The organism is Pannonibacter sp. I15F10I1 (genome assembly GCF_900185665.1).
In the GTDB taxonomy this organism is placed as follows: domain Bacteria; phylum Pseudomonadota; class Alphaproteobacteria; order Rhizobiales; family Stappiaceae; genus Pannonibacter; species Pannonibacter indicus.
The window spans coordinates 57,672-172,162 of the sequence record NZ_FYAN01000002.1 but is presented as its reverse complement, the minus strand read 5'-3'; the positions used below and the strand labels follow the sequence as shown (position 1 = coordinate 172,162).

General features: G+C 63.4%; 96 protein-coding genes, 1 tRNA gene, 1 other RNA gene and 1 riboswitch (2 of these 99 cut by a window edge). Of the genes, 63 read left to right on the top strand and 35 right to left on the bottom strand.

The features are described 5' to 3' along the window. A protein-coding gene (locus IF10I1_RS00730; RefSeq protein WP_026355828.1) for a YdcH family protein crosses the window boundary here: on the top strand, positions 1-157 show its 3' portion. 23 nt of this gene lie to the left of the window's left edge; only the last 157 of its 180 coding nucleotides appear in the window; its start codon lies beyond the left edge, outside the window; it ends in the stop codon at positions 155-157. 200 nt (positions 158-357) lie between these two features. Here the strand turns inward: IF10I1_RS00730 and rpmE are convergent, their stop codons facing one another. After that, positions 358-582, bottom strand: a complete 225-nt coding sequence (rpmE, locus tag IF10I1_RS00725) for a 50S ribosomal protein L31 (protein ID WP_019965135.1) — start codon at positions 580-582, stop codon at positions 358-360. 290 nt (positions 583-872) lie between these two features. On the opposite strand from rpmE, the gene IF10I1_RS00720 reads away from it, so the two are divergent. Continuing rightward, positions 873-2,672, top strand: a complete 1,800-nt coding sequence (locus tag IF10I1_RS00720; RefSeq protein ID WP_186391850.1) for an ABC transporter transmembrane domain-containing protein — start codon at positions 873-875, stop codon at positions 2,670-2,672. 61 nt (positions 2,673-2,733) lie between these two features. Here IF10I1_RS00720 and IF10I1_RS00715 read toward each other — a convergent pair whose 3' ends face one another. Further along, complete coding sequence (locus tag IF10I1_RS00715; RefSeq protein WP_050472555.1) at positions 2,734-3,525, bottom strand: SDR family NAD(P)-dependent oxidoreductase; 792 nt, start codon at positions 3,523-3,525, stop codon at positions 2,734-2,736. 112 nt (positions 3,526-3,637) lie between these two features. Continuing rightward, entirely contained in the window at positions 3,638-5,554 is a 1,917-nt protein-coding gene (locus IF10I1_RS00710; RefSeq protein WP_186391763.1) for a propionyl-CoA synthetase, read from the bottom strand. A 219-nt stretch (positions 5,555-5,773) separates the two neighbouring features. Between IF10I1_RS00710 and IF10I1_RS00705 the strand changes: the two genes are divergently transcribed. After that, positions 5,774-6,550 carry a sulfite exporter TauE/SafE family protein gene (locus tag IF10I1_RS00705; protein ID WP_186391764.1) on the top strand — a complete coding sequence of 259 codons (777 nt, stop codon included), beginning with the start codon at positions 5,774-5,776 and terminating at the stop codon, positions 6,548-6,550. An 85-nt stretch (positions 6,551-6,635) separates the two neighbouring features. On the opposite strand, the gene IF10I1_RS00700 is transcribed toward IF10I1_RS00705, so the two are convergent. Both IF10I1_RS00700 and IF10I1_RS00695 read right to left on the bottom strand, forming a co-directional pair. Beyond that, entirely contained in the window at positions 6,636-7,175 is a 540-nt protein-coding gene (locus tag IF10I1_RS00700) for a DUF1465 family protein (protein ID WP_186391765.1), read from the bottom strand. Between the two features lie 377 nt (positions 7,176-7,552). Next, positions 7,553-7,759, bottom strand: a complete 207-nt coding sequence (locus IF10I1_RS00695; protein WP_050472454.1) for a DUF1192 domain-containing protein — start codon at positions 7,757-7,759, stop codon at positions 7,553-7,555. 298 nt (positions 7,760-8,057) lie between these two features. Here IF10I1_RS00695 and IF10I1_RS00690 point away from each other — a divergent pair, with 298 nt between their 5' ends. After that, positions 8,058-9,080 carry an NAD(P)H-quinone oxidoreductase gene (locus tag IF10I1_RS00690; protein ID WP_186391766.1) on the top strand — a complete coding sequence of 341 codons (1,023 nt, stop codon included), beginning with the start codon at positions 8,058-8,060 and terminating at the stop codon, positions 9,078-9,080. A 187-nt stretch (positions 9,081-9,267) separates the two neighbouring features. Continuing rightward, positions 9,268-10,002, top strand: coding sequence for a DUF1013 domain-containing protein (locus IF10I1_RS00685; protein ID WP_050472456.1), 735 nt, complete (start codon positions 9,268-9,270; stop codon positions 10,000-10,002). A 348-nt stretch (positions 10,003-10,350) separates the two neighbouring features. On the opposite strand, the gene IF10I1_RS00680 is transcribed toward IF10I1_RS00685, so the two are convergent. The 12 genes from IF10I1_RS00680 to tkt all read right to left on the bottom strand — a co-directional run bounded on the left by IF10I1_RS00680 (position 10,351) and on the right by tkt (position 23,177). After that, complete coding sequence (locus IF10I1_RS00680) at positions 10,351-11,382, bottom strand: peptidoglycan -binding protein (RefSeq protein WP_058898774.1); 1,032 nt, start codon at positions 11,380-11,382, stop codon at positions 10,351-10,353. A 3-nt stretch (positions 11,383-11,385) separates the two neighbouring features. After that, positions 11,386-12,378 (bottom strand): hypothetical protein, encoded by a 993-nt coding sequence (locus tag IF10I1_RS00675; RefSeq protein ID WP_058898775.1) that lies wholly within the window; start codon positions 12,376-12,378, stop codon positions 11,386-11,388. Positions 12,379-12,827: 449 nt separating this feature from the next. Then, a complete protein-coding gene (locus tag IF10I1_RS00670) occupies positions 12,828-13,622 on the bottom strand; it encodes an inositol monophosphatase family protein (protein WP_050472459.1) in 795 nt (264 codons plus the stop codon). A gap of 81 nt (positions 13,623-13,703) precedes the next feature. Continuing rightward, positions 13,704-14,267, bottom strand: coding sequence for an elongation factor P (gene efp, locus IF10I1_RS00665; protein WP_019965123.1), 564 nt, complete (start codon positions 14,265-14,267; stop codon positions 13,704-13,706). 143 nt (positions 14,268-14,410) lie between these two features. Next, a complete protein-coding gene (locus IF10I1_RS00660) occupies positions 14,411-15,706 on the bottom strand; it encodes a tetratricopeptide repeat protein (RefSeq protein ID WP_186391767.1) in 1,296 nt (431 codons plus the stop codon). Continuing rightward, the gene (locus tag IF10I1_RS00655) at positions 15,703-16,392 is read right to left on the bottom strand and encodes a thiamine phosphate synthase (RefSeq protein ID WP_186391768.1); all 690 of its coding nucleotides are present in this window, start codon (positions 16,390-16,392) and stop codon (positions 15,703-15,705) included. The genes IF10I1_RS00660 and IF10I1_RS00655 overlap by 4 nt, the downstream gene beginning before the upstream one ends. Positions 16,393-16,663: 271 nt before the next feature. Further along, positions 16,664-17,731: a class II fructose-bisphosphate aldolase gene (gene fba, locus IF10I1_RS00650; protein ID WP_058898778.1), complete on the bottom strand. Its 1,068-nt coding sequence runs from the start codon at positions 17,729-17,731 to the stop codon at positions 16,664-16,666. Between the two features lie 379 nt (positions 17,732-18,110). After that, positions 18,111-19,304, bottom strand: coding sequence for a phosphoglycerate kinase (gene pgk / locus IF10I1_RS00645; protein ID WP_186391769.1), 1,194 nt, complete (start codon positions 19,302-19,304; stop codon positions 18,111-18,113). Next, on the bottom strand, positions 19,301-19,606 hold the full coding sequence (locus IF10I1_RS00640) for a ribonuclease (RefSeq protein ID WP_186391770.1): 306 nt from the start codon (positions 19,604-19,606) through the stop codon (positions 19,301-19,303). Before IF10I1_RS00640 ends, pgk begins: the two co-directional genes overlap by 4 nt. 68 nt (positions 19,607-19,674) lie before the next feature. Next, complete coding sequence (locus tag IF10I1_RS00635) at positions 19,675-19,962, bottom strand: hypothetical protein (protein ID WP_157757112.1); 288 nt, start codon at positions 19,960-19,962, stop codon at positions 19,675-19,677. 26 nt (positions 19,963-19,988) lie between these two features. Beyond that, on the bottom strand, positions 19,989-20,999 hold the full coding sequence (gene gap, locus IF10I1_RS00630; RefSeq protein WP_058898781.1) for a type I glyceraldehyde-3-phosphate dehydrogenase: 1,011 nt from the start codon (positions 20,997-20,999) through the stop codon (positions 19,989-19,991). Positions 21,000-21,188: 189 nt separating this feature from the next. Further along, positions 21,189-23,177: a transketolase gene (gene tkt / locus IF10I1_RS00625; protein ID WP_186391771.1), complete on the bottom strand. Its 1,989-nt coding sequence runs from the start codon at positions 23,175-23,177 to the stop codon at positions 21,189-21,191. Between the two features lie 440 nt (positions 23,178-23,617). Between tkt and IF10I1_RS00620 the strand changes: the two genes are divergently transcribed. The 6 genes from IF10I1_RS00620 (at position 23,618) to IF10I1_RS00595 (ending at position 26,966) form a co-directional block, all read left to right on the top strand. Further along, positions 23,618-23,914, top strand: a complete 297-nt coding sequence (locus IF10I1_RS00620) for a DUF4164 domain-containing protein (RefSeq protein ID WP_019965114.1) — start codon at positions 23,618-23,620, stop codon at positions 23,912-23,914. Between the two features lie 6 nt (positions 23,915-23,920). Beyond that, entirely contained in the window at positions 23,921-24,292 is a 372-nt protein-coding gene (locus IF10I1_RS00615) for a cell division protein ZapA (protein WP_019965113.1), read from the top strand. A gap of 80 nt (positions 24,293-24,372) precedes the next feature. Further along, a non-coding RNA gene (gene ssrS, locus IF10I1_RS00610) (6S RNA) lies at positions 24,373-24,529 on the top strand. A gap of 102 nt (positions 24,530-24,631) precedes the next feature. Further along, a complete protein-coding gene (locus IF10I1_RS00605) occupies positions 24,632-25,243 on the top strand; it encodes a 5-formyltetrahydrofolate cyclo-ligase (protein ID WP_186391772.1) in 612 nt (203 codons plus the stop codon). Then, positions 25,240-26,061, top strand: a complete 822-nt coding sequence (locus IF10I1_RS00600) for a TIGR00282 family metallophosphoesterase (protein ID WP_050472467.1) — start codon at positions 25,240-25,242, stop codon at positions 26,059-26,061. The genes IF10I1_RS00605 and IF10I1_RS00600 overlap by 4 nt, the downstream gene beginning before the upstream one ends. A 158-nt stretch (positions 26,062-26,219) precedes the next feature. Further along, entirely contained in the window at positions 26,220-26,966 is a 747-nt protein-coding gene (locus IF10I1_RS00595; RefSeq protein WP_058898784.1) for a YebC/PmpR family DNA-binding transcriptional regulator, read from the top strand. 58 nt (positions 26,967-27,024) lie between these two features. On the opposite strand, the gene IF10I1_RS00590 is transcribed toward IF10I1_RS00595, so the two are convergent. Beyond that, positions 27,025-27,789 (bottom strand): sulfite exporter TauE/SafE family protein, encoded by a 765-nt coding sequence (locus IF10I1_RS00590; protein WP_186391773.1) that lies wholly within the window; start codon positions 27,787-27,789, stop codon positions 27,025-27,027. A 100-nt stretch (positions 27,790-27,889) separates the two neighbouring features. Between IF10I1_RS00590 and ruvC the strand changes: the two genes are divergently transcribed. From ruvC to ybgF, 12 genes are all read left to right on the top strand, one after another. Continuing rightward, the gene (gene ruvC, locus IF10I1_RS00585; RefSeq protein WP_050472471.1) at positions 27,890-28,417 is read left to right on the top strand and encodes a crossover junction endodeoxyribonuclease RuvC; all 528 of its coding nucleotides are present in this window, start codon (positions 27,890-27,892) and stop codon (positions 28,415-28,417) included. Continuing rightward, positions 28,414-29,031, top strand: a complete 618-nt coding sequence (gene ruvA, locus IF10I1_RS00580; RefSeq protein WP_186424302.1) for a Holliday junction branch migration protein RuvA — start codon at positions 28,414-28,416, stop codon at positions 29,029-29,031. Before ruvC ends, ruvA begins: the two co-directional genes overlap by 4 nt. Positions 29,032-29,153: 122 nt before the next feature. Next, positions 29,154-30,200 (top strand): Holliday junction branch migration DNA helicase RuvB, encoded by a 1,047-nt coding sequence (gene ruvB, locus IF10I1_RS00575; RefSeq protein WP_058898785.1) that lies wholly within the window; start codon positions 29,154-29,156, stop codon positions 30,198-30,200. A gap of 161 nt (positions 30,201-30,361) precedes the next feature. Further along, entirely contained in the window at positions 30,362-32,473 is a 2,112-nt protein-coding gene (locus IF10I1_RS00570) for a methyl-accepting chemotaxis protein (protein ID WP_186424301.1), read from the top strand. A 115-nt stretch (positions 32,474-32,588) separates the two neighbouring features. Then, a complete protein-coding gene (gene ybgC, locus IF10I1_RS00565) occupies positions 32,589-33,041 on the top strand; it encodes a tol-pal system-associated acyl-CoA thioesterase (protein WP_186424300.1) in 453 nt (150 codons plus the stop codon). A gap of 273 nt (positions 33,042-33,314) precedes the next feature. Continuing rightward, positions 33,315-34,022, top strand: a complete 708-nt coding sequence (tolQ, locus tag IF10I1_RS00560; RefSeq protein WP_050472476.1) for a protein TolQ — start codon at positions 33,315-33,317, stop codon at positions 34,020-34,022. 3 nt (positions 34,023-34,025) lie between these two features. Further along, positions 34,026-34,469 carry a protein TolR gene (gene tolR / locus IF10I1_RS00555; protein WP_058898788.1) on the top strand — a complete coding sequence of 148 codons (444 nt, stop codon included), beginning with the start codon at positions 34,026-34,028 and terminating at the stop codon, positions 34,467-34,469. Between the two features lie 15 nt (positions 34,470-34,484). Next, complete coding sequence (locus IF10I1_RS00550) at positions 34,485-35,474, top strand: cell envelope biogenesis protein TolA (protein ID WP_186391776.1); 990 nt, start codon at positions 34,485-34,487, stop codon at positions 35,472-35,474. Positions 35,475-35,525: 51 nt separating this feature from the next. Continuing rightward, positions 35,526-35,879: a cell envelope integrity protein TolA gene (locus IF10I1_RS00545; RefSeq protein ID WP_186391777.1), complete on the top strand. Its 354-nt coding sequence runs from the start codon at positions 35,526-35,528 to the stop codon at positions 35,877-35,879. A 35-nt stretch (positions 35,880-35,914) separates the two neighbouring features. Then, complete coding sequence (gene tolB / locus IF10I1_RS00540) at positions 35,915-37,270, top strand: Tol-Pal system beta propeller repeat protein TolB (RefSeq protein WP_050472480.1); 1,356 nt, start codon at positions 35,915-35,917, stop codon at positions 37,268-37,270. A 181-nt stretch (positions 37,271-37,451) separates the two neighbouring features. Continuing rightward, positions 37,452-37,943 carry a peptidoglycan-associated lipoprotein Pal gene (gene pal / locus IF10I1_RS00535; RefSeq protein WP_050472481.1) on the top strand — a complete coding sequence of 164 codons (492 nt, stop codon included), beginning with the start codon at positions 37,452-37,454 and terminating at the stop codon, positions 37,941-37,943. A 159-nt stretch (positions 37,944-38,102) separates the two neighbouring features. Beyond that, complete coding sequence (ybgF, locus tag IF10I1_RS00530; RefSeq protein ID WP_186391778.1) at positions 38,103-39,119, top strand: tol-pal system protein YbgF; 1,017 nt, start codon at positions 38,103-38,105, stop codon at positions 39,117-39,119. A gap of 22 nt (positions 39,120-39,141) precedes the next feature. On the opposite strand, the gene IF10I1_RS22915 is transcribed toward ybgF, so the two are convergent. Then, complete coding sequence (locus IF10I1_RS22915) at positions 39,142-39,318, bottom strand: hypothetical protein (protein WP_244284631.1); 177 nt, start codon at positions 39,316-39,318, stop codon at positions 39,142-39,144. Between IF10I1_RS22915 and tilS the strand changes: the two genes are divergently transcribed. The 6 genes from tilS (at position 39,241) to serA (ending at position 48,339) form a co-directional block, all read left to right on the top strand. After that, complete coding sequence (gene tilS, locus IF10I1_RS00525) at positions 39,241-40,464, top strand: tRNA lysidine(34) synthetase TilS (protein WP_244293670.1); 1,224 nt, start codon at positions 39,241-39,243, stop codon at positions 40,462-40,464. The genes IF10I1_RS22915 and tilS overlap by 78 nt on opposite strands. 228 nt (positions 40,465-40,692) lie before the next feature. After that, positions 40,693-42,618: an ATP-dependent zinc metalloprotease FtsH gene (gene ftsH, locus IF10I1_RS00520; protein WP_050472484.1), complete on the top strand. Its 1,926-nt coding sequence runs from the start codon at positions 40,693-40,695 to the stop codon at positions 42,616-42,618. Between the two features lie 151 nt (positions 42,619-42,769). Beyond that, the gene (gene glmM / locus IF10I1_RS00515) at positions 42,770-44,113 is read left to right on the top strand and encodes a phosphoglucosamine mutase (RefSeq protein WP_123195135.1); all 1,344 of its coding nucleotides are present in this window, start codon (positions 42,770-42,772) and stop codon (positions 44,111-44,113) included. A 328-nt stretch (positions 44,114-44,441) separates the two neighbouring features. Beyond that, positions 44,442-45,272, top strand: coding sequence for an outer membrane protein (locus IF10I1_RS00510; RefSeq protein WP_122522008.1), 831 nt, complete (start codon positions 44,442-44,444; stop codon positions 45,270-45,272). Between the two features lie 165 nt (positions 45,273-45,437). After that, entirely contained in the window at positions 45,438-46,610 is a 1,173-nt protein-coding gene (locus IF10I1_RS00505; RefSeq protein WP_186391780.1) for a phosphoserine transaminase, read from the top strand. A gap of 142 nt (positions 46,611-46,752) precedes the next feature. Then, positions 46,753-48,339, top strand: a complete 1,587-nt coding sequence (gene serA, locus IF10I1_RS00500) for a phosphoglycerate dehydrogenase (RefSeq protein WP_186391781.1) — start codon at positions 46,753-46,755, stop codon at positions 48,337-48,339. Positions 48,340-48,572: 233 nt separating this feature from the next. Here serA and IF10I1_RS00495 read toward each other — a convergent pair whose 3' ends face one another. Then, entirely contained in the window at positions 48,573-49,460 is an 888-nt protein-coding gene (locus IF10I1_RS00495; protein ID WP_186391782.1) for a DMT family transporter, read from the bottom strand. 504 nt (positions 49,461-49,964) lie between these two features. Between IF10I1_RS00495 and IF10I1_RS00490 the strand changes: the two genes are divergently transcribed. The 4 genes from IF10I1_RS00490 to IF10I1_RS00475 all read left to right on the top strand — a co-directional run bounded on the left by IF10I1_RS00490 (position 49,965) and on the right by IF10I1_RS00475 (position 55,227). After that, on the top strand, positions 49,965-51,257 hold the full coding sequence (locus IF10I1_RS00490) for an adenylosuccinate synthase (protein ID WP_186415591.1): 1,293 nt from the start codon (positions 49,965-49,967) through the stop codon (positions 51,255-51,257). Between the two features lie 183 nt (positions 51,258-51,440). Beyond that, the gene (locus IF10I1_RS00485; RefSeq protein ID WP_186415592.1) at positions 51,441-53,084 is read left to right on the top strand and encodes a hypothetical protein; all 1,644 of its coding nucleotides are present in this window, start codon (positions 51,441-51,443) and stop codon (positions 53,082-53,084) included. A gap of 135 nt (positions 53,085-53,219) precedes the next feature. Beyond that, positions 53,220-53,323, top strand: a riboswitch (TPP riboswitch). 160 nt (positions 53,324-53,483) lie between these two features. Further along, complete coding sequence (locus tag IF10I1_RS00480) at positions 53,484-54,206, top strand: ABC transporter permease (protein WP_244293652.1); 723 nt, start codon at positions 53,484-53,486, stop codon at positions 54,204-54,206. Positions 54,207-54,288: 82 nt separating this feature from the next. After that, positions 54,289-55,227 (top strand): ABC transporter substrate-binding protein, encoded by a 939-nt coding sequence (locus IF10I1_RS00475; protein WP_186415593.1) that lies wholly within the window; start codon positions 54,289-54,291, stop codon positions 55,225-55,227. 203 nt (positions 55,228-55,430) lie between these two features. On the opposite strand, the gene IF10I1_RS00470 is transcribed toward IF10I1_RS00475, so the two are convergent. From IF10I1_RS00470 to IF10I1_RS00460, 3 genes are all read right to left on the bottom strand, one after another. Further along, positions 55,431-57,605: a CHASE2 domain-containing protein gene (locus IF10I1_RS00470; protein WP_208977529.1), complete on the bottom strand. Its 2,175-nt coding sequence runs from the start codon at positions 57,603-57,605 to the stop codon at positions 55,431-55,433. 139 nt (positions 57,606-57,744) lie between these two features. Continuing rightward, positions 57,745-58,635: an RNA polymerase sigma factor RpoH gene (rpoH, locus tag IF10I1_RS00465; RefSeq protein WP_050472491.1), complete on the bottom strand. Its 891-nt coding sequence runs from the start codon at positions 58,633-58,635 to the stop codon at positions 57,745-57,747. 175 nt (positions 58,636-58,810) lie between these two features. Further along, the gene (locus tag IF10I1_RS00460; protein WP_050472492.1) at positions 58,811-59,836 is read right to left on the bottom strand and encodes an RluA family pseudouridine synthase; all 1,026 of its coding nucleotides are present in this window, start codon (positions 59,834-59,836) and stop codon (positions 58,811-58,813) included. Here IF10I1_RS00460 and IF10I1_RS00455 point away from each other — a divergent pair. Together IF10I1_RS00455 and IF10I1_RS00450 are read left to right on the top strand one after the other, a co-directional pair. After that, the gene (locus IF10I1_RS00455) at positions 59,835-60,212 is read left to right on the top strand and encodes a DUF6476 family protein (RefSeq protein ID WP_094463758.1); all 378 of its coding nucleotides are present in this window, start codon (positions 59,835-59,837) and stop codon (positions 60,210-60,212) included. The two genes, IF10I1_RS00460 and IF10I1_RS00455, sit on opposite strands and share 2 nt — an antisense overlap. Positions 60,213-60,328: 116 nt before the next feature. Next, positions 60,329-60,403, top strand: a tRNA-Glu gene (locus tag IF10I1_RS00450). A gap of 139 nt (positions 60,404-60,542) precedes the next feature. Here IF10I1_RS00450 and IF10I1_RS00445 read toward each other — a convergent pair. Together IF10I1_RS00445 and IF10I1_RS00440 are read right to left on the bottom strand one after the other, a co-directional pair. Next, positions 60,543-61,721, bottom strand: coding sequence for a hypothetical protein (locus tag IF10I1_RS00445; RefSeq protein ID WP_152967505.1), 1,179 nt, complete (start codon positions 61,719-61,721; stop codon positions 60,543-60,545). Between the two features lie 120 nt (positions 61,722-61,841). Further along, on the bottom strand, positions 61,842-62,474 hold the full coding sequence (locus tag IF10I1_RS00440) for a DUF1134 domain-containing protein (RefSeq protein ID WP_186391785.1): 633 nt from the start codon (positions 62,472-62,474) through the stop codon (positions 61,842-61,844). Positions 62,475-62,815: 341 nt separating this feature from the next. Here IF10I1_RS00440 and IF10I1_RS00435 point away from each other — a divergent pair, with 341 nt between their 5' ends. The 8 genes from IF10I1_RS00435 to IF10I1_RS00400 all read left to right on the top strand — a co-directional run bounded on the left by IF10I1_RS00435 (position 62,816) and on the right by IF10I1_RS00400 (position 71,146). Further along, positions 62,816-63,253 (top strand): YHS domain-containing (seleno)protein, encoded by a 438-nt coding sequence (locus tag IF10I1_RS00435; protein WP_186391786.1) that lies wholly within the window; start codon positions 62,816-62,818, stop codon positions 63,251-63,253. 103 nt (positions 63,254-63,356) lie between these two features. Beyond that, positions 63,357-63,998, top strand: a complete 642-nt coding sequence (chpT, locus tag IF10I1_RS00430) for a histidine phosphotransferase ChpT (RefSeq protein ID WP_050472496.1) — start codon at positions 63,357-63,359, stop codon at positions 63,996-63,998. A 133-nt stretch (positions 63,999-64,131) separates the two neighbouring features. Next, on the top strand, positions 64,132-66,894 hold the full coding sequence (locus tag IF10I1_RS00425; RefSeq protein WP_050472497.1) for a chemotaxis protein CheW: 2,763 nt from the start codon (positions 64,132-64,134) through the stop codon (positions 66,892-66,894). Further along, positions 66,891-67,370: a chemotaxis protein CheW gene (locus IF10I1_RS00420; RefSeq protein WP_050472498.1), complete on the top strand. Its 480-nt coding sequence runs from the start codon at positions 66,891-66,893 to the stop codon at positions 67,368-67,370. Before IF10I1_RS00425 ends, IF10I1_RS00420 begins: the two co-directional genes overlap by 4 nt. Before the next feature lie 43 nt (positions 67,371-67,413). Next, the gene (locus IF10I1_RS00415) at positions 67,414-67,779 is read left to right on the top strand and encodes a PleD family two-component system response regulator (RefSeq protein ID WP_026355815.1); all 366 of its coding nucleotides are present in this window, start codon (positions 67,414-67,416) and stop codon (positions 67,777-67,779) included. Between the two features lie 21 nt (positions 67,780-67,800). Then, complete coding sequence (locus tag IF10I1_RS00410) at positions 67,801-68,997, top strand: chemotaxis response regulator protein-glutamate methylesterase (RefSeq protein WP_050472499.1); 1,197 nt, start codon at positions 67,801-67,803, stop codon at positions 68,995-68,997. After that, a complete protein-coding gene (locus IF10I1_RS00405) occupies positions 68,994-69,869 on the top strand; it encodes a protein-glutamate O-methyltransferase CheR (protein ID WP_186391787.1) in 876 nt (291 codons plus the stop codon). The genes IF10I1_RS00410 and IF10I1_RS00405 overlap by 4 nt, the downstream gene beginning before the upstream one ends. Before the next feature lie 290 nt (positions 69,870-70,159). Continuing rightward, the gene (locus tag IF10I1_RS00400; RefSeq protein WP_208977553.1) at positions 70,160-71,146 is read left to right on the top strand and encodes an MBL fold metallo-hydrolase; all 987 of its coding nucleotides are present in this window, start codon (positions 70,160-70,162) and stop codon (positions 71,144-71,146) included. A 246-nt stretch (positions 71,147-71,392) separates the two neighbouring features. On the opposite strand, the gene ctrA is transcribed toward IF10I1_RS00400, so the two are convergent. After that, positions 71,393-72,085 carry a response regulator transcription factor CtrA gene (gene ctrA, locus IF10I1_RS00395; protein WP_019965068.1) on the bottom strand — a complete coding sequence of 231 codons (693 nt, stop codon included), beginning with the start codon at positions 72,083-72,085 and terminating at the stop codon, positions 71,393-71,395. A gap of 373 nt (positions 72,086-72,458) precedes the next feature. Between ctrA and fliI the strand changes: the two genes are divergently transcribed. After that, the gene (fliI, locus tag IF10I1_RS00390) at positions 72,459-73,784 is read left to right on the top strand and encodes a flagellar protein export ATPase FliI (protein WP_050472502.1); all 1,326 of its coding nucleotides are present in this window, start codon (positions 72,459-72,461) and stop codon (positions 73,782-73,784) included. Positions 73,785-73,813: 29 nt separating this feature from the next. Beyond that, a complete protein-coding gene (fliJ, locus tag IF10I1_RS00385) occupies positions 73,814-74,221 on the top strand; it encodes a flagellar export protein FliJ (protein ID WP_019965066.1) in 408 nt (135 codons plus the stop codon). Between the two features lie 85 nt (positions 74,222-74,306). Here fliJ and IF10I1_RS00380 read toward each other — a convergent pair whose 3' ends face one another. Next, the gene (locus IF10I1_RS00380; protein WP_186391789.1) at positions 74,307-75,398 is read right to left on the bottom strand and encodes a DUF2336 domain-containing protein; all 1,092 of its coding nucleotides are present in this window, start codon (positions 75,396-75,398) and stop codon (positions 74,307-74,309) included. A 545-nt stretch (positions 75,399-75,943) separates the two neighbouring features. Between IF10I1_RS00380 and IF10I1_RS00375 the strand changes: the two genes are divergently transcribed. The 8 genes from IF10I1_RS00375 to IF10I1_RS00340 all read left to right on the top strand — a co-directional run bounded on the left by IF10I1_RS00375 (position 75,944) and on the right by IF10I1_RS00340 (position 87,738). Beyond that, positions 75,944-78,088, top strand: a complete 2,145-nt coding sequence (locus IF10I1_RS00375) for a mechanosensitive ion channel domain-containing protein (RefSeq protein ID WP_208977530.1) — start codon at positions 75,944-75,946, stop codon at positions 78,086-78,088. Between the two features lie 433 nt (positions 78,089-78,521). After that, positions 78,522-80,126, top strand: coding sequence for an ABC transporter substrate-binding protein (locus IF10I1_RS00370; RefSeq protein ID WP_122521987.1), 1,605 nt, complete (start codon positions 78,522-78,524; stop codon positions 80,124-80,126). Between the two features lie 115 nt (positions 80,127-80,241). Then, complete coding sequence (locus IF10I1_RS00365; RefSeq protein WP_050472563.1) at positions 80,242-81,249, top strand: ABC transporter permease subunit; 1,008 nt, start codon at positions 80,242-80,244, stop codon at positions 81,247-81,249. Between the two features lie 91 nt (positions 81,250-81,340). Further along, entirely contained in the window at positions 81,341-82,195 is an 855-nt protein-coding gene (locus IF10I1_RS00360; RefSeq protein ID WP_244274473.1) for an ABC transporter permease subunit, read from the top strand. Positions 82,196-82,199: 4 nt separating this feature from the next. After that, positions 82,200-83,051 (top strand): ABC transporter ATP-binding protein, encoded by an 852-nt coding sequence (locus IF10I1_RS00355; RefSeq protein ID WP_082205889.1) that lies wholly within the window; start codon positions 82,200-82,202, stop codon positions 83,049-83,051. Further along, complete coding sequence (locus tag IF10I1_RS00350; protein WP_050472506.1) at positions 83,048-83,881, top strand: dipeptide ABC transporter ATP-binding protein; 834 nt, start codon at positions 83,048-83,050, stop codon at positions 83,879-83,881. The genes IF10I1_RS00355 and IF10I1_RS00350 overlap by 4 nt, the downstream gene beginning before the upstream one ends. A 127-nt stretch (positions 83,882-84,008) precedes the next feature. Next, positions 84,009-85,127, top strand: coding sequence for an ATP-dependent RecD-like DNA helicase (locus IF10I1_RS00345; RefSeq protein WP_186391790.1), 1,119 nt, complete (start codon positions 84,009-84,011; stop codon positions 85,125-85,127). Between the two features lie 166 nt (positions 85,128-85,293). After that, positions 85,294-87,738: a Tex family protein gene (locus tag IF10I1_RS00340; RefSeq protein WP_186391791.1), complete on the top strand. Its 2,445-nt coding sequence runs from the start codon at positions 85,294-85,296 to the stop codon at positions 87,736-87,738. Positions 87,739-87,897: 159 nt separating this feature from the next. Here IF10I1_RS00340 and IF10I1_RS00335 read toward each other — a convergent pair whose 3' ends face one another. Further along, the gene (locus tag IF10I1_RS00335; RefSeq protein ID WP_208977531.1) at positions 87,898-89,112 is read right to left on the bottom strand and encodes a metallochaperone AztD; all 1,215 of its coding nucleotides are present in this window, start codon (positions 89,110-89,112) and stop codon (positions 87,898-87,900) included. Between the two features lie 434 nt (positions 89,113-89,546). Between IF10I1_RS00335 and IF10I1_RS00330 the strand changes: the two genes are divergently transcribed. Beyond that, on the top strand, positions 89,547-95,228 hold the full coding sequence (locus IF10I1_RS00330; RefSeq protein ID WP_186391792.1) for an autotransporter outer membrane beta-barrel domain-containing protein: 5,682 nt from the start codon (positions 89,547-89,549) through the stop codon (positions 95,226-95,228). Positions 95,229-95,284: 56 nt separating this feature from the next. On the opposite strand, the gene fumC is transcribed toward IF10I1_RS00330, so the two are convergent. Beyond that, positions 95,285-96,667 carry a class II fumarate hydratase gene (gene fumC / locus IF10I1_RS00325; RefSeq protein ID WP_186391793.1) on the bottom strand — a complete coding sequence of 461 codons (1,383 nt, stop codon included), beginning with the start codon at positions 96,665-96,667 and terminating at the stop codon, positions 95,285-95,287. A gap of 192 nt (positions 96,668-96,859) precedes the next feature. On the opposite strand from fumC, the gene IF10I1_RS00320 reads away from it, so the two are divergent. From IF10I1_RS00320 to IF10I1_RS00305, 4 genes are all read left to right on the top strand, one after another. Beyond that, positions 96,860-97,852, top strand: coding sequence for a metal ABC transporter solute-binding protein, Zn/Mn family (locus tag IF10I1_RS00320; protein WP_208977533.1), 993 nt, complete (start codon positions 96,860-96,862; stop codon positions 97,850-97,852). Between the two features lie 82 nt (positions 97,853-97,934). Then, positions 97,935-98,708 (top strand): metal ABC transporter ATP-binding protein, encoded by a 774-nt coding sequence (locus IF10I1_RS00315; protein ID WP_282097791.1) that lies wholly within the window; start codon positions 97,935-97,937, stop codon positions 98,706-98,708. Between the two features lie 438 nt (positions 98,709-99,146). Beyond that, the gene (locus IF10I1_RS00310) at positions 99,147-100,379 is read left to right on the top strand and encodes a metal ABC transporter permease (protein WP_186391794.1); all 1,233 of its coding nucleotides are present in this window, start codon (positions 99,147-99,149) and stop codon (positions 100,377-100,379) included. Continuing rightward, positions 100,369-101,301 (top strand): metal ABC transporter permease, encoded by a 933-nt coding sequence (locus IF10I1_RS00305; protein ID WP_244284621.1) that lies wholly within the window; start codon positions 100,369-100,371, stop codon positions 101,299-101,301. The genes IF10I1_RS00310 and IF10I1_RS00305 overlap by 11 nt, the downstream gene beginning before the upstream one ends. Before the next feature lie 9 nt (positions 101,302-101,310). On the opposite strand, the gene IF10I1_RS00300 is transcribed toward IF10I1_RS00305, so the two are convergent. From IF10I1_RS00300 to IF10I1_RS00290, 3 genes are all read right to left on the bottom strand, one after another. After that, positions 101,311-102,387 carry a glycine betaine/L-proline ABC transporter ATP-binding protein gene (locus IF10I1_RS00300; protein ID WP_094463765.1) on the bottom strand — a complete coding sequence of 359 codons (1,077 nt, stop codon included), beginning with the start codon at positions 102,385-102,387 and terminating at the stop codon, positions 101,311-101,313. Next, positions 102,380-103,264, bottom strand: a complete 885-nt coding sequence (locus IF10I1_RS00295) for a proline/glycine betaine ABC transporter permease (RefSeq protein WP_050472515.1) — start codon at positions 103,262-103,264, stop codon at positions 102,380-102,382. The genes IF10I1_RS00300 and IF10I1_RS00295 overlap by 8 nt, the downstream gene beginning before the upstream one ends. Positions 103,265-103,407: 143 nt before the next feature. Further along, on the bottom strand, positions 103,408-104,403 hold the full coding sequence (locus IF10I1_RS00290) for a glycine betaine ABC transporter substrate-binding protein (RefSeq protein ID WP_186391795.1): 996 nt from the start codon (positions 104,401-104,403) through the stop codon (positions 103,408-103,410). Between the two features lie 605 nt (positions 104,404-105,008). On the opposite strand from IF10I1_RS00290, the gene IF10I1_RS00285 reads away from it, so the two are divergent. Both IF10I1_RS00285 and IF10I1_RS00280 read left to right on the top strand, forming a co-directional pair. Beyond that, a complete protein-coding gene (locus tag IF10I1_RS00285) occupies positions 105,009-107,117 on the top strand; it encodes a bifunctional diguanylate cyclase/phosphodiesterase (RefSeq protein WP_186391796.1) in 2,109 nt (702 codons plus the stop codon). A 91-nt stretch (positions 107,118-107,208) separates the two neighbouring features. Further along, on the top strand, positions 107,209-108,153 hold the full coding sequence (locus tag IF10I1_RS00280; RefSeq protein WP_186391797.1) for a glyoxylate/hydroxypyruvate reductase A: 945 nt from the start codon (positions 107,209-107,211) through the stop codon (positions 108,151-108,153). Here IF10I1_RS00280 and gph read toward each other — a convergent pair whose 3' ends face one another. The 3 genes from gph to IF10I1_RS00265 all read right to left on the bottom strand — a co-directional run bounded on the left by gph (position 108,154) and on the right by IF10I1_RS00265 (position 110,416). Next, positions 108,154-108,813 carry a phosphoglycolate phosphatase gene (gene gph / locus IF10I1_RS00275; RefSeq protein WP_186424298.1) on the bottom strand — a complete coding sequence of 220 codons (660 nt, stop codon included), beginning with the start codon at positions 108,811-108,813 and terminating at the stop codon, positions 108,154-108,156. Beyond that, positions 108,810-109,496, bottom strand: a complete 687-nt coding sequence (rpe, locus tag IF10I1_RS00270; RefSeq protein WP_186424297.1) for a ribulose-phosphate 3-epimerase — start codon at positions 109,494-109,496, stop codon at positions 108,810-108,812. Before rpe ends, gph begins: the two co-directional genes overlap by 4 nt. Before the next feature lie 155 nt (positions 109,497-109,651). Beyond that, positions 109,652-110,416, bottom strand: coding sequence for a DeoR/GlpR family DNA-binding transcription regulator (locus tag IF10I1_RS00265; RefSeq protein ID WP_186424296.1), 765 nt, complete (start codon positions 110,414-110,416; stop codon positions 109,652-109,654). A gap of 315 nt (positions 110,417-110,731) precedes the next feature. Here IF10I1_RS00265 and glpD point away from each other — a divergent pair, with 315 nt between their 5' ends. The 3 genes in view from glpD to IF10I1_RS00250 are tightly spaced (at most 23 nt apart) and all read left to right on the top strand, a layout consistent with a single transcriptional unit that may run on beyond the window. Next, complete coding sequence (gene glpD / locus IF10I1_RS00260; protein WP_244284622.1) at positions 110,732-112,333, top strand: glycerol-3-phosphate dehydrogenase; 1,602 nt, start codon at positions 110,732-110,734, stop codon at positions 112,331-112,333. Between the two features lie 23 nt (positions 112,334-112,356). Beyond that, positions 112,357-113,445 (top strand): ABC transporter ATP-binding protein, encoded by a 1,089-nt coding sequence (locus IF10I1_RS00255; protein WP_050472522.1) that lies wholly within the window; start codon positions 112,357-112,359, stop codon positions 113,443-113,445. 10 nt (positions 113,446-113,455) lie between these two features. After that, on the top strand, positions 113,456-114,491 hold the 5' portion of the coding sequence (locus tag IF10I1_RS00250) for an ABC transporter ATP-binding protein (protein WP_186391801.1). It continues 41 nt past the right edge of the window; 1,036 of the gene's 1,077 nt are visible here — the first part of the coding sequence; its start codon is at positions 113,456-113,458; its stop codon lies beyond the right edge, outside the window.

Below are 114,491 nucleotides of genomic sequence, written 5' to 3'. Positions count from 1 at the left end.
AGAACTGGAGCGCCGCCACGCAGCCCTCGACGAAGAGATCGAAACGGCCCTGCGGCACCCGAGCGTCGACACGCTCGAACTGGCCGAGATGAAGCGCAAGAAGCTCAAGCTCAAGGAAGAGATCTTTAAAATCCAGTCGAAAGCCACGATGCACTGAGGTCTGGTCTGACCTGAAGCAACTGTGACATGACAGGAAGCATGAGCTGGCGGGGCTTCCGCCAGCTGCCAACCGGGACCGAAGCGCCAACCGGCTGAAGCGGAGCCCGCAGACAACACGAAAATCAGAAAACACGAAAAACCCCCGGCCAGTCAGGTCCGGGGGTTTTTTGATGCTTGCAAGATCTGCAGTGCTGGGGCTCAGGAGCCCAGGAAGCCTGCGAACTTGTTCTTGAAGCGCGAGACGCGGCCGCCACGGTCCATGATCTGACGGTCGCCACCGGTCCAGGCCGGGTGGGAGGTCGGATCGATGTCGAGGGTGAGCGTGTCACCTTCCTTGCCGTAGGTCGAACGGGTCATGTATTCCGTGCCATCGGTCATCACGACCTTGATGCCGTGGTAATCGGGATGGATGTTCGCTTTCATCGCCGGTCCTTTCCAGCACCTGCCCACACACCCGTGAGGGCGTTCCGGCGAGATGCAAGTCCTGAAATTTGAGCCAGCGAACGTCTTCCGCACGCGTGACCCTTGAAACATGAGGCGCTGCTATATCTCAAGACGGCAGGCAAGACAAGGGCAGGCAAACGCTTGCGGGCGCCTTTTTCCGCTTGGAATTGCCGCTGCCATGGGCCAAGTGATGGCAGGACAGGTTGACAGAGCTGACGGGCAGGCAAATGAGCGGGCAGTTTGACGGCGCAAGAGACGCAAATACGGCAATGCAGGGCGCTGAAGACGAGGCTGACGCACGCCGCCGCTCCCTGCGGCCGCTGGCGCAGCTTCTCCCCTATGTGCTGCGTTACCGCTGGATGGTTGCCGGGGCGATGGCGGCGCTGTTTGCGGCGGCCTCCGTCACGCTGGTTCTGCCTGTGGCCGTGCGGCGGATGATCGACAACGGCTTCACTGCAGGCGATCCGGCGCTGGTCAACTCCTACTTCCTGATGCTGATCGGCGTTGCGGCTGCCCTCGCGCTTGCCAGTTCCTGCCGGTATTTCCTCGTCATGTGGATCGGCGAGCGCATCGTTGCCGATGTGCGGGCGGATGTCTTCGCCCATCTGACGGGGCTTAGCCCGGCCTTCTATGACAGCGCCCGCTCTGGCGAGATCCTGTCGCGGCTGACGGCGGACACCACCCAGATCAAGTCCGCCTTCGGTGCCAGCGCCTCCATCGCCATGCGCAATCTGGTGATGTTCATCGGCGCGGTGTCGCTGATGGTCTTCACCAGCCCGCGCCTGTCCGTCATCGTGCTGGCCGCCATTCCGGTGATCGTGCTGCCCCTGATCGGTTTCGGCCGCTCGGTGCGCAAGCGCTCGCGCCGGGCGCAGGACACGCTGGCCGGTGCTTCCGCCTTTGCCTCGGAAATGCTGGGCGCCATCCGGGCGCTGCAGGCCTTCACCAGCGAAAGCGTTGCGGCAGGCAAGTTCCGCAAGGCGGTGGAAGAGGCGTTTGGCGCAGCGCGCAGCGCCATGGGTGCCAGGGCGGTTCTCACGGGCTTTGCCATCTTCATCATCGCCTCCAGCGTGGTGGCGGTCTTGTGGATTGGCGCGGGGGACGTGTTCGAGGGCCGGATGACCGGCGGAGAACTCGGCCAGTTCCTGCTCTATTCAATCCTTGCCGCCGGGGCTCTGGGCGAGCTGTCGCAGGTCTGGGGCGAGATTTCGCAGGCTGCGGGCGCTGCCGAGCGGCTGGGCGAGATCCTGCGCATCGAGCCGGTGATCAAGGCGCCTGCCCATCCCAAGCCCCTGCCAAGCCCGGCGCGCGGCGAAGTGAGCTTCGAGGGCGTCAGCTTCGCCTATGGCCACACCGGCGGTGGTCCCGTGGTGCGGGAGGTGACCCTTGACGTGAAGGCGGGCGAAACGGTCGCCATCGTCGGGCCGTCGGGGGCAGGCAAGTCGACGCTCTTCCACCTGCTGATGCGTTTCTATGACCCGGTGGCCGGCCGCGTGTGTCTGGATGGCGTTGACCTGCGCGATGTCAGCCCGCAGGCCCTGCGCTCCCGCATCGCGCTGGTGCCGCAGGACACAGTGGTGTTTGGCACTACGGCGGCGGAAAACATCGCCTATGGCCGCCCGGGTGCCTCGCTGGAGGAAATCCATGCGGCCGCCCGCGCTGCCCGTGCCCATGATTTCATCTCCGCCATGCCGCAGGGCTATGACACGGTAATCGGCGAGCGCGGTGTGACGCTCTCCGGCGGCCAGCGCCAGCGCATTGCCATCGCCCGTGCCATCCTCAAGGATGCCCCGGTGCTGCTGCTGGACGAGGCGACAAGCGCGCTGGATGCGGAAAGCGAGGTGCAGGTGCAGAAGGCGCTGGAGCAACTGATGCAGGGCCGCACCACGCTGGTCATCGCCCACCGCCTTGCCACGGTGCTGAAGGCGGACCGGATCATCGTCATGGAAGAGGGCCGCATCGTGGAGATGGGCCGGCACGCGGATCTTGTCGCCGAGGGCGGCCTTTATGCCCGCCTCGCCCGCCTCCAGTTCGACGCTAGCCGCGAGGATGCGCTGGCCGGGGCCTGAAAAAGCTGCGGCGGCGCGTTCAGGGAACGGCCGCCGCTTGTTGTGTCCGAATGCGGAAACCTCAGTCGCCGTCCGGAACGGCGACCGTGTAGTTGAGCGGCATGCGGCCGCCGTCCACGTAGAGCGTCTGGCCGGTCATGTAGGATGCGTCGTCCGAGGCAAGGAAGGCGGCGACGGAGGCAATTTCCGAAGCTTCGCCGATCCGGCCGAGCGGGGTGCGTGACAGGATGCGGTTCTTTGCGGCCTTGTCGGAATTCACCGCCGCCAGCATGTCGGTCATGATCGAGCCGGGGCCGATGGCGTTGACGCGGATGCCGTAGGGCGCCAGCGAAAGTGCCGTGGCGCGCGTCAGCTGGGCAAGGCCGCCCTTCGACACGCAGTAGGGGATCTGCGAGGGGATCGCCAGAACTGCGTTGATCGAGGACATGTTGATGATGCAGCCCGGCGTGCCGCCGGCCTCGACGCGCTCCACCATGTGGCGGGCAACGGCCTGCGACACGAGGAAAGAGCCCTTCAGATTGACCTGAATGACCCGGTCAAAATCGGCTTCCTCCAGATTGAGGAAATCGGTGCCGGCAACGATGCCCGCGTTATTGACCAGAATGTCGATGTCGCCGAAGGCATTCAGCGTTTCGGCGACCAGATTGCGCACGTCCAGCGCTTCGGCGACGTTGCAGTTGACATAGAGCACATCGCCCAGCGGCTTCAGCTCTTCGGCTGCGGCTTCGCCGGCTTCGTCGTCGATATCCGCGATGACGACCCTGGCGCCGTCGCTCAGAAAGCGCCGTGCAATGGCAAGACCGATACCGCGCGAGGCGCCGGTGACGATGGCAACCTTGTTGGTGAGGGACAAGGGAAAATCCTCGTTGTTGTGCAAGGGGTGAACCGCCCGGGAGAGGGCCGTTCCGCGCGCAACAATAGGGCCTTGCGGTCAGCCTGTCGATGGCTGACCGCGGCCCTGTGTCTCAGGTCCTTGTCAGAACACCATATTCCCTGAGGGCCGTCTCGATCTCGTCAAGGATGGCCGGATCGTCGATCGTCGCGGGAATGCGGAACTCCTGCCCGTCAGCGATCTGCCGCATGGTGCCGCGCAGGATCTTGCCGGAGCGGGTCTTGGGCAGGCGGTCGACGGTGACGGCGATCTTGAAGGCCGCGACCGGGCCGATGACATCGCGCACGCGGCGGACAAGCTCTGTCTCCACCTCGTCATGCGGCCGGTTGACGCCTGCCTTCAGCACGACGAAGCCGCAGGGCAGCTGACCCTTGAGCTGATCATTGATGCCGATGACCGCGCATTCGGCGACATCCGGGTGTCCGGACAGCACTTCTTCCATGGCGCCGGTGGACAGGCGGTGCCCGGCCACGTTGATGATGTCGTCGGTGCGCGACATGATCGACAGATAACCGTCCTCGTCGATGATGCCTGCGTCCGCCGTCTTGTAGTAGCCGGGGAACTCGTCCAGATAGGCGCTGCGGAAGCGGGCATCCGCGTTCCACAGGGTCGGCAGGCAGCCGGGCGGCAGGGGCAGCTTGATGACGATGTTCCCCAGCGTGCCGCGCGGCACCGGGTGGCCTGCGTCATCCAGCACCTGCACGTCATAGCCGGGCATGGCCACCGTGGGCGAGCCGCGCTTGACGGGGAGGATGCCGAGGCCAACCGGATTGCCCGCAATGGCCCAGCCGGTCTCCGTCTGCCACCAGTGGTCGATCACCGGCACGCCGAGCTTTTCCTCCGCCCATTGCACCGTGTCCGGATCGGCGCGTTCGCCGGCGAGGAACAGCGTGCGGAAGCCGCTGAGGTCATAATCCTCCATCAGCTTGCCGTAGGGGTCTTCCTTCTTGATGGCGCGGAAGGCGGTGGGTGCGGTGAAGAGCGCTGCCACCGAATGCTCCGAAATGACCCGCCAGAAGGCACCGGCATCGGGCGTGCCCACCGGCTTGCCCTCATAGACCAGCGTGGTGCAGCCCTGCAGCAGAGGGCCGTAGACGATGTAGGAATGGCCGACGACCCAGCCCACATCGGAGGCGGCCCAGAACACTTCGCCGGGCGCGATGCCATAGAGGTTGGACATGGACCATTTCAGCGCCACCATGTGGCCGCCGGTGTCGCGCACCACGCCCTTGGGCTGGCCGGTGGTGCCGGAGGTGTAAAGCACATAAAGCGGATCGGTGGCCTTCACCGGCACGCAAGGCACCTGACGGGCTGCCAGAAACGCGGCTTCCGTCAGGGCGCCGAAGTCGCGGTCGCGCTCCTGCGAAATCTCTGCGGCAAGCTGCGGGCGCTGGATGACGAGGCAGAACTCCGGCTTATGCGCCGACTGGGCGATGGCCGCATCCACCAGCGGCTTGTAGGCAATCACGCGGCCGGGCTCGATGCCGCAGGAGGCGCAGATGATGGCCTTGGGCGCGGCATCATCAATGCGGGTGGCCAGTTCATGGGCGGCAAAGCCGCCGAAGACCACGGAATGAATGACCCCCAGGCGCGCGCAGGCCAGCATGGCCATGGCTGCCTGGGGAATCATCGGCATGTAGAGAATGACGCGGTCGCCCTTGCCGATCCCATGGTCCTGCAGCACGGCTGCCATGGCCTGAACCTGGTCGAGCATTTCCTGATATGTATAGGCGGCCTGCGTCCGGGTGATGGGGCTGTCGTAAATCAGGGCTGTCTGTCCGGCACGGCCGCGGGCCACGTGCCGGTCGAGGCAGTTGTAGCAGGTGTTCGTCTCGGCCCCGGCGAACCAGCGGCCATAGGCGCCTTCCTGTGCATCGAAGACCTTGTCCCAGGGCCGGAACCAGTCGATCTCAGCCGCCGCCTGCGCCCAGAAGGCCTCCGGATCGCGTTTCCAGGCATCATAGGTTTCATGATAGCGGCTGGCGGCCATGGCTTGTCCTCCCAGACAGTTCGGCGGTTCCATCCCTTGCGGCCGGGGCAGGCTTGTGCCTTGCCGGGCCGCGTGGCGGAGAATGTCGCAGCTTGCGCTGCACAAGCAAGAGGGCGGCTGCTTAGACATTCGCAGGGGCGTGGGTTTACTTAACCTCTTTGGCTATGCTCCAAAGAGTGGCCCCAGTTTCGGGGGCACAGTCCCGCCGGAAGCCTCATCATGTTCCTGTCTCCGATATCCGATCCGCTGTTCTATGCCGTGGCCATTCCGGCCGTCATCCTTGCCGGGCTGGGCAAGGGCGGCTTTGGCGGGCCCATCGGCATGCTCGCCGTGCCGCTTATGGCGCTGGTCATTCCGCCCATTCAGGCGGCTGGCATCATGCTGCCGGTGCTGATCGTGATGGATGGCGTGAGCCTTGCCGCCTACCGGGGCACGTTTGACCGCAGGGCCATCGCCATTCTGCTGCCTGCGGGTATTCTGGGCGTGGGGCTGGGCTGGCTGACGGCGGCCTTCGTCGAGAACGCGCATGTGACGCTGCTGGTCGGCGTCATCTCGCTGGCTTTTGTGGCCGACAGGTTCCGCCCGGGACGCAGGGGAGGCGGGGCGCTGCCGCATAATCTGCCCTCTGGGGTCTTCTGGGGCACGGTCTCCGGCTTCACCAGTTTCGTCAGCCATACGGGCGGGCCACCCTATCAGATCTACATGGTGCCGCGCGGCCTTGCTCCGGCGCTCTTTGCGGGCACGGCCGTCATCTTCTTCACCACCGTCAATGTGGTGAAGCTTGTTCCCTATTTCCTGCTGGGCCAGTTCGATGCGGCCAATCTGGCGACCGCAGCGGTGCTGCTGCCGCTGGCGCCTCTGGCAACGCTGGCCGGCTGGCGGCTGACGCGGATTGTCCGCCCGCAGCTCTTCTACGGCGTGGTCTATGCCGTGATGGCCGTTGTCGGCACCAAGCTGGTCTGGGATGGCCTGTCTGCGCTTACCGGTGCAGGCTGATCCGGGCCTGATGCAGCCGCTGTTCCGGAACGGCACGGTGCCTGTCCCGGAACGGGCCTGAGAAGGGAAGGGGAAAGTCCGGCTCTCAGCCGGCCTTGCCGAAGGCCGCGAAGATGCGGTCGATCTGCTGGGCCACCGGGTTTTCGGCCGGAACCGGCTCTTCCGGCTTTTCTTCCACCGGATAGAGCATGGCGTCCAGATGCTGCACCCGCTCCTGCAGACGCACGGAGCGCAGGATCAGGTCCTGCAGGCGCAGCGGCAGGGCATCAAAGGAATTACCCGAATTGGCGCTGCTCAGGCGGTCGAGGCGCACGCGATTCTTGTCGGTGCTGGCCTGATCAGGCGACATCTCGCCTTCGTTGACCGCGCGCTGCAGCAGCAGCCAGGAAGCGAGCTGCATGAGGCGCGTCGTCAGGCGCATGGATTCGGTGGCATAGGCAAGCGAGGCAGGGCGCTCCAGCCGCTTCGATTCACTGCGGCCGTTGCCGTCCAGATAGGCGGCAGTCTCTTCCACGAGAGCCATGCCCTCATGAAACAGTGCCTGGAACTGCTGGGACGCGGCAAGGCGGTCTGCGAAGCTGACCGTTTCCGGCACGATGCTGAGCTTCCTGGTTTCGTCCGTCATGGGTTAACGCCTTCTCATTTGACCCCGGTCCTTTTCCGGACCAGCCATCCGCTTCTGTTCCGATTTGAAACGCGCGGATTTCTTGACAGGATGAAGAGCAACTGCCGTGCCAGCCGCTGTGCCCATGGCGCTGCGGTGAACCGAATCCCTGCTTACAATGTCACGATGGCGAAAAAAAGAGCCGCGCGCGCGCGGCTCGAAGTCATTAACAGGGAGGCGTCAAACAGAGTGGACAGGAGCCACTCAGGAATCCAGATAACTGGACACTCACAGTTATCTCCCGGAAGGCTTAATATGGCGTAAATGAATAAAATTTTAATGATGCCGTTCCGTTAGCCACCTTTAACGGTCTGGTGATGCTGGGATTTTTTCTCACCTCATGAGGATGATGGCTTGAACAGCGCATCGGCTGCTGCACGAACACCGCTTCTGGCGTCAATTTCCCGCTGAAGACGGACGATCTCTGCTTGCAGGTTGGAGATCTCTGTCTGCAGCTCGGCCACGGACAGACGCGAGAGATCACTGCCCGGAACAAAGACCGCCGAAGCTGCCTTTGGTGCTGCCCAGATGTTGTCGTCACTCATCTGCCTTCTCCTCCTCTTTCTGCCGTGCCTTGCAGGCGCAGTGGCACAGGCTGGCACGGCGGGTGTGGCCCATTCCGGAACAGGTCCCGATCTGAAACCCTCTCCGCCGCGCTTGTGCCAGCGGACAAGAATAGGACAGGGCGCGGCGTCTGTCAGTCTTTCAGGAGAGACCTTGCATGTGAGGGGAGGGCAGCCTTGCGTGCGATTTCCGGGAAAACCGGTTTCCACTTTCGCCGGACAGACTCTACAGTGCCGGGCGAGAGTGTGAACCGCTTCAGACAGATACAGGGAGATTGCCATGTCCGCCATTCCGTCCAGCATTCCGCCCGGCCTGCCGCAGGAGATGACCGTGATGGCGATTCCGGTTCCCGGCGGGCCGGATGTGCTGGCGCCGGAGAAGCGGCATCTGCCGGTGGCACAAAAGGGCGAAATCCTCATCAAGGTCGAGGCGGCGGGCGTCAACCGGCCGGATGTGATGCAGCGCATGGGGCTCTATCCGGCCCCCAAGGGCGCGTCCGACCTGCCGGGCCTTGAAGTGGCCGGCACGGTGGTGGACCGTGGCCCGGGCGCCGAGCGGTTCAACATCGGTGATCAGGTGACGGCGCTTGTGGCGGGGGGGGGCTATGCCGAATACTGCAAGGTGGACGAGCGCCACGCGCTGCCGGTGCCTTCCGGTCTTTCCATCGTGGAAGCTGCGGCTCTGCCGGAGACCTTCTTCACCGTCTGGAGCAATGTGTTCGACCGGGTGGGGCTGAAGGCCGGGGAACGCTTTCTGGTGCATGGCGGCACCTCCGGCATTGGCACCACGGCAATCCAGCTGGCCAAGGCCTTTGGCGCCGAAGTCTTCACCACCGTGGGCTCGGAGGACAAGCGCCAGGCGGTGCTGAAGCTCGGCGCGGATCACGCCATCAACTACAACACCCAGGATTTCGTCGAGGAAATCGGCCGCATCACCGGCGGGGCGGGCATTCATGTCATCCTCGACATGGTGGGTGGCGATTATGTCGAGAAGAACTGGCAGGTGGCGGCCATCGAGGGGCGTATCTGCCAGATCGCCAATCTCAACGGGGTGGCCATGGAGGTGAACTTCAACCGCCTGATGATGAAGCGCCTCATTCACACCGGATCGACCCTTCGCCCGCGCGACAATGACTTCAAGGCGGCGATTGCGGCGGCGCTTGAGACTCATGTCTGGCCGCTGATCGCAAATGGCACCATCCGGCCGGTGATGGATTCGACTTTCCCGCTGGAGCGGGCCGCCGATGCGCACCGGCGGATGGAAAGCTCCGGCCATATCGGCAAGATTGTCCTCACCGTCTAGGCGGCGATGGTGGTGCCGTCTGACGTTGCGGCAGAAAAGGTCGAGATTCTTTGAGGCAGGCGCGCTTGCGCGTTTGCCTTTTAAGCCGTCTCAGCCTATATTGTGGTCAATCTCCCATTCATTCGAACATGGAATACCGCTTTTTCGCCTTGCCGGGCGGAGAAGCCGACAGGAGGATTTTACACCGATGTCGAACACGCCTCTTATGCCGAAGGCCACTGCCGTCTGGCTGGTGGACAACACGGCGCTGAGCTTCACTCAGATCGCCGCCTTCTGCAAACTGCATCCGCTGGAAGTGAAGGCGATCGCCGACGGTGAAGCCGCACAGGGCATCAAGGGTCTGGATCCGGTGATGACCGGTCAGCTCAGCCGCGAGGAAATCGAGCGTGCGCAGCGTGATCCGAACTATCAGCTGAAGCTGCAGGGTTCCAAGGTCGTCGTGCCGGAAAGCAAGCGCCGTGGCCCGCGCTACACCCCGGTGTCGCGCCGTCAGGACCGCCCGAACGCCATTCTCTGGCTGGTGCGCAACCATCCGGAGCTGAAGGATGCGCAGATCATGCGCCTTGTCGGCACCACCAAGCCGACCATCGCCGCCATCCGCGAGCGCACCCACTGGAACTCGTCCAACCTGACGGCATCCGACCCGGTGACGCTGGGCCTGTGCAGCCAGCTTGAGCTGGACATGGAAGTGGAAAAGGCCGCCAAGAACGCCCCGCCGCGTCCGGAGACCGATTACACCGAACTGCTGGCTCCGGTGGAAGACACCACGAGCGAGGAAGCCATCGCCGCCGCCTTCACCCGCGACCGCCCGCAGCGCGAAGTGGAAGAAGAGATCGACGCCGATGCGGTCTTCGCCAAGCTCAACGCGCTCAAGGGCTCGAAGAAGAACGACGACGAGGAAGAAGACGACTACCGCTTCTGAGCCGTCAGCGTTTCGCGATCATTCAAGGCCGTCCCATTGGGACGGCCTTTGTTGTTTGGGGGGGAGCGGGGAAGACCACGCAACGGGTCTGCACCAACGCGGTGCCGGATGGCTCCACATCTCCGGCGTCGCCCCGGACGCAGCGGAGCGGAGATCCGGGGCCTACTCGTTCGCAGAGCGGTGAGGGTGAGGCGAGGGGCTGAGATACGCACCAGAAAGCCTCGGTTGCCGCACGTCTTCAGACAACGGCCTCTCTGCAAGCGAGTAGTCCCCGGCTCGCGCTGCGCTTGGCCGGGGTGACTGAGTGCCTGATTGCATGCGCGGTGCCGGAGCGGCAGGGGCGCCCTCTCACCGTTCCGTCAGCTTCAGCTCGATGCGGCGGTTGCGGGCGTTGATTTCGGGGGTGTTGCCCGGCTCCAGAGGCTGGAATTCGCCGAAGCCGGCGGCCACGAGATGCTTGGGGTCGACGCCCTTGCTGATCAGGTAGCGCACCACCGAGGTGGCGCGGGCGGAGGACAGCTCCCAGTTATCGCGCAGGCGCCCCGTGCCGGACAGCGGCACTGCATCAGTGTGGCCGTCCACGCGCAGCACCCACTGGATCTCGCTCGGGATCTGCCCCTCAAGCTCCAGCAGAGCCTCGGCCAGCTTGTCCAGTTCCACCCGGCCATTGGGATTGATTTCGTCGGAGCCGGAGGGGAACAGCACTTCCGACTGGAAGACGAAGCGGTCGCCCACCACGCGGATATCGGAGCGCTGGGACAGAAGCTCGCGCAGGCGGCCGAAGAAGTCGGAGCGGTAGCGGTTCAGCTCCTGCACGCGCTGCACCAGCGCTGCATTGAGCCGCTGGCCAAGGCTGGCGATGCGGGCCTGGCTTTCGCTTTCCTTGGCCTCGGAAGCCTCCAGCGCCGCATTGGCGGCGGCCAGCTGGCGGCGCAGGGCGGCGATCTGCTGGTTCAGCAATTCCACCTGCGCCAGCGCCCGCTGGCTGACCTGCCGCTCTTCGTTGAGCGTGCCCTCGAGTGCTGCAAGCTCGCCGCCTGCACTGGCCGCTGCACCCTCGCGATCAGACAGCAGGCCGGAGAGCCTGTCGCGCTCGCTGGTGGCGGCGCCGAGGCTGGCCTGCAGGGTAGCGACGGTTGTTTCCAGATCGCGCTTGGAGGCCCGCTCCAGCGACAGAAGCTCGGTCAGCTCGCTGATCTGGGCATTGAGACGGTTCAGCACCGAATCGCGGCCCGACAGCTGCTGGCTGAGCACGAACTGGGCGATGACGAAGATCGACAGCAGGAAGATGAGCACCAGCAGCAGCGTGGTCAGCGCATCCACGAAGCTCGGCCAGTAGTCGATGTCCTGATTGCGCCTGCGGCCGCGAAACCCTGCCATGGATCACTCCTTGGCGCGGTCGAAGGCCGCTGCGATGGAGGAGAGGAGGTTCTCCACCCGCTTCTGCTGGGCGCTCTGGGTGTCGGCCCATTCGCGCATCATCTGCTGCTCGGAGCGCACGTGCTTGACGAGGCCCTGGATGCCTTCGGCAAGGTTTGCCATGGCCTGATTGGCGGCCTTGCTGCCGCCTTCCTCCACCGCGCGCTGCAGCCGCTCGATGGCCAGTTGCAGCTTGTCTGTATCGGGTGCGGCGGCAACGGGTGCACGCGCCTCTTCCTGCTCGATCTCGGTGACGGTGGACAGCCAGTCTTCCAGCTCCGTGTAGAAGCGGTTCTGCGCCTGTCCGGCCTGAAGATCGAGAAAGCCGAGAACCAGCGAGCCGGTGAGGCCGAAGAGCGAGGACGAGAAGGCCGTGCCCATGCCGGAAAGCGGCGCCTGCAGCCCTGCCTTCAGATCCTCGAAGATGACGCCCGTGTCGCCGGACACCACATCCAGCGACTGGATGGTGGAGCCGACGGCACTCACCGTCTGCAGCAGGCCCCAGAAGGTGCCGAGCAGGCCGAGGAACACGAGCAGGCCGGTCATGTAGCGGGCAATCTCGCGCGACTCATCAAGACGCATGCCGATGGAATCGAGAATCGAGCGGGCGGTCGCGGGCGTCAGAGCCATCTCGCCCACCTTGTTGCCGAGCAGCGTCGCCATCGGCGCCAGCAGCACCGGCGGGCGGCGCACTTCGATGCCCGGATCCCCGATGCGGAAGCTGTTGACCCAGGCGATCTCGGGGAACAGCCGCACGACGCGGGCAAACGTCAGCATGATGCCGAACAGGCCGGTGAGCACGATCATCCCGTTGAGGCCGGGATTGCTCATGAAGGCCGTGGCGATCTGCTGGTTTAGGATGAAGGCGACGAAGGCAACGATCACCAGGAAGATGATCATGAACGAGAGATACGCCTTGGGACTGGACAGGCTGTAGGGATCGAAATCGCGTGCCATGAACCGTCGAGCTTCCGCCTGTTGCTGTTGGCACCAGTGATAGCGCGATTTACCGTTTGTTGAAAACCGTTAATCGCGCGTTAGCAAAAGCTTAATTGAAAAGCAGAAGGCCGGGGAGCGGTTTTGCTCTCCGGCCTGTAACGGATGAATCCCGGGTTCTCGGGCGTTCCAGGGGGCTTCCCTTTGCAAGGCCAAGCCTCTCCGTCTTCGTCCTGCCATGGCTTGACCATGGCATCCACCCCGTGAGCTTCCCGCTCTATAAGCCTGACAGTATGCCTGCCCATTGCCGCCGAAGGCCGGGAGAGACAAGGGCATGGATGCCATGGTCAAGCCATGGCAAGACGGAGGAAGATTGCAGGGACAGGAAGAAAAACAGCGCAGAAGCACAAGGCTTCTGCGCTGCGTGTTCATGCCGGGCGGGCGCGCGGGTTGCCGCAACGCCCGTTGCTTCACTCGGCTGCGCTCTTCAGCAGCTTCTGCAACTGGGCCTTGATGAACTCGTTGCCCGCGACCACCGAGCCGGTCTCCAGCATCGTGTCCTTGCCGTCGATGTCGCTGACATAGCCGCCGGCTTCACGGATCAGAAGGATGCCGGCTGCAATGTCCCACGGGTTCAGGCTGTGCTCCCAGAAGCCGTCGAGGCGGCCCGAGGCGACATAGGCAAGGTCGAGCGCGGCAGCGCCGATGCGGCGGACACCGGCGACTTCCGGCATCACGTAGCGCAGTTCCTTGAGGGCACGGCCATGGTCGCCGCGGCCGAGGAACGGCAGGCCGGTGCCGATCAGGCTGTCCGGCAGGGCGGTGCGGGCGGCAACGCGCAGGCGGCGGTCATTGACGAAGGCGCCACGGCCGCGCTCGGCCGTGTAAAGCTCGTCCATCACCGGATTGAAGATGACACCGGCAACGATCTGGCCCTGGCGCTCCAGCGCGATGGAAATGGCGAAGACCGGAATGCCGTGCAGGAAATTGGTGGTGCCGTCGAGCGGGTCGACGATCCAGCGGTGCTGGCCGTCTTCGCCGGCCGTCTCGCCGGATTCTTCCATCAGCAGGCCATAGGTGGGCCGTGCCTTGGTCAGTTCGGCGCGGATGATCTCTTCGGCGCGGCGGTCGGCGGCGGAGACGAAGTCGCCGGGGCCCTTGCGCGAGACCTGAAGGTTTTCGACTTCGCCGAAGTCACGCACGAGCGAACGTCCGGCCTTCATTGCTGCCTGGACCATTACGTTGAGGATTGCTGTACGTGCCATGATCTGTCTTGCCGGGTCTTTGGAATGGGGAGCCCGGCACCCCAGGGGGAGCGCCGGGCGGAAGGATTTTCAGAATGAGGATCAGTCCGCGCGGCGGACGTATTCGACCGTGCCGGTGTCGACGATGATCTTCTCGCCAGCGGTGATGAACGGGGGCACGAGCACGCGCACGCCGTTTTCCAGAATGGCCGGCTTGTAGGACGAGGACTGGGTCTGGCCCTTCACCACGGCATCGGCCTCGGTGATCTGCAGGGTGACGAACTGCGGCAGGGTGATGCCGATCGGCTTCTCTTCGTGCAGTTCCACGGTCACCATCATGCCGTCCTGCAGGAAGGCGGCGCGGTCACCGACGAAGTCTTTCTGCAGCTCAAGCTGCTCGTAGGTTTCGGTGTCCATGAAGATCAGGACGTCTTCCTGGATGTAGAGGAACTGGAAGTCCTTCTGCTCCAGACGGACGCGCTCGACCTTGTCTTCCGAACGGAAGCGCTCGTTCAGCTTGCGGCCGTCGATGAGGTTCTTCATTTCCACCTGGGCGAACGCGCCACCCTTGCCGGGCTTGACGTGGTCCACCTTGACGACCGCCCAGAGCGTCTCCTGATGCTGGAGAACATTGCCGGGCTTGATCTCGTTACCGTTGATCTTCATGAAACGACCGATTGATTAGGGCGTGAAACCTGACGGTGCATCCACGCTCTGCCGGATAAGGACGGCGAGCGGGCACCAATGACGCGCCTGTCCAACACAAAACGGGCGCAAATTCAAGGAAAAACCTGCAAAGCGGTTACTTGTCAGGGGGTGGCCCTGGCCGGATCCAGCGGTTTGGGGATCAGCGTGGCGGTCAAGGTGCCTGCGCGTTCCATGGCCTTGGTCACGGTTTCCTGGTCCAGCGATCCCACGTAACCATCCAGCTCCAGATCGGAAAGGCCAAGCGCGCGCGCCACATAGTGCCAGGCGGCGGCCTCGGTCTGGTCGACGGGCCGGCCACGGCCGAAGGCATAGACGCGGGCGAGCCGGTTCATGCCCACCGGATTTCCGGCCCGCGCGGCCCGCTCGAACCAGTCTGCAGCATCCGCCTCGTCCGGTTCCACGCCGCGTCCCTGAAAGCGCAGGATGCCGTAGTAAACCTGTGCCGAGGTATGGCCGCGCCGGGCCGCCCGGCCCAGCCAGTTGGCGCCCTTGATCGGGTCGCGCACTTTCTCGCCGCCTTCCAGGAACTGGAGGCCGAGGGCATATTGCGCTTCCACATCATCCTTCTCGGCGGCCTGCAGCAGCAGCTGGGAGGCGCGCTCCTCGTCATAGGGGCGGCCTTCGCCTTCCTGATAGAGGATTGCCAGATTGTAGATGGCGCCCGGAATGCCCGCATCAGCAGCCTTCTGGAAGAGATCGGCCGCTCTTTTCTTGTCGGCCTCGACGCCTTCGCCCAGCAGATACATCTGCCCCAGCCGGTAGGCCGCATTGGGGTCGCCGGAGGTGCTTGCGACCTGATACCAGTCCGCAGCCTTCTTCCAGTCCCGCGCCACGCCAAGGCCGGTTTCATGCATCACGCCCAGCAGGGTCTGCGCGGCACGGTCACCTTCCTCAGCCAGCGGGGTGGCAACGGCAAGCGCCGTCAGATACCAGCCGCGCTGGAAGACGCCATAGGCGAAATCGGCATCAATCGGCTCGCCCGGTTCCATCAGCGGCGGACCCGCCTCAAGCAGGCTGACAAGCGGTTCCGGCTCATAGCGGGCAAGGGCACGTGCGGCTGCATCGGCTTCGGTGGCCGTCTCTGCAGCCGCGCCTTCAGCGGCATCCTGTGCCGCAGAAGGCTGGGCCGATGCTGCCTCGCCTGCCGGGGTTCCTGCTGCCGGGGTTTCGGCAGCTGGCGGCGCGGCCTGCTCCTGAGCCGGGGCTGCGGGCGTTGCAGGCGTTGCCGTCTGGGCAAGGCTGCTGCCTGTGGCTGCGCAGAGCGCAGCCAGCGCCAGACCTGCCAAAGCCAGACCCGGTGCGCCGGGCCTCAGGCCACGGCGCAGGGGCGGGCGGGCAGATGCCTCCGCCGTTTCGGGAAACTGGCTTCCGGTCAGGGTCCGGCGCGGCAGGGTCATTCCTCGTCCTCTTCAAACGGGTGCTGATCGAGAATCGCATTGGCAAGGCGCACGGCTTGCGCCGGGCCTTCCGGATGCTGCCAGATGGCATCCTTCAGGGCAACGAAGTCGGCCTTGGTGTCCGCCGTTTCGCCGAGGGTGGCCAGATCATTGCCGCCAAGGGCAACGCAGGGCGTGGAGAACAGCTCCGCCCACCATTCGGCGCGCTCCAGCGTCTTGGCATGGGCGCCGGGCTGCTCCTCAAGGTCCAGCCGGCCGAAGAACAGATAGTCCACGCCGCTTTCGGCGATTTCCATTTCCTCGTGCTTCATCTTGGTGCCGCCCGCGCCGACAATGCGCGCCGGCTGCAGGCTTTCCATGGCCAGCTTGATGTCCTCGAAGGAGCTGTCGATATGGGCGCCGTCGGCACCCGTGCGGCCGGTCACTTGCGTGTCGCGGTAGATCAGCGCGGCCGCTTCCGCCTTCTGGATCATGGGCACCAGCTTTGCAGCCGTGTCCTGCAGCGCCTTGGCGGCCGCCTCGGGCTGATAGATGAGGACGCAGGCCACATCCCCGCCCGACAGCGCCGCTTCAAGGCGCGGGGCAAAGGCTTCCAGGTCAAAGGTGGGCGGCGTAACCAGATAAAGGCGCGGGCGGTTCAAGGCGGTATCCGTCTGTTCGGCCCGGCATGCGGGCACATGGTACATACCTATGTCCCTAAAGACGGCAAAAGCACGACGCAAGCGCAGAGATGGGTGCAGAAGCTTTGCGCGGCGGAATGTTGCGGGTGAGGGGACGATACCAGCAGGAGATTGATACGCTGCCTGGCCATTTACTCAGGCGGTCGCCCCGGGTCTGCACTGCGTTCCGCCCGGGGCGACCGCTGGGGAGGCCGGAGAGGTGGCGGAACTGCGGGCAGCAAAAAGGCCGGAGCGATGCCCCGGCCTTGGTTTGATCCTTGAGTAAGGTCCGAAAGCCTTACGAGATCTTCGGGTCCAGCGCGCCGGACTTGTAGCGGGCGGCCATTTCCGGGAGGGTGAGGACGCGCTTGATCTTCGAGGCCTGACCGGCGGTGTTGAAGGCCTCCAGACGCTCCTTGCAGAGCTTGGTCATGGCATCGCGGGCGGGCTTGAGATACTTGCGCGGGTCGAACTCGCCCGGGTTCTCGGCAAGGATCTTGCGGATCTGGCCGGTCATCGCCATGCGGTTGTCGGTGTCGATGTTGATCTTGCGCACGCCGTTCTTGATGCCGCGCTGGATTTCTTCCACCGGTACGCCCCAGGTCTGGGGCATCTTGCCGCCGTACTGGTTGATGATGTCCTGCAGGTCCTGCGGCACCGAAGAAGAGCCGTGCATCACCAGATGGGTTTCCGGCAGGCGGCGGTGGATTTCCTCGATCACGTGCATGGCAAGGATCGCGCCGTCCGGCTTGCGGGTGAACTTGTAGGCGCCGTGGCTGGTGCCCATGGCGATGGCCAGCGCGTCAACCTTGGTCTCGCGCACGAACTTCACCGCTTCTTCCGGGTCGGTCAGCAGCTGGTCGTGGCTGAGCTGGCCTTCGGCGCCATGGCCGTCCTCCGCTTCGCCCATGCCGCTCTCAAGGCTGCCGAGCACGCCCAGCTCGCCCTCGACGGAGATGCCGCCCAGATGGGACATGTCCGTCACGGCCTTGGTGACGCCGACGTTATAGGCCCAGTCGGCCGGGGTCTTGCCGTCGGCCTTCAGCGAGCCGTCCATCATCACCGAGGTGAAGCCGGCCTGGATGGCGGTCATGCAGGTGGCCGGTTCGTTGCCATGGTCGAGATGCACGCAGACCGGGATGTGCGGATAGATTTCCGTCACCGCGTCCATCATGTGCTTCAGCATGACGTCATGGGCATAGGACCGGGCGCCGCGCGAGGCCTGGATGATGACCGGGGAATCGGTCGCATCAGCCGCTTCCATGATGGAGAGCGCCTGTTCCATGTTGTTGATGTTGAAGGCCGGAACGCCATAGTCGTGTTCCGCGGCATGATCGAGCAATTGACGAAGTGTAATGCGTGCCATCGAATCTCTCCTGTTCCAGATCCGCAAGGAACCCTGACCCGGCTCCGGACCTGCCTGCTCAAACACTGCGCGTGGTCCGCCTGTTCCATTGGTCTTGCCAATTGAACGAAGCGTTTTCCCGCGCTGGCCGTGCAACGGCGGCGTGGGCCGCAGATAAGTTTCGCACTGCGACAAAACCGTGGCCGTTCTAACAAAATCCAGCGGTTTGGGAAGATGGGGCCGCAGCCCATAAATCAATTTAAATGCCGGTAAACGCAGGAAAATTCGAACATTTTTAATTTGATGCCCGAATTAAATAGGTGCCTTGCAGGGCTCGCGGGCAAGAGGCGGCGCGCCAATACTGGACCGGCGCGCCGCAAGACTTGATGAACTGTCAGGCTCAGGCCTGCAGGGCCGTCACGCCCGGCAGATCCTTGCCTTCCAGCCACTCGAGGAACGCCCCGCCAGCGGTGGAGACATAGGAGAAGTCACCGGCTGCGCCTGCGTGGTTGAGAGCGGCCACCGTGTCACCGCCGCCTGCGACGGAGAGCAGCTTGCCTTCCTTCGTCCGGCTGGCCGCATGCTGTGCAGCGGCGACGGTTGCCTTGTCGAAGGGCTCGATCTCGAAGGCGCCGAGCGGGCCGTTCCACACCAGCGTGGAAGCGCCGTCGATCTTGGCCTTCACGGTTTTGATGGAGGCCGCACCCACATCCAGCATCATGGCATCGGCGGGAATCGCGTCCAGGCTGACGGTTTCGTTGGCAGCGCCTGCCTTGAACTCGCGGGCGACGACTGCGTCCACCGGCAGCACGATCTCGCAGCCGGCCTTTTCGGCGGCTGCCATGATCTTCAGCGCGGTCGGGGCAAGGTCATGCTCGCACAGGGACTTGCCGACATTGACGCCCTTGGCGGCCAGGAAGGTGTTGGCCATGCCACCGCCGATGACGAGCATGTCCACGCGGGTGACGAGGTTTTCCAGAAGGTCGATCTTGGAAGACACCTTTGCACCGCCGACAACGGCCAGAACCGGGCGCTTGGGCGCGCCAAGAGCTGCACCAAGCGCTTCCAGCTCGGCCTGCATGGAGCGGCCGGCATAGGCGGGCAGCAGGCGGGCAAGGCCTTCGGTGGAGGCATGGGCGCGGTGGGCGGCGGAGAAGGCATCGTTCACATAGAGGTCGCCATTGGCAGCCAGAGCGGCGGTGAAGTCGGCGCCGTTCTTTTCCTCGTCCTTGTGGAAGCGGGTGTTCTCCAGCAGCAGCACATCGCCGTCCTGCATGGCGGCAACGGCACCGGCCGCAGCCTCGCCAATGCAATCGGCACAGAAGGTAACCGGGCGGCCGATGACGGCGGCAACAGCCGGGGCCACCGGCGCAAGGCTCATGTCTGCCACGACTTCACCCTTCGGGCGGCCGAAGTGGGCGAGGAGGATAACCTTGGCGCCCTTGTCCGACAGCTCGCGGATGGTGGGGGCGACGGCGCGGATGCGGGTGTCGTCGGTGATCTTGCCGTCCTTCATGGGGACGTTGAGGTCCACACGCACGAGGGCGCGCTTGCCTGCGATTTCGCCGGCATCGTCAATTGTCTTGAAGGTCATGGCTGGGCGTATCTCATCACGGTGAAAACAATGGCGCTTCCTGCTCCCCACGTGGTGAGGAGTGCAAGCACCAGCTGAAACATTGTCGGCATTGCCGAAAGTCTGTCCGCCAGTCCGGAAAGGCGTCCCTCAATCCCTGAAAGTCTGCCATCAAGTGTGGCGGCATTGATCTCCAGGCTGGTCAGGCTTTTCCTGAAATCCTTATTGTCCTCGGCAATCTGGCGGATTGCAGGTTCAAGTCTGGAAAGTGCCGTCTCGATACGGGAACAGGTCTCTTCGAGAGCAGCCACGCGCTGTTCCATCGTCGGTCCTCCTGATCCCCCTCCAGACTGGGGTTCCTTACCCGGTGGAAAGGGGACAATGCTTGCCATCAGGATTCACCCTTTTCCGGAAGCATGTTGATCAGAATCTTGGTCAGGTGCTGCTCAATGTGGCCGCAACGCCTGCAAACAAGTGTCGTGACCGGGCGTATGCCGGCACGTTCTGAAGCCAATATTATATCCGGAACTTCACCGAAGCTGAAGCCGGGAGGCGACAGATCTTGAGACATATAAAAACCGTCATGGCTGCATCGAAGACAGCGGAGATTGGGAAACCGGTCTGATATCAAATCAACCAGTTGCCTGAAGTCTTCCACCGGCTTCGATGCGTCGTCCATGACCTTACCCCTTTGGGGTAAAGCTATCAGATGTGCTTGGCGAGTGCCACAGCGGTGTCCGACATGCGGTTGGAGAAGCCCCACTCGTTGTCGTACCAGCTCATGATGCGCACCAGGGTGCCGTCCATGACCTTGGTCTGGTCCATGTGGAAGATCGAGGAGTGGCTGTCATGGTTGAAGTCCATGGACACCAGCGGCTCGTCGGTGAAGCCGAGGATGCCCTTCAGCTTGCCGTTGGCAGCGTCGCGGATGGCGCTGTTGATCTCTTCCACGGTGGTGGAACGCTTGGCGATGAACTTGAAGTCCACCACGGAGACGTTCGGGGTCGGCACGCGCACGGACACGCCGTCCAGCTTGCCGTTCAGCTCCGGCAGCACGAGGCCCACGGCCTTGGCGGCACCGGTCGAGGTCGGGATCATGGACATGGCTGCAGCGCGGGCGCGGTACAGGTCCTTGTGCATGGTGTCCAGCGTCGGCTGGTCGCCGGTGTAGGAGTGGATCGTGGTCATGAAGCCCTTCTCGATGCCGATGGCGGCATTGAGAACATAGGCAACCGGAGCCAGGCAGTTCGTGGTGCACGAAGCGTTGGAGACGACGAGGTCGGCAGCCGTCAGCGCATCGTGGTTCACGCCGTAAACGATGGTCTTGTCAGCGCCGTTGGACGGAGCGGAGACGAGAACGCGCTTGGCGCCAGCGGCGAGGTGCGCTTCGGCCTTCGGCTTGTCGGTGAAGATGCCGGTGCATTCCATGGCGATGTCGACGCCCAGCTCGCCGTGCGGCAGCTCCTTCGGGTCGCGGATCGCGGTCACCTTGATCGGCTTGCCGCCGTTGATGCGGATGCTGTCGCCTTCCACGGCGACGGTCGCCGGGAACTTGCCATGCACCGAATCATGACGCAGCAGATGCGCGTTGGTCTCCACCGGGCCGAGGTCGTTGATGGATACGACTTCGATGTCGGTGCGGCCGGACTCGACGATCGCGCGCAGCACGTTGCGGCCGATGCGGCCAAATCCATTGATCGAAACCTTGGTCACCATGTGAATAACTCCCATACATGCGTGGCGCCGTTATGGAGGACGCCTTTCGCCAGCCCAGACCGGGCCGGCCTTGCGAAAGGGCAGGAGAGGGCCTGCCCGGGCTCAGGAGCCCCCGCCGGGCGGCGGAGGCGAGAGTTCTGGTGTCTTCCGGCGGCAGCCAGGCCCATGGCCCGCTGCACTGGAGCCGGATCAGGCGCCGAGGCGCGCCTTGGCAGCGTCCACAACCGCCGTGTCGGTGATGCCGAAGTGGGCATAGAGCTCCTTGTAGGGGCCCGATGCGCCGAAGCCGTGCATGCCGACGAAGATGCCGTCGTTGCCGATGAAGCGGTCCCAGCCGAGGCGGATGCCGCTCTCGACCGCGATCTTCACCTTCGAGCTGCCGATGACGGAGGCCTTGTAGTCGTCCGACTGGGCTTCGAACAGCTCGAAGCACGGCACGGAGACGACGCGGGCGGGGATGCCGTCAGCCATCAGCTTTTCGCGGGCGTTCATGGCGATTTCGACTTCCGAGCCGGAGGCGAAGATCGTCACATCCGCTGCTTCTTCGCTGCCCGCCAGTTCATAGGCGCCGCGTGCGGAGAGGTTCTCTTCCTCGAAGGTCTTGCGCTGCGAGGGCAGGGCCTGACGGGTGAGGGCGAGAACCGAAGGGGTCTTGGCGGCGGTCAGTGCAATCTGCCAGCACTCCAGAGTCTCGGTCACATCGGCCGGGCGCAGGAAGTAGAGGTTCGGGATGGCGCGCAGAGCAGCGTAATGCTCCACCGGCTGATGCGTGGGGCCGTCTTCGCCAAGGCCGATGGAATCGTGGGTCATCACGTGGATGACGCGCTGTTCCATCAGGGCGGCAAGGCGCAGGGCCGGGCGGCAGTAGTCCGAGAACACCAGGAAGGTGCCGGAATAGGGGATGAAGCCGCCATGCAGGGCCATGCCGTTCATGGCAGCGGCCATGCCGTGCTCGCGGATGCCCCAGTGCATGTAACGGCCGGAGAAGTCATCCGGCGTCACGGCCTTGGTCTGCGGGGTCTTGGTGTTGTTGGAGCCGGTCAGGTCGGCAGAGCCGCCGATCGTCTCCGGGATCACCTCGTTGACCACGTTCAGCACATGCTCGGAGGCCTGACGGGTGGCGAGCGAGGGCTGCTCCTCGAACAGCTTGCGCTTGTAGGTCAGCATCGCTTCATCGAAGCCGGCCGGCAGGTCACCGCGGTTGCGGCGCTCGAACTCGGCGCGGGTTTCCGCATCCTTGGCGGCGAAGCGCTTTTCCCAGCTCTTGTGCGCATGGGCGGAGCGCAGGCCGGCGATGCGCCAGGCGTCCAGCACGTCGCTCGGCACGACGAAGGGCTCGTGGCTCCAGTTCAGCGCCTTGCGGGTGGCGGCGATTTCGTCCGCGCCCAGCGGCGAGCCATGCACCTTGTTGGTACCGGCCTTGGTCGGAGCGCCGAAGCCGATCACGGTCTTGGCTGCGATCAGCGTCGGCTTGTCGCTCTCCTGCGCCTTGCGCAGGGCATTGGCGATGGCTTCCGGATCATGGCCGTCGACGCGGCTGGTGGCCCAGCCGGAGGCCTCGAAACGGGCGATCTGGTCGGTGGAATCGGTCACATCGATCTTGCCGTCGATGGAGATGTTGTTGTCATCCCAGATGACGATCAGCTTGTTCAGCTTCAGGTGGCCGGCGAGCGTCAGGGCTTCCTGGCTGATGCCTTCCATGAGGCAGCCGTCACCGGCCAGAACATAGGTGTAGTGGTCGACGATATCCTCGCCGAAACGGGCCGCCTGCAGCTTCTCGGCAATGGCCATGCCGACAGCGTTGGCAAGGCCCTGGCCCAGCGGGCCGGTGGTCGTCTCGATGCCGGCGCCATGGCCGAATTCCGGATGGCCGGCCGTGCGGGCGCCGATCTGACGGAAATTCTTCAGCTGATCGAGTGAGAAATCCTCATATCCGAGCAGGTAGAGCGCGGAATAGAGCAGCATGGAGCCGTGACCGGCGGACAGCACGAAGCGGTCGCGGTCGGCCCAGTGCGGGGCGGTGGGGTTGAACTTCAGGAACTGTGTGAACAGAACCGTGGCGATGTCGGCAGTGCCCATGGGCAGGCCGGGATGGCCCGATTTGGCCTTTTCGACCGCGTCCATGGAGAGGAAGCGGATCGCATTCGCCATGCGGTGATGCTTTTCAAGATCAGTCATGTTCATCCCGTTGCTACATGCGGCAGGCCGCAGGGCTACCTGAGAATCTGTTTTCCTGGTGCCGGAGAGGTGAGGATCGGCCTTTTGCCATCTCCCATGCTCTCGCCAGCCCTGCAGGGAGCCCGACAAATAACAGGAACCCTAGTGGTGTCAACAAAGGCCGCACTTGCATGAAATGACGGGATGGCGGGGGAGAAACGCCGCAGAGCCGAATGCCGCCATTGACGGCGCTTTTAACGATTGCTTAATCTTTATGCCGCGAAGGCGGTCCGGGCGAATTCCGTTAAGTGTGGTCATCCGGTTATTGCCGCCTGCTCGCAATTTGCTTTAGTTTTTGCGGCGGGCCATATGTGTCACGCCAGCGGGCGCTGGTGGTCTACGCTCAGGAAATACCCCTACGCAGGGTCCTGAAGGCGGATTTTGAAAGTGGATGCGGTTTGATGGCAGAATTGGGCTCAGGTCATAGCCAGTCTCTGGATGCTGCCTTGACGCGCCTTGCGACTGCCATTTCCCATCTGGAAACGTCGGTTGGCCGGCGGCTGGATGGCGACCATTCCCTCAACGCCCTGCATGACGACATTCAGCGCCTCGGCGAGGACCGCTCGCAGCTGGCCATGAACCTGGACAAGGCCGAGGCCCGCGCACAAAGCCTGGAAGAGGCCAACCGCGAAGTGTCCCGCCGCCTCGTTTCCGCCATGGAGACGATCCGCTCCGTTCTCGAAGCACACGGAGGCTGAGGGCGGATGGCGCAGATTTCCGTCACCATCAACGGCAGGGCCTTCCGCATGGCCTGCGACGACGGCGAGGAAGACCGGCTGATCGGTCTTGCCGAGCGGTTCGATGGCTGCATCAACCAGCTGCGCGGCAGTTTCGGTGAGATCGGTGACCAGCGGCTGACCGTCATGGCCGGAATCATGGTGATTGACGAGCTGGTCGAGCTGGAAAAGCGCGTCCAGCAGCTGGAGCAGGAGCTGTCCATGGTGCGCGACGCGCGTCAGGCAGCACTCGAGCATATCAACCGCAATGAGGCCACTGTCGTGCTGCGCATCGACGAGGCCGCCCGCAAGATCGAGGCGCTGGCCGAAGGCCTGACCCGCAGCCTCAAGACCGATTGAATGCAGTCCGGCGGGGGACGATGATGCCTGCGGCTGCGCGAAGGGCTTTCAAATGCAGCGCTCTGGCTCTATATCTGGTTCAGCAGCTGCGCTTCCCGTCAGGAAACATTATCCCCGGGGCCTTACGCATTCCCTAGGGAGCTGTCCCTGATCCGGCCCCTGGGCTGGAACACACGGCGCCCACCTACACTGTAGGTTTCCCGGGATTGCAATTCCAACGGTCGCCGTGGCTGCACTTTACCATTCTTTTGAGGGCCGGATCTGCGGCCCGCCGCTGCCTGAAAAGGTGCGCCGGATGGCAGTCCCACCGATTGCCGGACCGGTTCCCAGCGAGGTTCGATGCCCGCCACTGACACCCGCAACGCTCTCACCGATCTTGTTCAGGCCAAACAGCAGATCCGCGCCGGGGCGCTGGCGCGCCGTGCGGCGATGACGGCTGTGGAGCGGATCGAGGGTTCCCTTGCCCTGACCGCTCACGTGGACGGGCTGAACCTGAAGCCCGGCGAAACCGTCTCCGGCTTCTGGCCGATTCGCGACGAGATCGATCCGCGGCCGCTGATGCATGAGCTGGCATCCCGCGGCCATCCCCTCTGCCTGCCCGTTGTCGCAAGGCCGCATCTGCTGTTCCGCAAGCTGGACCGGGAGACAAAGCTGGTGTCCGCCGGTTTCGGCACCAGAGTGCCTGAGGAAGCGTCTCCGCTCATGCGCCCGGATGTGATGCTGGTGCCGCTGGCGGCATTTGATGCGCGCGGCGGGCGGCTGGGCTACGGCAAGGGGCATTACGACACGGCGATTGCGGCGCTGGAGAAAGACGGCCCGATCCTGCGCATCGGGCTTGCCTTTTGCGTCCAGGAAGTGGATCAGGTGCCCACAGAACCGCATGACCAGCTTCTCCACGGCATCCTGACTGAAACCGGGCTGCGCTGGTTTCACACACGAGAGGACCGATGAAGCTTCTGTTTCTGGGTGATCTGGTCGGCCGGGCCGGCCGCACCGCTGCCATTGAGGCTCTGCCTGGCCTGATCGAGGAAAACGGCCTCGATTTCGTCGTTGTGAATGGCGAGAATTCTGCCTCCGGCTTCGGCATCACCGAGCAGATCCTTCAGGATGTGGTGGATGCGGGCGCCGATGTGGTCACCACCGGCAACCATGTCTGGGACCAGCGCGAAACCCTCGTTTACATCGACCGGCAGCCGCGCCTGCTGCGTCCGGTCAACTTCCCGGCCGGAACGCCGGGACGCGGCGTCAACATCTACTCTGCCCGCAACGGTGCGCAGGTGGCGGTCGTCAACGTCATGGGCCGCGTCTACATGGACCCGCTGGATGATCCCTTCGCCGCCGTGGAGCGGGCGATTGCCGATTGTCCTCTGGGTCATGTGGTGGATGCCATCATCATCGACATGCATGCGGAAGCCACCAGCGAAAAGCAGGCGATGGGCCACTTTCTCGATGGCCGCGTCAGCCTTGTGGTTGGCACGCACACGCATGTGCCGACGGCCGATCACCAGATTCTGCCGGGCGGCACGGCCTATATGTCCGACGCGGGCATGTGCGGCGATTATGACAGCGTGCTGGGCATGGAAAAGGAAGAGCCGGTGCAGCGTTTCCTGCGCAAGGTGCCTTCCAGCCGCTTCACCCCTGCGCTGGGCGAGGCGACGGTCTGCGGCGTGGCGGTGGAAACCGATGACCGCACGGGCCTTGCCGTTGCCGTCGCGCCTCTGCGTCTGGGCGGGCGTCTGGAGCCGGTGATCCCGCACTTCTGGCGCTGACAACAGTGTAGATCAGTCTCTTCGTGCGCAAGAGAAGCGGCGTGGTGTCTGGATTTTACCCGCGTCATTGCCTATAAGGCTGCCCATTCTTCATGCGCCGGAGCGTCATCTGGTCCTGACGGGCCTTGGCTCCGGCCGTCTCAACTGCCGGGAAGACCATGGCCGGACATTCACAGTTCAAGAACATCATGCATCGCAAGGGCCGCCAGGACGCCGCCCGGTCGAAGCTTTTCTCCAAATTGTCGAAGGAAATCACCGTTGCGGCCAAGCACGGCGATCCGGACCCCGCCTCCAACCCGCGCCTGCGCCTGGCCGTCCAGAACGCCAAGGCCCAGTCGATGCCCAAGGACAACATCCAGCGGGCCATCAACAAGTCGCAGAGCGGTGATGCCGAGTCCTACGACGAGATCCGCTACGAGGGCTACGGCCCCGGCGGCGTTGCCGTCATCGTTGAGGCGCTGACCGACAACCGCAACCGCACCGCCTCCAACGTGCGTTCCTATTTCACCAAGTGCGGCGGCGCCATGGGTGAAACCGGCTCGGTGTCCTTCATGTTCGACAAGGTCGGCGAGATCATCTACCCGGCCAAGGCCGGGGGTGCCGAGGCGGTTCTGGAAGCTGCCATCGAGGCGGGCGCCGAAGACGTTCAGTCGGATGAAGACAACCACGTCATCATCTGTGCCTTCGAGGATCTGGGCGATGTGTCCAAGGCGCTGGAAGGAACCCTGGGCGAGCCGGAATCGGTCAAGATCATCTGGAAGCCGCAGAACCTGACGCCGGTGGATGCCGACAAGGCCCAGACGCTGATGAAGCTCGTCAACATGCTGGAAGATGACGATGACGTGCAGAACGTCTACGCCAACTTCGACATTGACGAGGAAACCATGGCGAGCCTTGCAGGCTGACCCGGTTCTCCGGCAACAACTCAAGGGAACCCGGCTTCTGGCCGGGTTTTCTTTTGTCTTAGCGCCCGAGCCAGCCATCCAGTACAGGCAGGCTTGTCAGGGCGGCAAGGGCAATGAGGCTGTAGGCGATGCGGCGGTAGAGCTGCGGATTGGCCCGTCCGAAGCCGCATGCGCCCAGATAAAGCCCGAGGCCATAGACGGCGATGCCGCCAATCGCCAGTGCCAGCACCCGGCCGTTGAAAACCCCAGCAATCAGATAGGCCAGCAGGCTGCCGGTGCCCGCCAGCGCGAAGAAGACGATGAGATTTGCCCGGATCACATGCGGGGGATGCGGGCTCGACAGCCAGAAGGCAACCACCGGCGGGCCGGAAACCTGCGACACGCCGCCCATGATGCCCGCTGCAGCGCCGACGCCGGCGGAGGTGGCGGGCGAGGGCGTGCCGGCATAGCGCCAGCCGGAGATCAGCAGCCCAAGCACCGCCAGCACCACAAGGCAGATGATCCAGCGCAGCACTAGCGGATCAGCGCTCACCAGCAGCCACGCCCCCAGATGCACCGAGACAACCGCCGCCAGAACCGCAGGCAGAACGGTGCGCCAGTCGCACAGGCGCAGGGCGCGCGGCAGCAGCGGCAAGGTGACGAAGTAGTCCAGCAGCAGAAACGCCCCCGCCGCAACGGGCGGCGAGAACAGGGCGGAGGCCACCGGCATGAAGATCATGCCCGCGCCGAAACCGGCAAAGCCACGCACAACGCCCCCGGTGAAGAGCACCAGAAGCCCGGTGAGCAGGGTTGGCCAGCCGTAGGCGGTGATGAGGTCCTGCAAGGGGCTTCCTTTCCGCAGGGCGGGATAACTTCGCAGCTTGCCTGCGTTAGAAGCCCCTCGCACTAGCGTCAAGGCCAGAGTTTTGTTACCGGTTTGTTCTATGATGCATCCGATTCGAATTCTCGGGATTGATCCCGGCCTGCGCCGTACCGGCTGGGGCCTCATTGAGGCGCTGGGCAACCGGCTGACCTTTGTTGCCGCCGGAACCGTCACGTCGGATGACAAGCGGGAACTGGCTGCCCGGCTGGTGCAGCTGCATGACGGGCTGCAGAAGGTCATCGACGAGAATGCGCCGCAGGAGGCTGCCGTTGAGCTGACCTTCGTCAACAAGGACGCCGGTGCGACGCTGAAGCTCGGCCAGGCGCGCGGCATTGCGCTGCTGGTGCCCTCGCTGCACGGGCTGGAAGTGGCCGAATATGCGCCCAATCTCGTGAAGAAGACCGTGGTGGGCACGGGGCATGCCGAAAAGGACCAGATCCGCCACATGGTGAAGATCCTGCTGCCAAAGGCGCAGTTTGATACGGATGATGCGGCGGATGCCCTGGCAATCGCCATCTGTCACGCGCACCATCGCAAGACCTCGGCGGTGCGGGCAAAGGCTGAGGCATTGGCACGGGGTGCAGCATGATCGGCAAGCTCAAGGGTACGGTCGACAGTTACGGTGACGACCACCTCATTCTCGATGTCCACGGCGTGGGTTATCAGGTGTTCTGCCCCTCGCGGGTGCTGCAGGGATTGCCGCGCGCCGGTGAGGCGACGGTGCTCTTCATCGAGACCATCGTGCGCGAGGACATGATCCGGCTCTACGGTTTCTCCTCCGATGCCGAGCGCGAGTGGTTCCGCCTGTTGATGACGGTGCAGGGCGTCGGTGCCAAGGTGGCTCTGGCCGTGCTCAGCGTGCTGAAGGCCAGCGAAGTGGCAACCGCCATCGCGCTGGGGGACAAGGCGGCGCTGGCACGTGCACCGGGCGTCGGCAAGCGCGTGGCCGAACGGCTGGTGATCGAGCTGAAGGACAAGGCGCCGGGCTATTCCAGCCTTGATGCTGACACTCTGGCGGTGGCTCAGACGGTGAGCGAGAATGTCGCCGCCCGCCCTGTCGCGGAAGCTGTTTCGGCGCTGACCAATCTGGGCTATGCCCAGGCGCAGGCCAGTGCGGCCGTCGCCCGCGCGGTGAAGTCCGCCGGCGAGGATGCCACCACCGAAACGCTCATCCGCCTTGGCCTGAAGGAACTGGCCCAGTAAGAAGGCGGCAAGGGAATACCGGGACTTTGAGGCGCTGACGTACCGCGCCCCCGATCTGCTCAAGCACCGTTTGGGCTTGTGCCAATCACTCCGCCACGGGCGGGGTCTGGAGTTGAAAGCGTATGGAGAAGACCGAACGCCTCGTCACGCCGGAAATTCGCGGTGACGAAATCGACACCACCATGCGCCCGCAGGCGCTGGATGATTTTGTCGGTCAGGCGCAGGCGCGAGCCAATCTCAAGGTCTTCATCGGTGCGGCAAAAGCCCGCGGCGAGGCGCTGGATCATGTGCTGTTTGTCGGGCCTCCGGGTCTTGGCAAGACGACGCTGGCACAGATCATGGCGCGCGAACTCGGCGTGAACTTCCGCGCCACCTCCGGTCCGGTCATCGCCAAGGCAGGCGATCTCGCGGCGCTTCTGACCAATCTGGAAGAGCGTGACGTGCTCTTCATCGACGAAATCCACCGGCTCAGCCCGGCGGTGGAGGAAGTGCTCTATCCGGCGATGGAGGATTTCCAGCTCGATCTGATCATCGGCGAGGGGCCTGCCGCCCGCTCGGTGAAGATCGATCTGGCAAAGTTCACGCTTGTCGCCGCGACCACGCGCCTTGGCCTGCTGACCACGCCGCTGCGGGACCGTTTCGGCATTCCGGTGCGGCTGGAGTTCTATACGGTCGAGGAGCTGGAGCTGATCGTCAACCGGGGCGCGCGGATTCTCGGCATCGGCATGGCGCCAGATGGGGCAAGGGAAATTGCCAAGCGCGCCCGCGGCACGCCGCGCATCGCCGGGCGCCTGCTGCGCCGGGTGCGGGATTTTGCGGTCTTTGCCGGGAACGACACGGTGGACCGGGCGATGGCGGACCGGGCGCTGTCCCAGCTGGAAGTGGACGGGGCGGGGCTGGACAGTCTCGACCGGCGCTATCTCAACCAGATCGCGCTCAACTTCGGCGGTGGACCGGTGGGCATCGAAACGATTGCTGCGGCCCTGTCTGAACCGCGCGATGCCATTGAAGAAATCGTCGAGCCCTATCTCATTCAGAACGGCTTCCTGCAGCGCACGCCGCGCGGGCGGGTTCTGACGGCGCAGGCCTTCCGGCATCTGGGTCTCGCAGTGCCGCAAAGTTCTGCTGCGCCGCAACTTGGACTGTTCGCGGATGATGCTGAAGTGTGACCTAAGGAAAAATACCTGTCACGTTGTGCATTGCCAGAAACTGCAATCAAAAATGTTCATTAAGTTAGTATTTCGGCGCCTTGTATCTTATTTCCGGCGCTGATTAAGGCTTTTTTGGGGAAGTATGCTCACGATCCTCCCAGTTCAGGGAGGAACCCCATATGATCCGTAACCGCTTGTCCAACAAGGTTGCCGCGATGTTTTTCGCCGGTGCAGCCATTATGTGCCTTGCCATTGTCATTGTCACGGCACGGCTCGCGGGGGACGTAGCCGACAGTCAGGCGAGCAAGGCACTTTCAAGCGCAACACTCGGTAAATACCGCACGCTGGAACTTGCCCTCGAGCAGCGTGTCGATGCCGCCCGCTTCTTTGCATCGGTGTCCGACGCCAAGGATGCGGTCATGAAAATGACCGCCGGCTGGAAGGTGCTGAAGGAAAATCAGACCGAACAGCTCCGCAAGACCTTTATCGATGACAACCCGCATGGACCGGACGAGCGGCATTTGCTGGTGGAATCGAGCGCAGGCAACTTCTACGCAAACAACCACAAGCCCATCCACATGGCTATTGGCTCTTTCGTGGATCAGGGGCTGTTCAAGGACATTCAGCTCATCGATCTCGATGGCAATGTCATCTACAGCTACATGAAGGGGGAGGAGTTCGCCCGCAACCTCAGTTCACCCGAACTGCAGGGTGGCCCGCTGACGGCGGCAGCGAAAGCCATTCTCGATATCCCGGAAAGGACAGAGACGGCGTTGCCAAGGGTCACGTCCTCGGGCTTCCTCGTTGCGCCGGACGGCAGTGTGCGCCTGACGCTGGCAACCCCCGTCTTCTCGCATGACCGGTTCTTCGGCGTCATCGGCTACACGGTCGACATGACCAAGCTGGCGGGTCTGATCTCCGCAAAGGGCGGCATTGGCGAGACGGAACTTGCCCTGCTTGTGGATGCGGCCGGAAATGTCGCTGTGTTCGATGGCGACAAGGCGCCGCAGGCTTTCCGCTTTGATGCCATCCGCTCCGGCGATGGCCTGGTGACACTGGGCGGCAATGCTTACCGCTACACCGTGACGGATGGCCAGAGCGTCGACAAGCCGTTTGGTGTCGGTGCCGCTGTCGAAAGCGCAGAACTGAACGCGGCAGCGCGTCAGATCACCTGGGGTGCGGTCATCGCGGGCATTGCCTGCCTGCTGCCGATCGTTGCCGTCATGTGGTGGCTGACCAGCCGTATGTTTGCGCCGCTGCAGTCCCTGTCCGTCACGGCCCGCCAGATTGCGGATGGTGATCTTTCGGTGGCCATCAATGCTCTGGAACGGGGCGATGAAATCGGCCAGATGGCCCGTTGCATCGAGGTCTTCAAGGAGAACTCGCTTGAGCGCGAACGGCTGGCCGAGGAGCGCCGCGCCGGACATGTGGCCCGCGAGCAGCGCGAGAAGCACATTGACGGACTGATTGCAGGATTCCGGGAAGAGGCGCAGGCGCTGCTGGCGGAGGTGGAGAGCAATCTCGTCCGCGTGGAGGAAACATCGGTTATTCTGAGCAGCCGTTCCGACACGGCCTCCCATCGCGGGGCTCAGGCCGCCGGTGATGCGGAGAATGCGTCCTCCAACGTGCAGGCGGTCGCCAGTGCGACGGAAGAACTGAATGCCTCCATCGCTGAAATCGCCCGGCAGGTTGCCACGACTGCGGATGTTGTCGGCCGCACCACGGCCAATGCCCAGTCGTCGAACCAGAAGATTGCAGGGCTTGCCAATGCCGCAAACAAGATCGGTGAAGTCGTGGACCTGATCCGCGCCATTGCCGAACAGACGAACCTCCTCGCCCTCAACGCCACCATCGAGGCGGCGCGTGCAGGTGAGGCCGGACGGGGCTTTGCGGTCGTGGCCGCGGAAGTGAAGGAACTGGCAACCCAGACCTCCAAGGCGACGGAAGAAATTTCCGCCCAGATCTCTGCCATCCAGAACTCCACGGCAGAAGCCGTTGAAGAGATCGCCGATGTCACCAATTCGATGGAAGAGGTGAACACCTACACGGCCTCCATTGCCGGCGCCGTGCGCGAGCAGGGTTCGGCGACGGGCGAGATTTCCCGCAATGTGGCAGAGGCGGCGCATGGCACCATGGCCGTGGCCAATGCGGTGGCTGCACTCAATGCGGATATTTCCGAGAACTCCGGGTCGGCCTCGGCCATGCAGGAAGCCACGCTCACCATGAAGCAGCAGGCCGATACGCTGCGCCGGTCGGTGGAACGCTTCCTGCGCGAGGTGGCGGCCGCCTGACCTCAGAACATCTGAAGACGGATCCGGAACGCCCGGTGCTGGCCGGCCCATTGCGGGCTTGCAAGCGCCGGGCGTTTCGCGCATATGCGGCCGGGCAGGGAGTTCAGATGGCATCATGACGCAGCAAGACAGCACCACCGATGGCCGGATCGTGGAAGGTGTGCACGTCCTTCCTGTCCGTATCTATTATGAGGACACGGATTTCAGCGGGCTCGTTTATCACGGGTCCTATGTCCGGTTCTTCGAGCGCGGCCGGACGGAACTGCTGCGGGCTTGCGGTGTGCATCATGCGGCGCTCGCCGACGGCAGCCACGGACAGCCGATTGTCTTCGCCGTGCGCGACATGGTGATCCGCTTTGTGAAGCCGGCCCGTATCGATGATCTTCTTGAGGTCCGCACCCGCCTCAGCGAAGCGCGCGGCGCCCGCCTGGTGCTGGAACAGGAAATCTGGCGCGACGGTTCGCTGCTGGTCTCGGCTCAGGTCGTGGTTGCGGTGATCCTGGCTTCCGGCCGTCCGGTGCGCCTGCCGCCGGAGCTGGCAGCCAGGCTGCCGGTGCAACCGGGTTAAGAAACACCACCCGGCTTTGCGCGGCTTTTCCGGAAGCTTTTTGAGGCTTTGGGATCAAATCAATTTGTGCGACGCAACGTCATTAACAGGGCAGTAACCTTAATCCTTTTGTTTAGGGGAGATTGCGCGCGTTGCGCAGTCCCAGTTTTGCCAAATTCAGCGGTCAGGAAGACCAAAGGTCCGGGAGGAAACCGAAGCCGCCGGGACACAACAGGTTTCCTGGTGTGCTTTTAACTCATGATGACAACTCCACGGGCAAGAGGTCCCTTTTAGATGAATGAAATCGCCCAGACGACCATGGCGGCCCCGCATGGCGACATGTCGTTCATTGGCCTGTTCTGGCAGGCCCACATCGTCGTTAAGCTTGTGATGTTTGGTCTGATCATCGCATCGGTCTGGTGCTGGGCGATCATCGTTGACAAGGCGATGCTTTTTACCCGTACCAAGCGCCAGATGACACGGTTTGAAACTGTATTCTGGTCGGGCCAGTCGCTCGAGGAGCTGTACAAGACCCTGTCGAGCCGTGCCAATCACTCCATGGCTGCCCTGTTCGTGGCGGCCATGCGCGAATGGAAACGAAGTCATGAAGGCGCAAGGCCGGCTCTTGCCAGCCTGCAGCAGCGTATCGACCGGGTGATGGACGTGACGATCGCGCGTGAAACGGAGCGCCTGGAATCACGCCTGCTTGTTCTGGCGACGGTTGGTTCGGCTGCGCCCTTCATCGGCCTGTTCGGGACGGTCTGGGGCATCATGACGGCGTTCCAGTCCATCGCCCAGTCCGAAAACACCTCGCTTGCCGTCGTGGCTCCGGGTATCGCCGAAGCTCTGCTGGCAACGGCTCTCGGCCTGCTTGCCGCAATTCCGGCGGTTATTGCCTATAACAAGCTGCAGACGGATGTGGCCAAGCTCTCCGCCCGCATGGAAGGTTTTGCGGACGAGTTCTCGGCCATCCTGTCCCGCCAGATTGACGAACGGATCTGACCCATGGGTATGAGTGTTGGAGCGGGCGGCGGCGGTGGAGGGCGGCGCAGACGCGGCGGCCGCCGTGCGACGCCCATGAATGAAATCAACATCACCCCCTTCGTGGACGTGATGCTGGTGCTTCTGATCATTTTCATGGTGGCCGCGCCGCTGATGACCTCCGGTGTGCCGGTGGATCTGCCGCAGACGGCGGCCAAGCCCCTGCAGGGGGATAATGAGCCGATCACGATTTCCGTGACGGCGGATGGAAAGATCTTCATCCAGAACACCGAGATCGCGCTGGATGAGGTGGTGCCGAAACTGTCTGCCATTGCCGAAAACGGCTACGAGGAGCGGATCTTCGTGAAGGGCGATCAGACGGCGGCCTATGGCACGATGATGCAGATCATGGGCCGGATCAACGCTGCCGGCTTCAAGCGCCTTGGGCTTGTGACACTTGCTGAATAGGGAACCTGACGCATCATGCGCACAGGCTTGATCGTTTCCGTCTCGGGCCATATGGCTCTTGTGCTCTGGGGGCTTGTTGCGCTTCCGGGGGCGGAACCGTTTGACACCAAGCCGATGGAGTCCCTGCCGGTTGATCTGGTGCCGATTGGTGAATTCACCCAGCTGCACAAGGGTGAAAAGACCGCGGAGCTGAAGGAACAGCCGAACGAGTCCACCGCCAAGGAAGCCAACAAGAAGGCGCCTGAGCCGGACAAGACGGCCGGGGAGGCGAAGACCGAACTGCAGACGCCGCCGACACCCCGGCCGACCAATCAGTCTGTTGCCGCGCAGGAGTCATCGACGCCGCCACCCACGCCAACGCCAGAGCCTGCCCCGGTGAAGCCCGCACCGGTCAAACCGGCTGCGGAGCCTGCACCGAAGGCCGAGCCGGAGCCTGTCAAGCAGGCCGTGGCAGAAGCTGCACCTGCCGAGGAAGCGCCCAAGCCGCTTATGTCCGAGCCGGTGAAGGTGACGCCGCGTTCCAAGCCAGTGCCGCCGAAGCCGCAGCAGCAGACCGCCCAGCAGCAGCCGAAGAAGGACGAAAAGTTCAACCCGAACGAGATCAGCGCGCTGCTGAACAAGGTTGATCCCTCCGGCGGCGGCACCGCCGGTGCCACGGAGGCCGCCTCCCTGGGCAGCCGCACGGGCAACAACAACGTCAAGATGACGGTGTCGGAGCTGGATGCGCTGCGCGGCCAGATCGCAAGGTGCTGGAACCCGCCGGTCGGTGCTGCGGGAGCTTCGGATCTTGCCGTGCGCCTGCAGTTCAATCTGAGCATGGCTGGCGAAGTGGAAGGGCCTCCCCGGGTGATCAACTCGAGCGGCAACCCCTCGTTCCGGGCCGCTTCCGACAGTGCCGTGCGCGCCGTCATGCGCTGCCAGCCCTATACGCTTCCGGCCGAGAAGTATGATGCCTGGCGTGAGGTCATCATCAACTTCGACCCAAGCCAGATGCTGGGGGGCTGACACATGAGGCGGCCAGGCGGGGCGAGGCATTCCGGGCTGGGCAGGCACCTGATGCAGACTGCATTGCTGTTTTGTGCGCTTGCCGTGCCGCCGATGGCCAAGGCGTCTGACACGCAGACGCTGACCGGACAGGAAATCTCTGGCCTGCGGGAGGCGGTCCAGCGCTGCTGGATGCCGCCTCAACTGCAAGCTGGCACCAGCGCCGAGGTGAAGGTGCGGTTCAGATTAACGCCGTCCGGGGAACTGGATGGAACGCCGCAGGTTGTAGAGGCGGCAGACGGTGTGGATGGGCAGTTGCTCGCCCAGAGCACCATCCGGGCTGTGCAGCGATGCGCGCCCTATTCGTTGCCAGAGGCCAAATACGAGGCCTGGCGTGAGATTGTCATCAATTTTGTCCATCAATGACGGACTGGTGGACTTTAGGAAAAACCGGAGCCTCGATGAAGATGAGAGCCTTCCAGATTAAACGGCGCCTTGCCACGGCCCTGCGTGCGGCGCTGGCGGTTTGCGCCATCTCGGTGTCTGGCGCGGCAATGATTGCGCCGGCCAGCGCCCTGATCGAAATCGACATCACGCAGGGCACGATCGAGCCGATGCCGATCGCCCTGCCGGATTTCTCTCCTGAAGGCGGTGACGCCCAGCTGGCGCGTCAGCTGACGGAGGTGATCTCCAACAATCTGCGCCGCTCCGGGCTTTTCCGTCCGCTCGACCCGGCCAGCTTCATCGAAAAGAACGTGAGCGCCCAGACGACCCCGCGTTTTGGTGACTGGCGCACCATCGGGGCGCAGGCGCTCGTTTCCGGTTCCGTCACCCGCCAGCCGGATGGCCGGCTGCGCGCCGAGTTCCGCCTGTGGGATGTGTTCGCCGGCCAGCAGATGCTGGGCCAGCAGTTCTTCACCACGCCGGAGAACTGGCGCCGCCTTGGCCATATCATTTCCGATGCCATCTATGAGCGCCTGACCGGTGAAAAGGGCTATTTCGATACCCGTATCGTTTTCGTCGATGAAAGCGGCCCGAAGCAGAAGCGCGTCAAGCGTCTGGCCATCATGGATCAGGACGGCGCCAACCTGCGGTATCTGACCCGTGGCGATGAACTGGTGCTGACGCCGCGCTTCTCGCCGACGACGCAGGAAATCACCTATATGGCCTACACCGGGGCCGATCCGAGCGTTTTCCTGCTCAATATCGAGACCGGTCAGCGCGAGATTGTCGGCAACTTCCCCGGCATGACCTTTGCGCCGCGTTTCTCGCCGGACGGACAGCGGGTGATCATGAGCCTGCAGCAGGGCGGCAATGCCAATATCTTCACCATGGACCTGCGCTCGCGCGCCACGACCCGTCTGACCAATACGCCGGCCATTGACACGAGCCCGTCCTTTTCGCCGGATGGCCGCCAGGTGGTGTTCGAATCCGACCGGGGCGGCACCCAGCAGCTTTACGTGATGGGCGCAGACGGCTCCAATCCGCAGCGCATCAGCTTTGGTCCGGGCCGCTACTCGACGCCGGTCTGGTCGCCGCGCGGGGACCTGATTGCCTTCACCAAGCAGAACCAGGGACGGTTCATGATCGGCGTGATGCGTCCGGACGGCAGCGGTGAGCGTATCCTGACGGAAGGCTACCATAACGAAGGTCCGGCCTGGGCGCCGAACGGCCGGGTGCTGACGTTCTTCCGCGACACGCCGGGCCCCAATGGCGGCCCGCAGGTGTGGACCGTGGATCTGACCGGCTACAACGAGCAGCGCATCACCACTCCGGCCTTCGGCTCGGATCCGGCCTGGTCGCCGCTGCTGGACTGATTGAAGCCATCTGCTGCCGCCTCCGGCGGCGGCACGCCTGTGTGGAAGAGCCGGAATCGCAGAAAAACGTGAGGTGCCCGGCTCTTTCTTATATGATAGGGCTGGCCGCCAACCGGTTGTTAACCACTGTTGTAGAGAATGCGTTCACCTTGCCGGATCCGGCGGGACGAGGAGTTATCGAATGTTGAATACGGCTATGATGGCGCGCGGTGCGCGCATGGCGGCTGTCATTGGTTTTGCGCTGACCTTGGCTGCCTGCTCCAACACCAATACCGACGGGCTTGATGGCAGCGCCAACGCCACCCCGGGCTCAAGCCAGGACTTTGTGGTCAATGTCGGCGATCGCGTGTTCTTCTCAAACGATCAGTCGACCCTGAGCGGTCAGGCGCAGGCGACCCTCGACAAGCAGGCGCAGTGGCTGAACAGCTACAGCCGCTACAGCATCACGATGGAAGGCCATGCGGATGAGCGCGGCACCCGTCAGTACAACATTGCACTGGGCGCCCGCCGTGCAAACGCTGCCCGCGACTACCTCGTCTCGCGCGGTGTTTCGGCTTCGCGCATCCGCACCATCTCCTATGGCAAGGAGCGTCCGGTGGCCGTGTGTGACGACGAGAGCTGCTGGTCCCAGAACCGCCGCGCTGTGACCGTTCTGAACAGCGCCGGCAGCTGATCTGATCTGCCCGTGAAGAATTTGACAGGCGCGAAGGCTTCCTTCGCGCCTGTTTTTATATGAACTGGTGGTTGAACGGTGTTTCCGTCAAATTTTGGCCGAAGTCAGCGCGCCCTGTGCTATCCATCGGATGCCATGAAGGCAGACCGGAGGTAAAGCATGGTGAAATGGAAGACGCTTCTCGCGGCCCTGGCCGCCGTTTGCATGATGGCATCAGCGGTGCCGTCCGCAAATGCGCAGCTTTTCGGCAGCGGTGGCGGTAACGATGCGCAGGTGCGCCTCAACGAAGTGGAAGACCAGATGCGCCGCCTGAACGGTCAGGTGGAGCAGTTGAGCTATCAGCTGCGTGAGTTGCAGGATCAGCTGCGCCGGATGCAGGAAGACAACGAGTACCGCTTCCAGCAGCTGGAAGGCGGGCAGAAGCAGCCGGGCAAGCGCTCTGACGCGGGCCCTGCCGCGTCGGCTCAGCAGCCGCAGCACGCGAACAACAATGCAGCAACTGCGGGTGCCGGTCTGGCACCCGCAGAGGGCACTCTCGGGCAGATGGCTCCGGGCAGCAATGCGGCGGGGGGCTCGGGTGATGCCGAGTTCGCGGCCGGTGGCGGTTATCAGGACGAGGTCTATCAGGAGGGCGCGCCTTCCGGCAGCGGGCCGCTGGATCTGTCGGCGCTGGCACGTGGCCAGTTTGGCCAGCCGCAGCAGCAGCCAATCTCCCCGGGCGGCACGCCGCCGGGCGTCAACAGCGGCAATGGTGAGTTCTCCGGCCAGATCGCGAGCCTCGGCATGACCGGCGATCCCAGAACCGATTACGACAACGCCTATAATTTTGCGCTTCAGGGCGATTACGTCTCCGCCGAACAGGGCTTCCGCTCCTTCCTTGAGGCCTATCCGCAGAGCGATCAGGTGCCCAATGCGCAGTACTGGCTGGGGGAAAGCCTTTATGGGCAGGGGGATTTCCGGGGTGCTGCGGACGCTTTCCTGAAGACCTATACCGATCATCCGCAGAACACGAAGGCACCCGACAGCCTGCTGAAACTGGGGCTCTCTCTCAAGGGCCTTGGCGAGACGGGCGCGGCCTGCGCGACCTATGCCGAGCTTCTGACGAAATATCCCAATGCGGCGAAGGCGGTGCGTGATCAGGCCCGCGCCGAACAGCAGCGTGCCCGTTGCTCCTGATTTTTCCAGCGCATTTCCGGTCTCAGATGATGAGGCCGCGCGTCTTTTGGCGCCGCTTGAGCGGTTCTCGTCGCTTGCGCTGGCCGTCTCGGGAGGCGGTGATTCTCTTGCGCTCCTCCATCTGACCGCCGGCTGGGCCCGCGCGCGCCATTCTGCCGGCCTTCCAGTGCCCGGGCTTCAGGTTCTGACCGTTGATCATGGCTTGCGCCCGGAGGCTGCAGCCGAGGTCCGGTTTGTCGTGCAGCAGGCGGAAGCCCTGCAGATTCCCGCGAAAATTCTCACCTGGCAGGCGCCGGAGGGCCTCACCAATCTGCAGGCCGAAGCCCGCATGGCGCGCTACCGGCTGATGGCCGATGCCATGGATCTGTCCGGCGTGGAGGCGCTGGTGCTGGCGCATCATCTCGATGATCAGATCGAAACATTCTTCGACCGGCTGACCCGCGGCAGCGGAGTTTACGGACTGGCGGCGATGGCGGCGGATCAGTCCGGGGGGGCCTTCGGTCTGCGTCTTCTACGGCCTTTTCTGACGGTTCCCGGAGCCCGCCTCAAGGCCTCCCTTGTTGCCCGTGGCCTCTCCTGGGTGGATGATCCTTCCAACAGCAATCCCGCCTACAAGCGGGTGCGCCTGCGCCAGCTTCAAGCCGGGCTGCTGCTTGAGGGGTTTGATCCGTCGCGTATCAGTTCCACCATCCGCCGGATGGCGCGGGCTGCGCAGGCCATTGATGCGGCTGTGGATGTTCTTCTGAAGGACGCCTGTGCCGGTGATGTGCCCGACTTCGCCCGTCTCGACCTTGCGCGCCTGACGCCGCTGCCCGAAGAGGTGCGCCTGCGGCTTCTGGCCCGGCTGGCGCAGCATGTGGGCGGCAGTCTCCAGCCGCCCCGGCTGGACCGTCTGGAGGCGCTGGATGCCCGCCTTCTTGCCGGTGGCCCGTTGCGGGTGACGCTGGCGGGGGCGGGGTTTGATGTTTCGGCGGGCGGGCGCATGCGGCTCTGGCCGGAGCCGGGCCGCTCCTTGCCGGCCGCGGTGGAGCTCCTGCTGGGGCAATGCGTCCACTGGGACGGGCGTTACCGCATCTGCCTCAAGCCGGATGTTAAGGGGAGCCTCAGGATCATGCCCGTGGCGCAGCTGCGGCAAGATGAAGCGCTGCGGGAGGAAGTCCGCACCCTTGCAAGGGCCAGTGGTTTCCCCACTGCTGCTTTCGCCCGTCTTCCGGCCGTCATGCGTCTTGAGGGTGGCGGCAAAAACGGCGCAGCCTGCCTTGCATGGGCCTTGCCGCGGGAGCCGGGACTGGTTCTGCGCCGCACCGGAGATCAGGTCCTGTCCGCAATGATGCCGGATAATTGACGCTCTGTGCAAAGAGTGCGGGGCGGTGCGTCATTGCACCTGCAGGCAACATGCCCTAAGGGAGGCTGATGTTGCTGAAAACCGGCGCGGGCTTAACAAAAAAGTGAGCTGATCCGCGCAACACTGCGGCTACTCCTTGGCAGGGGCACTATGCCGACCTATCTTGTGGGACAGTAGCCGGCAACCCCTCGACGTTGATGGACGCCTGATGGCGGACAAGGGATCGAAATGAACGCAAATTTCCGCAATCTTGCCCTCTGGGTGATCATCGCGCTCCTGCTGATCGCGTTGTTCCAGCTGTTTCAGGGCTCTTCCCAGAGAACGGCGTCCAACGACATTCCGTTCTCGCAGTTCCTGAACCAGGCGGATCAGGGTGAGATTCGTGATGTAACGATCCAGGATCAGCTGATCACCGGCAACTTCACCAATGGCGGCCAGTTCCAGACCTATGCGCCCAGCGGCACCCAATATGTGGACGAGCTGCGCAACAAGGGCGTGCTGATCAAGGCCCGCCCGCCTTCAGAGAATTTCTCGCTCGCTGGTGCGCTGATTTCCTGGCTGCCGATGATCATCATCCTCGGCGTCTGGATCTTCCTCATGCGCCAGATGCAGGGCGGTGCCGGCGGCAAGGCGATGGGCTTTGGCAAGTCCAAGGCCAAGCTGCTGACCGAAGCCCATGGCCGCGTCACCTTTGACGACGTGGCCGGCATTGACGAGGCCAAGGAAGACCTTCAGGAAATCGTGGAATTCCTGCGTGATCCGCAGAAGTTCCAGCGTCTCGGCGGCCGCATTCCGCGCGGTGTGCTGCTCGTCGGCCCTCCGGGCACCGGCAAGACCCTGACCGCCCGCGCGGTGGCAGGCGAGGCCAATGTGCCGTTCTTCACCATCTCCGGTTCGGACTTCGTCGAAATGTTCGTCGGTGTCGGTGCATCCCGTGTGCGCGACATGTTCGAACAGGCGAAGAAGAACGCGCCTTGCATCATCTTCATCGACGAAATCGACGCGGTCGGCCGTCATCGTGGTGCGGGTCTCGGCGGCGGCAATGACGAGCGCGAGCAGACGCTGAACCAGCTCCTCGTGGAGATGGATGGTTTCGAGCCGAACGAAGGCATCATCATCATCGCTGCGACCAACCGTCCGGACGTTCTCGACCCGGCGCTGCTGCGCCCGGGCCGCTTCGACCGCCAGATCGTCGTGCCGAACCCGGATGTGACCGGCCGCGAGAAGATTCTCAAGGTGCACATGCGCAAGGTGCCGCTGGCGCCGGATGTGGACGTGAAGGTTCTTGCCCGTGGCACCCCCGGCTTCTCTGGTGCGGATCTGATGAACCTCGTCAACGAAGCAGCCCTTCTGGCGGCCCGCCGTTCCAAGCGCCTCGTGACCATGGCAGAGTTCGAAGACGCCAAGGACAAGGTGATGATGGGCGCCGAGCGCCGCACGCTGGTGATGACCGAAGAGGAAAAGCGCTGCACCGCCTATCATGAGGCTGGCCACGCCCTTGTCGCGCTCAGCGTGCCGAAGGCCCATCCGGTCCACAAGGCAACCATCATCCCGCGCGGCCGTGCGCTTGGCATGGTGATGCAGCTGCCCGAGCGTGACGAAATCTCCATGAGCTACACCCAGATGACTTCGCGCCTTGCGATCATCATGGGCGGGCGCGTGGCGGAAGAGCTGATCTTCGGCCTTGAGAATGTCACTTCGGGCGCTTCCTCGGACATTCAGCAGGCGACCCGTCTCGCCCGTGCCATGGTCACCCAGTGGGGCTATTCCGACAAGCTCGGTAAGGTGGCCTATGGCGACAACCAGGAAGAAGTGTTCCTCGGCCATTCCGTTGCCCGCCAGCAGAACGTGTCCGAAGAGACCGCGCGTATCATTGACGCCGAAGTGCGCCGGTTCGTGGAGGATGGCTTCAACGAAGCCCGCCGTATCCTGACCGAACGTGCGGACGATCTTGAAACGCTCGCCAAGGGCTTGATCGAGTACGAAACCCTGTCGGGCGAAGAGATCAAGAACCTGCTCGCAGGCAAGCCGCCGGTTCGTGACGAGGATGATGACCAGCCGGTGGGCCGCAGCTCCGCAGTTCCTTCCGCCGGCGCCAAGCGCGGCGGGGAGGGCGGTGCGCCCTCAGGCATGGAGCCGCAGCCGCTCGCCTGAGCTGTCATTCCTTCTTGATAACCTGACGCCCGGTCTTTACAGGCCGGGCGTTTTTCATCGTAACAGTCGATCACAAATTTTGACCGGCCTTCTGCGGCGGAACGCTGTATGAGGGACGCACAAGACCAATCGCAAAGGCAGTGATTCACCCATGCGCAAGTATTTCGGAACCGACGGCATTCGCGGCAAGGCGAACACCCATCCGATGACGGCGGAAGTGGCACTCAAGGTCGCCATGGCGGCGGGCCTCATGTTCCGCAATGGCCATCACCGCAGCCGCGTCGTGATCGGCAAGGATACGCGCCTGTCCGGCTACATGCTGGAGAATGCCATGGTGGCGGGCTTTACGTCCGTTGGCCTCGAAGTATTCCTGCTCGGACCGATGCCTACGCCGGCTGTTGCCATGCTGACGCGCTCGCTGCGCGCAGATCTCGGCGTCATGATCTCGGCGTCGCACAATCCCTTTGCCGACAATGGCATCAAGTTCTTCGGGCCGGACGGCTTCAAGCTGAGCGACGAGATCGAGCTCGAAATCGAGCGTCTCGTGGACAGCGACCTGACGCCGCGTCTTGCCAGCGCCGATCAGCTGGGCCGCGCCAAGCGCATTGACGGCGTCCACGACCGTTACATCGAATTTGCCAAGCGCACCCTGCCGCGCGACATGAGCCTGGAAGGCCTTCGCATCGTCGTCGATTGCGCCAATGGCGCAGCCTACAAGGTGGCGCCAGCAGTGCTGTGGGAACTGGGCGCGGAAGTCATCTCCATCGGCGTCAATCCGGACGGCTACAACATCAACCAGGACTGCGGTTCCACCTCCACCGACGCGCTGGCGCGCAAGGTGCACGAAGTGCGGGCCGATATCGGCATTGCGCTGGATGGTGACGCGGACCGGGTGATCATCGTCGATGAGCGCGGTCAGGTGGTGGATGGCGACCAGCTGATGGCAACCGTTGCCGAGAGCTGGCATGCGGCAGGCAAGCTCTCGGGCCCCGGCATCGTTGCGACGGTCATGTCCAACCTCGGGCTGGAGCGTTTCCTGGGAGCACGCGGGCTGGAGCTGGCCCGCACCAAGGTGGGGGACCGCTATGTGGTCGAACACATGCGCGCCCATGGCTTCAACGTGGGCGGCGAGCAGTCCGGCCATCTCGTACTGTCGGACTTCGCCACCACTGGCGACGGCCTGATTGCGGCCCTGCAGATTCTCGCCTGCGTGCGTGAGCAGGACCGCCCGGTCTCCGAGGTCTGTGCCAAGTTCGTGCCGGTTCCGCAGGTGCTGAAGAACGTGCGCTACAAGAGCGGCAAGCCGCTGGAGAGTGACATGGTCAAATCGGCCATAGATGCTGGGCGTGAGCGCCTTGGCAGCAGCGGCCGGCTGGTCATCCGTCCGTCCGGGACAGAGCCGCTGATCCGTGTCATGGCGGAAGGGGATGACGCCTCGCTGGTCAATGATGTGGTGGATGAGATCGCCGGAGTTGTCGCGCGTTCGGCTGCCTGACGTCGAGGGACCGGCTCATCCCAAGGCGTCTGATGCTGTTCATCACACCTTGAAACGCTCAGACGCTGCACGGGCCTGACCATCCTGAGATGAGGTAAGCTCTTTTTGGAGCGGTAAAAGCACAAGGCATCTGCTGGAGAGGCGGGTGCCTTTTTTATTAATGAAGTCCTAACGTGATTGCTCTTGTTTACCTTGGGTTAAGGTAAAAAATCCTGGTAAAGAAATACGGTTAAGCACCCTTTAAACCTTTTGCCCTAGATCTAAGACATGTTCCAAAGCGCGCCCCGCAGCCTGGCTGGTGCGGACGCTTGTTTCAAAGGACGAGGACATGGGCAGCGTTTTCAAGCAGTTGTCTTTGGCGAGCTGTGCGATCTTCATCTCGCAGGCAGCACTGGCTGCGGATCTGGCGATGGATCTGCCGGCTCCTGTGATTGAGCATATCCCCGAAGTCCCGGCCACTGGCGGCTGGTATCTGCGCGGCGATATCGGCTACAAGATTTATCAGGCGCCGAAAGGCAGCTTCAGTGATCCCGTGATCGGTGATCTGCGGTTTAACCGCAACAAGATGAACGATACGGTCGTCATCGGTGCGGGTATTGGTTACAAGTTCAACGACTATCTGCGCTCAGATCTGACGTTCGACTACGAGCCGTCGGCCAAGTACACGGGTCATGCCCCGTGTAATGATCCCTGTGCGAGCCCGGGATACTCCCGCGAGACGTCGAATATTGACGTCTGGACGCTGATGCTGAACGGCTACCTGGATGTTGGCACCTGGAATGGCTTCACCCCTTACGTGGGTGCCGGTGTTGGCGCGGCATATGTCAATGTGCGTGACACCAAGTCCTTCAACCCGAATGGCGTGAACACGTCCTACGACGGGTCGAGCGGCAAGTGGAACTTCGCCTGGGCGCTGATGGCCGGTACCTCCTATGCGGTGACGCCGAACTGGGACATTGATCTTGGCTACCGCTACAAGAACCTGGGCGAGGCCCGTACGGTTCAGCTGAACAACGTCGGCACCGGTCAGAGCCGGATCAAGTACAAGGATCTGGCCGCTCACGAAATCCGGCTTGGCGTGCGCTACAACTTCGATACGGCTGGCCCGGTCAACCGTCCGATGCTCTATTCGGGCAATGCTGTCTCTGCCCGTTACTGATCCTCTTCCCCGCGGATCATTTCAGGGGCCGGTGCCACAAGCACCGGCCTTTCGCTTTGCAGCGCTGCAAGGCTCCATCCGGCTTGACCGGCCCGCCGGAAGGGCATATCCAAGTCAGTGGGACACTCCTCCCCAACGAGGAGCACCTATCTGAGAGGATAGCATATGACAGCGACTGCAAAGCCGGCACAGCGCCCGGCCAATCCCCATTTTTCGTCTGGTCCTTGCGCCAAGCGCCCCGGCTGGTCTGCCGCCGCGCTGGACGTGAAGTCCCTTGGCCGCTCCCACCGCGCCAAGATCGGCAAGACCCGTCTTGAACTCGCCATCGACAAGACCCGTGAGATCCTTGAGGTGCCTGCGGACTACCGCATCGGTATCGTTCCGGCCTCGGACACGGGCGCGGTCGAGATGGCCCTGTGGTCGCTGCTCGGCGCGCGTGGCGTCGATATGCTCGCCTGGGAAAGCTTCGGCTCCACCTGGGTGACCGATGTGGTCAAGCAGCTGAAGCTGGATGCCCGCACCATCGAAGCGCCCTATGGCGAGTTGCCGGACCTTGGCAGCGTCGATTTCAGCCGCGACGTGGTCTTCACCTGGAACGGCACCACGTCCGGCGTGCGCGTGCCGGATGCCGGCTGGATCCCGGCAGACCGGGAAGGTCTCGTCATCTGCGATGCCACCTCTGCCGCTTTTGCGCAGGAGCTGGACTTCGCCAAGCTCGATGTGGTCACCTTCTCCTGGCAGAAGGCGCTCGGCGGTGAAGGTGCCCACGGCATGCTGATCCTCAGCCCGCGCGCTGTTGCCCGGCTGGAGAGCTACACCCCCGCCTGGCCGCTGCCGAAGATTTTCCGCCTGACCTCCAAGGGCAAGCTGATCGAAGGCATCTTCAAGGGCGAGACCATCAACACCCCATCCATGCTCTGCGTCGAGGACTATATCGACGCGCTGGAATGGGCATCCTCCATCGGCGGTCTGAAGGCCCTGATCGGCCGCGCCGACACCAGCGCCGGGCATATCGCCCGCTGGGTGGAAGAGACCCCGTGGGTGGACTTCCTCGCCGTTGATCCGGCCACCCGCTCCAACACCTCCGTCTGCCTGAAGATCGTTGATCCGGCAGTGACGGCGCTGGACGATGCGGGGCAGGCGGCATTCGCCAAGGCCATGGCCTCCGCGCTGGAAGCCGAAGGTGTCGCCTATGACATCGGCTCGTACCGCGATGCCCCGACGGGCTTCCGCATCTGGTGCGGTGCGACGGTGGATCCGGACAGCGTTGCGGCGCTTCTGCCCTGGCTCAACTGGGCCTTTGCGGCCCAGAAGGCCCGCCTGCAGGCAGCCGCCTGATGCTGCGGCCCGGTGATCCCGAGTCTCCGGGCCTTGCACTTCACCCAAATCCTGCGCCCGCGTGAGGCGCCTGCTGCGGTTCTCCTGTTGAACCGCAAACGGTGCTGCCTTGCCTGAGGCGCCCTGAATGAAGGAGAGTTTCATGGCTCCCAGAGTGCTTATTTCGGATCAGCTGTCGGAAGCAGCCATCCAGATCTTCAAGAACCGCGGCATCGACGTGGATTTCCGCCCGGAGCTGGGCAAGGACAAGGACGCCCTGCTCGCCGTGATCGGCGACTATGACGGCCTTGCCATCCGCTCGGCCACCAAGGTGACCGAAAAGGTGATTGCCGCCGCCACGCGGCTGAAGGTGATCGGCCGCGCGGGCATCGGCGTCGACAATGTCGATATCCCGGCTGCCACCGCCAAGGGCATCATCGTGATGAACACGCCCTTCGGCAACGCCATCACCACGGCGGAACATGCCATTGCGATGATGTTCTCGCTCGCCCGGCAGATCCCGGCCGCCGATGCCTCGACGCAGGCCGGCAAGTGGGAGAAGTCCCGCTTCATGGGTGTGGAAATCACCGGCAAGACGCTGGGTCTCATCGGCTGCGGCAACATCGGCTCGATCGTCGCCGACCGGGCCATCGGCCTGAAGATGAAGGTTCTTGCCTTTGACCCGTTCCTGTCGGTTGAGCGGGCAAGGGATCTGGGCGTTGAGAAAGTCGAGCTGGACACGCTGCTGGCGCGGGCCGATTTCATCACCCTGCACACGCCGCTGACGGACAAGACCCGCAACATCATCTCCGCCGATGCGCTGATGAAGACCAAGCGCGGCGTCTATATCATCAACTGCGCCCGTGGCGGGCTGGTTGATGAGGTGGCCCTGCGGGCGGCGCTGGATACGGGCCATGTGGCAGGGGCCGGGTTTGACGTGTTCGTCGAGGAGCCTGCGAAGGAAAACGTGCTCTTCGGTGCGTCGAACATGGTCTGCACCCCGCATCTGGGTGCTTCGACCGAAGAGGCGCAGGAAAACGTTGCCCTTCAGGTGGCCGAGCAGATCTCGGACTATCTGATGAGTGGTGCCGTCATCAACGCGCTCAACATGCCGTCGATCTCGGCAGAAGAAGCGCCGCGCCTGACGCCCTTCGTGCGGCTGGCCGAGCAGCTGGGCTCCTTCGCGGGCCAGCTCACGGAAACGGGCATCCGCAAGATCCGCATCGAATATGAAGGCACGATTGCCGACATGAACACCCGCGCCCTGACGGCAGCGGCGCTGACCGGCGTGCTGACGCCGGTGCTGCAGACCGTCAACATGGTGTCGGCCCCTGCCATCGCCCGCGAGCGGGACATTCAGGTGGAAGAGGTGCGGCGCGGCCAGATGGGCGCCTACGAGACCTACATGCGCCTGACCATCGTCACCGACCGGCAGGAGCGCTCCGTTGCGGGCACGGTGTTTGCCGATGGCAAGCCGCGCATCATCCAGGTGAAGGGCATCAACATGGAAGCCGGTTTCGGCCCCTACATGCTCTACATCACCAACGAGGACAAGCCGGGCTTCATCGGCAAGTTCGGCAGCCTTCTGGGTGAGGCAGGCATCAACATCGCCACCTTCAACCTCGGCCGCACGGAGCCGGGGGGCGACGCGATTGCGCTGCTGGAGGTGGACGGCGAAGTGCCTGCCGCCACGCTGACAGCCATCGAATCGCTGCCGCTGGTCAAACAGGCCAAGGCGCTGAAGTTCTGATCAGGAATCGGGTTTTCGCTTTGGGGCTTGCACAGCCTCTCTATTGTCATTCCGGCTAAGCGTAGCGCGAGCCGGGACCGGTGAGCCGGGGTATAAGTTGGTTCAATGAAATCGAGCCGATAGACCTCGACTCACCGGTCCCGGATCTCCGCTGCGCTGCGTCCGGGAAGACGATGGATAATCTGAGTTTTTGGAGTTTGGAGCGGCATCCGGAAGGGTGCCGCTCTTTTATTTTACCGGCGCAGCAGTTTCAGCACCCGCCCGTCAAGCAGCACGAGGCCGCAGAGCAGAATGCCGAGCCCGGCGAATTGCACCGGATAAAGCCTCTCGCCCAGCAGCAGATATCCGAAGCCGAGGGCGCAGACGGGGACCAGCAGGGTGACCGTCGAGGTGTTGGTTGCCCCTGCCTCGCCCAGAAGCCGGAAGAAGATCATGTAGCCGAGCGCCGTGGCGAGCACGGCGAGCGCCAGAACATTGCCCCAGACCAGCAGGCTGACATCCGCCGGTGACCAGCTTCCGGCCGAGAAAAGCGCGACCGGCAGCATCAGCAAGGTGGAGCCGGTGATCTGGCCGGTTGCCGTGACCAGCGGCGGCGTGCCCTTGAAGCGGCGGCCGAAAGCTCCGGCGAAACCGTAGGAGAGGGCGGCGCCCAGGCAGGCGGCCTGCGCCCACAGCGGATCGGAACTCAGCCCGGCAAGGCTGGAGGACAGCATCAGCGCCACGCCCGACAAGCCCAGCAATACGCCAGCGATGCGGTTGGCCGTCACCGGTTCCTGATGCAGCACCACGGCGGCGATCAGGAAGGTGAAAATCGGCGTCGTGGCATTGAGGATCGAGGCAAGGCCTGCCGCGATGCCCGTCTGGCCCCAGAAGATCAGCGAGAAGGGAATCGCATTGTTGAGCAGGCCCATGACAAGGAAGCTTGCCAGCAGCTTCGGATCACGGGGGAAACGGTGCCGCGACAGCCGGAGCACCACATGCAGCACGGCGGCGGCAATCAGCACCCTGAGGAACACCAGCATCAGCGGCGGAATCTCGGCCACCGCCACCTTGGCAAAGAGGAACGAGCCGCCCCACAGGGCACTGAGGAAAAACAGCAGCAGCCAGGCGGCTAATGACATGATTGTGTCCGGATGTTTGAGGCGGGTGTTGATGCTGGCGGGCAGTGTTTACAACGGACTTTCAGTTAGGCACCAACTCCTCTCCCCCCTTGAGGGGGAGATGCCCCCTTGAGGGGGCAGAGGGGGGTAACGGACTGTCCGTTTATGAGAGAGACCGTGTTGTGCCGAAACGCTGCTACCCCCCCTCTGTCTGCTGACGCAGACATCTCCCCCTCAAGGGGGGAGAGGGGCGCTGCGGCTATGGGAAGGCCTTCCTCCTCCTTGCAGTCCGTTTCAAACACTGCCAGCTCTGCAGGATCAAAGATGTATCATTTGCCCGGCAGTCAGCGCCACCCGGAATGCGAGGCTCCCTTCCGTCAATTTCTTCCGTTTCGGGCTCGCAACTCTTGGCGGAAGTGGCTATAGTCCGCGCGTTTGCCCCGGCCATGTACCGGGGTTTTGTGTGCTGGTGCCCGGAAAAAGCGGCCCCGGCAGATGGTTCCTTTTGAGAAGGGTATGGCACCCATGGCCAATGTTGTTGTCGTCGGTTCGCAATGGGGCGATGAAGGCAAGGGCAAGATCGTCGACTGGCTCTCGGAGCAGGCCGATGTGATTGTCCGTTTCCAGGGCGGGCATAATGCCGGCCATACGCTCGTGATCGACGGCGTCAGCTACAAGCTGTCCCTGCTGCCCTCCGGCGTCGTGCGCCCGGGCAAGCTGTCGGTGATCGGCAATGGCGTGGTGCTGGACCCGCATGCACTGGTGTCGGAGATCGGCCGCCTGCGCGATCAGGGCGTCACCGTGAACCCGGAGACCCTGCGCATCGCCGAAAACGCGACGCTGATTCTGTCTCTGCACCGCGAACTGGATGCGCTGCGCGAGAACTCCAGCACCGGCACGCGCATCGGCACCACGGGCCGCGGCATTGGCCCGGCCTATGAGGACAAGGTGGGCCGCCGGTCCATCCGTCTGATGGACCTTGCCAATCTGGAGACGCTGCCGGCCAAGATCGACCGGCTGCTGGCGCATCACAATCCGCTGCGCCGGGGCCTCGGCGAGAGCGAAATTTCCGCGCAGGCCATCTTCGAGGAACTGTCCTCGGTGGCTGGCACCGTGCTGCCCTACATGGATTCGGTGTGGAAGCTGCTCGACGGCCAGCGCCGCGAAGGCAAGCGCCTGCTGTTTGAAGGCGCGCAGGGCGCGCTGCTCGACATCGACCACGGCACCTATCCCTTCGTGACCTCGTCCAACACGGTTGCCGGTCAGGCTGCCACCGGTTCGGGCCTTGGCCCCAATGCGGTCGGCTATGTGCTGGGCATCACCAAGGCCTACACCACCCGGGTGGGCGAAGGCCCGTTCCCGACCGAGCAGAAGAACGAAGTCGGCGAGTTCCTCGGCACCCGTGGCCATGAATTCGGCACCGTCACGGGCCGCAAGCGCCGCTGCGGCTGGTTCGATGCGGTTCTGGTGCGTCAGACGGTCTGCACCTCCGGCATCACCGGGATCGCGCTGACCAAGCTGGATGTTCTGGACGGCCTGGAAGAGCTGAAGATCTGCGTCGGCTACGAGCTGGACGGCAAGCGGATCGACTATCTGCCGGCCTCCCAGGGCGCACAGGCCCGCGTGGTGCCGATCTATGAAACCCTGCCAGGCTGGCAGGAATCCACCAAGGGTGCCCGCAGCTGGGCTGACCTTCCGGCGCAGGCCGTGAAGTATGTCCGTCACGTTGAGGAACTGATCGGCGCACCGGTGGCGCTGCTTTCCACCAGCCCGGAGCGTGACGACACCATCCTGGTGCAGAATCCGTTCCAGGACTGACGTGAAATTTATCGGGCGGAATGCTCCCCATTCCGCCCGAAAGTCATGTAAAAACCTGATTGCACATCCTATCTTTGCCGAACACCTCTTGCGCCCGCCGGTGTTGAGCCTACAAATGGGATGGCATGAATACGGAGCTTCCGGTGCGCCGGGTTCAGGCTGGCACCCCTCACGAGCGAGCCAATGGCTGATTACTATTCGATTTTGAAGAAAACGATTGCGTCCCTGCCGGAGAACAACGGTTCTGCGCGCCGCAACGTCTACAGCCGCGCCCGAAACGCGATTGTCAGTCAGCTCAAGGCCTATGAGCCGCCGCTTTCCCCGTCCGAGATTACGGCCGAGCAGTTGCGCCTCGAGGAGGCTATCCGCAAGGTTGAGGCCGAGGCGGCGCGCGAAACGCTGATGGCGACGCGCCCCGCGCCTGCTGCGCCCGCGCCCATCGCCCCTGCTGCGGGCGCCAGCGCTCCGGCCGCTCCCCGTTCTGAGCCCTATCCGCCGTCTTCTCCCGCGCCGCGCGGGCCGCTCGGCTCTGCCGTGCAGGAAGCCGAAAGGCTGGGAGATGCGTCGTCGAGCGCGGTGCAGACCGCCCGCGATGCTTTCCGCAGCGACAGCGCTCCGGCAGAGCCGCCGGTTGAGCGCAGCCAGCCGCGTATGGAGCCCGCTTTCGGAGCGGCACCCGCAAAGCCGTCCGTTGAACCGGCAGCCCCGGCGCCGTCGTCCTACGCCCTTCCCACGCCGAGCCCGCGGCCAGCACCTGCGGGTGACAGCCTGCGTCCGGATCCGGCTGCACCTGCGCCGGCCGGTACAGGCGGCATGAATGCTGCAGCTGACCGGCTTGCGGCTGACGAACCGCGCAAGGTCCGGACACGCGCCCCGCGCCGCGCTGCCAAGTCTGGCGGCAACTCGCCGCTGATGTCCTACGTGTTCCTGGGCGGATTTGTGCTGGTGCTGATCGGTATCGGCGCCTTCATCTACTCCCAGCGCTCGCTGATCGCGGGGATTTTCTCCTCCAGCGAGGAAACGGCCGCAACGACCGCTCCGGCCCCTGAGGCAGGAACACCGGCGGGCGAGACGGCTGCCAATGGCGAGAATGGCGGCAAGAACACCGACCGTCTGCTGACCGATACGGGTGAGCCTGCGGTTGCCCCCGATGCGCGGACCGTGACGACGACACTCATCACGCCTTCCACGCCGCCGCAGGAAACGCCTGCTGCCGTGCCTGAGGCAGCGGCCCCGCCCGCCAGCACAGCGCCCGCCCAGACGGCCGAAACGCCCGGTGCAATCGTTGCGCAGAAGGCTTTCCTCTATGAGGAGGGCGAAGATGCCAGCGGCTCCGGCACCGCTTCTGCGGGCAATGTGGCCTGGTCGGTTTCCGAGGAGAATGGCTCCGGCGGACAGGCCGAAACGGTGCTCGTGGCGCAGGCCCAGATTCCGGACCGGAACATCAATGTGACGCTGCGAATCAAGCCGAACACCGATTCCTCTCTGCCCGCGAGCCATCTGGTCGAGATCCAGTTCCAGCTTCCCGAAGGCTTCTCCGGCGGAGACGTCTCCAATGTGCCGGGCCTCGTGATGAAGCCGACCGAGGAAGCGCGCGGAGATGCTCTTCTGGGCGCTTCGGTGAAGGTCGCTCCGGGTTACTTCTGGATTGCGCTGTCGAGTGTTGACAGCGAGCGGGACCGCAACCTTGCCCTGATGCGTGAGCGTGGCTGGATCGATATTCCGATGCTCTACGAAAACGGCAAGCGTGCCATCTTCACCATCGAGAAGGGCACCCCGGGCGCCCGCGCTCTGGAACAGGCGATTGCCGCCTGGCAGCGCGGCTGATCCCGGCGGTTCTGCCCGGTTCCGGTCAAGCTTCAAGGCCCCGGCTGTCCATGGGTGACAGCCGGGGCCTTCGGCTTTTGTGACAGGGTGCCGCAAGTTCTTCTTGCCAAGGCGGCATTCTGGCGGCATGTTTCGGATTGGTCCGAGGGGTGCTCCGACGTGAGCTGAGATGGCGCAAAGCCGAACCCTTAGAACCTGATCCGGGTCATGCCGGCGAAGGGACGGAAACCTTTAGCCATATCCCGGATCTCCAATGTCTTGACCGGCTTGCCGGTGACGGGAGATCCCTTTGTGTCGATAGAACTTCTTTCGGGAAGGCAACCCCTTCCCTCTGCGAGCCCCGTCCGGAATGCGTTTCCGGCCCGTGCAGCCTCTGCCCTGCGCAGCATTGCGCCGGGCGTGACCGTCAGCCTGTCCCTGTTGCTGATCTGGGATCTGGCGGTGCGGCTCCTCGAAATCCCGCCCTTCATGCTGCCCGGTCCGCTGAAAGTGCTGGAGGCCTTCCAGCGCCAGAGCGGCTTCCTGCTGTATCACGCCAGTATCACCTTGAGTGAAACCCTGTTGGGTTTTGTCTTCGGCATTGCCGCCGGTGTCATGCTGGCCTTCGTCATGTGGCTGTCGCCGCTGGCACGGCGCGGGCTGCTGCCGGTGGTTCTGGTGACACAGGCGCTGCCGGTCTTTGCCATTGCCCCCATTCTGGTGCTGTGGCTCGGCTTCGGCCTTGCCTCCAAGATCGTGATGGCGGTGCTGGTTATCTTCTTTGCCGTCACCTCCACCTTCTTTGACGGCCTCAGGCGGATGGATCAGGGGCTGGTCGATCTGGCGCTGCTCTACCGCGTCAACCGCTGGCAGGAACTGCGCTATTTCCGTCTGCCGTCTGCCATGCCCGCGCTTGCCTCCGGTGTCCGGATTGCAGCGGTCTTCGCCCCCATCGGTGCCATTGTCGGCGAATGGGTCGGCGCCAAGGGCGGGCTCGCCTTCATCATGCTGCAGAGCAATGCCCGGATGCAGACGGACACCATGTTTGCCGCTCTTGCCTTGCTTGCCGCCATGGTTCTGGTCCTGCGCTTCGTTGTCGAGCGCCTGACCCGCCGCATGGTGCCCTGGCAGCGCGAGGACTGATCCCCGCGCCCGCATCTGCCGGTCAGGCTAAGGCTGGGCCGGCTCAGACTTCATCCAACACCTGTCTATTGGGAGACCCCGCATGAAACGCATTCTCGCGCTGTCGCTGGCCGCTGTTCTGGCCACTGCTGCCCCCGCTTCGGCGGCGGACAAGCTGACCGTTCTGCTCGACTGGTTCGTCAATCCGGACCACGCACCGCTGGTGGTGGCCAAGCAGAAGGGTTTCTTTGAAGCCGAAGGGCTTGATGTGGACCTGATCGAGCCGGCCGATCCGGCGATGCCGCCGAAGCTGGTGGCGGCCGGGCAGGGGGATATTGCCGTGTCCTACCAGCCGACGCTCCATGCCCAGATCAGCGAAGGCATGCCGCTGAAGTGGATCGGCACGCTGGTGGAGACGCCGCTGAACACGCTGATCGTGCTGGAGGATGGCCCCATCAAGACGCTGGCGGACCTCAAGGGCAAGAAGATCGGCTTCTCCGTCTCCGGCTTCGAGGATGCGATGCTCGGCCAGATGCTGCGCTCGCAGGGGCTTTCGATCGAGGACGTGGAGCTCATCAACGTCAACTTCGCCCTGTCGCCGTCCCTGATGACGGGTCAGGTGGATGCGGTGATCGGCGGATACCGCAATTTCGAGCTCACGCAGATCGAACTGGAAGGCAAGAAGGGCAAGGCCTTCTACCCGGAAGAGAATGGCGTGCCCATCTTCGACGAGCTGATCTACGTGGCTGCGAAGGACAAGACCGGAGACCCGCGCTATGTCCGTTTCCTCGCTGCAGTGGAGAAGGCAACGGTTTATCTGACCAACCATCCGCAGGACTCGTGGGAGGCTTTCATCGCGGCTTATCCGAACCTTGATGACGAGCTGAACCGCCGCGCCTGGGGAGACACGCTGCCGCGTTTCGCCAAGCGCCCGGCAGCTCTGGATGCCGGCCGCTATCAGCGCTTTGCCGAGTTCCTGCATGAAAACAAGCTGATCACCAGCGTGCCGCCGGTGGAGGATTATACGGCGGAGCTGCGGTGACGGCCAAGAAAACGCCTATCTATCCGTCGTCATCCCGGCCTTGAGCCGGGACCGGTGAGCCGGGGCGAAAGTTGGTTGCGCCAAGGAGCCAGAGCCGAGAGGCCTTGGCTCACCGGTCCCGGATCGCGCGGCGCGCGTCCGGGATGACGATGGAGAGGTGTTCGGGACACCTGAGTTTGCTTACCCCCCAACCTTCCCGCAGTTCACGCCGCCGCTGTTTCGAGCTGTTCGGCCCGTTCGGCGAGCCGGTCGTAGAAGGCGGTGAGTTCCGGCGGGGCGGCGTTGCGGCAGTCGGCCAGGGCGGCAGCGGCGGCTTCCGGTTTGCGGTTGTCGAGGGCATCCATCAGCTTCATGTGATGCAGCTCGAGTGTCCGGAAGGCCTCGCTGCGCCGCAGTTCCCGATCACCGATCAGCGCGAAGAGCTTCACAGGCCGGGACTTGCCCTTGAGCGGAATGGCACCAGCCTCCAGATAGGCAAGATCTGGAGCCTGCGCCCGGGTGTCTTCCGAGACGACGAGATCGGCGCCGACGCTCTTGCAGCTGGATTCGATCCGGCTTGCCACGTTCACCGCGTCACCAATCACTGAGTAGTTGAAGCGGCGCGAGGAGCCCATGTTGCCGACGCAGGCCTCGCCGGTGTTGAGGCCAATGCCGATCTGCACGGTCTGGGTCTTGAAATTGCGCGCCTTGAAGCCGAAGGCATCTTCCGCATTCAGCTGGTCCACCACGTCCAGCATCTTCAGGCTGGCCGCGCAGGCCATGGCGGCGTGGTTTTCCACCCGGACGGGCGCGTTCCAGAAGGCCATGATGCTGTCGCCGATATACTTGTCGATGGTGCCGCCATGGGCCTGGATGGCATCGCTGAGCGGGGACAGCAGTGTATTGAGGAAATGCACCAGCTCCGTCGGCGTCAGCTGTTCGGAAATGGGGGTGAAGCCGCGCACATCCATGAAGAGGATGGTCATGGGCCTCAGTTCCCCGCCCAGAACCAGCTGGTCCGGCTGCTGTTCCAGCTGGCTGACCAGATCCGGCGAGAGATACTGGCTGAAGGCCTGGCGCACGAAGCGTTTCTCCCGGTCCGTCATCACATAGAGCATGGAGGTGCCGATGGCGAAGACGACGAAGGCGGTGATCGAGGGATAGAGCCCGTCGATCAGAAGGCCGTTCTGGACGAAAAGCAGCAGGGAGCCACCGAACATCAGGACGGTGAGACAAACGGCAGCAGCGCCGGTGATCAGACCTCCGGTCAGCGGCAGAAGCGCGACAAGGACGAGGCCGGCGAGCAGAACGGCAATGATTTCCGCGCCCTCCGCCCAGTCCGGCCGGGAGAGGAAGTTGCCGGAGATGATCTGCTCTGCGGCCTGCGCGTGGATCGATACGCCCGGCACCTGCTCGCCAAGGGGCGTGGAGCGGATATCGAACAGGCCGGCGGCAGAGGTGCCGATGAAGATGATCTGGCCATCGATCAGCGGCTGCACCTTGAGATGCTTCTGCGGATCGAGAAGATCGGCGACGGAGACATAGCGCTCGGGCCGGTTCCAGTCGTAATAAACCCAGAATTCGCCGGTTTCCGTCACCGGAACCGAGAAGCTGCCCACTCTGATCCCGTTGAGTGCTCCGCCCTTGCCAGTTTCATCCGCCCGCGTGATCAGCCCGGTTGCCCCCTGCGCCACGCGAAGGGCCTCCACCGCCAGGCTGGGGAAGACTTCGGTCCCGTCAGTCACCAGCAGCGGAATGCGGCGGACGATACCGCCCGTGTCATCGGCACTCAGCGATACGCTGCCGACGCCGCTCGCGGCCTCCTGCAGGGGCAGAATGGCGCCAAGAGCCGAGGCATAGGGCGCAAGCAGGCCGGCGGGGGAGGGGCCTACATGCGCCATGCCGGCCTTCAGTTGCGGCTGCTGCGGTGTGGCGGAAGGCAAAATTGCGAAGCCCAGGATGGAGGGGGCTTCTGCGAGGGCCTCCGCAAACAGCTCATCCGTATCCGGCAGCGACTTGAGCGCGGCCTTCAGATCCGGCGAGGCAGCGATGGAGCTTTCCGGCAGGCTGAGCGCCAGCTGCCGCGGCGAGGACCGGTCGGCTTCGGCAAAGATCACGTCGAAGGCGATGGCGGCGGCATCCATGCTGTTGAGCGTGTTGACGATTTCCGCCATCCGGTCCCGTGGCCAGGGCCACTGGCCGTAGAGCGCCAGAGAGGCATCGTCGATATCCACCACCCGCACCGGGCTGTCCTGATAGCCGCGAGGGGCCAGCCGCTGATAATAATCGAAGCTCAGTTCGCGCACGGCCTGCAGAAACGGCGGGTCGATGGCACGAATGCCTGCAAGGCTGGCCAATGCCGCCAGCGTGACGAGCGCGACCCGCGCCCGCTTGCCCATAAAGTGCCCAAACCCCACGCTGATGCAGCCTCCACCCTTTGCGGCGCGTCCAGCCGCAGTCTGCCACGTTAGAAAAGCAAAAAACGGGACGCAAGTGCGCGTCCCGTTTCATCAAATGCCATTGATGCTGGAAAACAAGTCAGGCCGGAGTTGCCGTCTCCATTTCGCGGGCGCTCTTCTGCACCGCCTTCTGCACCTTTTCAAAGGCGCGCACCTCGATCTGGCGCACGCGCTCGCGGCTGACGCCGAACTCGGTGGAGAGGTCTTCCAGCGTGATCGGATCTTCCGACAGGCGGCGGGCCTCGAAGATGCGGCGCTCGCGGTCATTGAGAACCGACATGGCATTGCCCAGCAGCTTGCGGCGCATGTCCAGCTCTTCCTGGTCGGCGAGGATCGTCTCCTGGCTTTCGCTTTCGTCCACCAGCCAATCCTGCCATTCGCCGGAATCGGCCTCCGCAGCCCGGATCGGCGCGTTCAGCGAGGCGTCACCAGCCAGACGGCGGTTCATGGAGATCACGTCTTCTTCCGGCACGCCCAGTTTGGTGGCGATGGCCTGCACCTGATCCGGCTTCAGATCACCCTCTTCCAGCGCCTGGATGCGGCCCTTGAGGCGGCGCAGGTTGAAGAACAGGCGCTTCTGATTGGCGGTGGTGCCCATTTTCACCAGCGACCAGGACCGCAGGATATATTCCTGGATCGCGGCCTTGATCCACCACATGGCATAGGTGGCGAGGCGGAAGCCTTTTTCGGGCTCGAAGCGCTTGACGGCCTGCATAAGGCCAACGTTGCCTTCGGATACGACTTCGCCGAGCGGCAAGCCATAGCCACGGTAGCCCATGGCAATCTTGGCGACGAGACGCAGGTGCGAGGTTACGAGCCTTTCGGCGGCAGCAGGGTCTTCATGCTCGCGGTAGCGCTTGGCGAGCATGTATTCTTCCTGCGGTTCCAGCATGGGGAACCGGCGGATTTCGTCGAGATAGCGGCTGAGGCCGCCTTCGCCTGCCGTCAGCACCGGAATGTTCTGGGCCATGAAATGCGCCCCCTTTCCTAAAACCTTCTGCGTTCCCCTACCGGACGTCTGGCAGCACCGCTTGTGCTGCTGCTCAGGGCAAACGCTTCTATGTGGCATCCGTTCCCGGATCGCCTTCAGGTTCAAGATATAAGGAAGATCTTGCCGAAAACAGGACCGTAAAGGGGGCTGAAACCTAAAATTTTCGTAATGCTTCAAGAAGCGTGGCGAAATCCTCGGGCATCTCGCTTTCAAAATACAGCGTTTCGCCATTGACCGGATGCTCGAAGGCAAGGACGCCGGCATGCAGCGCCTGACGGGGAAACTCAAGGACAGCGCTGCGCAGGGGCTCGGGAAGCGGGTTAGCCTTGGTCTTGAAACCGGCGCCGTAAACCTGATCGCCAATGAGCGGCAGGCCGATATGGGCCATGTGCACACGGATCTGGTGGGTGCGGCCCGTCTCCAGCCGGCATTCCATCAGCGAGGCCAGCGGCGGCTGATCCACCGGGCCGAAGCGCTCGATCACCTGCCAGTGGGTGATGGCCTCACGGCCGCCCTTGCGCACCACGGTCATCTTCTGCCGGTTGCTTTCCGAACGGGCCAGATTGGCTTCGATGGTGCCGCGCAGGGCACCGGGTCCGCCCCAGACCAGGGCCAGATAGGCGCGCTCCAGCGGGCCGGTGCGGCCGTGGTCGGCAAACTGCTCCGACAGGCCCTGATGGGCAATATCGGTCTTGGCGACGACCAGAAGTCCCGACGTGTCCTTGTCGAGACGGTGGACGATGCCGGGGCGCTTGACGCCGCCGATGCCGGACAGGCTGTCGCCGCAATGGGCAATCAGCGCATTGACCAGCGTGCCGGTCCAGTTGCCCGCTCCCGGATGCACGACGAGCCCGGCCGGCTTGTCGATGACGATGAGGGCATCATCCTCGTAGACGATGTCGAGCGGGATGTCCTCGCCCTGCGGCTCGGGATCCTCCGGCTCGGGCATGGTCAGGCTCAGGCGGTCGCCCTCATGCACCTTGTGCTTGGGCTCTTCGACGGTCTTGCCGTTGACCTGCACCTCGCCACCCTTGATAAGGGCCTGTACCCGGTTGCGGCTGAGGCCTTCCAGCTTCGCGGCCATGACGGCATCGAGGCGCTTGCCTGCATCTTCTTCAGAAGCGATAAAGCCGGATGCCCCATCCAGCCCCTGCGGCGCCTGAGGAGAAGTATCGTTCATGACCAATTCCGCCTTCAAAGACCGGGATGTGGAGACCAGCACACATGAGGAGGAAGCTCCTCTGGACCCCGCCGTGCTGCGGGTTCAGACGCGCCTGCGCCGCCTCATGGCGGGCTCCACGCTGATCATGTTCGCCGGATTTGCCGCTCTCTTCGCAGTAATCGTGTACAAGGTCAATTCCGTGGGCAAGGAAAACAGCGGCGTTGCCCTGCCGGAGACGGTGAAACTGGGGGCAGGGGCCGAGGTGCTGGGCCTTTCGCCGGGGGCGGATGGCCGCCTCATCCTGCTGGTGCGGCAGGAGGGCGCGTCCCAGCTGGTGCATCTGGACGCCTCATCCGGCGAAATCCTGGGCCGCACGAAGCTGCTGGCGGAGTGAATGCTCCGGTCCGGAAGCCGGGGAAGGTGTTTTTCCCCGGCGGATCAGAACTTTGCCCTTGCATGGCTCTGCTGTTGAGCCTATATGAGCGGCCTCGCAGCACGATTGCTGCTGGCGCTCCCATCGTCTAGCGGTCAGGACGCCGCCCTCTCACGGCGGAAACAGGGGTTCGATTCCCCTTGGGAGTACCAAGCTCTTCCCTCACATGATGGATATGAGACCACACAGCGTTACGCGCTGCGTGTGGGCTTTGGCGTGTTTCATCCGGGGATGTCAGTTTCCAGACGTCAACAGCAAGGCAGGCCTCGGCCAGGTTGCCTCAGCCGAACCTCAGGCGACGACCTTCTTTTGCGGGTCTGCAGGGGCAGATGCAGGCGTTGCCGTGACGGCCGAGGGGGCTGTTGCAGCTTGGGCCGCCTGCTGCTGGCTGGCGGCGGCAGCGCTGGCACGTACGATCTTGCCGGCAAGCTGCGCCGGGCTGAGCTGCGTTGGCTGTGCCGGCTTGGCAGCTGCCTTCTTGCGCGTCTTGGCCGGCTGGGGAGCGGCCGGGGCTGGGGCTGGGGCTGGGGTTGGCCGCGCTGCGGGCGCCGCAGCCGTGCCGCCCGTCATGGCTTTGGTGATGGACTTAAGCTCGCTGCGAAGATCCTGGACCGTCGTGCTGGACGCCAGTTCGCTGCGCAGCCGCAGGTTCTCGCCGCGCACGCGGGTGAGTGCGCGCTCCTGCGCCGCCGTGCGGGCCGCCAGCCTGGCTTTCTCCGTCTCTGCCGCCTGAAGTTCGCTGTCGAGCCGTGTCATCAGCGTCTCGGGCTTTGCACCGGCCATGTCCAGATGCAGGCTCAGGCGCGCAATGTCGGCCTGGGCGGCGATCAGATCGGCTTCCTTGTCGAGAAGGCGGGCTTCCAGCTGGGCAATCGTCTTGCGCAATGCACTGCCGTCGGCATCCGGTTCCATCTGGCTGGCGAGTGCGCCGCCCCGGAAGGCCTCAAGCTGGCGCTTCATCGTGGCAATCTGCGCTTCCAGCGAGGTGATGGTGGCGAGCGCTGCTGTATCTGCCGTGCCGGTCAGTTCGGGCGCTTCGGCCTCGAAGGTCTTTTCCAGAAGGGCGGAGTAACGGGCGCCCAGTTCGGAGAGGGCGTCCTTCAGGCGGGCTGAATCGCGGCGTTCGGCCTCAAGCTGCTCCTCCAGCGCCTTGTCCTGGCGCAGCTGGGCGTGATGCTCGCGCTCCAGCGCCAGCTGGGCGGGCAGTGCGCGTCCGGCCTCGGCACGGAGCCGGGTGCTTTCTTCCTTGAGCCTTGAAAGTTCCCGCTCCAGGCGGCGCAGTTCCACGGCATGTTCGGCGCGCAGCGTGTCACGCGCGGCCATGATCTCGCGGTAGCTGGTTGGCGTGGTGGCCAGCACCGCTTCACGTGTCAGGCGCACGGCGCGTTTCCACACGGCAGACAGAACAGCAAGGCCCAGCAGACTGGCTGCCAGGAACCCCAGAAGTCCATACATTGCCGCTTCGATCACACGCCGTCTCGCTGGTTCTGAAGTCTGTTCTGCTGCCAGTTACCTTCATCAATACCGCAGCAGAAAGGGCAGGCCAAGAGGCCCGCCCTGAAAAGCTGCCGTTCAGATAACTTCCGCAGATCAGAAAGGATTCCAGGTCGGGCGCTGGGTGAATTTGAGGTAGCCCATGTTGACGCCGAGGCGGGCGCCGACGCCGGCCCGCACGGGCACGACATAGATGTTGTTATAGGCAAGCACCGTCATGCCGAAGCCGCCGACGAGATAGGCCGAGCCATTGACGCCGACATAGCGGCGGTAAATGTCCTCCACCACCGGCAGATTGTAGATCAGCATCATGACGCGGGCGCCGTCGCCGCCGAAGTCCCAGCCGATCGACGGGCCCTGCCAGAAGATCTTGTGATTGCCTGCATTGCGGGTGTAGAGGTCGCCCTCGCCGTAACGCGCACCGGCAACGATCGCGCCAGACCCTTCCTCGCCTAGAATGTAGCCGTTGGGCTCGCCATACTGGCTGATGGCCTTCTCAATGACCGAGGCAAGGCCGCCAGAGATTTCACCGAAGAAGCGATGGCCGGCGTCCAGAATTTCCTGCTGGTTATAGCTGCCGCCCGGAGGTGACCCCTGGGCCAAAGCGGCCCCTGAGCGGCCCATGAGGGCAGTACTCGCGACCGAGCCGAGCATGAAGCCCATCAACGCGCGCCGGCTGATCGGGCGGCCTTCGCTGGAGCTGGTTCCGGAAGCCTTGTTGTCTGCCATCTTGGTGTTTCTCCAAACTTAAAATTCACAGCCATGCGGCTGAAGCTATTCTCTCTTCAAAGCCTGACCTGACGCTTGCGCCGCACACGGCATGCGCGGGGGGAGAGGGGCAGGCGCCATACCGGACAAACGCGCAATCACCTTTGCAGTTCCAGGTTCATTGTCCGTGCCGCCCGTCACTGTTTTCGCTTTGCCTCACTCCGGACGTGTCCCGGTTGGAACGGAACAGGCATTTCGTAGTATGAAGACCAAGCGCTCGAATCATGGCAGCAGGACCCGAATCAATGTCAGAATTTACCTTGAATCTGACAAGGTTATGGCTTCCGGCCAAGCAATTCGCCATGGCGGCCGTTTTCTTTGCGCTCAGTGCCGGTGGTGCTCCTGCCCGCCCGGATTTCTATCTGGCCGATCCGGTCACGGCCTATGCCATTGGCGGCTATGATCCTGTCGCATTTTTTGTCGACGGCTATCCGCGGCTTGGCGACCGCCGGATCGAACTGTCCTGGCGCGGCGTGCGGTGGCTGTTCGTCAACGAGGGCAACAAGGCTGCCTTCGAGCGCGATCCGGAGGTCTATGCCCCGCAATATGGCGGCTGCGGCGCCTATGCGCTGGTGGAGGGCTATGCGACGGCAGGCAATCCGGCCATCTTTGCGGTGGTTGAGAGTCGGCTTTATTTCTTTCATACGGCGGTCAACCGCTACCTGTTCCTGACCTCTCTCGAGACCTCCGTCGAGGTGGCGGCGGCAAATGCCCTTAAAACTGGCTGTTTGCTGCCCTGAAAGGACTGCATTCCCTTGGCAGGGCCTGCTTGCCTGTGTAACGCTTTGGTACATTTTCTCGAATCATGTCTGCAGCTGGCCAGATCTGGAGCTTTGTCCGTCCATGTCCGAAATGAAAGATCTTACCTCCCTCGACCTCTCGGCCCTGGTGTCCAGCCGTATCTGTCACGACATCATCTCGCCGGTGGGGGCTATCATCAACGGGCTTGAGGTGCTGGACGAGGACGGCTCCGGCGACATGCGCGAATTCGCCATGGAACTGATCCGCAAGAGCGCGCGTCAGGCCTCCGCAAAGCTGCAGTTTGCCCGCCTTGCCTTTGGCGCGGCTGGCTCTGCCGGGGCAGAAATTGATCTGGGCGATGCCCAGTCCGTGGCGGGCGCGCTCATGGAGAACGAGAAGTCAAATCTCAACTGGCAGATTGACCGGCAGTTGATGCCGAAGAACTTGGTTAAGCTTTTGCTAAACTTGCTTCTGATCGCCAATCAATGCGTGCCGCGCGGGGGCGAGATCACCGTTTCGATGACCGGCCAGCCTGCCAGCCCGTCCTTCGAATTGACCGCAAAGGGCGTGAATCCGCGGATTCCGTTGGGCATGCAGGCGACACTGTCGGGTGAGGAGCCCGAGCGCGTCGATGCGCACTCCGTGCAGCCGATTTATACTGTTCTGCTGGCGCGTGAATGCGGCATGAAGATTGATATTGTCAAAGACGACGAGGGCGTAAGGCTTACCGCAACTCAGGTATAGAAATCACTGGCAGGAAGCTGAACCCGCTTCAGTCTATCTTAACTGTTTAGGGCCAACCTCACGACATGGACATCCCGGTCCAGCCGTCCCTTCGGGGGCGCGGAACCAGTAACTAGTCGGGTGAGTGCAGGCCATGGACGACCTCCTCAGGGAATTTCTGACCGAGACCAGTGAGAGTCTCGATGTTGTGGACGTTGAGCTCGTCAAGTTCGAGCAAGAGCCAAACAACGCGACCATCCTGGACAACATTTTCCGGCTGGTTCACACCATCAAGGGCACGTGCGGCTTCCTCGGGCTGCCGCGCCTTGAAGGGATTGCCCATGCTGCCGAAACCCTCATGGGCAAGTTCCGTGACGGCGTTCCGGTGACGCCTGAAGCGGTGTCGCTCATTCTCAGCTCGATCGACCGGATCAAGGAGATCCTGGCCGACCTCGAAGCTGCAGAAGGCGAAGAGCCGCAGGGCGATGACAGCGATCTGATCTCCGAACTGGAGCGGATGTCGATGAGCGCGCAGACACCTGCGGCCGCGGCAGCTCCGGAGCCGGAGCCGGAACCGGCTGCCGAAGACATGCCGCTGCAGATCCTTGAGCGCCCCCTGCGCCCCGGTGAAGTTTCCCTTGATGAACTTGAGCGCGCATTCCGCGAGACCGAGACCGAGGTCGAGGTTGCTGCGGTTGAACCCGAGCCCGCCCCTGCACCCAAGGCCCCGGCTGCTGCTGCACCGGCTGCCGCCGAAGCCAAGCCTGCCAAGGCCCCGCGTGCGCCTGTTGCCCGTGATGACGACGGCGAGGACAAGGCTGACAAGAAGGCTGCTGCCGGCGGCGGTGTCTCCAACCAGTCCATCCGTGTCGCGGTTGAAACTCTTGAACACCTGATGACGATGGTGTCCGAGCTGGTGCTGACCCGTAACCAGCTGCTGGAAATTGTCCGCCGTCACGAAGACAGCGAATTCAAGGTGCCGCTGCAGCGTCTGTCCAACGTGACGGCCGAGCTGCAGGAAGGCGTCATGAAGACCCGCATGCAGCCTATCGGCAACGCCTGGCAGAAGCTGCCGCGCATCGTGCGCGACCTGAGCCAGGAACTGGAAAAGCCGATCGAACTGGAAATGATCGGCGCCGAGACGGAACTCGACCGTCAGGTCCTTGAGATGATCAAGGATCCGCTGACCCACATGGTCCGCAACTCCGCCGACCATGGCCTCGAAATGCCTGCGGCCCGCCGTGCAGCCGGAAAGCCGGAAAAGGGTATCATCACCCTGTCCGCTTACCATGAAGGCGGCCACATCATCATCGAGGTCAAGGACGACGGCCGCGGTCTCGATGTCGACAAGATCAAGGCAAAGGCAATCGAGCGCGGTATTTCGACCGAAGCCGAACTCGACAAGATGACCGATGCGCAGATCCATCGCTTCATCTTTGCCGCCGGCTTCTCCACCGCCGCTGCCGTCACCAGCGTCTCCGGCCGCGGCGTCGGCATGGACGTGGTGCGCAACAACATCGAGCTGATCGGTGGTACGGTTGACCTTCGCTCCACCCCGGGCAAGGGCTCCAGCTTCATCATCAAGATCCCGCTGACGCTCGCCATCGTCTCCACCCTGATCGTCGAGGCCAGCGGTGACCGTTTCGCGATCCCGCAGCTCTCCGTGGTCGAACTGGTCCGCGTGCAGACCAACTCCGAGCACCGTATCGAACGCATCAAGGACACGCCGGTTCTGCGCCTGCGCAACAAGCTGCTGCCGCTGCTGCATCTGTCGCAGCTGCTGGGCATCTACGAGGGCGAAAACGCAGAGAAGGCCATCGACGAGGACAACGGCTTCATCGTTGTCATGCAGGTCGGCAGCCAGACCTTCGGCGTCGTGGTGGATGGCGTCTTCCACACCGAGGAAATCGTGGTCAAGCCCATGTCCTCGATGCTGCGCAACCTCAACATGTTCTCCGGCAACACCATTCTGGGTGACGGCTCGGTGATCATGATCATCGATCCGAACGGCATCGCTTCGGCCATGGCCAGCCACGCTTCCAGCGCGGTTGCCGAGCAGAACGAAGAGCAGGAAGACGCACGGAGCCGTCTCGGCGAAGGCCAGAAGCCGATCTCGCTGCTGCTGTTCCGTGCAGGGGCTCCCGAGCCGAAGGCCGTGCCGCTGTCGCTGGTCACGCGTCTGGAAGAGTTCGAGGTCTCCAAGATCGAGCGTTCCAACGGCCGCGATCTGGTTCAGTACCGCGGTGCTCTCATGCCGCTCGTCTATGTCAACGAAGGCGATCACCACAAGACGGAAGGCACCCAGCCGATGCTGGTGTTCTCCGACAGCGGCCGCTCCATGGGCCTCGTCGTCGACGAGATCGTGGACATCGTTGAAGACCGCCTGAACATCGAGGTTGGCTCGGAGCGTCCGGGCATCCTGGGCTCGGCCGTCATCAAGGACCGCGCAACCGAAATCCTCGACCTCGGCTACTACCTGCCGCAGGCCTTCGAGGACTGGTTCATGCGCAAGGAGATGGACATCCGGTCGCTGACCAAGAAGATCCTCTTCGTCGACGACTCGGCCTTCTTCCGCAACATGCTGACGCCTGTCCTCAAGGCCGCCGGCTATGACGTCACCACCTGCACCGGTCCGGACGAAGCGTTCGAACTGCTGGAGAGCGGCGTCGAGTTCCAGGCCATTGTCAGCGACATCGAGATGCCGCGTGTCAACGGCTTCGAGTTCTGCGAAGCCCTGCGCCGCGATCCGCGCTTCCGCAAGATCCCGATCCTGGCCCTGTCGGCCATGGTCACGCCTGCATCCATCGAGCGCGGCCGTCAGGCAGGCTTTGATGACTATGTGGCAAAGTTCGACCGTCCGGGCCTGATCGCGGCCCTCAAGGATGTGTTCTCTGGTGAAATGGGAGTGGCCGCATGAGTGCCGTTGACCACAATCTCGCCGGTTCCGGCAGCGACATGATCCAGTACGTCACCGTGGTGATCGGTGGTCAGCTGTTCGGCCTGCCGATTTCCCAGGTGCATGACGTGTTCGTGCCGGAAAGCGTCACCCGCGTGCCGCTGTCTGCTCCGGAAGTGGCCGGTGTGCTGAACCTGCGCGGCCGGATCGTCACAGCCATCGACATGCGCCGCCGCCTGCATCTGCCGCCACGTCAGGACGGCCAGATGATGGCTGTCGGCATCGAATACAAGCACGAATCCTACGGGCTTGTGATCGATACGGTGGGTGAGGTGTTGACCCTGTCGGCCAAGACGGCGGAGCCGAACCCGCAGAACCTCGACAAGCGCTGGTCGGAAATCTCGGGTGGTGTGCACCGCCTGGATGGCCAGCTGATGGTGATCCTTGATGTAGAGCGCCTGCTCGGGGCGATGATGAGTGAGCCCATGGCCGCTTGAGGCCATGGATGCTCAGAACCCGGGTACTATGGAGAACAGGCAGATGAAACAGTGTCTTGTAGTGGACGACTCCAGCGTGATCCGCAAGGTCGCACGCCGGATTCTTGAGGACCTCCATTTCGAGATCACCGAAGCCGAGGATGGGCAGCAGGCGCTGGACGCCTGCCGCAACCAGATGCCTGACGCCATCCTGCTCGACTGGAACATGCCGGTCATGGATGGCCTCGAGTTTCTGACCAGCCTTCGCCGCGAGCCCGGCGGCGACAAGCCTGTCGTGGTCTTCTGCACGACGGAAAACGATGTAGCGCACATTGCCCGTGCCATCCGGGCCGGTGCGAACGAATACATCATGAAACCCTTCGACCGGGAAATCGTCGAGGCGAAATTCCAGGAAGTCGGTCTGATCTAACCCTTTCACAGGGCAGCCAGGATGGCATTTGCACAGACAAATCTTACCACGGGATCGACACCAAACACCGACCCCATCCGCGTGATGGTGGTTGATGATGCGGTGGTCATCCGTGGACTTCTCGGCCGTTGGCTGGATGCGGACCCGGCACTCGCCGTCGTCGCATCGCACCGGAACGGCAAGCTGGCTGTTGATGATATTCTGCGCAGCAACCCGGACGTTGTTGTGCTTGATATTGAAATGCCGGAAATGGACGGTTTGACGGCGCTGCCGCTCATGCTGGCCAAGAAGCGTGATCTTATCGTGGTCATGGCCTCAACGCTGACGCGCCGCAACGCCGAGATCTCTCTCAAGGCGCTGTCGCTGGGTGCTGCGGACTATGTGCCCAAACCGGAGAGCACCTCGGAACTGACCACTTCGGTCGACTTCCGCCGGGAGCTTCTGGACAAGGTCAAGGCGCTCGGAGAGCGTGCCCGCCGTATCAACAGCCGCGCCCGCGTCATGCGTGCAGAAACGGCCGCTGGACGTACGGCTTCGCAGGCGCCCGTGGGCGCGCTGGCGACCCGCCCGGCACTGGCAACCCGTGCTGAAGCACCGAAGCAGGGCCTGCAGACCAAGCCCTATTCGTCGGCCCGTCCGCGCATTCTGGCGATTGGCAGCTCGACCGGCGGCCCGCAGGCGCTGCAGCAGGTCATGCGCGATATCGGCCCGGTGATTGGCGACATTCCGGTGGTTGTGACGCAGCACATGCCGCCGACCTTCACGGCCATTCTCGCCGAACACATCGGCAAGGCCGCGATGCGCCCCTCCAAGGAAGGGCAGACAGGTGATGTGCTGCAGCCGGGCCATATTTATGTGGCGCCGGGTGGCAAGCACATGATCCTGGAAAAGGACGGGGGTGCGGTAAAGATCCGCCTGACGGATGATCCTCCGGTGAATTTCTGCAAACCTGCCGTCGATCCGATGTTTGACAGCGTTGCCAAGGCCTATGGCTCGGCAACACTGGCGCTCATCCTGACGGGTATGGGCTCGGACGGCGCGAATGGCGTGAAGACCATTTCAGCCGGTGGCGGCAGCATTATTACCCAGGACGAGGCTTCCAGTGTTGTCTGGGGCATGCCTGGGGCAGCTGCCAACACGGGCCTGTGCAGCGACATTCTGCCGCTCATGGAAATTGGACCCAAAATTGTGCGCGTGTTGAAGGGGACTATCCGATGACACCGGCCGAATATGAATTCCTCAAGCGCTTCCTGAAAGAGCGGTCCGGTCTGGTCTTGTCTGATGACAAGCAGTATCTGGTCGAGAGCCGTCTGGTGCCGGTGGCGCGCAAGAATGGCATTGACGGCCTGTCTGCGCTGGTGGGCTCGCTGCAGCGCGGCGGCAACGCCATGCTGGCCAATGCCGTGGTGGAAGCGATGACGACCAACGAGTCGTTCTTCTTCCGCGACAAGACGCCGTTCGATCATTTCACCAACATCATGCTGCCGGCGATGCTGCAAAACCGTGCCAGCAGCCGCAGCGTGCGCATCTGGTGTGCGGCTGCCTCCACCGGTCAGGAACCCTATTCCCTGGGGATCTGCCTGAAGGAGAACGCGGCCAAGGTTGCCGGCTGGCGGTTCCGCATCCTCGGCACCGATCTGTCCACGGAAGTGCTGGAGAAGGCCAAGACCGGCATCTACAGCCAGTTCGAGGTGCAGCGCGGCCTGCCGATCCAGATGCTGCTGAAGTATTTCTCGCAGCAGGGTGACCTGTGGCAGATCAACCCGGATCTGCGTGCCATGATCGAGTGGCGCAAGCTGAACCTTCTGGAGAATTTCAGCCACCTCGGCGAGTTCGACATCGTGTTCTGCCGCAACGTGCTGATCTATTTCGACCAGCAGACCAAGGTGGATATCCTGCACCGCATCGCCAAGATGATGCCGGATGACGGCTTCCTCGTCCTGGGCGCCGCCGAAACCGTGGTGGGCCTGACCGATGCCTTCCAGCCGGTGCCGGGCCAGCGTGGCCTCTATCAGCTCAAGCAGGCAGCCGCAAAGCCTGCGTCCCGCTTCGCCGCCGCTGGTGCAACGTCTGCCTTCGGCCTGAAGTAATACCAATGCTCGATGAGCTTGACTCATCGAGCATTGGGTAAGCCCGTGCGGCGCTTGAGCATTTTCAAGGCGTGATGCGTCAGCATCTCAGCGCCTTGGTATAAGCTGCCCGGATATCTCTTGTGCTGATGGCCGCCCTGGTTGGGCGGCCATTTGCTTTTCGTCTTCACGATCGCGTCAGATCACGGCCTTCTGCTTGATCTCAACCTGTGGTGCTCCAGTTTGTCAGGCGAGGCTTGGCACATTCAGTCTCAGGCCATGAACGACTGATCATTTGGAGAACCGGGATGATGGATCAGCCAGTTTCATTCAATCGCCGCCATATTCTGGCCGGAGGCGCCGCGGGTCTGACAGCCGCGGGCGCAGCGGGCCTCGGTCTGGGTCTTGCGCCGCTTCGCGCGCAGGCCGCAGCACCCATGCAGACGGAAGCCCTTCTTTCCGTCTCCCGCTTCAAGGTGGGCGCCTTCGAGGTGACGGCCCTTCTGGACGGGGCTGCGGTGAGCGAGGAGCCGCAGAAGACCTTCGGCATGAATGTGCCCGCCGAAGAGTTCAACGCGGTGTCCGAGGCCAATTTCCTGCCGGTGAACAAGTTCCGCAATTCCTTCACGCCCGTACTGGTCAATACCGGTGAGCAGCTGGTGCTGTTCGATACCGGTGTGGGTGAGGGCGGACGCCCGGACCGTGGCAACATGCGTGCTGCGCTGCAGGCCGCAGGCTACAGCCCCGAGCAGGTGGATATTGTGGTGCTGACCCATATGCACCCGGACCACATCGGCGGCATGCTGGAGGGCGGCAATCCCGCTTTCCCGAATGCGGTCTATGTTGCGGGCCAGGCCGAGTATGATTTCTGGGCCGCGCAGGATCCGGCCAGCAATGGCGTGGCCAAGCTGATGGAAACCCACGTCAAGCCTTTCGCCGAAAAGATGACCTTCATTGGTGACGGTGGCGCCGTGGTTTCCGGCATCACCGGCATGGATGCTGCCGGGCATACGCCGGGCCACATGATCTACAATCTGGAATCGGAAGGCCGGCGCCTGGTGCTGACCGCCGACATGACCAATCATTTCGTCTGGTCACTGGCCCATCCGGACTGGGAAGTCCGCTTCGACATGGACAAGGCCGCCGCAGCGGAAACGCGCCGCAAGGTGCTGGGCATGATTGCCGCTGACCGGGTGGCCTTCGCCGGTTATCACATGCCATTCCCCACCGTCGGCTTTGTCGAGACCAATGGCGATGGCTTCCGGTACGTGCCGGCCGCCTATCAGCTTAACCTGTAATACCGGCGCTCGATGAGATTGACTCATCGAGCGCCGGTTAAGCCCGTGCGGCGATTGAGCATTTCCAAGGCGTGATGCGTCAGCATCTCAGAGCCTTGGTATAAGGGAATCGGCCAGATCCCGAGGAAACCCGCGTCCGGCTTCCGGGCGCGGGTTTCTTGCAATTTGCGGCTCAGATTGCAAAAGAAAAACCCCCGGCCCTGCGGACGGAGGTTCTCCTGAAGCGGATGAAGCGGGGTGGCTGTCTCAGGCAGCCACTTCCATGTCGGGTTCACGCAGCACATAGCCACGGCCCCAGACCGTTTCGATGTAGTTCTTGCCGGAGGTGGCCGATGCGAGCTTCTTGCGCAGCTTGCAGATGAACACGTCGATGATCTTCAGTTCCGGCTCGTCCATGCCGCCATAGAGGTGGTTCAGGAACATTTCCTTGGTCAGGGTCGTGCCCTTGCGCAGGGACAGGAGTTCCAGCATCTGGTACTCCTTGCCGGTCAGGTGGACGCGCTGGCCAGCGACTTCCACCGTCTTGGTGTCGAGGTTGACGCGCAGGTCGCCGGTAACGATCACGGACTGTGCGTGACCCTTCGAGCGGCGGACGATGGCGTGGATACGGGCAACCAGTTCGTCCTTGTGGAACGGCTTGGTCATGTAGTCGTCGGCGCCGAAGCCGAGGCCACGCACCTTGTCCTCAATGCCGGCAAGGCCGGAGAGGATCAGGATCGGTGTCTTGACCTTGGAGACGCGCAGTGTTCGCAGGACTTCGTAACCTGACATGTCCGGCAGGTTAAGATCCAGCATAATGATGTCGTAGTCGTACAGCTTGCCGAGGTCGATGCCTTCCTCGCCAAGATCTGTCGTGTAGACGTTGAAATTCTCGGACTTCAGCATCAGCTCGATGCTCTGCGCAGTGGCGCTATCGTCCTCAATCAACAATACACGCATGTCAATCCCCTTGTGCTGCCTATTCTGGGCAAATCGCAACAGTTCAGCCGGTGCGCGCGCTACGTAGGACTGATTGTCAACCCCGACTCACTTCGTGAATTATGGTTAACAAATTCTGATTCCCCGCAGCAAGCACCAATAGTCTGAAACTGTGAAAAAACGCCCAGTCATGTGAGAGCCCGGGCAATCTGGGCTTCCATATGCGTTAACGTTTCACATCAGGAAATCAGGCTAGCTGATTCCATTCAGACTCGTTTGACCTTACCATCACGCCCTGAAATGGCTTTCGCCTCTCAACGCTTCGTTCATTAACATTAAGCAGAGATGTAAACGTTCGGTTACCAGCGGCCCACGGATCGAGAGGAAGTTTGGTGTGAAGGCACTTTTTGCAGAGATCGAATCGTTGATGCCCGCTCAGATATGGGGCCGGGTTGTGGCGGTGCAGGGTCTGCTGGTCGAAATTGCCGGTCCCATTCACGAGATGAGCGTTGGTGCCCGGCTGGCCATCGACATTGGCGATGGCATTCCGCCCGTCTATGCCGAGGTGGTGGGCTTCCGCTCCGGTCATGCGCTGTGCATGCCGTTTTCGGGTCTCGAAGGCGTACGCATGGGGTGCCGGGCGCTTGTCGCTTCGCGTGACAGTGTCGTGCATCCGGCGGCCCGCTGGCTGGGCCGCGTCATCAACGCCATGGGCGAGCCGATCGATGGGAAGGGGCCTCTGCCCGGCGGCGAGGCGGCGAAACGTTTGCGCACCGCGCCGCCTCCGGCTGCCGACCGGGCCCGTGTCGGCCCGCCGCTGGATCTGGGGGTGAGGGCGCTCAACACCTTTATCACCTGTTGCGAAGGCCAGCGTATCGGCATCTTCGCCGGTTCCGGCGTGGGCAAGTCGGTGCTCATGTCGATGCTGGCACGCAATACGGATTGTGATGTGTCGGTGATCGGGCTCATCGGCGAGCGCGGGCGCGAGGTGCAGGAATTCATCGAGGATGACCTGGGCGAGGAGGGGCTCGCCCGCTCGGTCGTCGTGGTGGCCACGTCGGATGAAAGCGTGCTGATGCGCCGTCAGGCGGCCTATCTGGCCATGACGGTTGCGGAATATTTCCGTGACGAGGGCAAGAAGGTGCTCTGCATGATGGATTCGATCACCCGCTTTGCCATGGCGCAGCGCGAGATCGGCCTGTCCATCGGGGAGCCGCCGACCTCCAAGGGCTATACGCCGACCGTCTTCACCGAATTGCCGCGCCTCCTGGAGCGTGCCGGTCCGGGCAAGGTGGGCAGCGGTTCGATCACCGGCCTGTTCACCGTGCTGGTGGAAGGCGACAACCACAATGAGCCCGTGGCCGATGCGGTGCGCGGCATTCTGGATGGGCACGTGGTGATGGAACGGTCGATTGCCGAAAGAGGGCGGTATCCGGCCATCAATGTGCTAAAGTCAGTTTCGCGAACCATGCCGCGCTGTGTTCCGCAGGACTATCTCCCGGTGCTGCGCAAGGCCAAGGCGCTGATGGCGACTTTTGCGGACATGGAAGAACTCATTCGCCTTGGTGCCTACCGGCGCGGGTCGGACCCCTTGGTGGACGAGGCGATTTCACGTCATGATGCGCTTGAGACATTTCTGACACAGGGCAAGGGCGAGGCGACGCCTCTGGATGAGGGCTACATGCAGCTTGCCAACCTTTTGGAAATGACTCCGGGTTAGAGTGCGCCTTGTAAGGGGAGTACCGAGTAATGAAGTCCCGAGAAAGCCTCATTCGTCTGAAGCGGTTCCAGGTGGACGAGAAGCGCCGCCAGGTTACCCAGATTGAATCGATGATCGCCGAATTTCACCGCATGGCGGATGAACTCGACGACCAGATCCGGACCGAGCAGGAGCGTGTCGGCATCACCGACGTCACGCATTTTGCCTATCCGACCTTTGCAAAGGCCGCGGCAACGCGGCGCGACAATCTGCGCAACTCCGCGCATGAGCTGGATGACCAGCTGGAAAAGGCCCGCGACGAGCTGAGCGAAGCGATTGAAGAGCTGAAGAAATTCGAGCAGCTCGAAGAGCGCGACCATCAGCGGGAGCGGGAAGCGCAGGAGCAGGCAGAGCAGGATCAGCTGGATGAAGTTGCAGGACGCGTACGCGCCCGCTGACCGGAATTTTCAGAACGGACACGGGGCTCGCGTGGATGCGCGGGCCTCGTGCCGTTTCAGCATGCACTGATGTGCTGTCCGCAGGTCATGATGATGGGGTTTCGGAAGGCGGTCGGCGCGGACGGTGTGCTGCAAAGTCGCTGCGGGCACGCTTGCGTTCCAGCTCGCTGGGGGTCTCGCTCGCAAAGCGTTCGATGAGGGCTTCTGCATGATCTGGCTGGATATGCATGTGCTTGGAGCGCGCGCGGACAAGATGGGCGAAGCTTGAGACGGACAGCCCGGCGAGGCGGGCGAAGTGCAGCAGCCTGTCACCTTCGACGCTGAACACGGCGGAGCGTACATGCGCTTTGTGGGTGTTGCAGGCCAGGGCGATGAGATCGGCTGCATTGGTCAACCGGTCATCTTCGAGCATGAGCAGAATGACATCGTCCAGCAGGGCGGAGCCGAGGGTGATGGCGCGCCAGAGCCGGCCGGTGTTGGATGTGTCCAGAAGCGTTCCCAGTTTGCGCCGGATCTTGCGCCGGCGGGCGATTCCCTCCAGATCTTCGGCTGTCAGCTTGCCGGCTGCCAGTTCTTTCAGGCGCTCCTGGGTTTCCTTGCCGACGAAAGGGATCAGGCTGCGGCAGATGCGGGGTGTCAGGTCGGCGCGCAGCGTCATTTCTTCCCTCAGCGCAGCATCATCCTGGGCAGCTTTCGCAAGGCTCGCCAGTGCGCCTTCCGAGAGCCTGATGCGGCGGTTGCCCGCCAGGCGGCGCCAGACCCGGACCTGACCGCGCCGGACCAATGTGTCTGACACGTCCGCCGGCAGATCACCGCGCCGGGTCATGCATTCAAGGTGATCTTCCCCGAGATCCTCTGCAAGGGTGGCCAGTTCCTGCGGGCCAAGGGCCGGAGAGTGTTCCAGAACCGGGCGGGCGACCTGAAGCTCGTCCTGCGCCAGCCGGACTGCAAGCCCGGTGGGGGTTCCTGCAAAGGGACCGATCTTTTCCGCAAGGCGCACGCGGTCGTCCAGCGGGCTGTCGTCGAGCAGGCGCTGAATCACCTGGTCGAACAGCTGCAGTTCCTCGACGGAGTTTTGGTCTGCCCGAAGCAGTAAAATGTCTGCCAGCTTCTGCATCAGCTCGAGGCGAGCATCCGCAGAAGGGTTCATGGCTAGACTAATCAGCTCTTCGGCCATGATTTTTCCGTCTGTTTCCAGGGGCAATTTAGTGTTCTTACTGTTAGCAAAGGGTTATCAGCCTGCCTTGAAGGTCCTGACCTTTTCTGGACGGCAGATCGTCTCAGTCAAGGGAATTCCGGGATTGCCTAATCCGGTTGCCTGCACGGAAAAACTCCATCTGCTGCCTCTGTCATGCTGCCAGTCTGGATATTGCCGTATTGTTTGCTATGACTTAGCGCATGAGATGCACAACAGCCCGACTCACAGCTTCGCTCGGCCGCTTTTGCGGTCCCCTGTTGGCCGTTCTGTTGGCGGCTGCGGCGCTTAGCCCGGTTGCTGCACAAAATGGCGCTCCGCTGAGCGTGCCTGCGGCCCAGCAGGATCAGCCGCAACTGCAATCCCGGCCAGCTTCCGAGGCTTCGAGGCCGGGGCAAACTCCGGCCCAGACATCAGCGCAGTCCAGTCAGGCTTCCGGATCGCAGGGGGCGCCTCAGGCCCAGGCACAAGGGGCGCAGCAGGCGGGCGCGGCCGCCGTCACTACGGCGGCCGGTGAGCGGCAATCTATGACCGAGGCCCGTGATGCACTGGTCAAGGTGCTGCAGGATCCCGCTGGCCGGGCGGCGCTGATCGGGCTTCTGGAAGGGCTGGGGCAGGCGGAACAGGCAGGCGGTGCTGCTTCCGGTGCTTCGAATGGTGCTGCCGCACCTGCGGCGCCTGCTGCAGCCGAGCCGCAGGATGACACCTTTGCGGTCAGGGTAGGGGCCTACACCAAATATGTGATCGACGACTTCATCAATGTTGCCGAGCGCATGACGATTTCCCTGCGGGGGTTTCACTTGCTCGCGACCGGAGAAGTGACGGTCAAATGGGACCGAATCCGCCACACCGCGCTTGAGTTGCTGGTTGTTTTTGCCTGCGCTTTCGCCGTTTACTGGCTGCTGCGGCAGTTTGGCCGCCCGGTGGCCGACAGGCTCGAGAAGCAGGCAGGGCAGCGCGGCTGGCTCTGGCGCGCAGGCCTGCTGCTGTTGCTGGCATTGGCAGACGTGGTGGCCCTTCTGCTGGGGGCCGTGGCTGGTTATGCGGCGGCGCTGATCCGGCTTGGGCCGTTGCAGAGCGGCCTTTCCCTGTTTGAGACGCTGGCGCTCAATGCCTTTGTGATCACCGGGCTTGCCCGGCTGGCTCTTCGCATCACCTTTTCACCTGCGCGCGAAAAGCTGCGCCTGCTGCCGATGTCCAATACACATGCGCGCTACTGGTCGCGGCGGCTGGGATTTGTGGTGTCATTCCTTGGCTATGGGGTGATGCTGGCGGTGCCTGTGGCAAACCTGACGATTTCGATCGCAGTGGGCAATGCCTTGCGGGTTCTGGTCGTGCTGCTGGCAACGGCGATTGCGGCCATCATCGTCCTGGTCAACCGCAATGATGTCAAAACCTCCATGGCGGCCTATGCCCATTCGCTGGAAGGGGAAATCGGGCGCCATGCCTTGCTCGCACTCTCCCGAGTGTGGGCGCCGCTGGCCCTGCTCTACATCCTCGTGGTGTTCGGCATCTGGATCACCCGGCCGTTCGAGGCGACCCGTGTGGTGGTGACCGGCACCGGCCTGACCATGCTGACGGTGCTTGGCGCCATGCTGCTGTCGCTGATGATGACAAGGGCCATTTCCGGAGGCATCCGCCTGCCGGAGGACCTGAAGGAGACGTTGCCCGAGCTGGAGGGCCGGGTGAACCGGTTCATTCCTCATGTGCTGCAGGTGCTGCGGGTGCTGGTTGGCCTGCTGGCGGGTGCCATCCTGCTGCAGGTCTGGTCGGTGCTGGATGTGACTGGCTGGCTCTTTGAAGGGGCCGGCGGCGGACTGATGGGCCGTCTTACCTCGGCCTTGGTGATTGTGCTCATCTGCTTCGGTATCTGGCTGGCGGTCATGTCCTGGACGGATCTGCGCCTCAAGGGCCGGAATGATTCCATCATTTCGTCGCGCGAGCGGACCTTGTTCCAGCTGTTCCGCAATGCCTTCACGGTGATCGTGATCATCATGGCTGCCCTGCTGGCCTTGTCGGAACTGGGCGTCGACATCGGCCCGCTGATCGCTGGTGCCGGTGTTCTGGGCCTTGCTGTTTCCTTCGGTGCGCAGACCCTGGTGAAGGACATCATCACCGGTGCCTTCATCCAGATCGAGAATGCCATCAATGAGGGCGATGTGGTCACCGTCGCCGGGATTACGGGTTCGGTGGAACGGCTGACCGTGCGCTCCGTGCGCATGCGCGATGTGAACGGCACCACACATATCATCCCGTTCTCGTCGGTCGACATGGTGTCGAACTTCATGCGCGACTTCTCCTTCCATGTGGCGGAGATCGGCGTTGCCTACAACACGGATATTGCCAAGGCGAAGGCGGCGATGAAGGAGGCGTTCGACCGGCTGAAAGGTCTGCCGGCCGGCGGCAGCATCATCGGCGATCTCGACATGCACGGTGTCACGGCCTTCGGTGATTCCGCCATCACATTGCGTGCCCGCATCAAGACCTTCCCCGGCGCCCAGTGGGCTACGGGACGCGCCTATAACGAGCAGCTCAAGATTGCCTTCGACGAGCATGGCATCGAGATTCCGTTCCCGCAGGTCACCTATCATGTGGCCGACGGACGCCCGCCGATGCTGACGCAAGAGGATCAGTCCAAGGGTAGCGGGCCCGGATCTGCCTCTGCGACGTAGCGCCTTCGCACAAGATTGCCCTGGCCTGCCGTGCTGTGCCGGGTGCAAAACCGGCTGGCCATAATTTTTGTACAAATGGTCAAAGTCTTCTATGTGCGGTCAACCGTGGTCTGTCAGACTAACGAATAATACGACTTATTCGTGTGGCTTGATGTTGGTGTGTGTTCGATTTTTTTCTTTTTTGACTCTTGGCTGCCCTCCGGATCCGAAAGGAACTCGGGATCGTTTTTCATATATTGGCTTCAGTTTAGCTTTGTCTTTTTGTTCTGCGGAGAGAATTGGAAAAATCCTTCCAGATCCGCGGAGAAGAAGAAATAATTTGGCGGTTGATTTCAGGCCAAAAAGCGGCCTTATTTCGCTCAAGGCCGTGTTCCAGCCCGCCAAACATTAACGGCGGGGTCGCGGCCCTTTCATCAAAGGGGAGAACAGTTTGATGATGATGCGTAAAACCCTCAAGGCTGCGCTTCTGGGTGCAACCCTCATTGGCGTTGCTGCAACCGGCGCGCAGGCAAAGACGCTGGTCTATTGCTCCGAGGGCTCTCCGGAAGGCTTCGACCCGGCACTCTACACGTCCGGCACCACGTTCGATGCGTCCTCCAAGACCGTCTACAACCGTCTCGTCCAGTTCAAGCCGGGCACCACGGAAGTTGTTCCGGGCCTCGCCGAAAGCTGGTCCGTATCCGACGACGGGCTGGAATACACGTTCAACCTGCGCAAGGGCGTGAAGTTCCACACCACCGACTATTTCACCCCGACGCGTGAGTTCAACGCTGACGACGTTCTGTTCTCCTTCAACCGTCAGGGCCAGAAGGACAACCCCTGGAACCAGTACACCGCTGGCGCTTCCTGGGAATATTATGACGGCATGTCCATGCCGGAGCTGGTGAAGGAAATCGTCAAGGTCGACGATTACACCGTGAAGTTCGTCCTGACCCGTCCGGAAGCGCCGATGATGGCGAATCTGGCCATGGACTTCGCCTCGATCCTCTCCGCCGAATATGCCGAGCAGCTCGACAAGGCCGGCACCCGGGATCAGCTGAACCAGCAGCCGATCGGCACCGGCCCGTTCGCCTTCGTCGGCTACCAGAAGGATGCGGTGATCCGCTATCAGGCTTTCGCCGACTACTGGGACGGCAAGCAGCCGGCCGATAACCTCGTCTTCGCCATCACCACGGATGCGGCCGTGCGCCTGCAGAAGCTGAAGGCCGGCGAGTGCCATGTGATGCCTTATCCGGCCCCGGCCGACATTGAGGCCATCAAGGCAGATGCCAACCTGCAGCTGATGGAACAGGAAGGCCTGAACATCGGCTACCTGGCCTACAACACCCAGGTGGCGCCGTTCGACAAGCCGGAAGTGCGCAAGGCACTCAACATGGCGATCAACAAGGACGCCATCATCTACGGTGTGTTCCAGGGCTCCGGCCAGAAGGCCACCAACCCGATCCCGCCGACCATGTGGTCCTACAACACCTCCATCCAGGACGATCCGTACGATCCGGAAGCGGCCAAGAAGATGCTTGAAGAAGCAGGTGTGACGGATCTGAGCATGAAGGTCTGGGCGATGCCGGTGCAGCGTCCCTACAACCCGAATGCCCGCCGCATGGCGGAGCTGATCCAGGCTGACTTCGACAAGATCGGCGTCAAGGTCGAGATCGTTTCCTACGAATGGGCCGAGTACCTGAAGCGCTCGAGCGATGTGCAGCGCGATGGCGCCGTGCTCCTCGGCTGGACCGGTGACAACGGCGACCCGGACAACTTCCTGGCCGTTCTGCTGGGCTGTGACGCTGTGGGCGGTGCAAACCGTGCCCAGTGGTGCAACCAGGACTTCGACGCGCTCGTGAAGAAGGCCAAGACCGTCTCCACCAAGGAAGAGCGCACCAAGCTTTATGAAGAAGCTCAGGTCGTCTTCAAGGAGCAGGCTCCGTGGGCAACCATCGCTCACTCCGTCGTGTTCATGCCGATGTCGAAGAATGTCTCCGGCTACGTCATGGATCCGCTCGGCGGCCATTCCTTCGTTGGTGTCGACATCGCTGAATAATCGGTGACACTCGCGGGGCAGCGGAGCCAACTGGCGCCGCTGCCCTTTGCTGTTCCCGGGTGGCGGCGCGCTGGCTCAGCCAGGCGTGCCGCTGCCCCTCATCCGGAACCGGACCATGATACGATTTCTCCTGAGCCGTCTCGGCCTGCTCATTCCGACCTTTCTCGGTGTGACGCTGATCTCCTTCAGCTTCATCCGCCTGCTCCCGGGTGATCCGGTTGAGCTTCTGGCAGGGGAGCGCGGCATTGATCCCGAGCGCAAGGCGCTGATTTTCCAGCAGCTGGGCTTCGACAAGCCACTGTGGGAGCAATATCTCGACTTCCTCGTCAAGATTTTTCACGGCGATCTGGGCGTCTCTTTCGCCACCAAGAAGCCGATCCTGACCGAGTTTCTGCAACTCTTCCCCGCGACGGTGGAACTTGCCTTCTGCGCCATTCTCATTGCCGTGCTGCTGGGCATCCCGCTTGGCATCTTCGCGGCAGTCAAGCGCGGCACGGTGGCCGATCAGACCATCATGGGCACCGCGCTCGTCGGCTATTCCATGCCGATCTTCTGGTGGGGTCTGCTGCTGATCATCCTGTTCTCGGTGACACTGCAGTGGACACCGGTTTCGGGCCGCATCTCGCTGATGTATTTCTTCCCGCAGGTGACCGGCTTCATGCTGATCGACAGCCTGCTGTCCGGGCAGAAGGGCGCGTTCCTGTCTGCCGTCCGCCATCTGATTCTTCCCTCGATTGTGCTGGCGACCATTCCGCTGGCCGTTATCGCCCGGCAGACCCGCTCGGCCATGCTGGAAGTCATGGGTGAGGATTATGTGCGCACGGCCCGGGCCAAGGGGCTGCCGCCGCTGCGGGTGATTGGCCTGCATGCGCTGCGCAACGCGCTGATCCCCGTCATCACCACCATCGGCCTGCAGGTAGGTGTCCTGCTGGCAGGCGCGATCCTGACCGAGACGATCTTCTCCTGGCCCGGCATTGGCAAGTGGCTCCTCGATAGCGTTCTTCGAAGAGACTACTTCGCCGTACAGGGAGGGCTGCTGCTGGTTTCTGGCATCATCATGCTGGTGAACCTGATCGTTGACGTGCTTTACGGGCTCATCAACCCGCGTATCCGGCACAACTGAGCGCGGAGGAAAAACCATGACAAAAACCTCAGAGGCCGCACCCGTTTCGGCCGAGAAGCTCGCCCAGGAAAGCCGCAACGCCACCCGCGCCATGCTGGCCGAATTCTGGTACTATTTCTCCCAGAGCCGCGGTGCCGTCATCGGCCTGGCCGTGTTCGCACTCGTGGTGCTGATGGCGATTTTCGCGCCGCTCATCGCCCCGCATGCGCCGCAGGTGCAGTACCGCGACAGCTTCCTCGTCCCGCCGGCCTGGGTTGAAGGCGGCGATTGGCGCTTCCTGCTCGGTACCGATGCCGTGGGGCGTGACATCCTTTCAAGGCTTATCTTTGGTGCGCGGTATTCTTTGTTTATTGGCGCGCTGGTGGTGACCATCGCTTCCTCTGGCGGGATCGTGCTTGGCCTTGTTGCCGGCTATGCCCGTGGTGCCGTCGATACGTTCATCATGCGCGTGATGGATATCATTCTGGCGTTTCCGTCCCTGCTGCTGGCGCTGGTTCTGGTCGCGATCCTTGGGCCCAGCTTGACCAATGCGATGATCGCCATTGCCCTGGTGCTGCAGCCGCATTTCGTCCGCCTCACCCGTGCGGCGGTCATGGCCGAGCGCAACCGCGATTATGTGGTGGCGGCGCGCGTGGCCGGGGCAGGGCACTTGCGGCTGATGTTCAAGACCATCCTGCCGAATTGCGTTGCGCCGCTGATCGTGCAGGCAACGCTCTCCTTCTCCAACGCCATTCTCGATGCGGCCGCCCTCGGCTTCCTCGGCATGGGCGCTCAGGCTCCCACCCCGGAATGGGGCACGATGCTGGCGGAGGCGCGGGAATTCGTCACGCGCGCCTGGTGGGTCGTCACCTTCCCCGGTCTTGCCATCCTCATCACGGTTCTGGCCATCAACCTGGTCGGCGACGGTCTGCGTGATGCGCTCGATCCCAAGCTGAAGCGGAGCTAAGCCCATGGCGCTACTTGAAATCCGCAACCTCCGGGTCGAGTTCGACACCGCCAAGGGCCCGTTCCGCGCGCTGGACGGCGTGGACTATACGGTCGAGGCCGGTGAAGTGCTGGCCATCGTCGGCGAGTCCGGTTCGGGCAAGTCGGTTGCCATGCTGGCCACCATGGGGCTTCTGCCGGACACGGCCACCATCACGGCGGACAAGATGGAGTTTGAAGGCCGCGACATGCGCAAGCTCTCGGCTGTTGAGCGGCGCAAGGTCATCGGCAAGGACATCTCCATGATCTTCCAGGAGCCGATTGCCAGCCTCAACCCGTGCTTCACCGTCGGCTTCCAGCTCAATGAAGCGCTGAAGGTGCACACGGATCTTTCCGGCAGCGCCCGCAAGGCCCGCGTGCTGGAACTGATGAAGGCGGTGGGCATTCCCGAGCCGGAGCGCCGGGTCAATTCCTTCCCGCACCAGATGTCGGGCGGTCAGTGCCAGCGCGTGATGATCGCTATGGCCATCGCCTGCGCCCCGAAGCTGCTGATCGCCGACGAGCCGACGACGGCGCTCGACGTGACGATCCAGAAGCAGATCCTCGATCTCTTGATGAAGCTGCAGAAGGACAGCGGTATGGCGCTGATCATGATCACCCATGACATGGGTGTCGTGGCCGAAACCGCCGACCGGGTGATCGTGCAGTATCAGGGCCGGAAGATGGAGGAGTCCGATGTGCTCTCCCTCTTCGAGGCGCCCAAGCACCCCTACACCCGTGCGCTGCTGTCGGCGCTGCCGGAAAACGCCACCGGCGACCGGCTGCCGACCGTGAGCGACTTTGCCAAGACCTTTGCAGCGCAGGAGGCCGGCGCATGAGTGACGCAATCCTCAAGGTGCGCGATGTCACGCGCGAATATGTCATCGGCGGCGGCCTGTTTGCCAAGCCTCGCGTGCTGAAGGCGGTGAAGGGCGTCAGCTTCGATGTGGAGCGCGGCTCCACCCTTGCCATCGTCGGCGAGAGCGGCTGCGGCAAGTCCACCCTTGCCCGCATCCTCACCATGATCGACCCTCAGACCTCCGGCTCCATCGAGATCGACGGCCTGTCCATCGACATCGCCAGGACCGGCATCTCCCGCGAAATGCGCCGCAAGGTGCAGATCGTGTTTCAGAACCCCTATGGCTCGCTGAACCCGCGCCAGAAGATCGGCCACGTTCTGGAAGAGCCGCTGCTGCTCAACACGGATATGTCCGCTGCCGAGCGGCGTGATGCGGCGCTGTCCATGCTGGAAAAGGTGGGGCTGAAGCCGGAGCATTACGGTCGCTATCCGCACATGTTCTCCGGCGGCCAGCGCCAGCGCGTGGCCATTGCCCGGGCGATCATGCTGAAGCCCAAGCTCCTGGTGCTGGACGAGCCGGTCTCCGCGCTTGACCTCTCCGTTCAGGCGCAGATCCTCAACCTGCTGAAGGATCTGCAGGACGAGATGGGCCTCACCTATGTGTTCATCAGCCACGACCTGTCGGTGGTGCGTTACCTCGCCGACAAGGTGATGGTGATGTATTACGGCGAAGTGGTGGAATACGGCACCCGTGAAGAGGTGTTCGACAACCCGCAGCACGAGTATACCCGCACCCTCTTCGGGGCGACGCCGAAGGCCGATGTGGACAGCATCCGCGCCCGCCTCGCGGCCAAGGCTGCAGCCGCCTGAAGCAGAACTCATTCAGGATATGCCCCGCGAGGCCGCCGGCCGGTCTCGCGGGGTTTTTGTTTTCGAGCCTTGGTGATGCGGTAAAAACCCGCTATTGCCTTGAGCGAACGAAACGGGAATCGCACGGATGCTCTGGTCGCCTCAGCAGGAAAAGGCCTTGTCGGATGCCGCGCGCTGGCTGAAGCGCGGGGACAAGCAGGTGTTCCGCCTTTTCGGCTTTGCCGGAACGGGCAAGACGACGCTGGCCCGCCATCTGGCGGAAGGGATTGATGGCGATGTGTGCTTCGGCGCCTTCACCGGCAAGGCTGCGCATGTGCTGCGCCAGAAGGGCTGCACGGATGCCGGCACCATCCACTCGCTGATCTACCGGCCGCGTGCGGCCAAGGAAGAGGAGATCGTCGAGGAGGGCGAGGACAGCGGTCCGCAGTTTGCCCTGAAGCGCGACAGCGATGCGGCGCGGGCGTCCCTCATCGTCATCGACGAATGTTCCATGGTGGATGAGGATCTTGGCCGCGATCTTCTGTCCTTTGGCACGCCGGTGCTGGTGCTGGGAGATCCGGCGCAGCTGCCGCCGGTGAAGGGCGGTGGCTATTTCACCGAGGCCGAGCCGGACGTGATGCTGACCGAGGTGCACCGGCAGGCGCAGGACAATCCGATCGTGCGCATGTCCATGACGATCCGCGAGGGTGGCAGCCTTGATTACGGCACCTTCGGCGCCAGCCGCATCATCTCCCGCCGGGAGATCGACAAGGAACAGATCCTGGCCGCCGATCAGGTGCTGGTCGGCACCAACCGCACCCGCCGCCTTTACAACAACCGCATCCGCGAGCTGAAGGGCTTCCTCCAGCCCATGCCCGCCGTTGGCGACAAGCTGGTGTGCCTCAGAAACGACAAGACCCGGGGCCTGCTCAACGGCGGTCTGTGGCAGGTGAAGCGGCAGAAACAGTCCAAGGGCAACACCCTGCGCTACGACATCATGCCCGAGGACGAGCCGGGCAAGCAGTCGGTGGAAATCAAGGTCATGCCTGCGCTCTTCGAGGAAGGCGCGGAGCAGATCCCCTACGCCCTGCGGCGCAAGTCCGACGAATTCGATTTCGGCTATGCCCTCACCGTGCACAAGGCCCAGGGCTCGCAATGGGACCGCGTCGTCCTCTTCGACGAAAGCTTCGCCTTCCGCGAGCACCGCGACCGCTGGCTCTACACCGCCGTCACCCGCGCAGCGGAGAGCATTACCGTGGTGCGGTGAAGGGGCGGCAATCCGTAAGTGCCACTCCCTGTGTGAAACCCTGCATTTCCGTGGACTGTGGCGGGGTGTCTCTTTATCGCCGCCTTTGCGGGCTCTATCGTCCGCGCTCCCTTGCCGGACTGCGGAAGGCAGGGGCTATCCGATCAATTTGCGATGGAACGACCCCATGTCCGATCTTTCCGACCTGAGCCCCGAGACCCCCGGCTTTGCCGCCACGCCTGCTTCCGGCAAGAAGGCGCAGGTCTCCCCCGAAGTGGCGCTCAGGATTGCGCGGCGGATTGCGGAGGAGATCGGCTGTCAGCCGAACCAGGTCAATGCCACGGTGCAGATGCTGGATGAGGGTTCGACGGTGCCCTTCATCGCGCGCTACCGCAAGGAAGCGACCGGCGGGCTGGATGACACCCAGCTGCGCAAGCTGGAAGAGCGGCTGATCTATCTGCGCGAGATGGAAGACCGGCGCGCCGCCATCGTGCGGTCGATTGATGAGCAGGGCAAGCTGACGGACGAGCTGGCGCTGAAGATCGCGCAGGCCGACACCAAGGCGGTGCTGGAAGATCTTTATCTGCCTTTCAAGAAGAAGCGCCGCACCAAGGCGCAGATTGCCCGCGAGGCGGGGCTGGAGCCGCTGGCCGATGCGCTGCTCACCGATCCGCGCAAGGTGCCGGAAACGGAAGCTGCCGCCTTTGTCAGCGAGGAAAAGGGCGTGGCCACGGTGAAGGACGCGCTGGATGGCGCACGCCAGATCCTGATGGAGCGCTTCTCCGAAAACGCCGAACTGGTCGGCCGTCTGCGCGAGTATCTGACCGCCAAGGGCGTGGTCGTCTCCAAGGTCATCGACGGCCAGCAGGAGCCTGGCGCCAAGTTCGCCGATTATTTCGATTATTCCGAGAGCTGGGCCAAGATCCCCAGCCACCGGGCACTGGCGCTGTTCCGGGGCCGCAACGAGGGTGTGCTTTCCGTCGAGCTGACGGTGGACACCGATGTGACCGAGGGGCTGAAGCCCGTCGAGCGCATGGTGGCGCATGCCGCCGGCATTTCCGAGCAGGGCCGCCCAGCGGATAAGTGGCTGATGGATGTGGCGCGCTGGGCCTGGAAGGTGAAGCTGGCGCTGCACCTTGAGCTTGACCTGATGGGTGACCTGCGCGACCGGGCCGAGGAAGAGGCCATTCAGGTGTTCGCCCGCAACCTCAAGGACCTGCTGCTCGCCGCTCCCGCTGGTGCCCGCGCCACGCTGGGGCTGGACCCGGGCATCCGCACGGGCGTGAAGGTGGCGGTGGTGGATGCCACCGGCAAGCTGGTGGAGACGGCCACCGTCTATCCTTTCCAGCCGAAGAACGACATGGCCGGGGCCCGCAACACGCTGCTGGCGCTGATCGCCCGCCACAAGGTGGGGCTGATCGCCATCGGCAACGGCACGGCAAGCCGCGAGACCGACCGTCTGGCGGCAGAGGTCCTGGCAGATATTCCCGTCGCGGCGCGGCCCATCAAGGTCATCGTCAACGAGGCGGGGGCTTCGGTCTATTCGGCCTCGGAACTGGCGGCCAAGGAAATGCCGGATGTGGATGTGTCCCTGCGCGGTGCGGCCTCCATCGCCCGCCGCCTGCAGGACCCGCTGGCCGAGCTCGTCAAGATCGAGCCCAAGTCCATCGGCGTCGGCCAGTATCAGCATGACGTGAACCAGACCCGTCTGGCCCGTGCACTCGATGCCGTTGTGGAAGATGCGGTGAACGCGGTGGGTGTGGATCTCAACACCGCCTCGCCTGCGCTGCTCGCCCGCATTTCAGGCCTGGGCGAAAGTCTTGCCAAGGCCGTGGTGGAACACCGCGACAGCATCGGCTGCTTTACCAGCCGCAAGCAGCTGATGGATGTGCCGCGCCTTGGCGCCAAGGCCTTCGAGCTTTGTGCCGGTTTCCTGCGCATCCGCGATGGCAGCAATCCGCTCGATTCCTCCTCCGTGCACCCGGAAGCCTATCCGCTGGCCGAGCGCATCGTGAAGGCCTGTGGCCGCGATGTGCGCCAGATCATGGGCGACAGCGCCTTCCTGAAGACGCTGAATGCGGCGCAGTTCACCGACGAGCGGTTCGGCCTGCCGACCGTGCGCGATATCATCGCCGAGCTGGAAAAGCCGGGCCGCGACCCGCGCCCGGAATTCAAGACTGCAACGCTGCTGGATGGCGTGGAAGAGATTTCAGACCTGCGCGTGGGCATGAAGCTGGAAGGCACGGTCACCAACGTCACCAATTTCGGCGCTTTCGTCGATATCGGCGTGCATCAGGACGGCCTTGTCCACGTGTCGCAGCTGGCCGACAAGTTCGTCGATGATCCGCACAAGGTGGTCAAGGCCGGTGATATCGTCTCGGTGACGGTGCTGGAGGTGGATGCCAAGCGCAAGCGCATCTCCCTGACCATGAAGAAGGCCGCCGATTATCAGGCCGCGCGCGAGCGGACCAGCCAGGATGGCCCTCGTGATCCGCGTGGCCCCCGTCCCGGCGGTGGTGCCCCGCGTGGTGGCGGTGCCCCCCGTGGTGGCGGGGCTCCGGCCCCGGCCAGCGGCGGCAACAGCGCCATGGCCGCAGCTCTCGCTGCTGCGATGAACCGCAAGGGCAAGTGAGCGGGGGCTGATTTTCCGAGGGGGCCGGCTTGAGGGGGCTTCAAGGCTTTCGGTCAGGCACCAACTCCTCTCCCCCTCAAGAGGGGAGAGGGCGCGCTGCGGCAAAAGGAGAGTGCCCTCCGCCCGAGCTCTCACGCAAAACGGGGCGGAGGGATAGGGTCAGTGGCTGATGCCGCTGCCGCCGGTGATGGCGATGGTGTAGGGCTGGCCTTCCACCGGGATTTCGCCGGTCTGCTTCAGGTCAGCGGTGCTGATGAGGCGCAGGAGGCCCTTGTTCGGATCGGTCATCACCACTGTATCACCGGCCACGGCAAGGCGCGGGCGCGGATCGCGCCAGTGGCCGTCCATGCTGTAGGGCTCGCTCACCTTGCCGGAGGCTTCGATCTCGCCTGACAGGATGTTCAGGCGGTGCAGCGTGCCGTCTTCGGTCAGCACATAGGCTGCCTGCGGCTTGGCCGGATCCAGCACGAAGTCCACCCGGCGGAAGGGCAGGGTGATACGGGTGAAATGCGGCGCATCGGCCGGGTCCACCACAACAAGGCCGTCAGCGCCATAGTTGCCGAGGAAGGCCTGCATGCCCTTCACGCCCAGCAGCGTGCCGGTCTTGCCCTTCGGGAAATCGGCAGGATAAGGCAGGAGCGAGAACTCGGGCTTTGCCTTGTCCGTCTTCACCGTCAGGACGCCGTCTTCGCAGCCTGCCGCCAGATAGGCGCCGGAGAAGGCCTCGCCATGAATGCCGGGGCAGGAGGCCAGGTCCGACACCGGTTTGCCATCGGCGGAGAAGGCCTGCAGCCCAAGTCGCGGCAAGCTGGAGGCGCCTTCCGGCTTTTCCTTGGCCGAAACAGTTGAGAGCACGTAGTCGCCGAAGACGGCGACGAAGCCATGGTGCGCAATCTCCTGCGGGAAGTCACGCATCTGCGGATCGCCGCCAAGAAGGCCCTTCACATCGGCAAGTGTGGCCTTGGCATCCTTGTCGAAGTTGATGGCCAGCACGCCGGAATGCTCCACCACATGCACCGGATTGCCGCCCTCCATGGAGGCGCTGAGCAGGGCCGGGTCGCTGACCTCAAGGTCGGCATGGTCGCCGTGGCTTTCCAGGGTGATGCCGCTCTTCAGGAAATCGGCACGGTCCGCTTCAGCCTGCACCACGGCAATGCCTGCGCCATCACCGAAGGGATAAAGCCTTGCGTGGCTCTTCACCTCGAAGGACCAGCGCTGGTCCGGCTTGTCCAGATCGATCGCCGTGATCTTGCCGGTGGAATGATCGCCAACGAAAACACGCCAGTGGCTCTGGGCTTCGTCCGCCCGCACCATTGTTCCGCTTGCGGCCAGCGCAATCATCGCCAGCGCAAGGGGCGTCGTCTGCCTGAGCATCTCAAACTCCTGTAATGTTATCTTATAACATTGCTATTTAAGCCAGGCCACGCCTGTCTGGCAAGCCTTTTTGGACCTGAATCTCAGCCTGCCCCCCGCGGAATTTTTTTTAAAATGCATGGCCGGTAAGAACTCATTAACCATTGCCAGATGACGTAAGGGGATCAGAGGGGGCTGCTATGGATGAGATTCTGGCGCCGGAAGGCACTGTTTCCCGGCAAGGGAGCGCGTTGCGCGGTGCTGGCTGTTCCAAAATCCATCCAGCGGGGCACGTTGAGGCCGGTTCCTGCAAATGGCGGAAGCCCCTGAGACTGGATCTTGCCATTCCCGCTGCGGTTCTTCCCGTGTTGCTGTTGCCTCTGGCTGCTACATCCGCAAGCGCGCAGGGGGCCTTTTTCCCGGTGGTTACGGTTGCCGGATGTGATGCGCCGTCCATGGCGGCCCTCGGTGTCTTTGCCACGGTTGCTGATTGTTATGGAGACACATCGGGCAACCCCGGGCTTGGCGTCACTTCAACCGGCTTTGACGGACAGCACGGGGGCGGTGCCGGCTGGGGCGGAGCTTCAGGTGGCGGGGCTGGCGGCGGCGGGCTTTCGCTGCGGATCTCCAGTGCTTTCGACTACGTCCAGTACAATGGCGGGCCAGCAGCCTTCTCGATCCTGAGCGTGGGCGGCAGGGGCGGTCATGGCGGCGATGGCAACATCATTCATGACGGGGCGTCCGGCGGCCAAGGAGGTGATGGCGGATCGGTGATCTTCATGCTGGAGCCCTCCGGCAGCATCGAAACCGGGACCATGGGAACCATCGGCATCCTTGCGGTCAGCAAGGGTGGCCAGGGCGGTGACGGTGGCGAGGGCCATGGCGCGTCAGATGGCGGCACCGGTGGCCTCGGCGGCAATGGCGGTTCTGTCTCTGTCATCACCAGTGCCGGCTCGAGCATCTCAACCGCCGGCAACTATGCAGCTGCGGTGTCTGCTCTCAGTGAAGGGGGCTATGGCGGAGCGGGTGGGAGCGGCGGCTTCTTCTTCGGCCGTGGCGGCTCGGGCGGACAGGCCGGAAACTCCGGGTCATCGGTCAGTGTTGGCAATTCCGGCAAGCTTTCAACGCTTGGCGTCATGTCGCATGGCGCTCTCGCCCGCAGTGTCGGCGGCAATGGCGGAGAAGGCGGGGTCACCACCGGCACAATCCTCGTCCTTGGCGGCAATGGCGGCGCAGGTGGCAACGGCGAGCGTGTCGCGATGATGAACCTGGGCCGTATTACAACGGCCGGGGATCATGCGCGTGGCCTGTCGGGCCTGAGCATTGGCGGCGGTGGCGGCGATGGCGGGCAGGCCTTCGACTACAGCTCCTTTTACGGCGTTGCAATCGGTGGAAATGGCGGCGGCGGCGGCGACGCCGGCATGGTGACGATCGACAACTCCGGAACCATTCTCACAGCTGGGCGCTACGCAACTGGCATGGTTGGGCGGTCGATTGGCGGCGGTGGCGGTGAGGGCGGCTCTGCTCAAAGCGTGGTTCTGGGATATCAGGCTGCGGTGTCGCTGACGATGGGCGGTCTGGGCGGTTCGGGCGGCGATGGCGGCATGGTAACGCTCACCAGCTCCGGACGGGTTGCCACCGGATATATCGATCCCCTGGACGCGGTTGCGCCGCGCAATGTGCAATTGCCGGGCGATCATGCAGCAGGCATGCTGGCACAATCCGTTGGTGGCGGTGGAGGCAACGGCGGGGCGGTGATCTCGGTCACGGTAGCTGCCAGCGGCAGTAGCGCCGTTGATGTTTCGGTCGCGCTGGGCGGTAGTGGCGGCTCGGGGGGCGACGGTTCGGATGCCGCCGTATTTGTCCTGAGCGGTGGCTCCGTCGTCACTTATGGACGGCTGGCTCCTGCAGTCTATGCTCAGTCGGTCGGCGGTGGCGGCGGCACCGGCGGCCATGCGATCGGCGTCGGCGCTGCGGTGGGAGAAGCAGCCGTCAGCCTTTCGGCCGTAGTGGGTGGCACGGGCGGCAGTGGTGGCAATGGCGGAACGGCTTCGGTCTACAATGAAGGATCTGCCGCCACAGCATCTTCCAGGTCGCCCGCAGTGTTCGCCCAGTCCGTGGGCGGCGGCGGCGGCAGTGGAGGCAGCGTTGTCGCGGTTGATACGGACATTGGCAAGAACGCGCTCAGTTTGAATGTTGCCCTCGGCATGACCGGCGGCAGCGGCGGGCAGGGCGGTGCGGCCAATGCCACGACCTTCGCCGCAAGCACCATCCAGACACTGGGGCATCAGTCGCACGGACTCTTAGCCCAGTCTGTGGGCGGCGGCGGCGGTCATGGTGGCGACGTTCACACCTATGCGATCTCTGCCATCTACGGAAACGGCACTGCTGCGGCTGTGCCCATCGCCGTCGGCGGTCACGGGGGGCGCGGCGGCACTGGCGGCAGCGTGGCAGTCAACCATGCTGGCGGCATTCTCACATTCGGGGATCAGGCCTATGGTCTGTTTGGCCAATCCGTTGGCGGCGGCGGCGGGGATGGCGGCTCGGTGCTGGCCTTGTCGATTGCCGCGACGCTCGACAGCCGGAGCGGAGAAAACAAGGACAAGGGCGGCAGGGCTGTCAGCACGGCGGTGACTGTTGGCGGGCATGGTGGCGTGGGGAACCATGGCGGCAGCGTTGTGGTCAATGCGGCGGCGGGCAGCTCCATTGCCACCTCGGGTGTCATGGCCACGGGCGTGAAACTCCAGTCGGTTGGCGGCGGCGGCGGCACGGGCGGCGTGGCGCACAGCTTTGCCGTGTCGACATCGGTGCCAAGCTGGAACCGCTTCTATCCACCGCAGCCGCTTCTGCTCAGACTGGTCAACAAGGTGAGGGGGCTGCCCTCGCGCGAGACAGACAAGAAGAACGGTGCCGACATCGCCGTTTCCGTCGGTGGCTGGGGCGGTGCAGGCGGTAATGGCGGCAGCGTCACCTTCACTGCGGGGCCAGGCGCAACCGTCGCAACATCTGGCGTCATGGCCTATGGTGTCCATGGCCAGTCGGTTGGCGGTGGCGGCGGCTCCGGCGGTCACGCCATTTCCAACGGATTCATCGGCTTTGATACCTATGCCCTTGGGGTGTCTGTCGGTGGTTCCGGCTCTTCTGCCGGGGACGGCGGATCTGTCAGCCTTGCCGGCAGCGCAGCAGGTCCTGAAACTGGCTGGAGCCTCATTTCGACCCAGGGTGCCAACGCACATGGCCTCTTCGCCCAGTCCATTGGCGGCGGCGGCGGCGATGGCGGAGCGGCTGCTTCCGCCATCACGAGCATCCCCGTTCTGAGCGGTCAGGGCTTTGAGATGGCGATTGGCGGCGCGAGCGGCAGCTCCGGCGCGGGTGGCAGCGTGCTGGTGAGCAATCCCGGGCGTGTGCAAACCGCTGGAGCGGGCGCCCATGGCATCTTTGCCCAGTCCGTGGGTGGCGGTGGCGGCTACGGGGGCGATACGACCGCCGGAGGCCTTATGAAGCTGGCCATCGGGCGTGCGGGGTCAGGCGGCGGGAGCGGCGGCAGCGTGGCCGTTGAAGGGCAGGGCGCCATTGTCACGCAGGGGGCTGGCGCTGCCGGCATCTTTGCCCAGTCTGTCGGCGGCGGCGGCGGGGCAGGTTCTCTGGCGCATGAAGGCTCCCTTCCGTTTCTGCCGGACACCAACTACGGGCTTGCGCTCACCATTGGCGGCGGTGGCGGCAACGGGGGCTGGGGCGGCGATGTGTCGGTGAACTTCGGCGGCGGCATCGGCACCTATGGTGCCGCCGCCCCGGCCATCCTGGCCCAGTCGATCGGCGGCAGCGGCGGTGCCTTGGGCGTTGTTCGCGGCACAATTGCCGGTGGCGCCTTTCCGATCACGGTGACCTCCAGCGGGGCGTTCGGGTTCGCAGGGCATGTTTCTATTGATGACACCCAGGCACCCGCTCCGCTTCTTGTTGAAACCCGGGGCGACGGCTCGGCGGGCATCATCGCCCACGTGGCAAGCGGTGGAGGCGGCCTTGTGCTGATGGACACCGCTGTTTTGCCTCTCGATATTACGGCAGATCCCGCTCTGCCATCCTCGCTGCCTTTGGAGTTCGGCGGCATCGACGTGAATCTGCGTGGCGGCATCTACACTTTGGGTGCCTCCGCTTATGGCATTCTGGCGATGGACCTTCCGCAAACCGTCGCGCTGCTGGGCACGGATGGCCTTCGGATACCGCAATCGGCCGCCAGCTCCGGTTCTGGGACCGGGATCAATATCTGGCTTCACCGCACCAGCACCGTCAGCACTTGGGGACGCGGGGCGCATGGCATCTACGTGGTGAGCAATGCGGACTATAACGGCAGCACTGCGCTTACCGCCCGCCTCGACGGCATGCTTGCCGTGCAAGGTCCCGATGCCTGGGCGGTGAACATTTCCGACGGCTTGACCAGCGGCAGCACGGCTCTGGGGCAGGTTGCACACCTGAGTATCGGCCGCACCGGCACCGTAAGTGCTGCAAAGGGCAGTGCGGGCGGTATCCGGGTGGGGGCGCAGGTGAGTACCCTGTTCCTGGATGTGGAAGGCGCTCTGCGGGCACCCGGCGGAACTGCCCTTTGGTCCGAAGCCGGCGGTGCGCTGAACGTGCGGAGCGGCGGTATTCTGGAAGGGGATATCTCAGGTCCAGCCACCCGGGACCTGCTGATCAGCAATGCTGGACTGATCTTTGGCTCGATCCTCAATGGCGGCAGTTATACGATTGTCGATGGGGGAAAGCATTTCCTGGCACTTGATCCTGCGGGGCTTGCCAGTGACCGCATCGACCTGCTGTCACTCGAGACGGGCCGGGATCAGATCATTCCGCAGCTGACCACATTTGCGTCTGCATTTGCGCAACCGAGCACCGTCCTGAGCTTTGCGGGGGCGACCGACACGTCGCCCATCGTTCAGAGCCCGGGGGAGCCTTTGCCGTTCGGGTTCGCCTCCGGCACCGTGGCAACCCGTTTCGTCTATGATTTCTACCATGACCGGGCGCTTGTCACCGGGGCCTCCGTCGACTTCGGACGGGCCGGGCTTAGCGGCAATTCCGGCAAGGCCGCCACCTTCGCCAATGACATGGTCACAGCGCTCGGCAGCAATGTGCCCGGCGCCTATCCCGAGCTGGAGGCCCTGCTGCTGTCTGCAGCCAATGCGGTTGATCCGAAGGCTCTGGAGTCCAGTCTGGCCGTTTTTGACGCGGCTGACTTCAGCAAAGCCAGTGAGACAACGCTTGCCTCTTCCGGGACGCACTTGTCGAACATGCAGAGCTGCGGCGGCACGGTGGGGCCCTATGCGGCCATTGCCGAGGAGGCGTGCAACTGGGCCAAGGTGACCGGCAGCACCACGCGCTATGACTGGTCAAGTGATGTTGACACGGTCATGGTCAGCCTCGGCCGTCAGCAGCGCGTGAGCGATGATCTGGTCATTGGTCTCAGCACTGCCTATGAGGGCTCCCGGTTCCGCGCCAGCGGCAGGTCTGCCTCGGGCTACCGGCTGTATCTTGGTGCCATTGCCAAGGTGTCACAGGGACCGGTCTATGGCTCTGTGTCGCTCAACGGCAGCTATGGCAGCGGCAAGGCGGAACGGCTCATTTCGTCTGCGGGGACAGCCTATGTTGCCAGGTCGCGTCCTTCCACGCTGGCGCTTGCCTCGCGGTTGCGGGCTGGTGTGCTGGCCAAGGCCGGGCAGATCGATGTGATCCCCAGCGTTGAACTGGATCTGGCAGTCCTGCAGGACGGAGGCTTCACGGAGTCGGGCGCGGGCTCGCTCAATCTGAAGGTCCACCGCGCGACCCATTTCCTTGCCGATGTCCGCCCGGTCTTGCGCCTGTCCACCGACCATCCTTTTGCGGGTGGGATTGTGCGCGGCTATGTGGAAGCGGGAGCCCGGATTGCGCTCAATGGCCTGCAGCATACTGTCTCGCTGCCGGGCTCTCCTGCGCCGGGTGAGCGGCTGCGTCTTGAGCTCAAGCGGGATCCGGCCGTTGCGACACTCGGGCTTGGCGGCTCTCTTCTGTGGGGCAGCAACATGGAGGCCCGGATGCATTATGAGGCAACGGCAGGGCGCAACACGCTTGGCCATTCGGCAAGCCTGAAACTTGGCCTGAAATTCTGACGGGGTCCTGAACAGACATGTTGTGAGGGTGCCCGCCAGACGGGCACCCTCCGGGATCACCCCTCGCTGAGCATCAGCTTCGGGTCCACCAGCCGGTCGAAGTCTTCGGCGGAGATGTAGCCGAGGTCGAGGCAGGCGGCTTTCAGGGTCATGTCGTGCTCATAGGCGTGATGGGCGGCTTTGGACGCCTTGTCATAGCCGATGTGCGGGCTGAGGGCAGTCACCAGCATCAGCGAGTTTTCAACATAGCCGGCGATGCGGGCCTCGTTCGCCTCCATGCCGTCCACCATGAACTTGCGGAAGCTGGTGCAGCCATCGGCCAGCACGCGGGCGGACTGGAGCACGGCGTTGATCATCAGCGGCTTGTAGACATTCATTTCCAGATAGCCGCTGGCTCCGCCCATGCCCACGGCCACGTCATTGGCCATCACCTGAATGCAGAGCATGGCCATGGCTTCGCACTGGGTGGGGTTGACCTTGCCGGGCATGATGGAAGAGCCCGGCTCGTTGGCCGGCAGGATCAATTCGAACAACCCGCAGCGCGGGCCGCAGGCGAGCAGGCGGATGTCGTTGGCGATCTTGAAGAGCGAGCCGGCCGTGGTCTTCAGCGCGCCATGCAGCATCACCAGCCCGTCATGGGCGCCTTGCGCGGCAAACTTGTTGGGTGCGGTGATGAAGGGCAGGCCGGTCAGTGCCGCGATGCGGGCTGCTGCCCCTTCGGCAAAGCCCTTGGGTGCGTTGAGACCGGTGCCCACAGCCGTGCCGCCAAGCGCCAGCTTGTAGACATCGGGCAGGGCACCGGCGATGCGGTCAAGGTTCTCGTCCAGCATCTCCACATAGCCGGAGAACTCCTGACCAAGGGTCAGCGGCACCGCGTCCTGCAGGTGGGTGCGGCCGATCTTGATGATGTGGTCCCAGGCCTTGGCCTTCTTGTCCAGCGCATCGCGCAGCGCCTTCACGGCGGGCAGAACACGGGTCTTCACCGCGATGGCCGCAGCCATATGCATGGCGGCGGGGAAGGTGTCGTTGGAGGACTGGGACATGTTGACGTGGTCATTGGGGTGCACCGGCTTCTTGGAGCCGAGCGCCCCGCCCGCCACCTCGATGGCGCGGTTGGAGATGACCTCGTTGACATTCATGTTGGTCTGGGTGCCGCTGCCGGTCATCCAGACATGCAAGGGGAAATGCTCGTCCAGCTTGCCTTCGCTCACTTCCCGCGCTGCGGCAATGATGAGGGCGGCAAGGTCCGGGCTGAGGTGGCCCAGATCCCGGTTTGTCTCGGCGGCAGCCTGCTTGAGGATGCCATAGGCGTGGATGATCTCGATGGGCATCAGCTCGGAGCTGATGTTGAAATAGGTCAGCGATCTCTGCGTCTGCGCGCCCCAGTAGCGGTCGCTCTCGACGCTGATCTCGCCCATGCTGTCAGTTTCCCGGCGCATTCTCTGCTCCATCCAAGGGGTTCGCGTCCCGCACCAGTCCTGCGCCAGGCTGCCTGCTTTGGCAACCGGAAAAGCCTGCGTTGTTTTTGCACTTGCAACTCATTCGCAAGTGTCTATGTTAAATGCAAATCGTTCTTAAAAGCATTTGCCTTTTGCGGTGCGGTGCGTAGGCTGGAGAGGAAAGGAAACCCGATGCTTCTGACAAGACGTGGATTTATACGGCAGGCGGCGCTGGCAGCGGGCGGCGTGATGGCCGGTGCTTCCGGATTAACGGGCTTCTCCGGCACCGCACGGGCGGCCTCGCAGCTGATTGTCAGTGCCACAACGGGTATGATTGCCGACACCGCATCCGTGATCGGCGGCAATCTTGTTTCCGTCTCCGCGCTGATGGGGCCGGGGGTGGATCCGCACGGCTACCGCCAGACGCGTAGCGACATTGTCGCCATGGCCCGGGCGGATCTGGTGCTGCGCCACGGGCTCTATCTGGAAGCGCAGATGGAGGCTTTCTTCGAGGATCTTTCCCGCAAGGGCAAGGTGGTGGCGGTTGCCGATACCATCGACCCGTCGCTGCTGCTGTCGCATGAAGACTATCCCGGCCGCTATGACCCGCATGTCTGGATGGACCCGGAACTCTGGAAGACCGTGTCTACCACCATCGCCTCGGCGCTGAAGACGGCGCAGCCGGATCAGGCGGAGAGCATCGAGGAGCGGCTTGCGGCCTTCACGGATGAACTGGATGCGCTGGATGCCTATTCCAGGCAGGTGCTGGGCAGTGTGCCGGAAAATGCCCGTGTGCTGGTGACGGCGCATGACGCCTTCAGCTATTTCGGCCGGGCCTATGGTTTCGAGGTGCTGGGCATTCAGGGCATCTCCACGGAAAGCGAAGCAGGCCTTGCCCGCATTGCCGAACTGGTCGACACGCTGGTCGAGCGCAAGATCGGTGCCGTCTTTGTGGAAAGCTCCGTGCCCGACCGCAACATGAAGGCGCTCATCGAGGGCGCTGCAGCGAAGGGGCACAAGGTGGCCATCGGCGGTGAACTCTTCTCCGATGCCATGGGTCAATCCGGCACCTACGAAGGCACGTATCTGGGCATGATCGACCACAACGTGACCACCATCGCCGCCGCCCTCGGTGGCACGGTGCCGGACCGGGGCCGTCTTGGGCAATTGCAGGCTGCGGGCTGAGTAGAAGGGCAATATCAGGATGATCCCGGTGCATTTCAAACAGACGGCAAGCAGCGTCCTGCAACAGCGGGAGCAACCGGCTGTGGCGATCCGGGACCTTTCCGTCTCCTATGGCGGCAAGCCTGCCCTTCTGGGCATCTCGGCGGATGTCGGGGCTGCGTCCATGACGGCCATCATCGGCCCCAACGGGGCGGGCAAGTCGACCTTGCTCAAGGCTGCACTCGGCATCGTGCCACGCTTGTCCGGCACGGTGGACATGTTCGGTCAGCCCTTTGCGAGGGTCCGCCAGCGTGTCGCTTATGTTCCGCAGCGGGCGTCCGTCGACTGGGACTTTCCGGCCCGGGCCGAAGATGTGGTGATGATGGGCCTCTCGCGCGAGCTTGGCCTTCTCGGCCGCATCCGCCAGCATCACCGGGAGTTCGTCATGCACTGCCTGGACCGGGTGGGCATGGCTGGCTTTGCGGACCGGCAGATCGGCCAGTTGTCCGGCGGCCAGCAGCAGCGCGTGTTTCTGGCCCGGGCGCTGGCGCAGAAGGCGGATCTCTATCTGCTGGACGAACCCTTTGCCGGCGTTGATGCCGCGACGGAGCGGGCGATCATCGGGGTGCTGAAGGCGCTTCGGGACGAGGGCCGGACGGTGGTCTGCGTGCATCACGACCTCTCCACCGTCCCGGCCTATTTCTCTCACGTGCTCGTCATCAACATGCGCCTCATCGCGCAAGGGCCGGTGGACGAAGCCTTCACCCCCGCCATCCTCCAGCGCGCCTACGGCGGGCGCCTCGACACCTCGGCCCTTGCCCCCACCGGTCCCTCCACTGCGCCGGAGCTGGACCTTGCGCTGGAAACGGGGAGGTGAGGGTGGCCACCTGCTCCAGTCTTTCAGCATATGGCGCAGCCTCTCAGCTCCGCTCCCCTTGGTGGTTGCCGGATTTGCAGATCTTGTTTGAAGCCGGTGAAGGCTTGGGAAAGGTCTGTGATCTGGTCATCCTGGCACGGCCTTTCAGCCCCCCTCCCCCTCGTGGGGAGGGGTTAGGGGTGGGGGGGGAAACCTCCCCGTCTGGCATGGTGTCCATTGGTTTGGGCCGGGCGTTCCTCCCGATTTCGCTTCAGAAAAATATCCGTCCTTCAGATGATTGCAGGCTCAGAGCCCCCCACCCCTCACCCCTCCCCACGAGGGGGAGGGGGGCGGAGAGGCCCCGCTGTTGTGACTCTGTCAGTCTTCGCAATGTCTTCTGGCCGGCGGAACGGCTATGTGTCCGGGGGGACGGTATAGCCGAGCCATTGGAGCCCGGCCATGACTGAGGTCCTGTCTGCCTTCCTCTCTGCGCTGATGATGCAGGCGGGCTATAACGCCGCTTTGGTGGCGGTTGGTGCGAGCCTGCTGGGGGCGGCAGCGGGGAGTACGGGGACGTTCCTGTTCCTGCGCAAGCGCTCGCTGATCAGCGATGCCAGCGCCCATGCGACGCTGCCGGGCATTGCGCTGGCTTTCATGGTGATGGTGTCGCTGGGCGGCGATGGCCGTTCCCTGCCGGGGCTGCTGCTGGGCTCGGCCCTGTCTGCCGGGCTGGGGCTGCTGGCCGTGACCCTGCTCACCCGCTACACCCGGCTGGCCGAGGACACGGCGATCGGCGCTGTGCTGTCGGTGTTCTTCGGCTTCGGCATCGTGCTGCTGACGGTCATTCAGGTGATGGGCACCGGACGGCAGGCGGGGCTGGAAGGCTTTCTGCTTGGCTCCACGGCGGGCATGCTGTTCAGCGATGCGGTGCTGATTGCCTGCGGCGGTGCTATCTGCGTGCTGGTGATGCTGATTTTCCGGAGGCCCATGCTGCATGTCTGCTTTGATCCGGGGCATGCGGAAACCATCGGCATCCGCACCGGCCTTGCCGACGGCGTGATGCTGGGGCTGATGCTGGCCGTCACCGTCACCGGCCTGAAGCTGGTCGGGCTGGTGCTCATCGTCGCACTGCTGATCATTCCCGCCGCGACCGCCCGGTTCTGGAGCGAACGGGCAACCGTCATTCTTGCCCTTGCGGCCCTGTTCGGCGCGCTGGCCGGATATGTTGGCTCGGCGCTGTCGGCGGCGGCGCCCAATGTGCCTGCCGGGCCGGTGATCGTGCTGACGGCCGCGGTCTTCTTCACGGCTTCCCTGCTTGCCGCGCCGCGCCGGGGACTGGTGGCGGCCGTTCTGGCGCGGGCGCGGCAGCGCCGCCGCCTGCTGCTGCGGCAAGGGGTTCTGACGCTGGCACAGCAGGGCGTCATCCATGATCCGCGTCTTCTGCAGGCGCTGTCCCGCGCAGGTCTTCTGGCGGCTGACCGCAACCTCAATGACGAGGGCCGGGCGCTGGCGCAGATGCTGGCTCAGGACGAAGCGCGCTGGGCCGCACTCCAGGCAGGTGGTGCCAGTGAGCATGTCATGTCGCGCTATGACGGCGTGCGTCTGATCAGCAGTCTTTTGCCCGCAGGCGAACTCGCACAGCTGGACAGGCACGCCGCCGCCTCATCCGGGGAGCTGCGCCATGGGGTCTGAGATGTTCGGTGCGGAGTTCGTGCAATTCAGCCTGACGCCGCTGCTCATCGGCACGCTGGCCGCGCTGGCCTGTGCCCTACCGGGCAATTTCCTCATCCTGCGGCGCGAAGCGATGATCGGCGATGCCATTTCGCATGTGGTGCTGCCGGGCATTGTCGTTGCCTTTCTGATCACCGGCCATATCTCCACCTGGCCGATGATGCTGGGGGCGGGCAGCGCGGCGCTTGTGGCCGTGGTGCTGATCGAGCTGCTGCGCCGCTATGCCAGGATGGAACCGGGGGCGGCGATGGGCGTGGTCTTCACCACGCTTTTTGCCGCCGGTGTGCTGCTGCTGGAGCAGAGCAACACCAGCACGGTGCATTTGGATGTGGAGCACGCGCTCTATGGCAATCTGGAAAGCCTGATCTGGCTGGATGCGGACGGCTGGGGCTCGCTCACCGATCCGCAGGCTTTGGCCGGGCTGCCGCCGGAACTCCCGCGCATGGCGGGTGTCACGGTGGCGGTGTTCCTGCTGATGGGCCTGTTCTGGCGGCCGCTGGTGCTGATGACCTTTGACGAAGGCTATGCCGCCGCGCGCGGGCTGCCGGTGACGCTGCTCAGCCTCGGACTGGTCACGCTTTCGGCCGTGGCGGCGGTGGCGGCCTTTGATGCGGTGGGCTCGATCATCGTCATTGCCATGTTCATCTGCCCGCCCGCGACGGCGCGGCTGATGACGAACCGGCTCGCAACCCAGGTGGGACTGAGCCTTGTGATCGCGGCGCTGGCTGCCATCACCGGCTATGTTCTGGCCGGCTATGGCCCGCTGTGGCTGGGGGCTGCCAATTCGGTCAGCGCGGCCGGGATGATCGCCACGGTCAGCGGTCTTTTTCTTGCGGTGGCCGCCGTGTCGGGCCGCCACCGCAAGGGGCTTGCGCAGGGGTGAATGCGTGCCTCAGCCCGGCGACACCATGGCCGCGATCATGTCATGCAGCTGGATGGTACCGAGTTTCCGGCCATCGGCGCGCGTCACGATGGCGGCCGTCTCGCTCGTCTGTGAGAACAGTCTTGCGGCATCTTCCAGCAGGCTGCCGCTGGGGATCGTCAGCTCCGTTTCGGCCAGTTCGCCCTTGCGCATGATGGTGTTGACCTTCAGCACCCGGCCGCGGTTCACCTCGCGCACGAAATCGGCGATGTAGCTGTCCGCTGGGCGCAGCACGATCTCCTGGCCCGTGCCATCCTGCACGATCTCGCCATCGCGCAGGATGGCGATGCGGTCGCCAAGGCGCAGGGCCTCGTCCAGATCGTGGGTGATGAAGACTATGGTCTTCTTCAGCTCCTGCTGCAGGTCCAGCAGCACCTTCTGCATGTCCATGCGGATCAGCGGGTCGAGAGCCGAATAGGCCTCATCCATCAGCAGGATGCCCGCGTCATTGGCCAGCGCCCGGGCAAGGCCGACACGCTGCTGCATGCCGCCGGAAAGCTGGTTGGGATAGTAATCCTCATAGCCTTCCAGCCCGACGCGGGTCAGCCAGCGGGCGGCGCGCTCCTTGGCCTCGCGTTCGGGAATGCCTTGAATTTCGAGGCCGTAGATGGTGTTGCGCAGCACGGTCCGGTGCGGCAGCAGGGCGAATTTCTGGAACACCATCGCCGTCTTGTGGCGGCGGAAATCGCGCAGCTGCTGGGGGGACATGGAGCACACATCCTGTCCCTCGAACAGCACCTCGCCTGCCGTCGGCTCGATCAGCCGGTTGATGTGGCGGATGAGGGTGGACTTGCCCGAGCCGGACAGGCCCATCACCACCTGAATGCGCCCGGCGGGCATGGTGAGGTTGATGTCCTTGAGGCCCAGGATGTGGCTGTGCTTGTCGTTCAGCTCCGTCTTGGAGATGCCTTCGCGCACGAGATCCATGACGCCGGCCGGATTGGGGCCGAAGACCTTGTAAAGGCCGCGCAGCTCGATGCCGGCAACGCTTGCCTCTTCGTCCGGATCGTCTGCGGGAGTGGGGGCGTTGGTCAGATGATCAGCCATGGGCGGCCTCCGAATGTTTCTGCATGCGCTTGCCATAGGCCTGGGTGGACCGGTCGAAGATGATGGCGATGGCGACAATGGCGAGGCCGTTGAGAATGCCCATTGTGAAGAACTGGTTGTTGATCGCCTGAAGCACCGGCTGGCCAAGGCCGCGCACGCCGATCATGGAGGCGACGACAACCATCGACAGGGACATCATGATGCACTGGTTGATGCCGGCCATGATGGTGGGCAGCGCCAGCGGCAGCTGCACGTCTTTCAGCTTCTGCCAGGAGGAGGAGCCGAAGGCATCGGCCGCTTCCAGCACATCGGCGCTGACCAGGCGGATGCCGAGGTTGGTGAGGCGGATCATCGGCGGAATGGCATAGATGACCACGGCAATGACGCCCGGCACCTTGCCGAGGCCAAAGATCATCACCACCGGGATCAGGTAGACGAAGACCGGCATGGTCTGCATCAGGTCGAGCACAGGATTGATGGCGCCCTGAAGCCTGTCGGACCGGGCCATGGCGATGCCGATGGGAATGCCGAGCACGACCGCTGTGAGGGTACACACTGCCACCATCGCAATGGTGCGCATGGTGTCATCCCACATGCCGAGCACGCCGATCAGCACAAGTGCCACGAGACTGCCTGCCGTGATGCGCCAGCTGCGGCTGATGAGGAAGACAATGGCGAGAATGCCGGCCAGAACCAGCGGCCAGGGGGAGTTGAGCAGCAGGTTCTCGATACCGTTCAGCAGCAGGCGCAGTGGTTCGAAGGCCCGGGACAGCGCGTCGCCATAGGCACGGGTAAACTCAAGAAACCCCGCATCGATCGTCTGCCGCATGGCACGCAACGTGCCGCGGCTGAGCGAGGGAAAGTCGAAAAGATCCATTGAAGTGTCCTTGTTGCGCCTGCCCGCTGCTTTGCGTGGGGGCGGGCGCCTGAGGATGAAAAGCGCGAGCCGGAAGGGGGCGGGCCGGACGCGCTCCGCAGGCTGTGCTGCCAAGCGCGTCCAGCCGCCTGTCAATCACCGGCTCAGAGGGCGGATTTCACCTTTTCCGCCACTTCCGGGGAGACCCAGGCCTCCCAGACTTCCGGCTTGTTCTCGAGGAACCAGAAGGCGCCATCCTCATTGGAGGCCTGATTGTCCGTCATCCAGGCCAGCACTTCGCCAGCGGTTGCGTTGTCCCAGGAACGGCCCTTGACGTAATCCATGGCAACGCCCGCCTTCTCCGCGAACTCCTTGGTCACGACGGTGTAGACCGGCGACTTGTCCCAGTCGTTGGGCTTGGGGTCGAGGCAGCCGGAGACGGCGGTGCAGCGCTCCCATTCGGCCGCATCATGCTCGACGCCCAGGTCAAGCCGGGTCATCTCGTATTTGCCAAGGATGGGCGTCGGTGCCCAGTAGTAGCCGAGCCAGCCTTCATTGCGGGAAAAAGCACGGGAGATGGAGCCATCGAGCCCGGCTGCCGAGCCGGTGTCGACCAGCTCGAAGCCTTTGCTTTCCACATCGAAGGCTGCAAACAGATTGGTGGTCAGGGTCTGGCAGGCCCAGCCCGAGGGGCAGTTGAAGAAGGCGCCCTTGCTGCGGTCTTCCGCGCCGGGGAACAGCTCCGGCTTTGCCAGCGCGTCGGCCAGCGTCTTCAGGCCATGTTCTTCAGCGAGAAAGGTGGGGACCCAGAAGCCCTCCACGCCGCCTTCCGACAGGACCTCACTGCCGATGATCAGCTTGTCTTCTGCAACGGCCTTGTCGAGCGGATCCTGGATGGTGTTCACCCACAACTCGGGAGCCATGTCCGGCTCGGCCTTCTCGGTCATGGAGGTGAAGGTCGGCACCGTGTCGCCAATCACCAGTTCCACCTCGCAGCCGAAGCCCTCCTCGAGAATGATCTTGTCGATATGGGCAATGGCACCCGCTGAGGGCCAGTTCATTTCGGCCAGCGTCACCCGCCCGCATTCCTTGGCAGCCGAAGCGCCGGACATGCCAAGGCCAATCAGGGCGGCGCCCGTCAGCAGAAGTGTCTTTGTCATTGTCAGTCTCCTGTTGGTCGTCATCCGCTGGCGAGGCCTGCGGAGCGAAAGCCAGCACGATCCAGGATCACGTGGTGGCAAAATGTAATGCCGGACGGAGGAAGCCCCCCTGCGATCGAAAGTCGCCGGCATTTTGAAATATCTACCCTGCATTCAGGGTGATCGCGCTAAACATAGTCTGCTGGATATTTATGTCAAGGTTTTGACATATTTTAAAATATGCCAGTTCTGAGGGCGATTGCCAGATTTGTATTCGGTGTACTTTTTCTCATTTATATTTTTGATTAGAAAAGGAATTTTTTGCCTTTTTATTTTCACTATATATTATTCGAGGTCGAGCTGTTTGGGTTCTGAAGTTTTTATTTCTTTGTAGTGGTGTTATTTTTAGGGTTTCTGAAATTTTATTCCGTCCTGGATGTTTTATCCCGCCCATGCGCCGCTTGCCTTGCCTTTTCAGGGCGGCAAGCGGCTGGTGTGCTGTGCGATCTGCTTCAATATCCGGTTGTCCGGATCAAGGAATTGGTGACGTTAAATGCGGAATTCCCGCCGCGTTAGGAGACTTTACGCGGCTGGTACGTATTTTCCCCTGTGAAGGGGTGCAATGCATGCTGAACGTCTTGTCCTGTATCGCGGTCGAACATGACCTGCGTTACGTCGCGCTTGCCGCAAGCGTCTGTGTCTTCGGGTCTTTCCTGTCGATGCGCATCTATACGCGCATGCGCAGGAGCGATGGCTCGCGCCAATGGCTTTGGCTGTTCCTGGGTGCGCTCGTTGCGACCAGCACGATCTGGACCACCCATTTTGCGGCCATGCTGGGCTATCTCGTCCCGTTTGACCGTTCATTTGCACCCGGCTTGACCGCTGCCAGCTTTGCGATCCTGTTCCTCTGCACCTGCTTTGCCTTTGGCGTGTCCTTGCGCTCACCCGCGGGGCTGACGATCGAACTGGGCGGAGTGCTCTTTGGATTTGGCATCGCGATCATGCATTACACAGGCATGGCCGCATTTCTGGTGCCGGGCATCATCACCTGGACGCCGTCCTACGTGCTGGCATCCGTGCTGCTCGGTGCCCTGTTCGGAGGGCTTGCCTTCAACCGTGCATCCAGGCCGGTCACGCGGTTCTGCCGCTTCGGGTCGATGGTGGCGATGATCCTGGCGATTGTCTCCATGCATTTCACCGGTATGGAGGCGATGACAATCACGCCGCTGGCAGGCATCGATATTCCGCCTCAGGCCATGCCGGACGAGTATATGCTGGCTGCGGTGACCGGCATCACCACCGTCCTGCTGGTGACCGTCGGGTCGTCCTACACCATCGACCGTTTCTCCTTGCAGGAGGCAACGGAGCGCTATCAGCAGCTGACCCTGTTTGATGCTCTCACCGGTCTGCCCAACAAGGCCTGGGCGGAAGGCAAGCTCGCCGAGCTTCTGGGCAGCGCCATCCGGAGCAACGACAGGGTGGCGGTCTACACCATTGATCTGGAAGAATTCGCCATGATCAACGCCGCCCATGGTGATGTCACCGGAGATGCGGTGCTGCGGGAAGTGGGCTTGCATCTCAACGATGCCCTGATGGCCGATGAATATACCGCCCGTCTGCCGGGGGCGCAGTTCATGCTGATCAAGACGCGGGTCTTTGGCCGTCATGAAACCAGCGCCGCTGCAGCCCGGCTGCAGAAGCTGGTGGCCGGACCACACATGACACCGGCAGGAACGCTCACCCTGCGCAGCGCTGTCGGCTATGCCGTTTTTCCGGACGACGGGCTGGATGCCTCGACTCTGATCACAAGGGCGAGCCTTGCCGCGCAGGATGCCCGGCGTGGCGGCAGCGGGGAGGTCCGCCGTTATCAGGCCGGTCTCGATGACGATGTGCGCCATCAGGCCCGGCTGGCCATTGATCTGCGGAGCGCCGTTTCGGGCAACCAGCTGGAGCTTTACTACCAGCCCCAGAACTGCACCAGCACCCGGTCCCTCGTCGGCTTCGAGGCGCTGGTGCGCTGGCACCATCCCACCCTTGGCATGGTGTCTCCGGGTGAATTCATTCCGGTTGCCGAGCGCACCGGGCTGATTGCGGAAATCGGCGAATATGTCCTGCGCCGTGCCTGTGCCGATGCGGCCGCCTGGCCGGGGGGCTACAAGGTTGCGGTCAATGTCGCGGCCTATCAGCTGACGCGTATCGATCTGCCGGCCCTGGTGGATGAAGTGCTGAAGGAGACGGGGCTTGCGCCGGAGCGTCTCGAAATCGAGCTGACCGAAAGCGGGCTGATCGCCGATCACGCCCGGGCGCTGGCGACCATCACCCGGCTCAAGACGCTGGGTGTTTCCATCGCCATGGATGACTTCGGCACGGGCTATTCCTCGCTGGCGCTGCTGCAGCATTTCCCCTTCGACAAGATCAAGATCGACCGCAGCTTCATCACCGATGTGGCCAACCGGCCCCGGGCTGCCGCCATCGTGCGTGCCGCCCTGCTGATTGCCGAAAGCATGAATATCCCGGTGCTGGCCGAGGGGGTGGAGAGCGAGGAGGAGTTTGCCTATCTGCGGGAGGCGGGATGCCCCGCCGTGCAAGGCTTCCTCTTCGGGCGGCCCATGCCGCTGTCTTCGGTACAGACGCTCATGCTGCGCGAGCAGTTGCGTGCGGCCTCTTCGGACGGAACTGCCGGTGGCTCTGACAGTGCGGCGCAAGTGCCGGACACCGGGCGGCTGGCGAGCTGATTTTTGCGGCCGGCGGGCACTTTCCACTTTGCGGCAGCATTGTGGCAAGGCATGATCCGGCGCAAATCTGAAAGCGCAAGGTGCCACCGTCATGAAACCCGTCGTTCCCTTCATTGCCCGGATGTCTGCTGAGGAACGTGCGGAGTGGATGGCGCAGTTTGAAAGGCTGATGCCGCAGATCGATGTGCGGCCGCTGGCCACCATGGACGCCGCAGAGCGCCTGTCGGCACGCGTGGCCATTGTCGCCAATCCGGATCCGGCGCATCTGCATGAGCTGCCGGGCCTTGTCTGGGTGCAGAGCCTGTGGGCCGGGGTGGAGCGGCTGCTGGGCGAGCTGATCGATACGGACTTTGCCATCGTCCGCATGACCGATCCGCAGCTGGCGGAAACCATGGCCGAGGCGGTGCTGGCCTTCTCGCTTTATCTCCACCGGGACATTCCGCTCTATCTGGCGCAGCAGCGCGAGAAAATCTGGGCCGAAGCCCTGCCGCGCCTTGCCGCTGACCGGCACATCGGCATTCTCGGGCTGGGGAACCTCGGCAAGGCTGCGGTGCGTCGTCTGCTGGCCAATGGCTTTCCTGTCAGCGGCTGGAGCCGCACGCCTGCCGAAGTGGAGGGGGTGGAGTGTTTCAGCGGCGAGGAGGGCCTGGAACGGGTGTTGTCGCGCTCGGATATCGCCGTGGTGCTGCTGCCGCTGACGCCGGACACGCGCGGCCTGCTCAACACCGCCCGGCTTGCCATGCTGCCGCGCGGCGCTGGGCTCATCAATTTTGGCCGGGGGCCGATTGTGGACCAGCCGGCGCTGCTGGCAGCCCTTGACGAGGGGCAGCTGTCCCATGCGGTGCTGGATGTCTTTGCGCAGGAGCCGCTGCCGGCGGACAATCCCTGCTGGAGCCATCCGTCGATCACCGTGCTGCCGCACATCAGCGCCCCGACAACACCGGCGACGGCCGCACGGATCGTGGCGGCCAATCTGTCGGCCTATTTCGAGCGGGGAGAAATCCCGCCGGCGGTGGACCGCCAGCGGGGCTACTGATCAGCCGTTCAGCAGAGCTTCCAGGTCTGCGAAGTCGCTGAAGGCGGCTTCATGCGGCAGGGCCGTCACCGGGCTCTTGCGGTAGCCTTCGGTGAAGAGGAAGAAGCGCGCCTTGGCCGCCACCGCGGTTTCCGCATCCACTTCGCTGTCGCCCACATAGGCAAAGCCCGGATCTTCCGGCGAGAGGGCCAGCACCTTGGCCGCATAGGCGAGCGGGGCCGGATCCGGCTTGCGGGTGCTTAGGGTGTCACCCGTCACCACCACGTCGAAGAAGTCGCTCCAGCCTAGGGCCGCGACCAGATTATGGGTCGGTGCGCCGGGCTTGTTGGTGCAAAGCCCCAGTCGGATGCCGCGTGCCTTCAGGGCGTGCAGGGCCGCTTCCACGCCGGGGAAGGGCGGGTTGGCGCTGCCGGGGGCCTGCGCATAAAGCTCTTCAAAGCGCTCCACCCGCTCAGTCAGCAGGGCTGCATCGCCGTTGATGCCTCGGGCGGCCAGCGCCCGCTCGACGAAGCGCGCAGCGCCATTGCCGATGTAGCTGCGCGCTTCCGTGACGGAGAGGGGGGCGAGATCCAGTTCGGTCATCAGCGCATTGCCGATGTCCGCGATGGCCTGCACGCTGTCGACCAGCGTGCCGTCCAGATCGAAGATGACCGCCTTCATGCCTTGGCTGCCGCGTTGCCCGCACTGCGGATGGCCTCGATCTGTGCTGCATAATGGGCGGCGGTCTCCGGCGTGCCGCCCTTGAACACGGCGGAGCCGGCCACCAGCACATTGGCGCCTGCCGCCGTCACCAGAGGAGCGGTCTCCGGGGTGACGCCGCCATCCACCTCGATATCGATCGGACGGCTGCCGGTCATCGCCTTGATCCGGGCGATCTTGTCCACCACGGCGGTAATGAACTTCTGCCCGCCAAAGCCGGGGTTGACGCTCATGACCAGCACCAGATCCAGCCGGTCGAGCACATATTCGATGACGCTTTCGGGCGTTGCCGGGTTCAGCGATACGCCCGCTTTCTTGCCCAGATTGCGGATGGCCTGCAGCGACCGGTCGAGATGGGGGCCAGCTTCTGCATGCACAGTGATGATGTCAGAGCCCGCCTTGGCGAAGGCTTCCAGATAGGCATCGCAAGGAGCGATCATCAGATGCGTGTCGAACACCTTGGCGGTATGCGGGCGCATTGCGGCGATGATGTCCGGGCCAAAGGTGATGTTGGGCACGAAATGGCCATCCATCACGTCCAGGTGGATCCAGTCGGCACCGGCGCCGTCGATGGCGCGGATCTCGTCGCGCAGGCGCGAGAAATCGCTGGCCAGCATGGAGGGTGCAATCAGGGTGTGGCTCATGGTGTCACTCCACAAGGATGGCCCGCATTTCTGCCGGTCTGTTCCGGGGCTTGTGCCCTTTGGCGAAAGGATTGCCGCACTGCGGCATAAGCGAGGAGGTAGCCGCAGCAGCAGCGCCTGTCACCCTCTTTCTTGCAAAAAGCCGCTGCGGCGGTTTATCCGCCGCAGATCACCGTCTTCGTGCCCCATTCCCTGCAGCGTGTGCGGAGGGCAGGAGAGAGTGGCCGGTCGGTGAAAAAGGTGTCGATCTCGCTCAGCGAGGCAATGCGAACGGGTGCGCCGCGCAGGAACTTGGAGTGGTCGCTGACCAGAAATGTCTTGCGTGCCTGCCGGATGATAGTCTGGCTGACGCCAACCTCCTGAATGTCGAAATCGAGCAGATCGCCGTCCTCGTCCAGTGCCGAGCATCCGATGACGGCGAAGTCAAAGCGGAACTGTTCGATGGTGCGCATGGTCAAGGTGCCGATAAGCCCGCCATCGGAGCGCCGCAGGGCCCCGCCTGCGACGATGACCTGACAATCCGGATTTGCGGCGAGGATATTGGCAACATTCATGTTGTTGGTCACCGCCATGAGATTGCGGTGGTGCAGCAAGGCGCGGGCGACGGCTTCCGTGCTGGTGCCGATGTTGAGAAACACGGACGCGTTTTCCGGAATGGCTTTCGCGCAGGCCTCTGCAATGGCGGCCTTCGCCTCACGGTTCAGGCTGCGCCGGTCCTCATAGCCGATGTTGGAGACGCCGGAGGGCAGGATCGCGCCGCCATGCACCCGCTCCAGCCGGCCGCTGTCGGCGAGATCGGCCAGATCCCGGCGGATGGTCTGCACGGTCACGCCGAAATGGGCGGCAAGCCCTTCGACGGTGACTTTCCCCTGCTGGCGGGCGAGTTCGAGAATCTCGGGCTGGCGGAAGCTCTGGGACACGGCATATTCCTTTTTGGATGCGCAATATGTTCGGTTTGGTTCCCTTTTTCAAGTTTCAGGCGCGGGGGCGAATGCTTGCCGGAGATGTACGGGGCTTTCTGCGGTGCGGGAGCGGGTGTGCAATGCACAAGAAATTCATGCTGTTCTGCAGCATGGCCCTTCCGCGGGGCGTTTCGGCTGGCTGGCGCCGGTCAAGTGTTTGCCGCAACGTGAGAAAACAAAAACGAACAGAAACGAAAATCAGCGATTGACGAAAGCCCACGTCTTGTGGTTCGTTTGTTTTCACAAATGTCCGGTTTCAGGAGGCCCGTGCCCGTGACGTCGCAGCAAGACCAGGTGGTCGATCTCTTTATCATCGGCGGCGGCATCAATGGCTGCGGCATTGCCCGTGATGCGGCGGGGCGCGGCCTGTCCGTGGCGCTGGCGGAGATGAACGACCTGGCATCTGCCACCTCTTCGGCCTCCACCAAGCTGTTCCATGGCGGGTTGCGCTATCTCGAATATTTCGAGGTCCGGCTGGTGCGCGAGGCGCTGATCGAGCGGGAAACGCTGCTGGAGGCAATGCCGCACATCAGCTGGCCGATGCGTTTCGTGCTGCCCTATCACAAGGACATGCGCTTTGAGGGCGAAACGCCGACCTCGAAGCTGCTGAACATGGTGATGCCCTGGATGAAGGGCCGCCGCCCGGCATGGCTGATCCGCTTCGGCCTGTTCCTTTATGACAATCTGGGCGGCCGTAAGATCCTGCCCGGCACCACGACGGTCGATCTGAAGTCCGGCCCCGAGGGTGAGCCGCTTCAGGACCGCTTTGCCAAGGCCTATGAATATTCCGACTGCTGGATCGAGGACTCGCGCCTTGTGGTGCTGAACGCCCGGGACGCTGAGGCGCGCGGCGCCGAGGTGATGGTGCGCACCCGCGTGGTCTCCGCCGAGCGCGTGGATGGCCTGTGGTCGATCGTGCTGGAAGACTGCGGCACCGGCGCCCGCACCAGCCGCAAGGCAAAGATGCTGATCAATGCCGGTGGCCCCTGGGTCGGGGACGTGATCCGCAACACGGTGCGCTCCAATTCGCAGGAAAGCGTGCGCCTCGTGCGCGGCAGCCACATCGTCACGAAGAAGCTCTTCGACCACGGCAAGTGCTACTTCTTCCAGGGCGAAGATGGCCGCATCATTTTCGCCATTCCCTACGAGACGGATTTCACGCTGATCGGCACCACGGATGCCGACCATCCGGAGCCGGGCGTCAAGCCGGTCTGTACGGAGAAGGAGCGCGACTATCTGCTGAAATTCGCTTCCGGCTATTTCAAGCGCCCGGTGACGGTTGATGATATCGTCTGGAGCTATTCCGGTGTGCGCCCGCTCTACAATGACGGCGCCAAGTCGGCGACGGCGGCGACCCGCGATTATGTGCTGAAGGTGGAAGAGACTGGCGGTGCGCCGCTGCTCAATGTCTTCGGCGGCAAGATCACCACCTACCGCAAGCTCGCCGAGCATGCGCTGGAGAAGATCATGCCCTATTTCCCCGGCACGGCCGGGGCATGGACAGCCCGTGTGCCGCTTCCGGGCGGTGACTTTCCGGTGCTGGGCGTTGCGAAGCTGATTGCGGACCTGCGCGCCGCGTATCCGTTCCTCGACGAGCGCTGGGCCACGCGCCTGGTGAAGGCATATGGCACCGAGGCGGCGGGTATTCTGGCTGGAGCGGCAAAGGTGGAGGACCTTGGCCGTCACTTCGGGTGGAACCTGACCGAGCGGGAAGTCAACTGGCTGATTGAAAAGGAATACGCGCTCACCGCCGAGGACGTGGTGTGGCGCCGGTCGAAACTGGGCCTGCGTCTGAGTGCTGCCGAGGTGGCGGCACTGGACGCGTGGATGAAGAGTACCTGCGCGCTGCGGCTTGGGGAGGCTGCAGCTCAGTAGGAGGAATTGGGAGGAGGGAATACATGACCCTGGTCCTGGAGAATGTCTCCAAGGTCGTGGGTGGGCAGACGCACATCCACACAACGAACCTTACCTTGCGTGAGGGCAGCATGAACGTCCTGCTTGGACCGACTTCGGCCGGCAAGACGTCACTCATGCGCCTGATGGCCGGCCTTGATCAGCCGTCTTCGGGCAAGATCCTCTGGAACGGCACGGACGTGACCGGTGTGCGGGTGCAGGATCGCGCCATCGCCATGGTCTATCAGCAGTTCATCAACTATCCGGCAATGACGGTCTATGACAACATTGCCAGCCCGCTGCGGCTGATGGGCAAGCCCGCTGCGGACATCGACAGGGCGGTGCGTCAGACCGCCGAGATGATGAAGCTCACCCCGATGCTGCAACGCAAGCCGCTCGAGCTCTCGGGCGGCCAGCAGCAGCGCTGTGCGCTGGCACGTGCGCTTGTGAAGAATGCAGGTCTGGTGCTGCTTGATGAGCCGCTTGCCAACCTCGACTACAAGCTGCGCGAGGAACTGCGCGTCGAAATCCCGAAGATCTTCGAGGCCTCGGGTTCGATCTTCGTCTATGCGACGACGGAGCCGGAAGAGGCACTGCTGCTCGGCGGCAACACGGCGACGCTCTGGCAGGGCCGGGTGACCCAGTTCGGCCCGACGCCGGAGGTCTACCGGCGCCCGGTTGACGCTACGACGGCGCGCGTTTTCTCCGATCCTCCGATGAACTTCCTTCAGATCGCCAAGGCCGGTGCCCGGCTGATGTTCGGCGACGGCCAGTCGATCCCGGCCGCCGGCAAGCTGTCGGATCTGAGCGATGGCCGCTATATCGCGGGCTTCCGCCCCAATCATCTGGAACTGCACCGGCACAGCGCCGATGCCATGGAGTTCACGGCGCATCTGATGGTCACGGAGATCACCGGGTCGGAGACTTTCGTGCATCTGGAGCACCATGGCGAGCGCTGGGTGGGGCTTGTGCATGGCGTGCATGACCTGGCCCTGGGAACGGCGCTCAAGGTCTATCTCGATCCTTCCCATGTCTATGTCTTCGGACAGGACGGTTCGCTGGTGGCTCCGGCCGCCTATGCGCTGGCGGCGTGAGGAGGGACCCATGGCCAAGATCACGCTCGACAATCTCGCCCATTCCTACAATCCGCGCCCGAAGAACGAGGACGACTTTGCGCTCAAGGAACTGAACCACGTCTGGAACGATGGTGAGGCCTATGCGCTGCTCGGCTCGTCCGGATGCGGCAAGTCCACGCTGCTCAACATCATCTCCGGCCTGCTGGTGCCGAGCCAGGGCCGCATCCTGTTCAATGACACCGATGTCACCGGGAAGGCGACGGCGGAACGCAACATTGCGCAGGTGTTCCAGTTTCCGGTCGTCTACGACACGATGACGGTGCGCGGGAACCTTGCGTTTCCGCTGAAGAACCGGGGGGCGAGCGCTGCCTATGTCGCCGAGCGCGTGCAGAAGATTGCCCGGATGATCGGCATGGAAGAGGTGCTGGACCGCAAGGCCCGCGGGCTGACCGCAGATGCCAAGCAGAAGATCTCGCTCGGCCGCGGCATGGTGCGGGAGGACGTCAACGCGCTGCTCTTCGATGAGCCGCTGACCGTGATCGACCCGCACATGAAGTGGGAACTCAGAACGCAGCTGAAGTCGCTGCATCACGAGTTCGGCCACACGATGATCTATGTGACGCATGACCAGACCGAGGCGCTGACTTTCGCCGACAAGGTGGTGGTGATGTATGACGGCCGGGTGGTGCAGATCGGCACGCCGCAGGAACTGTTCGAGCGGCCGGCCCACACATTCGTCGGCTATTTCATCGGCTCGCCGGGCATGAACCTGATGGATGCCAAGGTCGAGGGCAACTCGGCCTATGTGAACGGGGCAACCATTCCGCTTGGCCACGGCTACTCAGGCCTGGACGGCAAGATCCAGATCGGTGTGCGCCCCGAGTTCGTGCGCCTGTCGGAAAGCGAAGGCCTGCCGGTGAAGGTGCGCCGCGTCGAGGATGTGGGACGGCACAAGATCGTCCGGGCCGAGTTCTTCGGTGCTGACATCAACATCATTGCGGGCGAAAGCGACCCCGTCACATCCGGCATGACCCGCGTGGTATTCGATCCCGCGCATGTCAATG

What these genes read in the sequence shown, in the direction of transcription:
- rpmE (WP_019965135.1), bottom strand. Translation starts at nt 582, where the DNA reads ATGAAAGCGAACATCCATCCCGATTACCACGGCATCAAGGTCGTGATG.
- IF10I1_RS00720 (WP_186391850.1), top strand. Translation starts at nt 873, where the DNA reads ATGCAGGGCGCTGAAGACGAGGCTGACGCACGCCGCCGCTCCCTGCGG.
- IF10I1_RS00710 (WP_186391763.1), bottom strand. Translation starts at nt 5,554, where the DNA reads ATGGCCGCCAGCCGCTATCATGAAACCTATGATGCCTGGAAACGCGAT.
- IF10I1_RS00705 (WP_186391764.1), top strand. Translation starts at nt 5,774, where the DNA reads ATGTTCCTGTCTCCGATATCCGATCCGCTGTTCTATGCCGTGGCCATT.
- IF10I1_RS00700 (WP_186391765.1), bottom strand. Translation starts at nt 7,175, where the DNA reads ATGACGGACGAAACCAGGAAGCTCAGCATCGTGCCGGAAACGGTCAGC.
- IF10I1_RS00695 (WP_050472454.1), bottom strand. Translation starts at nt 7,759, where the DNA reads ATGAGTGACGACAACATCTGGGCAGCACCAAAGGCAGCTTCGGCGGTC.
- IF10I1_RS00690 (WP_186391766.1), top strand. Translation starts at nt 8,058, where the DNA reads ATGTCCGCCATTCCGTCCAGCATTCCGCCCGGCCTGCCGCAGGAGATG.
- IF10I1_RS00685 (WP_050472456.1), top strand. Translation starts at nt 9,268, where the DNA reads ATGTCGAACACGCCTCTTATGCCGAAGGCCACTGCCGTCTGGCTGGTG.
- IF10I1_RS00680 (WP_058898774.1), bottom strand. Translation starts at nt 11,382, where the DNA reads ATGGCAGGGTTTCGCGGCCGCAGGCGCAATCAGGACATCGACTACTGG.
- IF10I1_RS00675 (WP_058898775.1), bottom strand. Translation starts at nt 12,378, where the DNA reads ATGGCACGCGATTTCGATCCCTACAGCCTGTCCAGTCCCAAGGCGTAT.
- IF10I1_RS00670 (WP_050472459.1), bottom strand. Translation starts at nt 13,622, where the DNA reads ATGGCACGTACAGCAATCCTCAACGTAATGGTCCAGGCAGCAATGAAG.
- efp (WP_019965123.1), bottom strand. Translation starts at nt 14,267, where the DNA reads ATGAAGATCAACGGTAACGAGATCAAGCCCGGCAATGTTCTCCAGCAT.
- IF10I1_RS00660 (WP_186391767.1), bottom strand. Translation starts at nt 15,706, where the DNA reads ATGACCCTGCCGCGCCGGACCCTGACCGGAAGCCAGTTTCCCGAAACG.
- IF10I1_RS00655 (WP_186391768.1), bottom strand. Translation starts at nt 16,392, where the DNA reads ATGTACCATGTGCCCGCATGCCGGGCCGAACAGACGGATACCGCCTTG.
- fba (WP_058898778.1), bottom strand. Translation starts at nt 17,731, where the DNA reads ATGGCACGCATTACACTTCGTCAATTGCTCGATCATGCCGCGGAACAC.
- pgk (WP_186391769.1), bottom strand. Translation starts at nt 19,304, where the DNA reads ATGACCTTCAAGACAATTGACGATGCCGGCGAAATCGCAGGCAAGCGC.
- IF10I1_RS00640 (WP_186391770.1), bottom strand. Translation starts at nt 19,606, where the DNA reads ATGGAACAGCGCGTGGCTGCTCTCGAAGAGACCTGTTCCCGTATCGAG.
- IF10I1_RS00635 (WP_157757112.1), bottom strand. Translation starts at nt 19,962, where the DNA reads ATGGACGACGCATCGAAGCCGGTGGAAGACTTCAGGCAACTGGTTGAT.
- gap (WP_058898781.1), bottom strand. Translation starts at nt 20,999, where the DNA reads ATGGTGACCAAGGTTTCGATCAATGGATTTGGCCGCATCGGCCGCAAC.
- tkt (WP_186391771.1), bottom strand. Translation starts at nt 23,177, where the DNA reads ATGACTGATCTTGAAAAGCATCACCGCATGGCGAATGCGATCCGCTTC.
- IF10I1_RS00620 (WP_019965114.1), top strand. Translation starts at nt 23,618, where the DNA reads ATGGCAGAATTGGGCTCAGGTCATAGCCAGTCTCTGGATGCTGCCTTG.
- IF10I1_RS00615 (WP_019965113.1), top strand. Translation starts at nt 23,921, where the DNA reads ATGGCGCAGATTTCCGTCACCATCAACGGCAGGGCCTTCCGCATGGCC.
- IF10I1_RS00605 (WP_186391772.1), top strand. Translation starts at nt 24,632, where the DNA reads ATGCCCGCCACTGACACCCGCAACGCTCTCACCGATCTTGTTCAGGCC.
- IF10I1_RS00600 (WP_050472467.1), top strand. Translation starts at nt 25,240, where the DNA reads ATGAAGCTTCTGTTTCTGGGTGATCTGGTCGGCCGGGCCGGCCGCACC.
- IF10I1_RS00595 (WP_058898784.1), top strand. Translation starts at nt 26,220, where the DNA reads ATGGCCGGACATTCACAGTTCAAGAACATCATGCATCGCAAGGGCCGC.
- ruvC (WP_050472471.1), top strand. Translation starts at nt 27,890, where the DNA reads ATGATGCATCCGATTCGAATTCTCGGGATTGATCCCGGCCTGCGCCGT.
- ruvA (WP_186424302.1), top strand. Translation starts at nt 28,414, where the DNA reads ATGATCGGCAAGCTCAAGGGTACGGTCGACAGTTACGGTGACGACCAC.
- ruvB (WP_058898785.1), top strand. Translation starts at nt 29,154, where the DNA reads ATGGAGAAGACCGAACGCCTCGTCACGCCGGAAATTCGCGGTGACGAA.
- IF10I1_RS00570 (WP_186424301.1), top strand. Translation starts at nt 30,362, where the DNA reads ATGATCCGTAACCGCTTGTCCAACAAGGTTGCCGCGATGTTTTTCGCC.
- ybgC (WP_186424300.1), top strand. Translation starts at nt 32,589, where the DNA reads ATGACGCAGCAAGACAGCACCACCGATGGCCGGATCGTGGAAGGTGTG.
- tolQ (WP_050472476.1), top strand. Translation starts at nt 33,315, where the DNA reads ATGAATGAAATCGCCCAGACGACCATGGCGGCCCCGCATGGCGACATG.
- tolR (WP_058898788.1), top strand. Translation starts at nt 34,026, where the DNA reads ATGGGTATGAGTGTTGGAGCGGGCGGCGGCGGTGGAGGGCGGCGCAGA.
- IF10I1_RS00550 (WP_186391776.1), top strand. Translation starts at nt 34,485, where the DNA reads ATGCGCACAGGCTTGATCGTTTCCGTCTCGGGCCATATGGCTCTTGTG.
- IF10I1_RS00545 (WP_186391777.1), top strand. Translation starts at nt 35,526, where the DNA reads ATGCAGACTGCATTGCTGTTTTGTGCGCTTGCCGTGCCGCCGATGGCC.
- tolB (WP_050472480.1), top strand. Translation starts at nt 35,915, where the DNA reads ATGAAGATGAGAGCCTTCCAGATTAAACGGCGCCTTGCCACGGCCCTG.
- pal (WP_050472481.1), top strand. Translation starts at nt 37,452, where the DNA reads ATGTTGAATACGGCTATGATGGCGCGCGGTGCGCGCATGGCGGCTGTC.
- ybgF (WP_186391778.1), top strand. Translation starts at nt 38,103, where the DNA reads ATGGTGAAATGGAAGACGCTTCTCGCGGCCCTGGCCGCCGTTTGCATG.
- IF10I1_RS22915 (WP_244284631.1), bottom strand. Translation starts at nt 39,318, where the DNA reads ATGATCAACGGTCAGAACCTGAAGCCCGGGCACTGGAAGGCCGGCAGA.
- ftsH (WP_050472484.1), top strand. Translation starts at nt 40,693, where the DNA reads ATGAACGCAAATTTCCGCAATCTTGCCCTCTGGGTGATCATCGCGCTC.
- glmM (WP_123195135.1), top strand. Translation starts at nt 42,770, where the DNA reads ATGCGCAAGTATTTCGGAACCGACGGCATTCGCGGCAAGGCGAACACC.
- IF10I1_RS00510 (WP_122522008.1), top strand. Translation starts at nt 44,442, where the DNA reads ATGGGCAGCGTTTTCAAGCAGTTGTCTTTGGCGAGCTGTGCGATCTTC.
- IF10I1_RS00505 (WP_186391780.1), top strand. Translation starts at nt 45,438, where the DNA reads ATGACAGCGACTGCAAAGCCGGCACAGCGCCCGGCCAATCCCCATTTT.
- serA (WP_186391781.1), top strand. Translation starts at nt 46,753, where the DNA reads ATGGCTCCCAGAGTGCTTATTTCGGATCAGCTGTCGGAAGCAGCCATC.
- IF10I1_RS00495 (WP_186391782.1), bottom strand. Translation starts at nt 49,460, where the DNA reads ATGTCATTAGCCGCCTGGCTGCTGCTGTTTTTCCTCAGTGCCCTGTGG.
- IF10I1_RS00490 (WP_186415591.1), top strand. Translation starts at nt 49,965, where the DNA reads ATGGCCAATGTTGTTGTCGTCGGTTCGCAATGGGGCGATGAAGGCAAG.
- IF10I1_RS00485 (WP_186415592.1), top strand. Translation starts at nt 51,441, where the DNA reads ATGGCTGATTACTATTCGATTTTGAAGAAAACGATTGCGTCCCTGCCG.
- IF10I1_RS00475 (WP_186415593.1), top strand. Translation starts at nt 54,289, where the DNA reads ATGAAACGCATTCTCGCGCTGTCGCTGGCCGCTGTTCTGGCCACTGCT.
- IF10I1_RS00470 (WP_208977529.1), bottom strand. Translation starts at nt 57,605, where the DNA reads ATGGGCAAGCGGGCGCGGGTCGCGCTCGTCACGCTGGCGGCATTGGCC.
- rpoH (WP_050472491.1), bottom strand. Translation starts at nt 58,635, where the DNA reads ATGGCCCAGAACATTCCGGTGCTGACGGCAGGCGAAGGCGGCCTCAGC.
- IF10I1_RS00455 (WP_094463758.1), top strand. Translation starts at nt 59,835, where the DNA reads ATGACCAATTCCGCCTTCAAAGACCGGGATGTGGAGACCAGCACACAT.
- IF10I1_RS00460 (WP_050472492.1), bottom strand. Translation starts at nt 59,836, where the DNA reads ATGAACGATACTTCTCCTCAGGCGCCGCAGGGGCTGGATGGGGCATCC.
- IF10I1_RS00440 (WP_186391785.1), bottom strand. Translation starts at nt 62,474, where the DNA reads ATGGCAGACAACAAGGCTTCCGGAACCAGCTCCAGCGAAGGCCGCCCG.
- IF10I1_RS00435 (WP_186391786.1), top strand. Translation starts at nt 62,816, where the DNA reads ATGGCGGCCGTTTTCTTTGCGCTCAGTGCCGGTGGTGCTCCTGCCCGC.
- chpT (WP_050472496.1), top strand. Translation starts at nt 63,357, where the DNA reads ATGTCCGAAATGAAAGATCTTACCTCCCTCGACCTCTCGGCCCTGGTG.
- IF10I1_RS00425 (WP_050472497.1), top strand. Translation starts at nt 64,132, where the DNA reads ATGGACGACCTCCTCAGGGAATTTCTGACCGAGACCAGTGAGAGTCTC.
- IF10I1_RS00420 (WP_050472498.1), top strand. Translation starts at nt 66,891, where the DNA reads ATGAGTGCCGTTGACCACAATCTCGCCGGTTCCGGCAGCGACATGATC.
- IF10I1_RS00415 (WP_026355815.1), top strand. Translation starts at nt 67,414, where the DNA reads ATGAAACAGTGTCTTGTAGTGGACGACTCCAGCGTGATCCGCAAGGTC.
- IF10I1_RS00410 (WP_050472499.1), top strand. Translation starts at nt 67,801, where the DNA reads ATGGCATTTGCACAGACAAATCTTACCACGGGATCGACACCAAACACC.
- IF10I1_RS00405 (WP_186391787.1), top strand. Translation starts at nt 68,994, where the DNA reads ATGACACCGGCCGAATATGAATTCCTCAAGCGCTTCCTGAAAGAGCGG.
- IF10I1_RS00400 (WP_208977553.1), top strand. Translation starts at nt 70,160, where the DNA reads ATGGATCAGCCAGTTTCATTCAATCGCCGCCATATTCTGGCCGGAGGC.
- ctrA (WP_019965068.1), bottom strand. Translation starts at nt 72,085, where the DNA reads ATGCGTGTATTGTTGATTGAGGACGATAGCGCCACTGCGCAGAGCATC.
- fliJ (WP_019965066.1), top strand. Translation starts at nt 73,814, where the DNA reads ATGAAGTCCCGAGAAAGCCTCATTCGTCTGAAGCGGTTCCAGGTGGAC.
- IF10I1_RS00380 (WP_186391789.1), bottom strand. Translation starts at nt 75,398, where the DNA reads ATGGCCGAAGAGCTGATTAGTCTAGCCATGAACCCTTCTGCGGATGCT.
- IF10I1_RS00375 (WP_208977530.1), top strand. Translation starts at nt 75,944, where the DNA reads ATGACCGAGGCCCGTGATGCACTGGTCAAGGTGCTGCAGGATCCCGCT.
- IF10I1_RS00370 (WP_122521987.1), top strand. Translation starts at nt 78,522, where the DNA reads ATGATGATGCGTAAAACCCTCAAGGCTGCGCTTCTGGGTGCAACCCTC.
- IF10I1_RS00365 (WP_050472563.1), top strand. Translation starts at nt 80,242, where the DNA reads ATGATACGATTTCTCCTGAGCCGTCTCGGCCTGCTCATTCCGACCTTT.
- IF10I1_RS00360 (WP_244274473.1), top strand. Translation starts at nt 81,341, where the DNA reads ATGCTGGCCGAATTCTGGTACTATTTCTCCCAGAGCCGCGGTGCCGTC.
- IF10I1_RS00355 (WP_082205889.1), top strand. Translation starts at nt 82,200, where the DNA reads ATGGCGCTACTTGAAATCCGCAACCTCCGGGTCGAGTTCGACACCGCC.
- IF10I1_RS00350 (WP_050472506.1), top strand. Translation starts at nt 83,048, where the DNA reads ATGAGTGACGCAATCCTCAAGGTGCGCGATGTCACGCGCGAATATGTC.
- IF10I1_RS00345 (WP_186391790.1), top strand. Translation starts at nt 84,009, where the DNA reads ATGCTCTGGTCGCCTCAGCAGGAAAAGGCCTTGTCGGATGCCGCGCGC.
- IF10I1_RS00340 (WP_186391791.1), top strand. Translation starts at nt 85,294, where the DNA reads ATGTCCGATCTTTCCGACCTGAGCCCCGAGACCCCCGGCTTTGCCGCC.
- IF10I1_RS00335 (WP_208977531.1), bottom strand. Translation starts at nt 89,112, where the DNA reads ATGCTCAGGCAGACGACGCCCCTTGCGCTGGCGATGATTGCGCTGGCC.
- IF10I1_RS00330 (WP_186391792.1), top strand. Translation starts at nt 89,547, where the DNA reads ATGGCGGCCCTCGGTGTCTTTGCCACGGTTGCTGATTGTTATGGAGAC.
- fumC (WP_186391793.1), bottom strand. Translation starts at nt 96,667, where the DNA reads ATGCGCCGGGAAACTGACAGCATGGGCGAGATCAGCGTCGAGAGCGAC.
- IF10I1_RS00320 (WP_208977533.1), top strand. Translation starts at nt 96,860, where the DNA reads ATGCTTCTGACAAGACGTGGATTTATACGGCAGGCGGCGCTGGCAGCG.
- IF10I1_RS00310 (WP_186391794.1), top strand. Translation starts at nt 99,147, where the DNA reads ATGACTGAGGTCCTGTCTGCCTTCCTCTCTGCGCTGATGATGCAGGCG.
- IF10I1_RS00305 (WP_244284621.1), top strand. Translation starts at nt 100,369, where the DNA reads ATGGGGTCTGAGATGTTCGGTGCGGAGTTCGTGCAATTCAGCCTGACG.
- IF10I1_RS00300 (WP_094463765.1), bottom strand. Translation starts at nt 102,387, where the DNA reads ATGGCTGATCATCTGACCAACGCCCCCACTCCCGCAGACGATCCGGAC.
- IF10I1_RS00295 (WP_050472515.1), bottom strand. Translation starts at nt 103,264, where the DNA reads ATGGATCTTTTCGACTTTCCCTCGCTCAGCCGCGGCACGTTGCGTGCC.
- IF10I1_RS00290 (WP_186391795.1), bottom strand. Translation starts at nt 104,403, where the DNA reads ATGACAAAGACACTTCTGCTGACGGGCGCCGCCCTGATTGGCCTTGGC.
- IF10I1_RS00285 (WP_186391796.1), top strand. Translation starts at nt 105,009, where the DNA reads ATGCTGAACGTCTTGTCCTGTATCGCGGTCGAACATGACCTGCGTTAC.
- IF10I1_RS00280 (WP_186391797.1), top strand. Translation starts at nt 107,209, where the DNA reads ATGAAACCCGTCGTTCCCTTCATTGCCCGGATGTCTGCTGAGGAACGT.
- gph (WP_186424298.1), bottom strand. Translation starts at nt 108,813, where the DNA reads ATGAAGGCGGTCATCTTCGATCTGGACGGCACGCTGGTCGACAGCGTG.
- rpe (WP_186424297.1), bottom strand. Translation starts at nt 109,496, where the DNA reads ATGAGCCACACCCTGATTGCACCCTCCATGCTGGCCAGCGATTTCTCG.
- IF10I1_RS00255 (WP_050472522.1), top strand. Translation starts at nt 112,357, where the DNA reads ATGACCCTGGTCCTGGAGAATGTCTCCAAGGTCGTGGGTGGGCAGACG.